This window comes from Vibrio sp. F13 (assembly GCF_020806305.2).
In the GTDB taxonomy this organism is placed as follows: Bacteria; Pseudomonadota; Gammaproteobacteria; order Enterobacterales; family Vibrionaceae; genus Vibrio; species Vibrio crassostreae_C.
In genome coordinates this window covers 1,441,214-1,556,556 of sequence record NZ_CP170176.1, presented here as the reverse complement: position 1 = coordinate 1,556,556, position 115,343 = coordinate 1,441,214, and the positions used below count along the sequence as shown (strand labels likewise).

The 115,343-nt window shown below is 42.0% G+C and carries 79 protein-coding genes and 11 pseudogenes (2 of these 90 running past the window's edge); 47 read left to right on the top strand and 43 right to left on the bottom strand.

The window, feature by feature from the left end; translation table 11 throughout:
* Nucleotides 1-1,124, top strand: the 3' portion of a protein-coding gene (gene hmpA / locus LMH68_RS21770) for an NO-inducible flavohemoprotein (protein ID WP_017062636.1). It extends 73 nt beyond the left edge of the window; the window shows 1,124 of its 1,197 coding nt (coding positions 74-1,197); the start codon falls outside the window, past its left edge; its stop codon occupies nt 1,122-1,124.
* A gap of 158 nt (nt 1,125-1,282) precedes the next feature.
* On the opposite strand, the gene LMH68_RS21765 is transcribed toward hmpA, so the two are convergent.
* Nucleotides 1,283-2,230, bottom strand: coding sequence for a TDT family transporter (locus LMH68_RS21765; RefSeq protein ID WP_017062635.1), 948 nt, complete (start codon nt 2,228-2,230; stop codon nt 1,283-1,285).
* A 239-nt stretch (nt 2,231-2,469) separates the two neighbouring features.
* The gene (clcA, locus tag LMH68_RS21760) at nt 2,470-3,876 is read right to left on the bottom strand and encodes a H(+)/Cl(-) exchange transporter ClcA (protein ID WP_229647845.1); all 1,407 of its coding nucleotides are present in this window, start codon (nt 3,874-3,876) and stop codon (nt 2,470-2,472) included.
* Between the two features lie 543 nt (nt 3,877-4,419).
* Here clcA and LMH68_RS21755 point away from each other — a divergent pair.
* From LMH68_RS21755 to LMH68_RS21745, 3 genes are all read left to right on the top strand, one after another.
* Nucleotides 4,420-5,403 (top strand): CobW family GTP-binding protein, encoded by a 984-nt coding sequence (locus LMH68_RS21755; RefSeq protein WP_229647844.1) that lies wholly within the window; start codon nt 4,420-4,422, stop codon nt 5,401-5,403.
* 182 nt (nt 5,404-5,585) lie between these two features.
* Nucleotides 5,586-6,872, top strand: coding sequence for a DEAD/DEAH box helicase (locus tag LMH68_RS21750; protein ID WP_017062632.1), 1,287 nt, complete (start codon nt 5,586-5,588; stop codon nt 6,870-6,872).
* Between the two features lie 164 nt (nt 6,873-7,036).
* The gene (locus LMH68_RS21745) at nt 7,037-7,657 is read left to right on the top strand and encodes a LysE family translocator (protein ID WP_017064486.1); all 621 of its coding nucleotides are present in this window, start codon (nt 7,037-7,039) and stop codon (nt 7,655-7,657) included.
* A gap of 256 nt (nt 7,658-7,913) precedes the next feature.
* Here LMH68_RS21745 and LMH68_RS21740 read toward each other — a convergent pair whose 3' ends face one another.
* Nucleotides 7,914-9,941, bottom strand: coding sequence for a PhoX family protein (locus LMH68_RS21740; RefSeq protein ID WP_102428558.1), 2,028 nt, complete (start codon nt 9,939-9,941; stop codon nt 7,914-7,916).
* A 254-nt stretch (nt 9,942-10,195) separates the two neighbouring features.
* Here LMH68_RS21740 and LMH68_RS21735 point away from each other — a divergent pair, with 254 nt between their 5' ends.
* The 6 genes from LMH68_RS21735 to LMH68_RS21710 all read left to right on the top strand — a co-directional run bounded on the left by LMH68_RS21735 (nt 10,196) and on the right by LMH68_RS21710 (nt 14,569).
* Nucleotides 10,196-10,537, top strand: a complete 342-nt coding sequence (locus LMH68_RS21735) for a YggL family protein (RefSeq protein WP_017062629.1) — start codon at nt 10,196-10,198, stop codon at nt 10,535-10,537.
* Nucleotides 10,538-10,803: 266 nt separating this feature from the next.
* Nucleotides 10,804-10,944: a hypothetical protein gene (locus LMH68_RS21730; RefSeq protein ID WP_017067451.1), complete on the top strand. Its 141-nt coding sequence runs from the start codon at nt 10,804-10,806 to the stop codon at nt 10,942-10,944.
* Nucleotides 10,937-11,626, top strand: coding sequence for a spondin domain-containing protein (locus LMH68_RS21725; protein WP_229647843.1), 690 nt, complete (start codon nt 10,937-10,939; stop codon nt 11,624-11,626). The genes LMH68_RS21730 and LMH68_RS21725 overlap by 8 nt, the downstream gene beginning before the upstream one ends.
* 9 nt (nt 11,627-11,635) lie before the next feature.
* Nucleotides 11,636-12,316 (top strand): spondin domain-containing protein, encoded by a 681-nt coding sequence (locus tag LMH68_RS21720; RefSeq protein ID WP_017062627.1) that lies wholly within the window; start codon nt 11,636-11,638, stop codon nt 12,314-12,316.
* Nucleotides 12,317-12,397: 81 nt separating this feature from the next.
* Nucleotides 12,398-13,129, top strand: a complete 732-nt coding sequence (locus tag LMH68_RS21715) for a response regulator transcription factor (RefSeq protein WP_017067448.1) — start codon at nt 12,398-12,400, stop codon at nt 13,127-13,129.
* A gap of 66 nt (nt 13,130-13,195) precedes the next feature.
* Nucleotides 13,196-14,569 carry a sensor histidine kinase gene (locus LMH68_RS21710; RefSeq protein ID WP_229647842.1) on the top strand — a complete coding sequence of 458 codons (1,374 nt, stop codon included), beginning with the start codon at nt 13,196-13,198 and terminating at the stop codon, nt 14,567-14,569.
* Nucleotides 14,570-14,617: 48 nt separating this feature from the next.
* Here the strand turns inward: LMH68_RS21710 and LMH68_RS21705 are convergent, their stop codons facing one another.
* Complete coding sequence (locus tag LMH68_RS21705; RefSeq protein WP_017064489.1) at nt 14,618-15,082, bottom strand: hypothetical protein; 465 nt, start codon at nt 15,080-15,082, stop codon at nt 14,618-14,620.
* Between the two features lie 158 nt (nt 15,083-15,240).
* Complete coding sequence (locus LMH68_RS21700; RefSeq protein ID WP_017064490.1) at nt 15,241-16,170, bottom strand: DMT family transporter; 930 nt, start codon at nt 16,168-16,170, stop codon at nt 15,241-15,243.
* A gap of 149 nt (nt 16,171-16,319) precedes the next feature.
* Here LMH68_RS21700 and LMH68_RS21695 point away from each other — a divergent pair, with 149 nt between their 5' ends.
* Nucleotides 16,320-16,778: an Lrp/AsnC family transcriptional regulator gene (locus LMH68_RS21695; RefSeq protein WP_017062622.1), complete on the top strand. Its 459-nt coding sequence runs from the start codon at nt 16,320-16,322 to the stop codon at nt 16,776-16,778.
* A gap of 169 nt (nt 16,779-16,947) precedes the next feature.
* On the opposite strand, the gene LMH68_RS21690 is transcribed toward LMH68_RS21695, so the two are convergent.
* Together LMH68_RS21690 and LMH68_RS21685 are read right to left on the bottom strand one after the other, a co-directional pair.
* On the bottom strand, nt 16,948-17,190 hold the full coding sequence (locus LMH68_RS21690) for a hypothetical protein (RefSeq protein WP_017062621.1): 243 nt from the start codon (nt 17,188-17,190) through the stop codon (nt 16,948-16,950).
* Nucleotides 17,191-17,459: 269 nt separating this feature from the next.
* Nucleotides 17,460-18,035 carry a hypothetical protein gene (locus LMH68_RS21685; RefSeq protein ID WP_102394558.1) on the bottom strand — a complete coding sequence of 192 codons (576 nt, stop codon included), beginning with the start codon at nt 18,033-18,035 and terminating at the stop codon, nt 17,460-17,462.
* Nucleotides 18,036-18,131: 96 nt separating this feature from the next.
* On the opposite strand from LMH68_RS21685, the gene LMH68_RS21680 reads away from it, so the two are divergent.
* A complete protein-coding gene (locus LMH68_RS21680; RefSeq protein WP_229647841.1) occupies nt 18,132-18,815 on the top strand; it encodes an SH3 domain-containing protein in 684 nt (227 codons plus the stop codon).
* Nucleotides 18,816-19,252: 437 nt separating this feature from the next.
* On the opposite strand, the gene LMH68_RS21675 is transcribed toward LMH68_RS21680, so the two are convergent.
* From LMH68_RS21675 to napF, 6 genes are all read right to left on the bottom strand, one after another.
* Nucleotides 19,253-19,390, bottom strand: a complete 138-nt coding sequence (locus LMH68_RS21675; RefSeq protein ID WP_010430103.1) for a TIGR02808 family protein — start codon at nt 19,388-19,390, stop codon at nt 19,253-19,255.
* 11 nt (nt 19,391-19,401) lie between these two features.
* Nucleotides 19,402-19,983: a NapC/NirT family cytochrome c gene (locus LMH68_RS21670; protein ID WP_009845456.1), complete on the bottom strand. Its 582-nt coding sequence runs from the start codon at nt 19,981-19,983 to the stop codon at nt 19,402-19,404.
* Nucleotides 19,984-20,012: 29 nt separating this feature from the next.
* Entirely contained in the window at nt 20,013-20,468 is a 456-nt protein-coding gene (locus tag LMH68_RS21665; protein ID WP_229647840.1) for a nitrate reductase cytochrome c-type subunit, read from the bottom strand.
* A gap of 125 nt (nt 20,469-20,593) precedes the next feature.
* Nucleotides 20,594-23,083, bottom strand: coding sequence for a periplasmic nitrate reductase subunit alpha (gene napA, locus LMH68_RS21660; RefSeq protein WP_229647839.1), 2,490 nt, complete (start codon nt 23,081-23,083; stop codon nt 20,594-20,596).
* Nucleotides 23,080-23,385 (bottom strand): chaperone NapD, encoded by a 306-nt coding sequence (locus LMH68_RS21655; RefSeq protein ID WP_017062612.1) that lies wholly within the window; start codon nt 23,383-23,385, stop codon nt 23,080-23,082. Before LMH68_RS21655 ends, napA begins: the two co-directional genes overlap by 4 nt.
* A gap of 23 nt (nt 23,386-23,408) precedes the next feature.
* The gene (gene napF / locus LMH68_RS21650) at nt 23,409-23,888 is read right to left on the bottom strand and encodes a ferredoxin-type protein NapF (RefSeq protein WP_017062611.1); all 480 of its coding nucleotides are present in this window, start codon (nt 23,886-23,888) and stop codon (nt 23,409-23,411) included.
* Nucleotides 23,889-24,141: 253 nt separating this feature from the next.
* Here napF and narQ point away from each other — a divergent pair, with 253 nt between their 5' ends.
* The gene (gene narQ / locus LMH68_RS21645; protein WP_017062610.1) at nt 24,142-25,872 is read left to right on the top strand and encodes a nitrate/nitrite two-component system sensor histidine kinase NarQ; all 1,731 of its coding nucleotides are present in this window, start codon (nt 24,142-24,144) and stop codon (nt 25,870-25,872) included.
* Nucleotides 25,859-26,491: a response regulator gene (locus LMH68_RS21640; RefSeq protein WP_017062609.1), complete on the top strand. Its 633-nt coding sequence runs from the start codon at nt 25,859-25,861 to the stop codon at nt 26,489-26,491. The genes narQ and LMH68_RS21640 overlap by 14 nt, the downstream gene beginning before the upstream one ends.
* 202 nt (nt 26,492-26,693) lie before the next feature.
* Here the strand turns inward: LMH68_RS21640 and dcuC are convergent, their stop codons facing one another.
* The 3 genes and pseudogenes from dcuC to LMH68_RS21625 all read right to left on the bottom strand — a co-directional run bounded on the left by dcuC (nt 26,694) and on the right by LMH68_RS21625 (nt 29,731).
* Nucleotides 26,694-28,061, bottom strand: coding sequence for an anaerobic C4-dicarboxylate transporter DcuC (gene dcuC, locus LMH68_RS21635; RefSeq protein ID WP_229647838.1), 1,368 nt, complete (start codon nt 28,059-28,061; stop codon nt 26,694-26,696).
* A gap of 466 nt (nt 28,062-28,527) precedes the next feature.
* Nucleotides 28,528-29,034 (bottom strand): annotated as a pseudogene (locus LMH68_RS21630) (hypothetical protein).
* Nucleotides 29,027-29,731 (bottom strand): winged helix-turn-helix domain-containing protein, encoded by a 705-nt coding sequence (locus LMH68_RS21625; protein ID WP_229647837.1) that lies wholly within the window; start codon nt 29,729-29,731, stop codon nt 29,027-29,029. Before LMH68_RS21625 ends, LMH68_RS21630 begins: the two are co-directional and overlap by 8 nt.
* A gap of 356 nt (nt 29,732-30,087) precedes the next feature.
* Here LMH68_RS21625 and LMH68_RS21620 point away from each other — a divergent pair.
* The 4 genes and pseudogenes from LMH68_RS21620 to LMH68_RS21605 all read left to right on the top strand — a co-directional run bounded on the left by LMH68_RS21620 (nt 30,088) and on the right by LMH68_RS21605 (nt 38,079).
* A pseudogene (locus tag LMH68_RS21620) lies at nt 30,088-32,299 on the top strand (lipase).
* Nucleotides 32,289-33,482 carry an outer membrane protein transport protein gene (locus tag LMH68_RS21615; RefSeq protein WP_229647836.1) on the top strand — a complete coding sequence of 398 codons (1,194 nt, stop codon included), beginning with the start codon at nt 32,289-32,291 and terminating at the stop codon, nt 33,480-33,482. The pseudogene LMH68_RS21620 and the gene LMH68_RS21615 overlap by 11 nt, the downstream one beginning before the upstream one ends.
* Nucleotides 33,483-33,677: 195 nt before the next feature.
* Nucleotides 33,678-35,015, top strand: a complete 1,338-nt coding sequence (locus tag LMH68_RS21610; RefSeq protein ID WP_229647835.1) for an efflux RND transporter periplasmic adaptor subunit — start codon at nt 33,678-33,680, stop codon at nt 35,013-35,015.
* Complete coding sequence (locus LMH68_RS21605; protein WP_229647834.1) at nt 35,002-38,079, top strand: efflux RND transporter permease subunit; 3,078 nt, start codon at nt 35,002-35,004, stop codon at nt 38,077-38,079. The genes LMH68_RS21610 and LMH68_RS21605 overlap by 14 nt, the downstream gene beginning before the upstream one ends.
* An 88-nt stretch (nt 38,080-38,167) precedes the next feature.
* Here LMH68_RS21605 and LMH68_RS21600 read toward each other — a convergent pair whose 3' ends face one another.
* From LMH68_RS21600 to LMH68_RS21590, 3 genes are all read right to left on the bottom strand, one after another.
* Nucleotides 38,168-38,920 (bottom strand): DUF481 domain-containing protein, encoded by a 753-nt coding sequence (locus LMH68_RS21600; protein ID WP_229647862.1) that lies wholly within the window; start codon nt 38,918-38,920, stop codon nt 38,168-38,170.
* 191 nt (nt 38,921-39,111) lie between these two features.
* Nucleotides 39,112-40,008 carry a hypothetical protein gene (locus LMH68_RS21595; RefSeq protein ID WP_229647833.1) on the bottom strand — a complete coding sequence of 299 codons (897 nt, stop codon included), beginning with the start codon at nt 40,006-40,008 and terminating at the stop codon, nt 39,112-39,114.
* A gap of 232 nt (nt 40,009-40,240) precedes the next feature.
* On the bottom strand, nt 40,241-40,957 hold the full coding sequence (locus tag LMH68_RS21590; RefSeq protein ID WP_010430026.1) for a GntR family transcriptional regulator: 717 nt from the start codon (nt 40,955-40,957) through the stop codon (nt 40,241-40,243).
* A 317-nt stretch (nt 40,958-41,274) separates the two neighbouring features.
* Between LMH68_RS21590 and mngA the strand changes: the two genes are divergently transcribed.
* The 4 genes from mngA to manA all read left to right on the top strand — a co-directional run bounded on the left by mngA (nt 41,275) and on the right by manA (nt 48,488).
* Nucleotides 41,275-43,209 (top strand): PTS 2-O-a-mannosyl-D-glycerate transporter subunit IIABC, encoded by a 1,935-nt coding sequence (mngA, locus tag LMH68_RS21585; RefSeq protein WP_229647832.1) that lies wholly within the window; start codon nt 41,275-41,277, stop codon nt 43,207-43,209.
* Nucleotides 43,210-43,446: 237 nt separating this feature from the next.
* On the top strand, nt 43,447-46,086 hold the full coding sequence (gene mngB / locus LMH68_RS21580) for a mannosylglycerate hydrolase (protein WP_229647831.1): 2,640 nt from the start codon (nt 43,447-43,449) through the stop codon (nt 46,084-46,086).
* Nucleotides 46,087-46,131: 45 nt separating this feature from the next.
* Complete coding sequence (locus LMH68_RS21575; protein WP_229647830.1) at nt 46,132-47,298, top strand: glycerate kinase; 1,167 nt, start codon at nt 46,132-46,134, stop codon at nt 47,296-47,298.
* Nucleotides 47,299-47,300: 2 nt separating this feature from the next.
* On the top strand, nt 47,301-48,488 hold the full coding sequence (manA, locus tag LMH68_RS21570; RefSeq protein ID WP_017070588.1) for a mannose-6-phosphate isomerase, class I: 1,188 nt from the start codon (nt 47,301-47,303) through the stop codon (nt 48,486-48,488).
* 231 nt (nt 48,489-48,719) lie between these two features.
* On the opposite strand, the gene LMH68_RS21565 is transcribed toward manA, so the two are convergent.
* Together LMH68_RS21565 and LMH68_RS21560 are read right to left on the bottom strand one after the other, a co-directional pair.
* Nucleotides 48,720-49,010, bottom strand: a complete 291-nt coding sequence (locus LMH68_RS21565) for a putative quinol monooxygenase (RefSeq protein WP_102428841.1) — start codon at nt 49,008-49,010, stop codon at nt 48,720-48,722.
* A 239-nt stretch (nt 49,011-49,249) separates the two neighbouring features.
* Nucleotides 49,250-50,392 (bottom strand): acyl-CoA desaturase, encoded by a 1,143-nt coding sequence (locus LMH68_RS21560; protein ID WP_229647829.1) that lies wholly within the window; start codon nt 50,390-50,392, stop codon nt 49,250-49,252.
* A gap of 166 nt (nt 50,393-50,558) precedes the next feature.
* Here LMH68_RS21560 and LMH68_RS21555 point away from each other — a divergent pair, with 166 nt between their 5' ends.
* Nucleotides 50,559-51,104, top strand: a complete 546-nt coding sequence (locus LMH68_RS21555; protein WP_229647828.1) for a GNAT family N-acetyltransferase — start codon at nt 50,559-50,561, stop codon at nt 51,102-51,104.
* A 169-nt stretch (nt 51,105-51,273) separates the two neighbouring features.
* Here the strand turns inward: LMH68_RS21555 and LMH68_RS21550 are convergent.
* From LMH68_RS21550 to LMH68_RS21540, 3 genes and pseudogenes are all read right to left on the bottom strand, one after another.
* Nucleotides 51,274-52,300, bottom strand: a pseudogene (locus tag LMH68_RS21550) (GGDEF domain-containing protein).
* Nucleotides 52,301-52,582: 282 nt separating this feature from the next.
* Entirely contained in the window at nt 52,583-53,527 is a 945-nt protein-coding gene (ylqF, locus tag LMH68_RS21545; RefSeq protein ID WP_086714176.1) for a ribosome biogenesis GTPase YlqF, read from the bottom strand.
* An 896-nt stretch (nt 53,528-54,423) separates the two neighbouring features.
* The gene (locus tag LMH68_RS21540; protein WP_133154074.1) at nt 54,424-55,422 is read right to left on the bottom strand and encodes a hypothetical protein; all 999 of its coding nucleotides are present in this window, start codon (nt 55,420-55,422) and stop codon (nt 54,424-54,426) included.
* 393 nt (nt 55,423-55,815) lie between these two features.
* Between LMH68_RS21540 and LMH68_RS21535 the strand changes: the two genes are divergently transcribed.
* Nucleotides 55,816-56,472 (top strand): inovirus Gp2 family protein, encoded by a 657-nt coding sequence (locus LMH68_RS21535; protein ID WP_086714178.1) that lies wholly within the window; start codon nt 55,816-55,818, stop codon nt 56,470-56,472.
* A gap of 37 nt (nt 56,473-56,509) precedes the next feature.
* Here the strand turns inward: LMH68_RS21535 and LMH68_RS21530 are convergent, their stop codons facing one another.
* The 5 genes from LMH68_RS21530 to radC form a co-directional block, all read right to left on the bottom strand.
* Complete coding sequence (locus LMH68_RS21530; RefSeq protein ID WP_102333512.1) at nt 56,510-57,010, bottom strand: lecithin retinol acyltransferase family protein; 501 nt, start codon at nt 57,008-57,010, stop codon at nt 56,510-56,512.
* 102 nt (nt 57,011-57,112) lie between these two features.
* Nucleotides 57,113-57,673: a tyrosine-type recombinase/integrase gene (locus LMH68_RS21525; RefSeq protein WP_102333511.1), complete on the bottom strand. Its 561-nt coding sequence runs from the start codon at nt 57,671-57,673 to the stop codon at nt 57,113-57,115.
* A 211-nt stretch (nt 57,674-57,884) separates the two neighbouring features.
* Nucleotides 57,885-58,313, bottom strand: coding sequence for a DUF2787 family protein (locus LMH68_RS21520; RefSeq protein ID WP_413755896.1), 429 nt, complete (start codon nt 58,311-58,313; stop codon nt 57,885-57,887).
* 26 nt (nt 58,314-58,339) lie between these two features.
* Nucleotides 58,340-58,765 (bottom strand): DUF2787 family protein, encoded by a 426-nt coding sequence (locus LMH68_RS21515; RefSeq protein ID WP_102333510.1) that lies wholly within the window; start codon nt 58,763-58,765, stop codon nt 58,340-58,342.
* The gene (gene radC, locus LMH68_RS21510) at nt 58,762-59,238 is read right to left on the bottom strand and encodes a RadC family protein (protein WP_102333509.1); all 477 of its coding nucleotides are present in this window, start codon (nt 59,236-59,238) and stop codon (nt 58,762-58,764) included. Before radC ends, LMH68_RS21515 begins: the two co-directional genes overlap by 4 nt.
* 219 nt (nt 59,239-59,457) lie before the next feature.
* On the opposite strand from radC, the gene LMH68_RS21505 reads away from it, so the two are divergent.
* From LMH68_RS21505 to LMH68_RS21485, 5 genes and pseudogenes are all read left to right on the top strand, one after another.
* Entirely contained in the window at nt 59,458-59,895 is a 438-nt protein-coding gene (locus tag LMH68_RS21505; RefSeq protein ID WP_102465041.1) for an RNase H family protein, read from the top strand.
* 118 nt (nt 59,896-60,013) lie between these two features.
* Nucleotides 60,014-60,220, top strand: a complete 207-nt coding sequence (locus tag LMH68_RS21500; RefSeq protein WP_102304078.1) for an AlpA family transcriptional regulator — start codon at nt 60,014-60,016, stop codon at nt 60,218-60,220.
* Nucleotides 60,221-60,372: 152 nt separating this feature from the next.
* Nucleotides 60,373-60,558: pseudogene (locus LMH68_RS21495) on the top strand (DUF2913 family protein); the annotation flags it as partial.
* Nucleotides 60,559-60,882: 324 nt separating this feature from the next.
* Nucleotides 60,883-62,799 carry a TonB-dependent receptor plug domain-containing protein gene (locus tag LMH68_RS21490; RefSeq protein WP_229647825.1) on the top strand — a complete coding sequence of 639 codons (1,917 nt, stop codon included), beginning with the start codon at nt 60,883-60,885 and terminating at the stop codon, nt 62,797-62,799.
* A 4-nt stretch (nt 62,800-62,803) separates the two neighbouring features.
* Nucleotides 62,804-64,309: an AbgT family transporter gene (locus tag LMH68_RS21485; RefSeq protein WP_102465043.1), complete on the top strand. Its 1,506-nt coding sequence runs from the start codon at nt 62,804-62,806 to the stop codon at nt 64,307-64,309.
* Between the two features lie 390 nt (nt 64,310-64,699).
* Here the strand turns inward: LMH68_RS21485 and LMH68_RS21480 are convergent, their stop codons facing one another.
* The 4 genes and pseudogenes from LMH68_RS21480 to LMH68_RS21465 form a co-directional block, all read right to left on the bottom strand.
* On the bottom strand, nt 64,700-65,008 hold the full coding sequence (locus tag LMH68_RS21480) for an AzlD family protein (protein WP_086714187.1): 309 nt from the start codon (nt 65,006-65,008) through the stop codon (nt 64,700-64,702).
* A pseudogene (locus LMH68_RS21475) lies at nt 65,005-65,736 on the bottom strand (AzlC family ABC transporter permease). The gene LMH68_RS21480 and the pseudogene LMH68_RS21475 overlap by 4 nt, the downstream one beginning before the upstream one ends.
* A gap of 284 nt (nt 65,737-66,020) precedes the next feature.
* Nucleotides 66,021-67,190 (bottom strand): MFS transporter, encoded by a 1,170-nt coding sequence (locus tag LMH68_RS21470; protein WP_086714188.1) that lies wholly within the window; start codon nt 67,188-67,190, stop codon nt 66,021-66,023.
* 31 nt (nt 67,191-67,221) lie between these two features.
* Nucleotides 67,222-67,644: an IS1-like element transposase gene (locus LMH68_RS21465; RefSeq protein WP_086714189.1), complete on the bottom strand. Its 423-nt coding sequence runs from the start codon at nt 67,642-67,644 to the stop codon at nt 67,222-67,224.
* A gap of 396 nt (nt 67,645-68,040) precedes the next feature.
* On the opposite strand from LMH68_RS21465, the gene LMH68_RS21460 reads away from it, so the two are divergent.
* Nucleotides 68,041-69,015, top strand: a complete 975-nt coding sequence (locus LMH68_RS21460) for an alpha/beta fold hydrolase (RefSeq protein WP_086714190.1) — start codon at nt 68,041-68,043, stop codon at nt 69,013-69,015.
* A gap of 161 nt (nt 69,016-69,176) precedes the next feature.
* On the opposite strand, the gene LMH68_RS21455 is transcribed toward LMH68_RS21460, so the two are convergent.
* On the bottom strand, nt 69,177-70,070 hold the full coding sequence (locus tag LMH68_RS21455; protein ID WP_086714191.1) for a LysR substrate-binding domain-containing protein: 894 nt from the start codon (nt 70,068-70,070) through the stop codon (nt 69,177-69,179).
* A gap of 210 nt (nt 70,071-70,280) precedes the next feature.
* On the opposite strand from LMH68_RS21455, the gene LMH68_RS21450 reads away from it, so the two are divergent.
* The 3 genes from LMH68_RS21450 (at nt 70,281) to LMH68_RS21440 (ending at nt 74,236) form a co-directional block, all read left to right on the top strand.
* Entirely contained in the window at nt 70,281-71,048 is a 768-nt protein-coding gene (locus tag LMH68_RS21450) for a carbohydrate deacetylase (RefSeq protein WP_086714192.1), read from the top strand.
* Between the two features lie 108 nt (nt 71,049-71,156).
* Nucleotides 71,157-73,004, top strand: a complete 1,848-nt coding sequence (locus LMH68_RS21445) for a hybrid-cluster NAD(P)-dependent oxidoreductase (protein WP_102333506.1) — start codon at nt 71,157-71,159, stop codon at nt 73,002-73,004.
* Nucleotides 73,005-73,486: 482 nt separating this feature from the next.
* Nucleotides 73,487-74,236 carry a 3-oxoacyl-ACP reductase family protein gene (locus tag LMH68_RS21440; RefSeq protein WP_086714194.1) on the top strand — a complete coding sequence of 250 codons (750 nt, stop codon included), beginning with the start codon at nt 73,487-73,489 and terminating at the stop codon, nt 74,234-74,236.
* A 607-nt stretch (nt 74,237-74,843) separates the two neighbouring features.
* Here the strand turns inward: LMH68_RS21440 and LMH68_RS21435 are convergent.
* Both LMH68_RS21435 and LMH68_RS21430 read right to left on the bottom strand, forming a co-directional pair.
* Nucleotides 74,844-75,551 (bottom strand): SDR family NAD(P)-dependent oxidoreductase, encoded by a 708-nt coding sequence (locus LMH68_RS21435; protein WP_086714195.1) that lies wholly within the window; start codon nt 75,549-75,551, stop codon nt 74,844-74,846.
* A 168-nt stretch (nt 75,552-75,719) separates the two neighbouring features.
* Nucleotides 75,720-76,691 (bottom strand): LysR substrate-binding domain-containing protein, encoded by a 972-nt coding sequence (locus LMH68_RS21430; protein ID WP_086714196.1) that lies wholly within the window; start codon nt 76,689-76,691, stop codon nt 75,720-75,722.
* Nucleotides 76,692-77,805: 1,114 nt separating this feature from the next.
* Here LMH68_RS21430 and rarD point away from each other — a divergent pair.
* The 4 genes and pseudogenes from rarD to LMH68_RS21410 form a co-directional block, all read left to right on the top strand.
* The gene (gene rarD / locus LMH68_RS21425) at nt 77,806-78,735 is read left to right on the top strand and encodes an EamA family transporter RarD (protein ID WP_086714197.1); all 930 of its coding nucleotides are present in this window, start codon (nt 77,806-77,808) and stop codon (nt 78,733-78,735) included.
* A 98-nt stretch (nt 78,736-78,833) separates the two neighbouring features.
* Nucleotides 78,834-79,864: pseudogene (locus tag LMH68_RS21420) on the top strand (IS630 family transposase).
* A gap of 359 nt (nt 79,865-80,223) precedes the next feature.
* Nucleotides 80,224-80,385 (top strand): diacylglycerol kinase, encoded by a 162-nt coding sequence (locus LMH68_RS21415; RefSeq protein ID WP_102333505.1) that lies wholly within the window; start codon nt 80,224-80,226, stop codon nt 80,383-80,385.
* A gap of 113 nt (nt 80,386-80,498) precedes the next feature.
* Nucleotides 80,499-80,780, top strand: a pseudogene (locus LMH68_RS21410) (IS30 family transposase); the annotation flags it as partial.
* Nucleotides 80,781-81,065: 285 nt separating this feature from the next.
* Here the strand turns inward: LMH68_RS21410 and mrdA are convergent.
* Together mrdA and LMH68_RS21400 are read right to left on the bottom strand one after the other, a co-directional pair.
* Nucleotides 81,066-82,952, bottom strand: coding sequence for a penicillin-binding protein 2 (gene mrdA, locus LMH68_RS21405; RefSeq protein ID WP_102333503.1), 1,887 nt, complete (start codon nt 82,950-82,952; stop codon nt 81,066-81,068).
* 191 nt (nt 82,953-83,143) lie between these two features.
* Nucleotides 83,144-84,439, bottom strand: coding sequence for a dicarboxylate/amino acid:cation symporter (locus LMH68_RS21400; protein WP_086714200.1), 1,296 nt, complete (start codon nt 84,437-84,439; stop codon nt 83,144-83,146).
* Between the two features lie 500 nt (nt 84,440-84,939).
* Between LMH68_RS21400 and LMH68_RS21395 the strand changes: the two are divergent.
* The 4 genes and pseudogenes from LMH68_RS21395 (at nt 84,940) to LMH68_RS21380 (ending at nt 88,987) form a co-directional block, all read left to right on the top strand.
* A pseudogene (locus tag LMH68_RS21395) lies at nt 84,940-85,928 on the top strand (alkene reductase).
* A gap of 206 nt (nt 85,929-86,134) precedes the next feature.
* Nucleotides 86,135-86,926, top strand: coding sequence for an indole-3-glycerol phosphate synthase TrpC (gene trpC, locus LMH68_RS21390; RefSeq protein WP_086714121.1), 792 nt, complete (start codon nt 86,135-86,137; stop codon nt 86,924-86,926).
* Nucleotides 86,927-87,630: 704 nt separating this feature from the next.
* On the top strand, nt 87,631-88,356 hold the full coding sequence (locus LMH68_RS21385) for an EAL domain-containing protein (protein WP_086714120.1): 726 nt from the start codon (nt 87,631-87,633) through the stop codon (nt 88,354-88,356).
* Nucleotides 88,357-88,417: 61 nt separating this feature from the next.
* Nucleotides 88,418-88,987 carry an AbiV family abortive infection protein gene (locus tag LMH68_RS21380; protein ID WP_413755887.1) on the top strand — a complete coding sequence of 190 codons (570 nt, stop codon included), beginning with the start codon at nt 88,418-88,420 and terminating at the stop codon, nt 88,985-88,987.
* Nucleotides 88,988-90,036: 1,049 nt separating this feature from the next.
* Here the strand turns inward: LMH68_RS21380 and LMH68_RS21375 are convergent.
* Nucleotides 90,037-90,963, bottom strand: coding sequence for a LysR family transcriptional regulator (locus tag LMH68_RS21375; protein ID WP_228761174.1), 927 nt, complete (start codon nt 90,961-90,963; stop codon nt 90,037-90,039).
* A 152-nt stretch (nt 90,964-91,115) separates the two neighbouring features.
* Between LMH68_RS21375 and LMH68_RS21370 the strand changes: the two are divergent.
* Both LMH68_RS21370 and LMH68_RS21365 read left to right on the top strand, forming a co-directional pair.
* Nucleotides 91,116-91,624: pseudogene (locus LMH68_RS21370) on the top strand (transposase); the annotation flags it as partial.
* Nucleotides 91,625-91,904: 280 nt separating this feature from the next.
* On the top strand, nt 91,905-92,675 hold the full coding sequence (locus tag LMH68_RS21365; RefSeq protein WP_086714118.1) for a TerC family protein: 771 nt from the start codon (nt 91,905-91,907) through the stop codon (nt 92,673-92,675).
* Nucleotides 92,676-93,445: 770 nt separating this feature from the next.
* Here LMH68_RS21365 and LMH68_RS21360 read toward each other — a convergent pair.
* On the bottom strand, nt 93,446-94,672 hold the full coding sequence (locus tag LMH68_RS21360) for a tyrosine-type recombinase/integrase (protein WP_413755884.1): 1,227 nt from the start codon (nt 94,670-94,672) through the stop codon (nt 93,446-93,448).
* Nucleotides 94,673-95,202: 530 nt separating this feature from the next.
* Nucleotides 95,203-96,162 carry a peptidoglycan DD-metalloendopeptidase family protein gene (locus LMH68_RS21355; RefSeq protein ID WP_229647822.1) on the bottom strand — a complete coding sequence of 320 codons (960 nt, stop codon included), beginning with the start codon at nt 96,160-96,162 and terminating at the stop codon, nt 95,203-95,205.
* Nucleotides 96,163-96,420: 258 nt separating this feature from the next.
* On the opposite strand from LMH68_RS21355, the gene LMH68_RS21350 reads away from it, so the two are divergent.
* The 4 genes from LMH68_RS21350 (at nt 96,421) to LMH68_RS21335 (ending at nt 113,909) form a co-directional block, all read left to right on the top strand.
* Nucleotides 96,421-105,228, top strand: a complete 8,808-nt coding sequence (locus LMH68_RS21350; RefSeq protein ID WP_229647821.1) for a tandem large repeat — start codon at nt 96,421-96,423, stop codon at nt 105,226-105,228.
* Nucleotides 105,229-106,081: 853 nt separating this feature from the next.
* Entirely contained in the window at nt 106,082-107,779 is a 1,698-nt protein-coding gene (locus LMH68_RS21345; RefSeq protein WP_229647820.1) for a hypothetical protein, read from the top strand.
* A 65-nt stretch (nt 107,780-107,844) separates the two neighbouring features.
* Entirely contained in the window at nt 107,845-109,152 is a 1,308-nt protein-coding gene (locus tag LMH68_RS21340) for a TolB family protein (protein ID WP_229647819.1), read from the top strand.
* Nucleotides 109,146-113,909: an OmpA family protein gene (locus tag LMH68_RS21335; protein WP_229647818.1), complete on the top strand. Its 4,764-nt coding sequence runs from the start codon at nt 109,146-109,148 to the stop codon at nt 113,907-113,909. The genes LMH68_RS21340 and LMH68_RS21335 overlap by 7 nt, the downstream gene beginning before the upstream one ends.
* A gap of 84 nt (nt 113,910-113,993) precedes the next feature.
* Here the strand turns inward: LMH68_RS21335 and LMH68_RS21330 are convergent.
* Nucleotides 113,994-114,158: pseudogene (locus tag LMH68_RS21330) on the bottom strand (helix-turn-helix domain-containing protein); the annotation flags it as partial.
* A gap of 80 nt (nt 114,159-114,238) precedes the next feature.
* Nucleotides 114,239-115,343 (bottom strand): annotated as a pseudogene (locus tag LMH68_RS21325) (sigma 54-interacting transcriptional regulator); its annotated part runs 279 nt beyond the window's last position; the annotation flags it as partial.

Below are 115,343 nucleotides of genomic sequence, written 5' to 3'. Positions count from 1 at the left end.
CTCAGCATTTTTATCAACGTATGTTCACGCATAACCCTGAGTTGAAAGATATCTTCAATATGACTCACCAAAGAACAGGTCGCCAAGGCGTAGCACTGTTTGAAGCTATCGCGGCATATGCAAAGAACATTGAAAATCTAGCAGCGTTAACAACTGCCGTTGAACGTATTGCTCAGAAACACACAAGCTTTAACATTCAACCAGAGCACTACCAAATTGTTGGTTTGCACCTGATTGAGACATTACGTGAACTAGCTGCTGACGCCTTTACTCCAGAAGTGGAAGAAGCATGGACAGCCGCTTACCTATTCTTGGCGCAAGTATTCATCGATCGTGAAGCTGAACTTTACCTACAGCGTAAGCAAGCTGTTGGTGGTTGGGAAGCAGCGCGTGCGTTTGTGATTGCAGACAAAATCGAAGAGTCAGCGCTAGTAACAAGTTTTATCCTTCAGCCAAAAGACGGCGGTGAAGTTCTGGATTACACACCAGGTCAATACATCGGTATCGAAGTGAAACCAGAAGGCTCTCAATACAGCGAGATTCGTCAATACTCACTGTCTGATAAGCCAAACGGCAAGCAATACCGTATTTCTGTTAAACGTGAAGGACAAGGCCAAGAGACACAAGGCGTTGTATCTAACCACCTACACGATACGGTTGCTGTTGGTGATGAGGTTAGCCTATACGCACCAGCGGGTGACTTCATGTATCAAGAGCGCAGCAAGCCAGTAACACTTATCTCTGCAGGTGTTGGTGTAACGCCAATGCAGTCTATGCTTGAGTTCCTAAACACGGAAGATAAAAACGAGCCAGTACTTTACCTTCACGCTTGTGAGAACGTAGGCCAACACTCTTTCACGACTCGTGTTAAAGATATTGTTGCCGACAAAGGTTGGGAAGCGAAAACGTGGTACATGAACAAAGATGAATCTGCATGTGAAAACACGCATCAAGGTCAAATGGATCTAGCGTCTATCTCTGATACTAAAGGCTTTGAAGAGAGCGATTTCTACATCTGTGGTCCTGTTGGTTTCATGAAGAACATCGTAGAGCAGCTAGATGCAATGAAAGTTGACCGTTCACGCGTTCACTACGAAGTATTCGGCCCTCACGCTAACTTCTAATAGGTCTCGGCATTTCTAGTAACACTCGCCTGAACTATTAATACCTTGCCTATTCAAAGGCCTCACAGTGTGAGGCCTTTTTGGGTTTGGTTGGTTTTGTCTGACATCATCGACTACTGCAGAACACGATGGTTCAGCTAAGATCTTTTCGCTTCTATCTAAGAACGTTTCATCTTCTTGGACATGTAGTCGGAATCGAAAAACTCAGGCCAGTACATTTTTACGTAACCACCGGCAACCCAAATCACTAGAATGGTGGCGATGGTTAGCTCAAAGAAACCAAACTTGTGTAGCCAATACCATTGTGGGTATTCCGCGCCGAAAAATGTAGTTAGACGATGCATGGCAATAGCGCTGATCACAGATGGGAAGGTGACGGCAGCAATCGAAGGTTGGAACTTCAAACGCATTAGGCGGATGTAACACAAGTAAATCAACAAAGTCATGGTGATGGCAATGCCCGCCAATGCACCTGTTAGAATCGGGTCTGGGTTGTCGAAGTTAACCAAGTAAGCGGCTAAAGACAAGTTAACCGGAGCTGCCATGATAGCGAGTGTTGGTCTTGCTCGGCGAGGAAGATTGCCTTCGAACACCAAGCGGTATAACACCACTGGCAACATAAGGAAATAGATACCAATACAAGTGACCGCAAGTGTTTCTGAAAATACGGTGTGCCCGAACTGTGTGCCAGCTAAGGAACTGCTGATCAAACCGACCGGATACAGAAACCAACTCGGTACAATGTTCGACATTTTGAAGTTGATGATCTGAAAACTAAAGAACAACACCATCATGGTAAAGTGCAGCAATAGCGCGCAGAACCAAACTGGGTAGGCGATAGCTGGCGATATCTCGGCTAAATAGTCGCACAGAATCAGTAAAGCCATGCTCATTGGTGCCATCAAGCTTCCACTTAACGGGTGGCGAATGTCATTAAGGAAGGTATTAAAGCTCGTTAAATAGCGCAGTAAAACAGGCAGCAATAATAGCGCGCCGAATGCAGCGAGGTAGGGACGAATTATCTCACCAATGCCCGGGATATATAACGCCCAAGCTTGTCCTAACCCAATAACGCCAAGTGCTAAAGACGCCTGAGATGGCGGCACATTTTTTACTTGGGTTAATCTTCTCCAGTTCAACGACTTGCTCCGACTTAGTTAATTACAGAATATTGGACTATTTGCCTTAGTTAGAGTGTGTAGGTCTTCCATCAATAGATTTTGAGGGCACTCAACTAATTTTGAGTGGATGATACCAAGTTTAACGTTTGCTTTTTTGATTTTGATACGGAATCGGGAGATTAAGCACGTTGAATGTGTGCTTTTGTTTCATGAGTCATTTGTAATTAACGTACTTCCTCTTGTTGAGGGAGATCTTGTTGTCTTAGTTTTTCGTTTTTCAGCGTACGGTTAAGCAGTTGACTGTAAATTGGCTGCCCACCTAACATTTGAGCAATGATTACCGCACCTAAGCAGGTGATGATCAACGGCAGGATCAGGTAGTAGTTATTGGTCATTTCGATAACCAACAGTATGCCAGTGATAGGCGCTCGCACGGTGGCGGCAAATAATGCTCCCATGCCAGCAATTGCAAACATACCCGGTTCAATATTCAGTTCGGGAAAGAATGCCGCTGCGATAAGCCCGAACGCATAACCAAAGAGTGTTCCTAGCGCAAGCATTGGTGCAAAGATACCGCCTGGCGCACCAGAGCCGAAACAAAGCAGGGTAGTGAGGACTCGGCCTAAGAAAATCAACAACAACACATTGGCGCTGTAGCTGCCATTCGTGATGTTCGGGATGATACCAATACCACCACCAGTTAATTCAGGTATATAAAGGAGCAACAAGCCAAAGCAACCGCCAAGTAGGGTGCCTGTCATCAAGTAGCGTTTACGGTCATTCTTGTGGATCGCCACAAACAGGTCTTGGGAAAGCGTAATCAGTTTATTGAAAATCACACCAAACAGGCCGAACAACACACCTAATAATAAGAATAACCAAAGTGCGTCGAGTTCAGGCGGCTGGTACTGAGGCATTGTGATAACGGCAGATTGGCCATTGATAGAACGAAATACAATGTTGGCTGAAACTGCTGAGATGATGACAGCTTTGATTGATATGAGTGAGTAGCGAAACTGTGGTCTCATCTCCTCAACCACAAACATGATTCCTGCCAGTGGTGCGTTAAATGCGGCGGCTAAGCCACCAGCGGCACCTGAAGCCAACAGTGAGTGGCGAGTGTCATCGTCTTTGACTCGAAAGATATCAGTGACCATACGACCGATACTGCCGCCCATTTGAACGGTTGGCCCTTCACGGCCTAAAACCATACCAGAGCCTAACGCGCCCATGCCGCCAAAGAATTTTACGGGTAATACTCTCCACCATCGAACAGGGCGCATGCCGTCCATTGCACCTTCGATTTCAGGGATACCTGAACCGGCAGCTTCTGGAGCAAAACGGTGAACGAGAAAATAACCAATCAAGGCGAATGCCGCACTAATAAGGAAAGCAGCAAGCCACAGTGGTAAATGGCTACCGATTTCATCTTTCAGCCAATCGGTACGAGTTTCTGTGATGAAATGAACCGCAACTTCGAAATAGGTACCCACTACACCAGCAAGTACACCCACAATACAAGAAAGGAAGAGAACCGAAGCTGGGGTCTTATCTCTTGAGAGAAATTGATTAATAGCATCCCTTGGCATCTTGGCTAGTAAGGACTGCTTAATTTTCTCTCTTCTGGTCATAAAGATAAGTTTCCTGAATGAGTTAAGGCGGGGTTGCATTAAATTATACGCTTCCTCTGCATATCCTATAGCAACAAAGTTGAAAAGTTGAATTTCATTTATGGAATGTACGTGTTACATAAATAGAATATATGCTCAATAGTGGAATCACCGTCACAGTTTTGATCGATTCTCTGGCGGCGGCTTGAATATCCCCAAAAATGAACCATAGTTAAGTCGTAAAGCAACATAACGAACCGCAAGGAGAAGTGAGGTTTTACACACAATTTGGATGGATTCAGAAACAAAGTTTTAGTTCCTCGTTAAATGTTCAGGTCGATATTTAAGGCTTCCTGATTCGCGAACTCACGATTGAGTAACGAGGGTGGGGCGTACTGAGTAAGTACGCCTTTAGTTCGTCTGGAGCATCCCATTTTCATCGTTCCCCCCCTTTTCTAGTGACACTCATACAACTTCTGGCTTAAATCATTCTCCGTATAAACAAGCGATTGGGGTCAATTTCTCCGTGATTGTGTATATACTCCCTTAAAAAGGAGAACTGATATGACTAAAAAAGTTCCTACAAACATCATTACGGGCTTCTTGGGTGTTGGTAAAACGACAGCCATTTTGAACCTGCTAAAAAATAAACCTGAGAATGAAAACTGGGCTGTTCTGGTTAATGAGTTCGGGGAAATCGGTATTGACGGTGCATTGATGACAGATCAAGGTGCTTTGATTAAAGAAGTACCGGGTGGTTGCATGTGTTGTACTGCGGGCGTGCCTATGTCGGTAGGTATTAATGCCTTACTTCGCCAAAAACCAGACCGTTTATTGATTGAGCCGACAGGGCTTGGTCACCCTAAACAAGTGATTGCGACACTGACTTCCGATCAGTACACGCCATATGTCGATTTAAAAGCGACGCTTGGTTTGGTTGACCCACGAAATCTATCTAATGAAAAGTACACTTCGAATCAGAATTTTAATGATCAACTAAACAGTGCAGATGTGATTCTTGGTACTAAGGTTGACCTTGTTCATTCTGAAGACATCGATATGTTTAATGATTGGGTGACGGATCAAACGCCAGCAAAAGTCTTCCATAAGCTAATTCACGATGGTGAAGTGCCATTGGAAGTGTTGGACATTGAAAGAGTATACGGTGGTGCTTCCTCTCATATTGAAGCGCATCATCACGATCATGCTGAACAAGAGCCTCAATTCCAACTTCCGCCTGGTGAAGCTTTCATCCGTAAAGAGAATAAAGGACAGGGCTATTTCAGTTGCGGTTGGTTGTTTGGCGCAGAGCATAAGTTCGACTTCGATGCGCTATTCTCTATGTTGTCGGATCTAACGGCCGAGCGTGTAAAAGCCGTCGTGAACACCGACCAAGGTTGCTACGCATTCAATGTGGCGAATCAAGTCGTGTCTGTGAACGAAATTACACTGGATGGCTTTGAATCTCGATTGGAAGTGATCGACTCGCAGCTCATGCCATGGGGCGATCTAGAGCAGATTCTACTCAAGCTGTGTGGCATCAAATAGCCCTGTTTTTGCTGTTTGAACCAAGGATCTTGGTGTTTACCTCGTTGAAGGCGGGATAAACACCAGATTAAATGAGAAAGTTTGCGTTATATCACGATAAATGTGAGATAAATCACTCTAATTACTTTATAGTGCTCGGCTGAAATAAGAATGTAGGCTGTCTGCTTAAGGAACCCGTAACAATGTCATTTTCCTCTCAAGGTTTTGCTCCTGAATTAGTCAAAGCGTTGACTGAGTGTGGTTATGAAAAACTCACTCCAATTCAACAAAAAGCGATTCCAATGGCTCGTAAAGGCCATGATATTTTTGCTACTGCTCAAACCGGTACGGGTAAAACAGCGGCATTTTCATTGCCTGTTATTCAGCACCTTTTGAACAGCGGTAAAAAGGCGTCTAGAGGAACGGCTCGCGGCCTTATTCTTGCTCCAACTCGTGAGCTTGCTGCGCAGATCGCTCAAAACATTAAAGACTACGTTAAATACACAGATCTAAGTGTTTCTGCGGTTTACGGTGGTAACAAGATGTCTTCACAAGTTCGTCAACTAGAACTGGGTGTGGATATTTTGGTTGCAACACCTGGCCGTTTAGAAGAGCACTTAGAAGCGGGTAACGTGTCTATTGCTAACCTAGAATTTCTAGTATTTGATGAAGCTGACCGTATCCTTGATATGGGCTTTATCAATGCCGTTCGTAAGATCATGTTGGATGTAGAAACATCACCGCAAATCATGATGTTCTCTGCAACGACTTCTACTCAGTTAAACCAACTGTCTGTTGATATTCTGCGTAAACCAAAACGTATTAGTGTTGAGCGCGAAAACTCAACGGCTGCTACTGTCGGCCACGTGGTTTACCCAGTGGATCAAGAGCGTAAAACAGAACTGCTTTCTGAGCTGATTGGTCGTAAAAACTGGCGCCAAGTGCTTGTTTTTGTTAACTACAAAGAAACAGCGAACGATGTAGTTAAAGAGCTTAAGCTAGACGGCATTAAAGCAGTACTGTGTCACGGTGATAAAGCGCAAAGTGCTCGTCGTCGTGCTCTAGACGATTTTAAAGAAGGTAAAGCGCGTGTAATGGTAGCAACCGACGTTGCGGCTCGTGGTCTTGATATCGAAGACTTACCACACGTAATTAACTACGACATGCCTTTCCTAGCAGAAGACTATGTTCACCGTATTGGCCGTACAGGTCGTGCAGGTAAGCAAGGTCACGCTGTCTCTTTCGTTAACCGCGAAGAAGAGCTGACTGTCGTTCAAGTTGAAAAACTGATTCAACAGCGCATTCGTCGTGTTGAACAACCGGGTTATGAACCGAAGAAACGTGATGCTTACATCGAGAAGCTGAACACTAAATCGGCTTACAAAAACCGTCAGGGTCGTAAGAACAACGCGAACGAAGAGCCACAAGATCAAGCAAGCGCTGAACGTCGTTTGACTATGATGAAGCGAATTAAAAACCGTCGTAAGTAATTACGGTTGGTGATTGAAAAGAGCCACTGTTATGTGGCTCTTTTTGTTTGTATTGATCGCAATATTGTTTATTGTCATTACTGCTTCGTTTCAACCTCGCTTCATTTCAAGCCCGATCAAGAAACAAGAACTAATAAATAAAAACAAGTCGATAAGGTAATAATATGGATAGCGCACTACTTTGGGCTTTTATTCCCACGTTTTTCTTCGTGTCAATCACGCCCGGTATGTGTATGACTTTGGCGTTGACACTTGGAATGAGTGTTGGATACAAGCGTACATTATGGATGATGATCGGTGAACTGGCTGGTGTCGCTGTGGTTTCTATTGCCGCGGTATTGGGTATCGCTTCGATCATGTTGAATTACCCATGGCTATTTACGGGCTTTAAATTTGTTGGTGCGGGTTACCTGTTTTATTTAGGCGTTCAGATGTGGCGTTCGAGAGGCAAACTGGCGATCAGTACTGACAACCAAACAACAAAAGTCAGCAATGATTGGGACTTGGTGGTTCAAGGTTTTGTCACTGCAATTGCGAACCCAAAAGGCTGGGCGTTTATGATTTCTTTGCTGCCTCCTTTTATTAACAGCAATAAAGACTTAGCACCGCAGTTGTTCATTCTCGTGTCAATCATTCTGGTTTCTGAGTTTGTTTGCATGACCTTATACGCGACAGGCGGAAAGAGCTTAAAGCATATGCTGGGCAAAGCCGACAATGTTAAGTTGATGAACCGCATTGCAGGTACGTTGATGATGGGCGTTGGTGTTTGGTTGTTCGTGAGCTAATTCTGGTTAGCCTACAACGAGCAGAGATCCCCGACTCAGTCGTTCCTCCTTCTCGAGGGTGACGCGTACGTGGGATGATGACGACTTAGGATTACGGTGAGTTTTGAAAATTCGGATTCTTACTTAAACCGAAGAATGCATAGAATATAAAAAGAGCGATAGGGCATTTGGCCTTATCGCTCTTTTTGATTTTACTTAGCTAGCGAACAGAGACTAGATAACAGAAATGTTTCTGATCTTAGCCTGCGTTGTATATTTAAACCGCGATTTCACCGCCGTCTTCTCGACGAATCACAACCGTAGATGCTCTTGGGCGGACTTTGCCTTGAGTTTGTGCGGTTGCATCTTCAGACGATGGCCAGTTTGCCGGGTGTTGAATGTTCACAAACAGTGATTTGAAATCTGGGCTGATGGTAAAGCCAGTCACTTCACAACCGTTTGGACCCACAAAGAAGCGTTTAAGCTGTGCTTGGTTGTTTGCATCAATCACCGCACTGTTGCCGTTGTCATCCGTTAACTGAGATGGAACCACTGCCAGCATTTGGTCATTGGTGTAGCCAGTGACTTCGTCTGCGCCGTTATCTGTCTGAATCCACAAGATGCCACGAGCATCAAACGCTAAGCCGTCAGGGCTCGCGAATTGGTTCATGTCTGTTAGACCAGAGCGGTTAATAGACTTGTCTTCCACTGCTGGTGAACCAAATACGAAGATATCCCAATCGAACTCGCCTGCCGTTTTGCCTTCATCCCAACGGATAACATGACCGAACTTGTTGTCTACGCGAGGGTTCGCAGAGTTCGCTTCTTTACGCTTGTTGTTATTAGTCAGCGTTAGGTAAGCCGTACCCGTCATTGGGTCAACAGAGCACCATTCAGGGCGATCCATTGGCGTTGCACCAACAAGGTCGGCAGCGCCCGCTGTATTGATGATAAGCGCTGCTTGAGAGTCAAATGAATCACCTAGCTTGCCGCCGTTTGTAGTCTTGCTGCCCAACGTTAGTGGTAGCCACGTACCTGAACCGTCATCGTTGAACTTAGCCACATACAGCGTGCCTTTATCCATGTACTTGTCACCCGCACTTAGGCGATTACTCGGTTCTGCGTCACGCGGGTCCCATTTCTCTTCAGAAACAAATTTGTATAGGTATTCAAAGCGAGAATCGTGACCAGAGTAGAATACGATTGGCTCGCCTTCGGTCAACTTACCAAACGTACAGCCTTCGTGACGGAAACAACCCAGTGCAGAACGTTTCTTAGCGCGAGAGTTTGCTGTGTATGGGTCTATTTCAACAATGTAGCCGTGACCGTGTGCTTCGTTACGGTAATCGTCCATTGCTGACTCACCTGTTGGTGTTACGTCAAAGCGAGCAAATTCGTCTAGGCGTTCTTGTTTGTTACCTGAAAGCGTGTCCCAACCGTAACGTGTTTTGTCAGTAGCGATACCAATACGTTCTTGCGCTGGTGTTGTCTCGCCTTTGTTAACGAAATAACCCGGCCAGTTTTCTTCACACGTTAGGTAAGTGCCCCATGGTGTGTAGCCATTACCACAGTTGTTCAACGTGCCACGAGCTTGGCTGCCGTCTTGTGAGAACTTGGTTTTGGTAAATTCACTGTGAGCAACAGGACCAGACAGATCCATTACGGTCGCGCCTGTGTAGCGGCGGTTAAGTGGATCGTTATCGACCATCACCCATTGGTTGCCTTCAAGTTTTACACGAACCACACTCACGCCGTGTGCGTTGATCTCTTTACGTACTTCATCAAGGCTAGGGCGGTTGCCTTCATCGTATGTAGGACCATTAGCGTGCAGTGCTTTTTGGTCGATGTATTCGTGATTAATCACCAACAAACCGTCGTTGCTGTTGCCATTAAGCGGGAAGAAGTGCATGCCGTCGTGGTGCATGCCCAGTGAGTTTGCTTGATCTTGTGCGTTGTTGGTTCCATCTTTTAACCAAGCATTGCCTTGCTTGTTAAGTGGAGTACCCCAAGGAACCAATACTTGTGCTGTATAGCCTTTTGGCACAACGACACTGTCTGTCAGTGAGCCTTTAACCGATTCGAATGCAAGTGTAGCAGTGCTTTTTTGCGGTGCGCTAGATGATGCTGTCGCCGCGTGCGCTGTGCTGTGGCCTGCTAAACCAAAAGCACCAAACGCCGTCATTGCACTGATGCCTAAACCGCCTTTGAGAACATTTCTTCTTGAAAGGTTCGCATCTAAAACTTCTTCGAAGGGTTTGTTTTTGCTCTTATTAAAACGAGTGCTATCAAATGTTTCCTTGCTCATCTTTACTGCTTCCTATTGGCTGATTTTATTATTCGTTATTCATGACTTACCCACCTACTAACTAATTGGTTAATAAGTTGGGTCAATGTGTGACTAATCGTGAAGCAGTTAAGTGACAGATTTTTATAGATTTGATTAAGGTTTTGTTTCTGTAGCACGATTTTTGCCATTAACACCCTTGTGTAATACAAAACTCTTGGGGATTGATGTGGAACTGTGTATAAATGCTTTATCAAACGAAAAGAGAGGCAGTTATGAAATTAGATAAAATCGAAAACAAAAATCGTCGCCTACGCAAAAAGCTATACCTAGGTGAATTCGCGATTCTGGGTTTTGAAGTAAGCTGCAAGACATCGATTACTGATTTTGATCAATACGATGTGTTCATTGATGAGTTCATTGATTTCATCGACAGCATCGGTCTGTGCTTTGGTGGCGGCGGCCTTGAGCTGTTTGAAGGTTTCTTATGCTCAATTGAGCGCTACCGTTCAGTAACAGAAGCAGAACAACTGCAAGTTGCTCAATGGCTTGAAGCTCGTGCTGAAGTAAGCAAAGTGGAAGTTAGCGAACTGATTGACGCAAACTACGCGTTCTAATTTGATGTTGTGTTGTTAGCTCGATTGAAAGGCCAAATACGGCTTAGGAAAGAGTAACAACAGTACGCTAGAATAAAGGCCGAATCGTTAAATCGATTCGGCCTTTTTGCGTTTTATTCGTTCCATTTCTATTCTTTATCTTCTTTTCTATCCCTTCTGACGTAAATGATAAATTGATATTTTTCGATTAAATATTAGTACCTTATCGCTATTTTTATTTGCAGTAATAAGTTTGGATAAACTTGTGAGAGTTTTATGAGAATTCAATGAAGTTGCTGATAGATTTGATCGTCATTCTTAGAGTCAACAACACCACAGTTCGTTCTGGCAAAGGTAACGGTATATCGCTGTTATTCGTTTTGTTGGCAACGATAGGACTCGATAAAGGATGGAATCAAAATGAATAAACGTACTCAAATCAGCTTAGTGATCAGCTCGGCTATGTTGGCCTTCGGAGCGGCTCAAGTTCAGGCTGCTGAGCTTGAAGTCACTGTCACTAATGCAACGAAAGGGATCTACTTTACGCCTATCTTAGCGGCGGCTCATGACTCAAGCTTGTTCATGTTTAGAACGGGTGAAACGGCTTCTTCGGAACTAGAGTCCATGGCCGAAGGTGGCGATATTTCAGGTTTATCTGGTGTCATTGCCAACGCGGGAGGCGTGGTGGTTGAGAACCCAGCGGCCGGCATCCTCAATCCAGGCGTCGCAACTACGTTTGATATCAGTACTGGTGATTTAGAGTACCTATCATTGGGTGCAATGTTGCTGCCGACAAACGACGGCTTTGTTGGTCTAGATAGCTGGAAGATCCCAACTCAAGCGGGCACCTACAAAGCGACTCTAAATGGTTATGACGCAGGCACAGAAGCCAATGATGAGCTGGCGGGCAGTATGCCGAACCCTCCATTCATTACCTTTGGCGCTGGTGGCACAGGTGTAGAAACGGCAGTATCAAACGCTAAGGTTCATATTCATCCAGGTAACATTGGTGATGGTGATGGTGATGCGGCGGGCGGCATCAGTGACCTCGATAGCAGTAGCCATCGATGGTTAAACCCTGTTGCAACTATCACCATTGTTGTGAAGTAAGGGGGATGTATGAAAGCTAGAATTCTATTTATCGCTGCATCAGTAGCTGTGTTAGCGGGTTGTCCGGACGATGACGACGATTACTATCGCTATGATGTGAGTGTTACTAACCTCACCCCCAATCAACCAATGTCACCACTCGCGGTGTTGACTCACAATACGAATTTTGATCTGTTTGAAGTTGGGCAAAGTGCCTCTGTCGATCTGGAATACTTGGCGGAAGGGGGTAGTAATGCACAATTGCTTGCGCTCAGTGACAGTGACGCCAATGTTTATCAAGGCATCTCAGGCAATGGACTGATTCTTTCAGGTGAGCAAGACACGGTGTCGATTCGTGTCGACCCAAATCAAGAAGGGTATATCTCAGTTGCTTCGATGTTGGTGAACACCAATGATGCGTTTGTCGGCGAATCCGGATTATCACTCAAGTCATTAGCGGTGGGTGATACCTTTACCATGAACATGAATGTTTGGGATTCGGGAACTGAGCTGAACGATGAGCTTGCTGCAACCATTCCGGGACCAGCAGGCGGTGGTGAAGGTTTTAATACCACACGAGACGACACCGATGTAGTGAGTTTCCACTCTGGCGTAATTAGCCAAGATGACGGCCTTACGACTTCTACTTTAAGTGCCAATCATCGTTTCCTTAACCCCGGAGCAAGAATCACCATTACTCGAACTGAGTAACAGGGTCAAAGTACGATGAAAGAATTCCTGCTCTGTTCCGGTCAATTGAAAGGTGGGCAGACTCAGAATAGAGCAGGGATCATGAATAGTGCTGCGGTAAATTTGATGGCAAACATATTGTTGGTTGAAGACGATGATGACTTGGCTGAACTGGTGCAGATGCATCTTAAGTTCCAAGGGCATAACGTAATCAGAGCTAATGTGATTGAAAAGGCTCAGGCGCTCTATAAAGAGGGTCATTTCGATTTGATCGTACTGGATCGTGGCTTACCAGACGGTGACGGACTCGATTTCTGTCGAATGTTGCGTCAGCAAGAGGATTGGACGCCAGTACTCATGCTAACCGCAAGAGACGCTGAGTTAGATAAGGTGTCAGGCTTAGAAGCCGGTGTTGATGACTACATAACGAAACCTTTCAGCGTTCTCGAGTTTCAAGCAAGAGTGAGGAACGTGCTTCGCCGTTTAAGCCATGTCGAATCAGCGACTCAAGAGGTTGTGACAGCAGAATCGATTATGAATTTTGGTGTGCTCACTATTCAACCTGAACGCCATCAGGTGTCACTCAATAACCAAGACGTACCGCTGACAGCTACCGAGTTTACCTTACTTCATTTCTTAGCAACCCGCCCGGGGCGTGTGTATAGCAAAGACGAGCTGCTCGATCATGTTTGGAATACTCATCACTCTGGCTATCACCATACCGTGTGTAGCACAGTCAACCGTCTAAGAACCAAGCTTGCGATGCCGAATAGTGATGATGATTTCATTAAAACCGTTTGGGGTGTTGGTTATAAGTTTGAGTCGAAAGCTTAGGCCTATGTGTCGCGTCCGAAGTTTACTAAAAGGCCAGTAAGACCTAAGAGCCATCGAGGAGAGAACATGAGTTTCAAATCGCGTTTAGTGTTGTTCACCAGTTTGTGGTTTCTGCTCGTGAGTGTGGTGATTGCTTATACCTATAATTGGCAAAAAGAGACCATAGAACAAAGAACTAAGCAGAGCTTACACAAAGAGCTCGCGGTTCATATGCGCGATGATAACCCTCTGATGATAGGGACTGACTACAACCCCAAAGCCCTTAAATCCATATTTCATACCTTGATGTTGATTGGTCCCGATTTCGACATTTATTTTCTCGACAGCCAAGGAAATATCACGACGCACGCTGCGCCAGAAGGCACTGTGTTGGCAAGCCAGATAGACTTAGCACCCATTAGACAATTTTTAAATGACGAGCCTTATCCGATTCTTGGCGAAGACCCTATCAATCCTGATTCTCGTAAGGTGTTTTCCGTTGCTGCGATTGAAGAGTTGGGTTCAACAGTTGGGTATCTGTATGTGTTGATTGGCAGTAATCGCCATACCGTGATTGCTAATTCGCAAGTCGACACACCTTATATGGCGCTAGCAGGACTTATGCTGATCTCTATCTTAGGTTTTGCGATTGGGGCTTACCTGCTCGTGAAGCGCAGCCTCTTAAACCCTATCGAAGAAGTTACAAACAAGCTGCAACAACAAGCAGAGCAAGATTTTCGATTGGACCCGAACTTCATTCATCAAGTACCAGAATTGGTGCCGATTGCACGCTCGTATCAGTTGATGGCGAAGCACATTCAACAGCAATTTTTGCAACTTGAATATCAGTCGCCACATCGAAGACAAAGCTTATTACAGCTCAGTCATGATTTGAAAACGCCATTGTCGAGTGTATTGGGGTATCTAGAAACGTGGAGGATTCAAAACCCGCATTCGGATCCACTCATAGATGTGGCATATCGCAATGGCAACAAGTTATCTGAACAGCTCCATTCGCTGTTAGATAGCGCTAAGAAAGATAACCCGGTACCCACATATCAATACGCTTCAATCGATTTCAATGGGCTGATGAGCGAATGCTTAGAAACGATACAAAGCAAATATCGCCATAAAAATGTTGAGTTGAACATTAATATGCCTATTGGAATCAAGGCTGTGGGTGACAGTGATCTGCTTGAGAGGTTGATTTTGAATCTGTTAGATAATGCATTGAGGCATAGCCCAAGTGGCACTGTGGTGTCGTTAGATGTTGGTTTTGAAGCGGATTCCAAACGGGTGAAGGTGGTGATTCATAATGAGGTTGAACTGGAAGCGCCGAATGGTTCTTTGGGAATAGGAACCAAGATCGCGCAGTCGATACTGATGTTGCATCACAGTGTGCTAGAAACAACAAAGGCAGAGAACTCCTTTCAGCAAAGCTTTTACTTGCCTTCGGTATAGCTCTGTCTGCCTTCGTTTAGCTCGATGTATACTTACGTAGAAGTAACGTTAAGCGTCTTTTCTGTCTTCGTTACCTTCGTTCACTTTCGCGTAGAAGTGAAGCAGCTCAGTTAATTCTTTAACCCAGCCAAACGCATCTTTAGGTGCGTTCTTTAAGATCTTTTCTACTTTCTCACAGTGCACTTCGATTGCGATTGCTTCTTCAAGGTTGAAAGAAATTGAGTAGAAGTGCCAAAGCAGTAGGCGAGTCATTCGCTCGATGTTCTGTTGCGAGTTATCCGACTCTGAGAAGGCTAGGTTTACTTCACCAAGCGCGATAGCTGTCATTCGAAGCATTGCGTCAAATTTCGCTGATTGCATGCGTTCTTCGCTGGTGACTTCTTCTTGCTCGAACGTAAACAATTCCGTCATTGCATCTTCAGGTACAAGGCGATGAATCATTCTTAAACTAAATTCTTCTAGTTCATGGCGAGGCATGGTGATTAAGCAATTTAAGGTGTAGTCGCGTTGCATGGTGTTCTCTTGGATCTGCAAAAAGGTCGGACAGTTTAATGGAGAAGCGAGTTTAGAAAAAGCAGATTTTAGATAAGCCTGCGTTGGCAGGCTTATCTGTGTACTACAAGCCCTAAAATCGATGCTTAGGGGAACTGTATTTAGGTTTGAACGCAGTATCAGGCTTTGCTATGGCTTGGCGGTTGGTACTGCATCGACTGGTCGTTTCTCATGAATATGTTGCTCGCGACCAAACTGCCGATGCAAATAGAACCAAGGGCGAGCCAAGTCATCGCATCAGGAATCTCGTTGAATAGTGGGATCGCCAACAAGGTTGCCACTGCGGGTGTTGCACTGCCAAAAGCGGCAGAGCGTTCAGCCCCTAAGGTATTAACCGCATAAAGGTAAGTGAACGCAGCGATTAAACCCGCCCCAACGCCTTGCACTGTTGAATGAACGGCAAGCTCCGTGAAGGGCCAATTAGCGATTGGTGTGTCCATTAGGTGGCTTGGGAGGGTTCCAGTCAGGATTAGGACGAGTAAAAGCAAAGTAGAACAGAGAGAAATAAAACCGGCACTGACTAACGCATTAAGATTAGCGACACGGGCTGAGATGGTGAACATCGCCCACATTAAGCTTCCGCATAAAAACAACAAATGACCTTTGGTGTATTCGAAGTTGAAGCTGCTTAAGCTACTCCCTAAAAACAACAGTATGCCGAGCAAAACCAAACCTAAACCAACAACACGATGTCGGCTGAGTGGCTGCTTAAAAAAGAGTACCGCAATTCCTGTAACGAACAGAGGAAGCGTGCCCGGAACAAGAGCACTGCCATGAGATACCGGAACAAACTGCATGGCCGTTCCGGCAACAAGCAGATAAGGTAATCCGCTACCTACGAACATACCCGTTAGATACCGTTTAGGGACGACGGCAATTGCGCTGCGTGCTTTCCACATCAAAGGCAATAACACCAAAGCCGGTATGAGAAATCTTGTGAGAGCGATATCGGCAGGTGTTAAATCTGAATTTGCGCCGCCTTTAAGAGAAAGAAAAAAGCTCGCCCAAATGAGTAGGGTGACAGTAATAGATAAGTAGCCAAGATTCATAATATAGAAGGAGAGTGGGTGATGACTCATTATGGAACAGTTGGTGTGCCACAGGTTGGCAAGTTTTGGCTAAACTTGAACTATCGTTGATGATTTTTGCTAATATTCACCAAATAATTAACGGATTTAACTAATGTTTGGCATTTACTATGGATAGAATTGATAGGCATCTTCTCGAACTGCTACAAAAAGATGGCAGGTTAACCACGGCTGAACTTGCTGATGAAGTGGGTTTATCACCTTCGCCTTGTGCAAGACGAGTCAAAAGGCTAGAAGAAAAGGGCATTATTGACGGTTATCGTGTGAGCTTGTCACGAGAACAAGTCGGCATCGCAATGAGTGTGTTTGTTGAGGTGAGCCTAAACAACCACCAAGAAGTGTCGATAGATAAGTTTGAGGCGGCTGTTGTAGAGATGGAAGAGGTGATCAGTTGCCACGTTGTATCTGGGGCTTATGACTATTTGCTAGAAGTGGTTAGCCCGAACTTGATGGCCTACGAGGCATTTACAAGAAAACTTCAAAGGCTCTCTAACGTGAAAGATATTCATACCCACCTTGCGATAAGACAAGTAAAAGGCAATGCACCACTGCCAATTTATACCGATTAAGCCAAACTCTGAGCAGTAACACGAAGGCAGAATGAGCTGAAAACGAAATGGTTTACTCCTGAAGTAGAAGCGCGGTCAATATCAAAAATCATCCATTAAGTGTCAGGCTTCAGGCAATAAAAAACGGAGCACCTCGTGAAAGGTACTCCGTATATGATAGGTGCAAAACTTAGTGATACTTAAAGTTAGAGATTGAACAATCCCCAGTTTGTGCATTAATTCTGAATGAAAAAGCATGTGAATGATAATCCACGCCGTCATTCCAAATTGTCTCTCCAAATATCTTACATAGCTCTAGCTCACTTACTGAACCGAACTCTTCCATGTGTTTAGCTACAGATAAAAGTTTACCTCTTATCTCTGCAGTCCATTCCGTGTTACTCAAGCAGTTGAAAGCCATAGTCTTTTGCATATTACCTAGCCAAAATGTTTCTTGTTATTAAGTTATATGAAGATTCATGATAACAATTTTCTGGCGTTTGTAAATCTATTTTGTGATGAATATCTCACATACTCGCTTGCATTGGTCGGAAATTGAACTTCATTGTTGATAGATAGCACATTACTTTTACAACCTATTGATAAAGCTTTGATTAACGAGTTCTTAGAATATTATGAATGGGATTGAGCATATTTATCGGAAAAGTCCAGTCGAACGAGTGAGAGAATCTAATGGTGATTTCAGTTTGATGCATCGTTTGCTGGTTGGTTTATGTGGCGCGCTTCATCAATCATCGTCGCTTCTCTGCGGTATTTTGAAGACAGCTGACGGAATTTTTCACTGAGTGTATGGAGATCTCGGGAGAGTGATTGTGAGCTTTGTACGTGCACCTTTGCGCTTTCTGCCTGGCGCGGGAGTCTTGCTTTGGTGCAGTGTTTGGCGACGGCTTGCCATGAATACGCTAGAGAGTCAGCGCCTTCAAGTTCACTAGACACAACATACGCCTGTTGTAGCAAAACCTCGGAGACGTCATACGCGGTATTCATATGACTATTGAGCTGCACATTAAACCTTTCTTCGTACTTTGCCCAAAGCTCAATGATCTGCTTTTCATTAAAGTGTTTAGATAACAATGTCTGTGACTCATAGGTTGAAAGAACTTGGTTGAACTCTTTGGTGTACTGACTATAGCGACCTTCAAAAGAGAGCTGACGATCCAACAGTGTTTGCCAGTTTTCACGGTCACAATGATTCGCTAGAGCGACATTGGCACTCAAAGTTACGCTTACAATGATAACTTTCCCCCAAAAACTCATGACTTTCCTCTACTTACCGTGCGCTCTATTGAGAGTATAGATGAGCAGCAGCATGAGTTGATGTACACTTGAGACATACCTATAACGGAAGAGCTGGTGGATTTGATGAAAAAAGCGCTGATCGCTTTACTTGTGTTGTTGATATTGGGCGGAGGGGGAGGAGCGGCATACTACTTCTTAGTCATGAATAAAGACCCAATCCCACAAGAGAAAACGGAAGAGCCGGCGTTAGAAGCTACCGAGCAATCTGAATCTGACCTCGTACCCATCATGGATCTTCAGCCTGAACCAGAGCAGACGGAATTTTACGTTTTGGAGAGAAAGCTAGAAGTGGTCGAGCAACCTGAAATTGATGGCTTGATAACGGATTACCTCTACAAAGGGGAAAAGGTGGAGGTACTCGAGAAACAGGGAGAATGGGCTCGTATCTCAGACTATATTGTCCTTAAAGATGGCGGCCCACAGACGGCGGAATGGGTCTCTATGTCAGGCTTATCGAATGATGAAGTCATTATTTCGGAAAAAGAAAGCAAAGAGATATTGGATTCCTATTTGGTTAAGTCTGATGACCTCAAGCTCCATCAAGAAAAATTCCGTAATTCGGTGGCTAAACTGATCTCTGAGGGGGAGTGTGCCCCAAGTGATTTTGAAGAATTAGGCGGATGGGTGAAATCTGTTAAGTACAGCAATCGAGATGTCTATTTTATTTATTGCGGCGGACTGTCTCTTGAAAATAAAATTTATTTAGATGTAAATACAAACGAAATATTTACGAAGTAAAAATCGCCCCATTTTAAGTGTTGGACGTATTAATATTCTTTAGGGTTACCGTTCATAAGTAAAATTTTTGAAATCTTACTTTATCGCAGAGTGGGCTTCTTTATTGGCACCTCATTATATTTAATCCGATATAAGCAGTATCTGGCTATTCCGTTTAAACAATGGGTCTACAGTTTTTATGGTATGAGAGTATTGTTGTCGGGATTCCGTAAAGCAGGTGCTGCCGATTCTTGATAAGGAAGATGTCGATAAAGAGAACGTCGATCCAGAAGCTTCGGAAAACCAAGCTTAACGTTTTGCCTCTTACTTAACAGTAGGAATACCTTAACAGTCGAAATACGAAGCACCAGACAATAAAAAAAGCCACTGAAATCAGTGGCTTTTTCGTATCAACTCATATCAGAATTATCTGGTAGAAGTTGATGGAATCTCGATTGTTAATCGATTTCTTTGTCTTTACCCATAGATAAAATCCAAAGAGATACGGCTGCAACACCTGCAAAGCCACCAAGAATGATAACTGGCATAGCGCTGTAACCTAGGATGTGCCAAATTACGCTTTCTAAAGTACTCATTCAATCGCTCCTTATTGCCAGCCTTCAACGCCGTGCATGTCTGGTAGTTTGTGTGCAATACCTTTGTGACAGTCTACACACGTTTTTTCACCAGAAGCTAGCGCAGTCGAGTGTTGTTTCGCACTACGGGGGCTCTGCTCTGAGAAGTCCATGTAATCGAACTGGTGACAGTTACGACACTCAAGTGAATCGTTCTTCTTCAATCGAGCCCATTCGCGTTCCGCTAGGTGAGCACGACGTGCTTTGAACTTTTCTTCAGTATTGATGGTTTTCGCAATAAAGTGTGCGTATAGCTCTTTAGATGCTTGAACCTTACGAACAATTTTATCTGTCCATTCATGAGGAACGTGACAGTCTGAACAGATAGCACGAACACCAGAACGGTTAGAGTAGTGAATTGTCTCTTGGATTTCAGCAACGATAGGTGCGTGACAGCCAGAACAGAATTCTTCCGTGTTGGTTGCCTCCATACCCGTGTTGAATGCACCCCAGAACAAAAGACCACCCGAGAAACCCAAGAACAAAACAACGCCTACGGCTGCTTTGCTTGGTGTCGCAAGTCTTTTCCAAAACGCTTTAAGTAATTTTATCATATATAGCCTCTCTTACAGTCCGGCTACGATTAACGCAGTGAATCTACAGGTTTGAACTCGTTCTCAACTAGTGGCTTAGCATTAGCTTGAGGTACGTGACACTGTAGACAGAAGTAACGACGAGGTGATACGTCTGCAAGTACCGCATCTTCACGGTTCATGTAGTGAGTTACACTCACTTTAGTAGCACCCATTTCTTTTGCGTTTTTCCAGCTGTGGCAAGAAAGACACTTGTTAGCGTTAAGAGAAATTTCATAGCTACGAATAGTATGAGGCACTAGAGGTGGTTGGTATACGTAGTCACTCTCAAGTACTTGGTCACGAGGGAACTTTTTGAAGTCATCTGCTGCGCGAGTTGCTTCAAGTTCACTTGCACCACGTAGAGATTCTACGCCACCAATGCCGCCTGGGTTATCCAGTTCAGCTTGAACTGCACCAGCTAGCAAAAGACCAGCTGATAGTAGGGCAGTAATCAGTTTTTTCATGGTTAATTTCTCCGCCTAAAGGCTAATTCTTTGAGTGGACTACTTCTTTCAAAAAGTAACGAAAAAAGCAGTCGCAATATTAAAAACGTCAGATCTACGAGCTAAGTGGTAAGAACATATTGTCCTTAAGCGACCTTAGTGATCTTAACTGGACACTTCTTGTAATCCGTCTGTTTAGACAGAGGATCCGTTGCATCCAAGATCAACTTGTTGATCAGAATTCTTGCATCAAAGAATGGTACGAATACCAAGCCTTGTGGTGGACGGTTACGACCACGAGTTTCAACACGAACGCGTACTTCACCACGTTTGTTTTCGATAAGAACTTCATCACCACGGCGAAGACCACGAGCTTTAGCATCAGCAGGGTGGATGTAACAAAGTGCATCCGGTACTGCTTTGTAAAGTTCTGGTACACGACGAGTCATAGTACCTGTGTGCCAGTGCTCAAGAACACGACCTGTACATAGCCACATATCGTATTCATCGTTTGGTACTTCAGGTGGCGCTTCGTATGGTGCATTGATGATCAGTGCTTTACCATCTGGTTTGCCGTAGAAGTCCCAATCAGAACCTTTCTTAGCATATGGATCTGAACCTTCTTTAAAGCGCCATAGTGTCTCTTTACCGTCAACAACAGGCCAACGTAGACCACGAACTTGGTGGTAGCGATCGTATGGTGCTAAATCGTGACCGTGGCCGCGACCAAAGGCTGCGTATTCTTCGAATAGACCTTTTTGAACGTAGAAACCTTGAGCTTGTGCATCGTCGTTAAGCTCTTGAGCTTCAGACAGTGGGAATGCATCAACGTTGCCGTTTTTGTAAAGCACGTCGTACATGGTTTTGCCACGGTACTCAGGCATTTTCGCAACCAGTTCTTCACCCCAAACTTCTTCAATAGTGAAGCGCTTAGAGAATTCCATGATTTGCCATAGGTCAGACTTAGCTTCACCTACAGTTTTCACTTGTTGGTACCATGCTTGTGTACGACGCTCTGCGTTACCGTAAGCGCCTTCTTTCTCAATCCACATTGCTGTTGGAAGGATGAGGTCAGCCGCTTGAGCTGTTGCCGTTGGGTACGGGTCAGAACATACAATGAAGTTATCTGGGTTACGGTAACCTGGCAGACGTTCAGTGTTGATGTTTGGACCCGCTTGCATGTTGTTGTTACACATTACCCAGTAAGCGTTGATTTTACCGTCTTTCAACATACGGTCTTGAAGAACAGCGTGAGCGCCGGGTACCGGTGGAATGGTGCCTTCTGGAAGTTTCCAGATATCTTCTGCAATTTTACGGTGTTTAGGGTTAGCAACCACCATATCGGCAGGTAAACGGTGAGCGAATGTACCAACTTCACGCGCTGTACCACACGCTGACGGTTGGCCAGTTAGTGAGAATGGGCTGTTACCTGGAGTAGAAATCTTACCTGTAAGAAGGTGGATGTTGTACACAAGGCTGTTCATCCATACGCCACGAGTATGTTGGTTCATACCCATAGTCCAAAGTGACATTACTTTGATGTTTGGATCGGCATATTGCTTAGCCAGCTTGATAAGGTCTTCTTGAGATACACCTGACATTTCAGACGCTTTCTCAACTGTGTATTCAGCAACAGACGTTTTGTAGTCTTCGAAAGAGATAGCAGTCATTTCGCCTGAGTTAGGGTTTGCGGCTGCTTTCTGTAGTGGATCATCGTCACGCAGACCGTAACCGATGTCTGTCGTTGCTTGCTTGAAGTTCGTGTGCTTGTTCACGAAGTCCCAGTTAACCGCATCGTTTTGGATGATGTAGTTTGCGATGAAGTTTGCGATCGCAAGGTCAGACTGAGGGTTGAAGATGTAACCCGTGTCTGCAAGCTCGAAAGAACGGTGGTAGTAAGTAGACAGTACGTTTACTTTAACGTGTGGGTGGCTTAGACGACGGTCTGTAATACGAGTCCATAGTACTGGGTGCATTTCTGCCATGTTTGAACCCCACAGTACGAATGCGTCTGCGTGTTCAAAGTCATCGTAACAACCCATTGGCTCATCAATACCGAAAGTGCGCATGAAGCCTACTACAGCAGAAGCCATACAGTGACGAGCGTTTGGATCTATGTTGTTTGAACGGAAACCCGCTTTCATCATCTTAACGGCTGCGTAGCCTTCCATTACTGTCCATTGGCCTGAACCGAACATACCAACACCTGTTGGACCGTTCTTCTTCAGTGAAGCTTTCCATTTCTCAGCCATCACGTCGAACGCTTTGTCCCAAGATACGGGTGCGAAATCACCATCTTTGTGGAACTCGCCATCTTTCATACGAAGAAGAGGTTGTTCTAGACGGTCTTTGCCGTACATGATTTTTGAAAGGAAGTAGCCTTTGATACAGTTGAGGCCTTTGTTTACCGGTGCTTCTGGGTCACCTTGAGTCGCAACCACTTTACCGTTTTGAGTACCTACTAGTACTGAACAGCCCGTACCACAAAAACGACAAGGCGCTTTATCCCACGTGATTTTTGTTTGATCAGAGCTAGCAATCAGGTTGGTTGCTGTTGCCGGTAGAGTTACACCTGCAACGGCTGCCGCTGATGCAGCTGCGTTTGCTTTCACAAACGCACGTCTTGTCATTTTCATACTTCACCCTCAAGTTGAGAATTGTTACTTCCAGTTTCTAAATCCGTTTCGTCGAGTCCAGTTTCGATTTGGTGATAAACCAAAGCTGTCCCCAAAACGTTCTTAATGTTGTTTATTGCTTCGATGGTGTCCGTTACAAAACCTTGGTTTTCAGTTTCTAGGACCACGATGATTTTGCCTTCAGGGCTATCTCCGTAGATTTCAGCGTTATCGAATTGATCGATCTCCGCTTTGATCTCATTTAGATGCTCAGGGCTCACATGCACGACTAAACTTGATATATGCACTTCATTTAGTGCCATAAATTGCTCTCGTTATTTTTGTTTTATGCATTACTCACAAGAATAGCCGAAGTAGGGCAAATTGCTACGCAGGCCCCACAACCGCTACACTCATCTAACTCGATTTTTGGTAGAGCAACACTGCCTGCTCTAAGTTCAAATTGAATGGCCATAGGTTCACACATGTCACCACAGCTTCGGCATTCAACATTTTGTTGCGCTAAACACTTATCAGAGATTTGTGCTTTTGCTTGCCAAGGCTCTCCTTGCTTTGGCTTAAAAATGGGTTCGGGACAAACATCTGCACATTGATAGCAGAACGTACACTCATCAATAGAGAAATCTACAGTGGGAAAACCACCATCGCCTACAATGATTATCTTAGTCTCACAACTCTCGATGCATTTACCGCAGCGAGTACAGTCATCTGTAAAGCTTTCTAGGCTGTCAATCCAAGGCAAACGAATCTGGCTTGAGTCAACTTTTCGTCTTGAAAAAAGACGGCGTTTTGATAGATCTACCACTAGATACCTATAGATGTTACTAAGATGTTGTAATTGTAGGTCATTATTCTATTAATATCTTGTAATGAGTCCTCACAAGTAGTGTAGTTTTAGAAACAATTGTATAAATACCCCCTAAGGGCTAATTGGGGGCATATATTGTCTTAGATCAATAAATTACGGAGCGAGTGATCACATATTGAATGGAGCTATGATTTTTGATGTGTGACAATACGATATCGCTGGCAAGTCATTTATCAATAGGAAGGCACTTTTGCTTATAAAACCGGTTTCATCTGTAACAAGTACGATAGCAAAATCTTTGCTCTCTATACTGCTGTTGTCGGTTGCTACGACTGGCTTTGCCATCTTTACTTTGGCTTCAAGTTTGAATGATGCGGAAGCGGTTAACGTGGCCGGTTCAATGCGAATGCAAAGCTACCGTTTAGCCCATGATATTCAAATAGAATCTGTCGATTATGAATCTCATATTCGTGAATTCGAAAGTTCTCTTTACTCGCCATCCATGACTAATTTGGTCAGTTGGAATGTTCCGACAGACATCACAGAAGATTACTATTTAATTATCGGCCGTTGGCATGAGCTAAAACAGGTCTTGAATAGCGAAGAGCGCGATCACTATCTCGTGTTGGTTGAAAACTTCGTGGCTGAAATCGATGGCTTCGTTTATAAGCTGCAAGAGTTCTCTGAAGACAAGTTAATAAAGTTAGCGTGGGCTGGTGGTATCGGCCTTGGTGGGATTCTGGTCATATCTCTTTTTGTTGTTCACTTTGTACGTAAACAGGTTGTTAAACCGCTACATGCTCTTGTCGGTGCGAGCCAAAGAATCAAAAACAGCGACTTCGAGGTAGAACTCAAGGTGACCAGTAACAACGAAATGGGCATTTTGACCAAAACCTTCAACTCGATGGCCAAAGATTTAGGCGTGCTTTATCGAAACCTTGAAGATGTGGTGGATGCAAAGACGATTGAGCTGCAAAATGCGAACCAGTCGCTGCAGGCACTTTATAACTCGTCACAAGAGCTCACGGTGACGCGTATTGCTCCTGAAAACTTCCGAGCTATCTTGCAGCATCTCGTGAGCTTGGAAGGGATTGGATCACTGAGGCTCGAGATTGTCGATAACTCAGGCCGTTCATTGATTATGGATGAAGGTTACGATTCGAATTTAGACTACGAAAAGTTTGAGATGAAACTCGACGATAACGAACTTATTCTCGGCTATTTATACTGTTCATATCACCACGGGCACTCAACTAAAGCTCTGATCGAAAGCTTCATTCAACTGCTATCGAGAGCGATCTACTACAATCGTGCTCAAAAGAAAGCTGAACAGCTTATTATCATGGAAGAGCGTGCCACGATTGCACGTGAACTCCACGATTCATTGGCTCAATCACTGTCGTACTTGAAAATTCAAGTTACACTATTAAAGCGTGTGATTGGCAAACTGCCAGAGCAACAGCACCGAGAGCAATCTGAACAAATCGCGTCTGAGATCGGAAACGGCTTAGCCGACGCTTATACCCAGTTAAGAGAGCTACTCACCACATTTAGGTTGACCATTAAAGAGGGCAACTTTGGAGACGCCTTAAGTACCATGCTTGAGGCGCTCAGCGAGAGAACCGATGCGAAGATTAACCTCACTAATAATCTCTCATCGATCGAGCTTGATGCGCATAGTCAGGTTCACTTGCTTCAATTGATTCGTGAAGCAACAATAAATGCAATAAAACACGCCAATGCCGACTTGATAGATGTATGCTGTATCGATGAGGACGGTGAAGTATTAGTCGTGATAAAAGATAATGGAGATGGCTTTGACTCAAGTAGTTCCAAGGTGAACCACTACGGGATGAGCATTATGCAGGAGCGTGCGGCAAGACTGAATGGCGACTTGACGATTGAAGCGGCGCAAGGTGAAGGCTGTACAGTCATATTGAAATATAAAAGTTTGAAGGAAGTTAAAGTTGACGATTTGTAAAGTAATGCTGGTTGATGATCATCCATTGATGCGCAGAGGTATAAGCCAATTACTGAGCTTTGAAGACGAATTCGAAGTGATTGCAGAAGCAAGTAACGGCACTGAAGCGGTTGCTCTTGCTCATGAAGAAGAACCTGATTTGATCCTTTTGGATCTCAATATGAAGGGCATGTCTGGTTTAGATACCTTGAAAGCACTTCGCACTGACGGTTCTAGCGCAAACATTGTTATTCTAACGGTTTCTGATAGCCCTGCAGACATTGAAGCGATTGTAAAAGCAGGCGCTGATGGCTACTTGTTAAAAGACACTGAACCCGATGAGTTAATTGAACTGCTTAAGCAAGCACACAGCGGTGACAAGGCTTACAGCAGTGTGGTTGCTCGTTACCTAAATGATGCTGGAAGCCGCAATGATATCTTCGAACAACTGACTGAACGTGAAATGCAGATCCTTCAAGAAGTCGCGAAAGGTTACCGTAATAAGCAGATCGCCGATCACCTGTTTATTTCTGAATCGACAGTTAAGGTACATATGAAAAGCTTGTTGAAAAAGCTGCAAGTGCCTTCCCGTACCGCTGCAACGGTTCTGTATCTAGAACGCTATGGTGAAATGAAGTAGGGCTTGTTCCTTTGAGATAACACTATTTCAAGCCTGACTGTTTATACATTTTGTACATGTCTCGATAGTTTTAACGATGTTGAGAAAGTGACATTAAAAAAGGCGCTGAACTTATTAAGTTCAGCGCCTTTTTGTTTACGCATTTTATATTCAGTATTGGTGTTCGTTTGTTCTTCGTTCTTTGAGATTAGAAACTTAAGGCTTACGCCGACATTGGAACCAATACAAGCGTACCGAAGATAACCGTAATAAGACCACAGATTACGGGTACAGACGTACGTTTTACGACTTCAAATGGGCTGATTTTACCCATACCAGAAGTCGCTACGATTACGCCAGATACTGGTGAAATTGTACGACCTAGGTTCGATGCTTGAAGCATTGGGATGATTAGGAACGCTGGGTTCAAGCCCATTTTCGCCGCTAATGATGGAGCCAGTTCTACGAATGCATAGAAAGGTGCATTACCTGAACCTGTCGCAATTGCCGCAGCAACCGTTAGACCTGTGAGGATAAGCATCAATGCGATACCGCCTGCGCCTGCAGATTCGGCAAGACCGATTAGGTTATCAATTGCACCGATAGACATTAGACCTTGAGCAAATACACCCGCCGCAACCAACAGCATTACTACGCCTTTAAATGCTTCGGCCATACCTTGGTAGCAAGAATCTAGGTCTTCTAGTGTTTTTTCGCCGTCAAACTTCTTCACAACGTAATCGATAACAGCGCCCACGAAAATTGAACCTACTACGATGGTGTAGATATCAAGTGAAAGGCCCGGAATGGTACGACCGTTGAATAGAAATACTCCAAAAATAGGTAAGAATGGAAGAGCAGCATAAAAAGCCGGCGCATTCGTTTCAATTTCTGAAACGTCTACTTTTTCCATTGGCGTGTTTTCTTTCTTATCTAGGTATTTGTTCCAGAAGAAAGCCGCACCCGCCATCACGATGATCGCACAGATAGAAACAGGCAGTACCGTTTGAACAGCAAACACATCAAGAGACATACCTGATTTTTCTGCTGCGATAACCACATCACCCGACGTTGGTGAAAGAATGATTGCTGCAGGTGATGCACAAACCGCCACCGCTGCTGGACGAGAAATACCCATTGCCGTCATCATTGGGAATAGGGTCGCCATCAATAGCACGCCAAGGCCTGTTGCAGAACTTACTGCTAGAGACATTAGACACGCTACGATGTAAGCCGCAACAAGAAGTACGTATGGAGATTTGATAGCAGCAAGCGGTTTAGAGAATTGTTTTACTACCACATTGTTTGCGCCGATATGCGTCATGTAAGAAGCAAAGCCACAAAGAAGCATGATTTGCATGCCTAGGCCGCCTCCACGGTACTGAAGCATGTACTTAACGAATTCTAGTGAGTCGGTAACCATGTTACCTGTTGAAGCGACCTTAGCGGGTAAGACTGTGTGACCTATAAGGCCAGTAATAAGAAGTAGGGCAAGGCCAGCTGTCAGTAATACACCTGCCGCTTTATAGCCTTTCACAATAAAGTAACCAACAGCGTTAGTAATCACTAATCCGATCAAGAGCTCTAACATAGAAATCTCCACAAAGTTTAAAAAAATATAAGAAAGTGTTTCAGAATATGACAATGAATGTACAGAAAACTGCACTGTGGCACGAGGCATAGTTGAGGTTGATATGATCTAAGACAAACATTTTCTTTGATGTTAATTGTGGTTGTAAATCATGAACAACTACTGTTGTTTAGATGTTAATAAACAAATTATCTATCTCAATAGAATATAACTTGGATCACCTTTATAGTGAGGAGTTGTATACAAAGGTGTGGATTTATAAATCTATGACTTTTGGAGCCTAACGTGCAGAACTAAAAAGAAGTGTGTATTTTTACATGATATCGGATTAATTTATGAACTGATGCCTACTGGGAATGGAAAGTTAAGTAGGCTTCAGCGAGAGTTGAATTGATGTGGAAATGCATAGCTCCTAACGTATTGGCTTAAGTACAGCTACTGACCGAAATAGTTGATAGTTAAACGATTAGTTAATGTTCAATTCAGGATCTGCATTCGAGTAAGTGGGCAGGTCGGCGCATATCACTTTTTTACAGAAGTGAATCATTCCGCGCTGAGTGACCAATTATAATTCATCATTATTTAGTGGGATATAAGCCATGGCATCTGAAGAAAGCACTGCACCTTCACTGATCATCACCTTTTCGTAAAATGTGAGCTCTCTATTTGGTATGATTTGTTCATGTTGAGTCTCGTCTAAAGAAATGTCGTGTTGGGTTACCACGTAAGTACCTGACGACGCAAAGCCAGCTTCTTTCGTAGAGACATATAACAATTCATAGCTGTTATTCTTCTTAAACTCGATATTAACGGCAGCTTGATTATAAATGACTTTTTCTTGTGGGTTGACCACCGAGGCTGTGTTGGATAAATAATGACCTTTAAGATAACTTTGAGGAATAAAGGTTGTCATCCATCCGGCCATAATACCGATTATGGCGATTGCAACGAAGATCTGTTTTTCTTTATTCACAAGTCACTCCTTTAAATTCACTTGGGAAGCTCAGAGATTTTCCTGAATTATCGATGATGATTTTTTTTCCCTTATATTCGTAAAGCGTCACGTTGAATAACTCATTAAAAGTGAACTCGTCGGATTCGATTTTACAAGAGATAAAATGTTGACCCACGAGATCTTCGCCTAGGCTATTTCTATCTAAATAAGAAAACAGATAATGGGATAAACCTGCAGCCACTACAAATAATGCAACCAGTGCTAACACACTGTTTGTTTTTTTCGTAGCGGCCGTTGTCTCGGTTGGTGATCTTTCTGGCGCTGTGTTGTCTTCAGGTTGTTTCGTTTCTTGTATTGGTTGCGATTGAACTATACGCAGCGCGCGTTCTTTGTCTTGTGTCACTTGTCCTGCAAATCGGTAGCCTTTACCGCGCTCAGTGACGATGATCATCCCCCTCTTATCTTCTAACGCTTTTCGGCAAATCGAGATGGTTTGCATTAGGCTGCCATCTTCAACGTAGATACCTTTAGACACCCACACTTGTTCAATAAGAACTTGGCGCGTGATCACCTCATTGGGTCTCGAGATAAAAAACTTAAGTAGCTCTGATTCGTTAGAACCTATTGGGTACGTACGACCTGTCTTAAAGTGATGGATTTCACTCTCTTCTAAATTGACCTGTATATCATCATTGATAATAAATTCAGCAGACATCTGGGTTCTCATTGTTATAAGCGTTCTCACTTAAATATAACAAATACCACTATAAATATAAACTCACTCACTTTGTCTTATTTTATGTTTAAATAATTGAATTTGTTTGATTATCCCTCTTTTCATATTCCCTTATAAACCTTTTTGAGGTTGTTTAATGTGGTTTCAGGTGCTTGCCGCCAGTCGCTATTAGATCATTAACGGGTGACGCTGATTTAGTGGGTGTGGGTTAACTGCTCAAATTTCTTACGTAGTTTTATCAACGTGTCATTCCAACTCTGTGTTGCCTTGCTCTCTACGAATAAAAGTCGAGCTTACCTCCGACTCAATCGGCAATTCAAATAACGATAAATCGCATGACCACACCAGTTAAATGCGAAAGCTACGAAGGAGCTGTTTTGAAAGATTTCAATAAGCCGTATATATGTGGACTAATTACGCTTGCCTTACTCGGCTCAAGATGCCGTATTGATATTGGTTCCCTACAACATTAATGAATTACCAAAACCGAACGATGGTTATGGGTATGACGAGGATGGAACAATATCCGGTGTCGGTGAAGACGTTGTCGTAATGTCATCGACTAACGACGCGTATTATCAGGACTACAACAACTCATACGCAGCCCTAGACGGTTGGGGACTTTGTGCAGAACCGATTTTGATTCCTCTAAAAAGTGTTAATTCTGATAAACGTTATCCACTCAATAACGAAACCTTAGCCGGGAATGTTGTATTAATTGATGAAATAACAGGTGATGAAGTTGACACTCAAATATCGGCCGATGGTTTCAATATAATTATTCAGTGCGAATCAGGATTAAAAGAGGGGACGACTTATTCGATCGTTGTTACTGACGGGGTAAAAACTGAATTTAATGAGCCTTTAAAAGCAGATGCCAGTTTTGATGAGTTGATTTATTCAGACGTCCCATTAAATAACGAAAAAGAAGAAGTCCTTCAAGATCAAGTATTGAGTGCTATTGAATCATATTATGCGTTATATCCAGAGAAAGGTATTCCCGTTTATGCTGCGCAGTTTAAAACACAGAGTTCGTATTCGTCGCTAGATGCAATGAAAAGAAACCATCTGCAATATGGTAGTTCATTCACCCAAGAAGAGCCTGTAATTGTAGAGGAAAAGCGGGGATATAACCTGTATACAAAAGTGCTAAAAATTCCGTCGTACTTACCTTTTACAAAAGAGAGGGAGGCGGAATGTATCGTCGATGAATTTGACCCGAAAGAAAATTGCCCACCACTGTATGAATGGATTACCAACACTTCCGGTAGTTTTCCAACTGCGGAGAATCCAATGCCTCAAAAGACAGAAGACCTTGAGGTGACGGCAGATATATACGTACCAAAAGAGTTTAACTGGAATAGTTTTATAGGGTTACCTGTCGCTATTTTTATTCATGGTGTTACAGCAGAGCGCGGCACTGCTTCTTTAATGGCTGCGGAATATACTGATAAAGGTTATGCCGTGGTTGCGATCGATATGCCATATCACGGTGAGCGGATACGTTATGACTCAAGCCCTGAGCACGTGGAAATTAGTGCCCGAGCAAACAAAGCCTTCTTCATCAATATTGATTCCCCTTTAGCGCTTCGTTCTAACCTCCAGCAGTCTGTTTCTGATTTTCTGGGTCTACGCTATGCGTTGAGCCAAGAAGGTTGGGTTGATAACAATAACGTTCATCTAATCGGACAATCGTTGGGTGGGATCATGTCGGTAATGGTGAGTGAGTTTAGTCAAGCAAGCCCTGATTTTCACTCGGATACTAATCCTAATTTTGAATTCAATACGGTGAACTTTGTTGTTCCGGGGCAGGGGCTAACCAACTTGGTTCTGTCTTCTCAAACCTTAGGCCCTGAAATGTCTGAAGGTGTTAAGAAGTCTCCTGATGTTCAGCGTGGCATTGCTGAAACTGTCATACCAGATACATGCATAACAGAAGCAACGAATCAACAATGTATTGAAGCACTTAGAGAGTTTGTAGAGCTTTCATCTGATAACGCGCTGCTTGTTAATCAGCTAGAGAACGACATCTTCGATTTAGTTGTTACCGACCTTAAACAAGGAGTTCAAGCAACAATTGATAGTGCAGACCCTGCTAGTTTCATCTCTCGTCAAGTTAAGGCTGAGCAACCGACTCTTTTGTTAGCTGCAGTTGGAGATTGCGGCGAAACCTGTGACGTTGGCGTTGATTATGTGCCAGACAGCGTAATTCCGAATACCGCGCCAAATAATATTCGAACTGGCACTGAGCCCTTAATTACTGCCCTTGGTTTAGACCCAATAACGGGTACAAAGCGTGATCAGATCGAACTCGGTGGAGTCATAAGAACGACAACCGGTGGACATGGTACGTACTTATTCCCGTATGAAGGCCCCGTTGATGAAAATGGCCTACCGGGTATGCCAGGCGGAAATATGTCAGATGTACGTGAAGCCGTGACAACCCAACAGTTAGCTGTTGCTTCGATGGTGATGACTGACGGTTCGCTTGTTGTCATTAATAACGAAGATCATATCGAAACAGAGGTGCCTCAAAATGAAGAATAAACTTTTTTTGGGCACTGCAGTTGCTCTTGTTCCTTGTCTGATTAACGCGGCCGGTTTTCAACTTAACGCACAGTCCGTAACAGGGTTAGGTCGTGCATTCGCGGGTTATGCTGTTATGGCCGATAGTGCGGCAATTGTGGCTAAGAACAGTGCTGCGATGGCTTACATCGAGCAACCAACACTCTCTGTCGGCGCTATCTATATCGATAGTGGTATTGATGTGTCGAGTGTTAGCTACACGCCAATGATTGGTGATACTGAAATGTTAGATGACCAATCATTAGACGCAGGGACATTAGTTCCGAATATTCACTATGTGCATCCTATCGAAGGTTCTAAGTTTACTTTGGGCGCAACAGTCCATTCCAATTTCGGTACTGACGTTGAGTTTGACGAGTCGTTCGAAGCGGATGAGTTCGGAGGGAAAACAGCGCTTTCCAGTATCAATGTTGGCTTCGCTGTGGCTTACGAGTTGTCCGAACAAATCAACTTAGGTGCCGGGATAGATGTTATCTACGGTGAGGGTGAGATATACCGTCAAAACTTGTTAAATGTAGATGCAGACGGTTTCGGTCTGGGTGCAAATGTTGGTGCGACTTACCAAGTCAACGAACATAACAAGTTCGGTATTAGTTACCGTTACAGCCCAGATATCGAAGTAGAAGGTGACATTACCAAAGGCGGTGTCCCTGCCGACAAGATGAACGTACCTCTACCAGACACTCTAGAGTTTTCCGGTTGGCACCAGCTCAACGAACAGTGGGCTTTTCACTACAGCCTGCAGTGGGTGAACTGGTCTGAATTTGATTCGCTAACATCTGACTCTTATGACGACTCAATTAAAGAGTATCAATGGAAAGACGCAGGACATGTTTCTGTCGGTGGTACATACACCATGTCAAAAGACGTCGTTCTAAGAGCTGGCTACATGTACGACATTTCCCCGACTGACGAACTCACATCGCTCTCTATTCCTGATGTTAACCGTCACTGGTTAACAGTCGGAGGGACGTATAACTTCACCGATGCCAGTTCTGTGGACGTTGGAGTCGGATTTATCATCGGAGAATCACAAGATATTGACGAAAACCTGACGACGATTCCAGCAACGAGTTCCAATATAACTGCTGATGTGACTGCCGATGCTCTCTTGCTTGGTGTTCAATATCAACATCGTTTTTAACTTTTACTTTGGAGTTCAGAACGTAAAAATTTAGGAATCATATAAAAATTGCAGGGCTCGACAGTGAGTTGAGCCCTTTTCTCATTATTAGCTGTTTTAGCATTATTTAAATAGCTGGAAGCTCATTAAGTAAGAAATAGCTGCTTAGAAAAACGTTTTAATTCAGACGAATTCAAACGGTTATGGTTATTAAAAATGAAATTTACAAAGCTTAGTAAAACAATCTGTTTGGCACTGTTTGCCTTACATATCTCTCCATCGTTTGCCCAAGACTCAAACTTGATTCCTGTGACTATCGAAAAAGCGCACAAACAAGCATTCACATCTTCAATCAACGAGGTTGGCAAAATCAGGGCAACGGATTCTGCTGCATTGACATTCAGTGCCTCCGACAAAATTCTCAATATCCATTTCAAAGATGGAGATTCAGTTAAAAAAGGCGAGTTGATCGCTCAATTGGACAATACCAAAGCGAAAGCCGATCTAGACAAAGCAAGAAGCTCTCTAGCGTTAGCAAAGTCGAAATTAAAGCGAGTACAAGAATTACTAAAGAAACAGCCTGACTCTATGTCTCAACAAGATGTTGAAGAACTGGGAGAGCAGGCGAATTTAGCTGCGGCTGATTTCCGTCAGAAAGAAGCGCTAATGAATGACTATTTATTGGTTGCGCCATTTGATGGGCAATTAACCAACTTTACCCACTCAGTGGGCAGTAAGATTGATGGCGCAACCGCGTTGGTGAGTTTGATCAAACTCGATCCTGTCGAAGTTCAGTATTCCATTGGACAATCGGATCTAGGCAACGCAAAACTTGGACAGAATGTCTCTATTCAAGTTGATGCTTTTGTCGATGAAGCATTTTCTGGTGTGGTGGATTACATTGCCCCCGCGGTTGATGAGAGTTCAGGTCGCGTAGAAGTACACGCGCACGTGACCAATCCAGATCATCGTTTAGTTCCGGGCATGTTTGCCAAAGTAAGCCAAATGACGAGCGAAGACACGACTCAAATGGTGGTTTCCCAAAATTCCGTTCAAGCAAAAAATGCACAACGTTTTGTATGGATTGTGAATGGCGAAAAAATCGAGCAACGCATTGTTGAATTGGGCGTGAACACTAACGATGGGTACGTCGTTGTAGAAAGCGGATTGAAACTGGGTGATAAGGTCGTAGTGACGGGGCAACAGAACCTTAAGAAAGCGTCTCTAGTTAAGGTAATGAACCCTAATGCGGAGCAGAAAACAGTTGAGCTAATAACGGAGCCAATAAACAAAGAGGTCACTAAGCAGACCGTTAAGCCCGAGGTAGAAAAGACCGAAACACAGATTGATGAAGCACATCCGGTTGAGCCTTCGGTTGATTGGACGGAAGCAACAAAAGGTGTAGACGAAGCGATCAACGAAAATAACGAGCGTGCGGAAACTAATGCGGCCGCTGAGCAATCATCGAGCGAAAGTCTAAACAAGGAAACTCACAGCAAGGAAATCCAAAGCAAGGAAGCTGTAACAAAGGAGAACCTGAATGAAGCTTCCTGAGATTTGTATCAAGCACCCTGTGTTTGCGTCTGTTCTGAGTATTACTATTGTTTTGCTTGGGCTTTTGTCGTTTCAAAAGCTCTCAATCCAATACTTTCCTGAACATAAAACACCGTCGGCGACTGTAACCGCGGCGATCAATGGCGCGAGCGCTGAGTTCATGTCGCGCAATGTGGCAGATAAACTGATCACGGCGGCAACGGGCTTAGACAGCGTGAAAACCATGACGACCGACTGTCAGGAAGGAACGTGTAATCTAAAAATCATTTTTGAAGATGACATTAATGACGTCGAATACACGAGCTTGATGAACAACCTGCGTAGCAGTGTTGAAGCGATTGGTGATTTTCCTCCTAGTATGACGGACAAGCCAACGGTAACGGATGACTCTTCTGATACCAGTATGCCGAGTAACATCATCACGTTTGTGAATACCGGCAAGATGTCTAAGCAAGACATGTATGACTACATTAGCCAGCAAGTCGTGCCCCAGTTTAAGCACATACAAGGTGTGGGGGGGATTTGGGGGCCGTATGGTGGCAGTGAAAAAGCGGTTCGTGTGTGGTTACAACCTGATCGAATGATGGCGCTTAACATGAGTGCGTCAGACGTGGTCGGTACATTAAGCTCATACAACGCGACATTTACCGCGGGTACTATCAAAGGTCAGGTACGAGATTTCTCCATTAACCCAGTCAACCAAGTGACCAGTGTTGATGATGTGCGAGATTTGGTGGTTCGTGTCGATAACGGCAAGATCATTCGTGTCGGAGATATTGCTGAAGTCAAAATGGGGGAAGAGAGCCTTACGCCGAGCATTCTTCGTGTAGATGACAATTTAGCGATGTCGATTCAGGTACTGCCACTGAAAAGTGAAAACCCAGTTACAGTTGCAAATAAAGTTAAGAAACAGATTGATGTGATTCAGCCTCAGTTGCCAGAAGGCATTGAGATGAAGATGGTTTATAACCAAGCTGATTTCATTAAAACCGCAATTGACGAAGGTTTCATGACTTTGGTTGAGGCGATTGTTCTTGTTTCAGCCGTTGTCGTGTTGTTCCTTGGTTCAGTTCGTGTGGCGTCTATTCCTATTATCACGATCCCAGTCTGTGTGATTGGTGTGTTTGCAGTTATGCATGTGCTCGGGTTTAGTATCAACGTGCTGACTATCTTGGCCATCATTCTTGCGATTGGTTTAGTCGTCGATGATGCCATTGTAGTGGCTGAAAACTGTTACCGACATATCGAAGAGGGAGAAACCCCTTTTAATGCGGCAATCAAAGGGTGCCGAGAGATCGTCTTTCCTGTGATAGCGATGACGCTGACTTTAGCGGTCGTGTATCTCCCTATTGGTTTGATGTCGGGCTTAACCGCCGATCTATTTAGACAATTTGCTTTCACGTTAGCAGCAGCAGTGATCATCTCTGGGTTTGTGGCTTTAACGCTCTCGCCCATGATGTGTGCTTACTTAATGAAGCCAGTTACAAAGCCGGCAAGGTGGTACAAAAAAGTTGATGCGAAGCTGAATGTTCTGTCTGACTTGTACACCAAGGAACTTAGCAAATGGTTTGAGCGTAAAACACTGATGAGTGGTATTGCCTTGGCATTGATTGCTCTATCTGCTTTGGCGGTTTGGACAATGCCTCAAGTGTTGCTTCCAACGGAAGATACTGGTTTTGTTGAGGTCACTTCAACGCCTCCTACAGGAGTCGGACGTCAGTATCACCTAGACAACAACGAGCAACTTAACAGTGTGTTCAAAGGTGATCGTTCGGTAGAGGCAAACTTGTCTTACATCGAAGGGACTCCGACTAATCACGTTTTATTGAAATCATGGGGCGAACGTGACCAGTCAGCTGATGAGTTGGTGAACGAGTTTATCGCTAAAGCGCAAAGTTCGGTCTCTGCTTATGGCATGTCTTTCAAGGTTCGCTCGGCTGATAACTTGAACATTGCCACTAATATGATCCTAGAGTTAACGACGGTTAACCGTGATACCACCGTATTGTCGGAAACGGCGAATGAGGTGGTGGAGGCGCTTGAGAGTTATGAGGGCGTGACCAACATTAAAAATTCGATGTTGCGTGACCAATTGCGTTATGACTTGTCGATTGACCGCAATGCTATCGTATTGTCTGGTGTGGATTACAGTAATGTCACCAATGCGCTATCTACTTTCTTAGGATCAGTGAAAGCGGCAGATCTACAAGCGGATGATGGCTATACGTACCCAATTCAAGTTCAAGTAAATCTTAGTGATCTTGGCGATTTCAAGGTGCTCGATAAGCTGTACGTGGATTCACAGTCGGGTCAAAGGCTTCCTTTATCTCAGTTTGTATCAATCAAGCAAGTGACATCGGAATCTAATTTCAAGACGTTCATGGGTAAAGACAGTGCTGAAATCACCGCGGACTTGATGCCCGGATATACGGCGAGCGACGTGAAGGCATACATTGATGACACGGTACCAAGTCTGTTGAAACCTGCTCAGAGCTACGAGTTCAATGGCGTAGTTAAAGACCTGGTTGATTCAACCGCGGGCGCACAAGTGCTGTTCGTATTGGCGTTGATTTTCATCTTCTTGATCTTGGCGGCGCAGTTTGAAAGCTTTGTTGACCCAATGATCATCTTGCTAACGGTTCCATTGTGTATTGTGGGCGCGATTTTGACGCTTTCGGTATTTGGTCAAAGCCTCAATATTTACTCGAAGATAGGATTGCTGACACTGGTTGGTCTCGTGACCAAACACGGTATTTTGCTGGTGGAGTTTGCCAACGAGAAACGCAAATCTGGCGCGAGTGCGAAAGAAGCGGCGATCAGCAGTGCACGTTCAAGGTTACGTCCAATCTTGATGACCTCACTGACGATGATCCTCGGTTCATTGCCATTGGCACTGGCGGATGGCCCGGGTTCCTTAGGTCGAATCAATATTGGTTTGGTTCTGGTCGGTGGCTTGTCTGTCGGAACTTTTTTCTCATTGTTCTTAGTGCCAGTCGCGTATGTCGGTATGGCGAACCTAAAGCAAATGGATTTGTTGACTCGATTGAGAACGAAACCAGCGTAGCGAGATGTTTTAGGTTTAGCTAGATACTTCAAGGCCCTCATTGTGAGGGCCTTTTGCTGTTGTGGGCTAGATTAAGTGAGGAGAGCGGTTAGAAGTCGTAGTTTAGATTCATTGAGCTGTAGATTTCGGCGTTACTTTGGTCTGATGCGTCAGTGGTGTTGTAGATGTATTCGGTATCAAAAGTTAGCGCCAAATTGCCTATCAAGATGTTCTTTAGATAGCCTTTAAGATTGTAATTGGTGTTCTCTTCACCGTAAGCCATGTTAGCGGTTGCCCCGATAGAAAACGTCTCTGTGAGCGTCAGAGAGCCATCAACACTGGCATTCACGATTAGTTCATAGTTCTCTTTGTTCGGGAACTCTTCATCGGAGGATTGCCGTTGACTGATTCGGTAACCCGGACCAGCAGAGCCTTGAAGTTTGATTCTTTCAGTATCATAAAAGTGGCGACCCAATCCTGTAGCCGTTATAAATTGCTTACGATAAGTACCAAAGTGGTCGTGTTCAAAACGTGTTGTTGCGACCAAATAGGTGACTTCGTTCAAGTCATAGCTGATGCCATAGTTGGTGGTATAGCGATTGGTGCCGTCTTCATCGTTTTCAGCATCGGTATAGTAGGTATCAAACTGAACTCGTTGGCCCCAGTTCTCTTTTTTGTATCCAACAGAGATTCCAGAGTTGATCGACAAAGATGAGCTGGTGTTTTGTGAGTAGATAAACCCGAGTTTGGTCAGGGTTGTAAAAGGGGATTCTTGAGCTTCTTCTTGTAAGTCAGAACCTTCGCTTAATACGACGTCGCCCTCGAGTTCTACTTCTTCAACTTCTTCGGCAAATACGGGCATAGAGATAGCGATTAGAACTAAAGGTAGCTTTATTAAGGATCGTGTGTATGAAACTGTGTTGGTTAATGGGCGCGTTGTTTGTGAGATAGCGTGTGTCGACATAATGGTTTGGTATATAAGGTGATTGAACACGATGAACGCAAGGTTAGTCGTGAAGAGTCGTCAATGATTGAATCGAAAATGCGAGTGAGTTACGACGCAATAGGCAAAGGCGAAAAGATCGTTTTTTTCGCTGAGAACCCATTACCTCGATGAGGATTAAAATCTTCAATGTGGACAAAGAATTCAAGTGTCTCAGAGGGTTTATCGTCTTCGATTAATAAGAACTCGAGTAGTCCTTGTTCTACATGGCATGAAACGATGGTTTCGCTCGATTGATCTGCTGAAATCTGTTCAACGTTGACCAAGACGCTCGTCTCGGGTAAGACATTGAAAGCATCTTGCGCACATTTAAGAATACAGCTGCACACGTACTCACGATATAAGGTATTGCTTTCAGAAAGAGACATCGTTTCAAGCTTTACTTCGCCTTGGCACAATACCTTTTTTTCTTTAGGGATCACGTTGTGCTTATTAACCTGAATGTTGATTTCTAACAGGTGGCCATTCTTATAGGTATTGAAGTTATGGTTAATCAGTTTGGTGTCGACCACCGCTACGTTCATCAGGTTTTGCTGAGCTTTAGAAAGGGCAGACAACTTTGCTTGGCTATCGTTATTCAAAACGCCTTTCGATAACTGATTGCTTTTTACCCAGTAGCTGTAGTTCTGAACCCAATGTACAAATTCCGTTTTATATTGCTCTATGTCTTTTTCTGCTGCTCGCTCGACATTGCTTGTGAGGGTGTGAAACTTAGACTTGTTACCCAACAGAATATCTAGCCAGTATGGCTTGTATTCATCAAGCGCTTCTATGGCTTTGACTTTATGATCGAAGCGAACCGTTGGCATTGCAGGCGCAGGTTCCATGGCAATCGACTCCCAATTTACTTTTGGTGTCGGAATGGTATGGACGGATTGGATTAAGTGGAGGTGCTGATTGAATAAGCTTACTTCACTAACCGCGTTCTCAAGTTGTTTGGTATTCATCTACATTCCTGTCGACGGTTGTTCTTGTCATTTGGCGCCTAGTTTATGGTCAAAGCGCGAGAACAGTATTTAAATGAATGTGAATGAACTTTCGTGAGATTACTTGATATTGATTTAGGAATATTTGGGGGGAGAAAGTTGGGTTCATTATTGAGCTAACAGCACAGAAACACAGAGAACAAGGCGCTCTCTGTGTTGGTCATCTACTGTTATAGAAACTTGCTGATGAGTATTATCTCTGGCGTCTTGCGACCAAAGTAAATCTGTAATCGTTAGATGTGAAGTAGTTACGGCTGTACTCGAACACTGTGTTATTGGCGAGGTAACCTCGAGTACGTTTTTCAATGATAGGCTGAGTTGGGTCAATCCCTAACTGTTTAGCAACGTCTTCAGGCGGAAGAATCGGCACCAGTTCTTGCTCGCTTCTATCAATCACCATGCCTTTGGTGTTCTCAATAAAGTCGTACTTTGATGTCTGCATCACTTGATAGGTGAGATCTGGGAATAGGGCAACAGGTAACCAAGTTTCTTCAACCGTGATTGGATTGTTGTCTATGAAGCGAACACGCTTTACGTAGAAAACTAATTCGCCTTCTTTAATATCTAGATGTTCAGACATCGCCAAAGAACAGGGCTTCATTTCAAAGGCTAGAACATCACTGTGTGTAACCACATCCAAATGCGCCCACTTTTCTTGAAAGCTCGACTGTTTGTAGATGTCGTAATTGATCTTGTTCTCTTTGACGTAAGTACCGCTGCCTTGAACGCTTTCAAGCTCATCGTTTTCGATCAGTAGTTTCAGTGCTTGCCTAACCGTTACACGGCTTACCGAGAATACTTCACGCAATTGCGCTTCTGTTGGGAGTGCTTCACCAACTTTGTATTCTCCAGAACTGATCTTTTCTCTTATTGCATCGGCGATTTGGCGATACATAGGGAGTCTTGCCATTTTTGCCTCATTTGTGCGCTAGGACAACTAGACTTTGATTAACAACCTGTACCTTAAATACGTAAATTTGCTCTATATAAGCTTTGCTTTAAAGGTTAGTGTGAGCATCGTATCGGCGTTTTGTAGTACATATAATACAAATTAAACGATACATAACAAGCTTTCTTAAAGGATTTACCAATACAGTTTAAATACAAATTAAATACAAATATGTATTGATGAGATCGTGATCACGGATTAAATGTCTTGAAGTTGTATTATTCATCTCGTCGGCAGGGACGACTGTCGTACTAATCCGTGACTATGGGACAAAGGTTATGAAACTTACTACTCTAACGAATAAGTCGCTCGTAAATCTGCAAACTACGTTTAGCAGTCGAGAAGAAGCGATTTACGCACTTGCTGACCAACTGAATCAGCAAGGCAAACTGCACAACAAACAAGAGTATCTTGATGCAGTATTTGCTCGTGAAGAGCAAGGCCCGACAGCGCTTGGCGAAGGCCTAGCAGTACCGCACGGCAAGACTGACGCGGTTAAAGAAGCTGGTTTCGCTGTTGCAACATTGAAAGAAGACATGAAATGGAAAGGCCTAGATGAAGACGAAGATGTAAATCTTATCTTCCTAATTGCGATTCCAAATGCAGAAGCGGGTTCTACCCACATGCATCTGCTCACTGCATTGACAACTACATTGGTTGACGACGATGTTCGCGAAGCGGTATTAAAAGCGACAACGGCTGAAGAAATCTTTGCGCTTCTTGATGGCGACAATCAACAAGAAGAAAAACAAGACAACTTAGATACAAATGCGCCGACAATTGTATGCGTTACTGCTTGCCCTGCAGGTATTGCTCATACTTATATGGCGGCAGAATACCTAGAAAAAGCCGGCAAAAAGCTTGGCTACAAGGTTCATGTTGAAAAGCAGGGCGCAAACGGTATTGAAGATCGCTTAACTGCGGAACAACTTAATAATGCTGTAGCGTGTGTGTTTGCTGCTGAAGTTGCGATTAAAGAATCTGAGCGCTTTAACGGCATTCCTCGTGTTGAAACACCAGTTGCAGAACCGATTAAACACGGTGAGCGCATTCTTAATGAAGCGATTGAAGAGTCGAAAAAAGGTAATGGTGCAGAACGCACAGTGGCTACTGACAACAAGCCTAAAAAGTTGCCACTGAAAACTGAGCTTAAACAAGCACTGCTTTCTGGTATTTCTTACGCAGTTCCTCTGATCGTTGCTGGTGGTACTGTTCTTGCGGTTGCTGTTCTTATCGCACAAATTTTTGACCTGCAAGATCTTTACGCAACAAAAGATTCTTGGCTATGGATGTATCGCAAACTAGGTGGCGGCCTACTGGGTACATTGATGGTGCCAGTACTGGCGGCTTACACAGCTTATTCACTAGCAGACAAGCCCGCACTTGGCCCTGGTTTTGCCGCAGGTATTGCAGCAAACATCATTGGCTCTGGTTTCCTAGGCGGTGTTGTTGGTGGTTTGATTGCGGGTTATGTGATGCGTTGGGTAAAAGAGCATGTTCGCTTAGGCCCTGCATTTAACGGCTTCCTTACTTTCTACCTTTATCCGGTGATCGGTACTTTGGTGGCAGGTAGCTTGATGCTGTTTGTTATCGGTAAACCTGTAGCGTTCCTAAACCAAGGTCTAACGGACTGGTTGAACGGTATGTCAGGCACCAATGCGCTGTTATTGGGTGCGATTCTTGGTCTGTTTGTATCATTCGACTTAGGTGGTCCGGTAAACAAAGCCGCTTACGCATTCTGTTTAGGTGCAATGGCGAACGGTGTTTATGGCCCATACGCAATCTTTGGTTCAGTAAAAATGGTATCGGCGTTCACCGTAACGGCTTCAACCATGATTGCTCCACGCCTATTCAAAGACTTTGAGATTGAAACCGGTAAATCAACTTGGCTACTTGGCTTGGCGGGTATTACTGAAGGTGCAATCCCAATGGCGATTGAAGATCCAATCCGTGTAATCGGCTCATTCTTACTAGGCTCTGTAGTCACAGGTGCAATGGTGGGTGCGGCAGGTATTGGTCTATCGACTCCGGGCGCAGGTATCTTCTCTATCTTCTTGTTACACGATTCCGGTTTGGGCGCATTCTCTGCTGCGGCAATCTGGTTCGGTGCTGCGATTGTCGGCACAGTAATTTCAACCATTACTCTTCTGATGTGGCGTGGTCACGCTGTAAAAAAGGGTAAGTTTGAAGCAAGCACTGCAACACAGAACTAACTGAATTTTGAGTTAGCTCCTAACTCACTGTGAAATCAATATATAAAAAATAATAAACAACTTGGCTGTCCTAAATACCTGTGCTCCTAACGGTTTTATTCACACAGATTCTGGGCGTGGTTTTCTGCACCCTAAATTTAGTGGCAGCCAATTTTAACCCCTTGAAAAACTTTAATTTAGTCGTATTTGAGTTCGAATTTTAGATTTACTCGAAGCGACACATTTAGGTAAATGATTATGACTACATCACGCGTACATATTACTCCACACATGCACTGGGATCGTGAATGGTATTTCACAACAGAAGAGTCTCGTATTCTTCTAGTGAACAACATGGAAGAAATCATGAACCGTCTGGAGAGTGATCCAGAATACAAATACTACGTTCTAGATGGTCAAACCGCCGTTCTAGAAGACTACTTTGCGATCAAACCAGAGAACACAGAACGCGTAAAAGCATTGGTTGAAGCGGGCAAGTTAATTATTGGCCCTTGGTATTCTCAAACCGACACAATGCAAGTTTCTGGTGAGTCAATTGTACGCAACATGATGTATGGTATTCGTGACTGTATGAAGTTTGGCGATGCAATGAAGATTGGTTACCTACCAGATTCATTCAGCATGAGCTCACAGCTGCCAATGATCTACAACGGCTTCGACATCACGCGTGCAATGTTCTGGCGTGGTTGTTCAGAGCGTCATGGCACCAACAAAACAGAATTCTTATGGCAGTCTAATGACGGCAGTGAAGTAACGGCACAAGTGCTTCCGCTGGGTTACGCGATTGGTAAATACCTTCCACAAGACGAAGAAGGCTTGCGTGCTCGTTTAGATAAGTACTTCCCAGTGCTAGAAAAGCCATCGGTGACTAAAGATATCTTGCTACCGAACGGCCACGACCAAATGCCGATTCAAAAAGACATCTTTGAAGTAATGGACAAGCTTCGCGAAATCTACCCAGATCGTGAATTCTCAATGAGCCGTTACGAAGAAGTGTTCGAGAAAGTAGAAGCGGCGCGCGACCAACTCGACACAATCAAAGGCGAGTTCAACGACGGTAAATACATGCGTGTTCACCGTACGATCTCTTCTACGCGTATGGACATCAAACTGATCCACGCAGAAATCGAAAACAAGATTGTAAACATCTTAGAACCGCTAGCGTCTATCGCTTGGACATTAGGTTTTGAATACCACCACGGTTTGATTGAGAAAATGTGGAAAGAGAGCATGAAGAACCACGCTCATGACTCTATTGGTTGCTGTTGTTCAGACAAGGTACACGCTGAAATCTTAAACCGTTACATCCTTGCGGACGACATGGCGACCAACCTGATTCACTTCTACAAGCGTAAGATTGTTGACCACATGCCAGATCGCGAAGGTTGCGACAAACTGGCGATGTTCAACCTTTCTCCATACGAGCGTGAAGAAGTGGTTAACACCACTATCACTATCCGTGCTCAAGAGTTCTCTATCTTTGATGAAAACGAAAACCTAGTTGAGTACTTCATCCAAGACAAGCGCCAAATTGACCCGGGTAAAGTAGACCGTCAAATCGTTCACTACGGTAACTACGACCCGTTCATGGAGTTTGATATTCAAATCAAACGCATTGTGCCAGCGATGGGCTTCACCACGTTACACATCCAAGGTAACGAGAAGGGTGCAGTAAAAGTTGCAGAACAAAAAGACTACTTACTAGAGAACGAGTACTACCGAATCAATGTAAACGACAACGGTACTCTGACTATTTTCGATAAAGAGACAGAGCAAGTATTCGACCAAGTACTTCGTTTGGAAGACGGTTCTGATGACGGTGATGAGTACGATTACTCTCCATCTCGTCAAGAATGGTTACTGTACTCAGACGAGTTCCCGGTCGAAACATCGATTGACCACCAAGGCTTCCAATCGGTAGCGAACATCGCTTTCCTAATGAACGTACCTGCAAACCTTGCAGAGCGTGAAGAACGCACGGGTCAAAATGGATTCGTTGAAGCGCAATGCCAAGTGGTATTGAAGCAAGGTTCTCGCCGCATTGAAGTACGTATGGAGCTAGACAACCAAGCCGACGACCACCGTGTACGTGTGCTAGTACCAACGCCATTCGTTTCTGAAACTGTGGTTGCGGATAACCAGTTCGGTTGTATTACTCGACCAACCAATGACCCAGCAATGGCGGTTTGGGAAGAAGAGAAGTGGAAAGAAGCACCGGTTCCGGTTTACCAACTGATGAACTTCGCTGCATTAGAAAACGGCAAAGCGGGTATGGCGATCATGTCGAATGGTCTGCGTGAATTTGAGGTGATTGCATCTCAAGGTGACGAAAACCGAGATACCTTCGCACTGACACTGTTCCGTGGTATCGGCGTGTTGGGTAAAGAAGAGCTATTGCTTCGCCCAGGCCGTCCATCAGGCATCAAGATTCCGACACCAGATTCGCAAGTGCGCGGTAAGTTAGTGTGTGAATTCACGTTGTGCGGTTTCTCTGGTAACCATATTGACGCGAACATCATGGCGCAAGCACGTGACAATGTCACTCAAATCGAATGCTACAACAAGATCCCTTACAACGCGATGAAGCTCAACGTGGGTGAGCAGAACCTACCTATGAGTTTTAGCCTTCTGTCTAAGCAACAATCAGGCGCGGTGTTGAGTGTGCTGAAGAAAGCGGAAGACGAAGATGCACTGATCATGCGTGTCTACAACCCGGCAGAATCGGGTTCAGTATCGGATTCAATCTCTTTTACTCAAGCGGTTTCAAGCTGGAAAGAGACAAGCATGGACGAGCGCGTACGCGAAGGTGATGTAGCATCTGAAGAGTTCGGCCAGATAGCACCTTGCCAAGCAAAAACATTCCAAATCAAATTCTAATTTCGATAACCCGCTCACCTTGGTGGGCGGGAATGGTGAACGACAATGAAAATTGTAATTGCCCCTGATTCATTTAAAGAATCACTCGACGCTCATCAAGTTGCGTCTTGTATTGAGCGTGGATTTGCCGATGTTTTCCCTTACGCAGAGTTTGTGAAAATTCCACTCGCCGATGGCGGAGAAGGCACGGTAGACGTGTTGCTAGAGGCGCTCAATGGTAAGAAGCAACGGCTGCACACGACGGATCCAATCGGGCGTGAATGTACGGCTTATTGGGCTTCGTTGGAACAGACTGTTGATGGCGCCAACGTAAAAACTGCCTTGGTGGAATTTGCTCAAGCATCGGGTTTAGACCTATTAACCGTAGAAGAAAGAGCACCGTTAACCGCATCTTCGTTTGGTACTGGGCTATTGATCAAAGATGCACTAGATCAAGGTGTTGAACAAATCATTATTGGTTTGGGCGGCAGCGCAACCAATGATGCAGGTGCTGGCATCTTACAAGCGTTGGGAGGCAAGTTATTAGACAAGCAAGGCAACGAGCTATCTGGTGGCGGCGCCGAATTAAGCCGGTTAGCAAGCATCGATCTTGAAGGACTGCACCCTAGATGCAAAGAAGTGACGTTCGTGGTCGCGTGTGATGTGAATAATCCATTATGTGGCGAAAGCGGAGCCAGTACTGTGTTTGGTCCGCAAAAAGGCGCATCAAAAGCTCAAGTTGAACAACTTGATACTGCGATCGGGCACTTTGCCGATATCGCTCAAGCACATACGGGTACTAATCATCGCGACACAGCTGGATTTGGTGCTGCTGGTGGTACACCTCTGGGGTTAAGTCTTGCATTCAATATCCAAATTAAAGCGGGTATTGAGGTGGTATTAGATGCCTTGGATGCAGATAAGGTTCTTGAAGGTGCTTCACTGGTCGTGACCGGAGAGGGGCAGATGGACAACCAAACCCTGCAAGGTAAAACACCTTTCGGCATCGCTCAGCGAGCTCAAAAGTTGAGTATTCCAACCATTGGAATTGCGGGCTCTTTGGGGCAAGACGTTGAAAAACTTTACGGCTCAATGTCTAGCTTATTTGGAACCGTACGTTCACCTCAGTCTTTAGACCAAGTTTTATCAGAAGCGAATCAAAACCTGACTCGCACTGCCCGTAATATCGCCGCCACGCTCAAGCTTGGTAGCCAGATTTTTAATGAGAAGTAATTATGTCTCTATTTAAACTCGACAACGTTATTCAAAACTACGCATGGGGAAGCAAAGACTCCATTAACCAATTGTTTGGTATTGTGAACCCAAACCAGGAACCTCAAGCAGAAATTTGGATGGGTGCTCATCCAAATGGTTGTTCAAAGGTAGGCGATACCGGTGAATCGCTTTCTCACATGATTGATGAAAACAAAATCGATGTCTTAGGCGGATACACGGCGGCTCGTTTCGGTGAATTGCCTTTCTTGTTTAAGGTGTTGGCCGCTGAAACACCGTTATCGATTCAGGTTCACCCGAACAAGCGAAAATCAGAATTAGGTTTTGAGCGTGAGAATGCACTTGGTATCCCTTTGAATGCGTCTAATCGCAACTACAAAGATCCAAACCATAAACCTGAGTTGGTTTATGCGTTGACCTTCTACAAAGCGATGAATGGCTTTCGTCCAATCGACGACATTATTGCCTTGTTCGAAGAAGCGGATATTCCTTCGTTAGCGATTGAGCTTAATGTACTAAAAGCTAATGCCGACAGTGATTCTTTGAAGTCGTTCTTTAGCGCCATTATGTCTCTTGAAGGTGACCGCAAAGCGTCTGCGCTTAATGAGCTTTATGCTGCACATGCGCGACCAGCCAAAACGGTCATGGGGCGTGAAGCTCTTCAATACAGCATCGAATTCAAACAGCATTATCCAGGTGATATTGGCTTATTTGCGCCATTAATGCTTAACACGGTTGAGCTGGCGCCCGGTGAAGCGATGTTCCTGTTCGCAGAAACCCCACATGCTTATGTTCAAGGTACGGGTTTAGAGATTATGGCAAACTCAGACAATGTGCTGCGTGCCGGTCTCACTCCCAAATATATCGATGTCCCTGAGCTTATCGACAACACAATCTTTGAGCCGATTAAGCCAGAAGATATCCGCCTTAAGCCTGTATTGAAAGAGGGCAAGATGAGTTATCCGATTCCAGTGGATGACTTTGGCTTTGATATCTTGTCTGCGACTGATGAGAGCAAGTCACAGTATCTACGTAGCGCGGAGATCTTGTTCTGTGTGGAAGGAGAGGCGACCGTCACTTCAGAAGGGCGGTCAGTTTCTCTTAAGCCCGGAGAATCGGTCTTTGTAAGTAGTAATTCAAGTGTTTACCAATATCAAGGGAATGGCATTTTGGCTCGTGCTTTTAACTAGTGCCCCCGTGCTAGCGATCAGCAAAAGAAATGTCAGAGTGCCACTGTAAAGTGGTACTCAATATTGGATTGATGGTTGTTACCTATCTGTCTTTGACAGTCATGATTATTGACCATACCCGCTACTCTGGCGGGTTTTTTCATTATTAGAATGAGCAGATATAAGCTTGTAGAAAAGACAAACCCTGCGATCAGAGCAGGGCTTTTTATTGAATTAGTACTGAGTGACTGGTTAGGCAATGTGCGTCATTTTATTAAGCACAAAGGCTTCAATACAACCTTCAGTCGCAGCCATGTAGTCAGCGATGTGTTGGCTCGCTAAGTGTTTCTCTAGATGAACTTCAGACTCCCAGTTCTCATGAAAAACGAAGTGAGCAGGGTTACTGTTATCTTGGTGCAGATCGTAGTTAATACAGCCGTCTTCAACACGGGTTTTATCGATCAATTTAATCATCTCAGCTTTTACAAGCTCAGTTTTGTCTTCTTTAGAGACGATCGTTGCAATAATAGTCAGTTTGCTCATTTTCAATTCCTTCGCTTTAAACTCGGTAAGTTTAAGTAATATAAGTATAAATTCAGAATGAAGAAAGAGTTCTGAAATCCAATAACTATGGTTCTTACCATCCACAATTCAAACTCGAGAGCATAGGGCCAGAGCCGAGTAGGTTATGCTTATTAAAAAAAGCCCTCATAGCAATATGAGGGCTTTTGAATAAGAATCAAACTGTGTTGTTACTGGGGTGTTAAGCGTACTGTCTTACCTTAAGCGTATTGCTCAACCGTCATTGCCCAATTTTTCTTCTGTTGTTCGAAATTCATTTTGATTTGCTGATAACGAACCTTAAGAACAGAGTGTTCGTACTTCTTCACAACGTCTTCGCGCTTGCTTTCAAGTAGCTGTTTTTTAACTTCGTAATATTCGTTCATGTTTGATACTAGAGCATCAAACTCTTGTTGAAGCTTCTCTGCGATTTGTTGCTTGTCGGCACGATGCATGATTTTTTGCTGGGTGCGTTTAAGTAACATTGACGCTTCAGCTTTCTCAATACGAGCTTGAGGGGTTTTCTTAAGCTTACTTGCCAGTCCCATCAACGAAGCACTCTTAATCAACCATTTTGTTGGATCGTATTGCCACCAGTAGATGCCGTTACGGTAGTCGTTCTCAAAGATGTGGTGGAAGTTGTGGTAGCCTTCGCCGAAAGTGAGTACTGCTAACACACCGTTATCACGCGCTGTGTTTTTGTCAGTAAAAGGTTGGCTACCCCAGATGTGAGCAAGAGAGTTAATAAAGAATGTTGTGTGGTGGTTAAGTACCAAACGAACTGCACCTACGATTAACAACATGCCAATCAGGTCACCGTAAATCACGCCTAAAGCGATAGGAACACCGAAATTCATTAGTAATGCTAACAGAACATAGTGCTTGTGCTGCCACATAACAATCTTATCTTTTTTAAGGTCACGGCAGTTTTCGTAGTTTTCGTACATTGAGGTGCTGTAATTACGAATCATCCAGCCAATGTGTGAGTACCAAAATCCACGTTTTGCAGAGTATGGGTCTTTGTCGTTGTTATCGACATGCTTGTGGTGAACACGGTGATCAGAAGACCAGTGTAGCGCGCTGTTCTGCAGGGCAAATGCACCACCTAATGCAAACAGTAATCTTAGGCTTGAATGCGCTTCAAACGCTTTATGTGACCATAAGCGGTGATAACCTGTCGTGATTGAAAGGTTACAGAACGTAAAGCAGATTGCTAGCCATATCCAGTGCTCCATGCCATAGCCAAAAAAGTAGCCATAAACGGGAGCCGCTACAACAGCAAGCAGCATACTAAAAGAGAACACAAAAATATTGAGCCAGATTAATGGCGGCTTTTTTGTAGATTGTTTGTCGGCACTATTCATTAGCAAATTTCCATTGGGCTTACATCTGTGCGCTAGAATATCAGCGTACACGTGTAAGTCAATATTGAAAGTGTAAACGTGTATTAGTATGTTTTGCTTAAATATTGTATAAAGGTAGTGTGAAATGTAGTAGCAAGTCATAAATGGAAGTACTAAGGGCTAATAAATGGAAATTAAGGTAGCTGAATATAAAGATTATGAGCGGATTGCCCAATTACACGCGGATAGCTGGAAGCTATATTACCGTGGCATTCTTGCTGATGATTACCTAGAACATGATGTTTTGGAGGACAGATCTGTTATTTGGCAGACTCGTTTGATTAATCCTCCTTTCAACCAACATGTTTTATTGCTTGAGGAAGGCGGTTTACTGGTTGGTTTTGTCTGCGCGTTCGGTAATCACAACTTTGAGCGTGGTACGTTCATCGATGCGTTACATGTAGATAATAATTATCGTGGACAAGGTGTAGGCAAGCGTCTGTTGTCTGAATTGTCGAAGTGGTTGCAGCAATACTATTCGGACTCAGGGCTTTACCTAGAGGTGATGTCTGAGAACCACCAAGCGATTGCTTTTTATCAGGCGATTGGTGGCAAAGAAGAACTAGAGCAAGTTTGGAACGCACCATGTGGCAGCCAAGTGAATGAAAAAGTGATTTCTTGGAGCTCTCCCGTTGAACTTGAACAGAAAACAGCGAGCGTTGTGTATTCTTAGTCGATTCTTGTTGAATACTGTTTTTTTGCTGAGTAGCAGGTTCTTAACGAAGCTATTTTAAAGCAGAAGAACAAAGACAAAAGCCCCGAGTATTAAGTTGCTCGGGGCTTTTTTGATTGAATTAGTGGTCGTTTTAATGATTCGCAAAGATGCGTGAAATATTGGGCGATTAATCACACCATGTGATTCTTATTCCTACCGCCTTTTTTCGAAATGTAGAGTGCTTGGTCAGCGTCGTCGATAAGCTGCTCGACAGAACCAAGGGCTTGATGGGCATGTTTCACACCGATTGAAATTGTTACTTCTAATCTAAGGCGAGTAGGGGATTCTAAAAGGGCATTAACCAGCGATTCAATTGAAGCCTCGGTTTCTCCTTGGACCAGCACCAAAAACTCTTCACCGCCGTATCGAAAGCAGTTACTGCTAGTCGGTAGTCGTTTTTGAATCTCATCGGCCAGTTCTTTAATCACCATGTCACCCATTTGATGGCCGTAGGTGTCGTTAATCGATTTGAAATGATCAATATCTATCATGAGCGATGTAATGGATCGCTGACGGTCTATGCTCGGTTCTATCACCTGATGAAGATAAAGGCGGTTGTAGCAGCCCGTTAGTGCGTCTTGATAGGAAAGGGCCTCGAACATATTAGATTGCTTGCGAAGCTGAATCGCTTGTTTGCGGAGTTGCTCGGATTGAGCGAAACGTTTGTGTACTTCCAGGTCACGTCTAACACAGGCCGCTGAGATTAGGATGTAAGCCGAGATATAAACGGAAATTGTTTCTATTTCATGCTCTGGCTCCGCTTCATAAAGCAGTGGCGCAAGGCCGATGAGATAAGCCAAAAAGATAAACGACAGCGTAGATATACTGTATCTGGCTGACAATCTTGAAAACGTACCAATGTAGATCATCACTAAAATGATGCCACCTTGGTAATCGAAGTTGTTCAGCTCGATGGCTAGTCGACCGATATAGACCAAGAAAAGTGAGCTAATTACAAGGAAGGCACTTTCTACGAGTTTCAAAACGTTGGGTTTGTTTGTAATACAGTATCTGGCGGCGGCCATCATCAATAAAAAAAGTATGACTCGGAAAATGATAGGCGTAATGCACTCGCTACCAAAGTGGATGTAGTCGGTGACGATAAAAGCACAGAATATTGAGATAGGGATGTAGATGAAATTTATGTACGGCAAATAAATTTCATTATCGAAATAGGTTTTAAATCTTTGATTCTTGAACCCAGAATAAGAGCGCATTGAGAAATTAGCCGAGATTGATACACAATAATTTGCGTAGTATGTCACAGTCTTTGGGATTGTAAACGACCATTTCTATAGATTTGTCAGTATGTTAGCTAGATCAACAAACGGTAGCGGGCAATATTCACGCTCTATTATCGATAGAGCGTGAATATCTAGAGGCTGGTGTAAGAGTGGTAAACAGAAATTAAAGCAGATTATAAAAACTAATCGCGATTAACGCTTGTTCTTCAGGTAACGCTTACGACGCTCTTCTTTTTTCTTAATCTGTTGTTCCGCTTTCAGCGCAGCCGCTTCTTCAACTTCGATCAGCTCTTGTGTGATCATTTCTGGCAACTCAAGCGTTACCTTACCTAAAGTGCCATTACGCAATTCGTGAAGCAGGATTTCTGAACATTTGTGAATGTCGATATGACCACCGGCACGAAGTGCACCACGCTTACGGCCAATCGCTTCCATCAGTTCGATGTCAGACTCTGGCAGCTCTTCAATTTGGTAACGCTCTTGCAAAAGGTTAGGGTACTGCTTTGCTAGGTATTCTACTGTGTAGAATGCCACTTCATCGTATTCCATTGCTGTATCTTTTACAGCACCTGTTGCAGCCAAGCGGAAGCCACTGTGTGGGTTTTCTACTTTAGGCCAAAGGATTCCTGGAGTGTCTGAAAGGATCACGCCATTCTGCAGGTTGATACGTTGTTGACGACGAGTTACCGCAGGTTGGTTACCAGTAACCGCGATCGTACGTCCAGCCAAGCAGTTGATAATGGTCGATTTACCCACGTTCGGGATGCCCATGATCATTGTACGAATATTCTTGCCCATCTGTTCACGGTGCGGTGCCAGTTTACGTACCAGCTCCATAACGTGGTTAACTTCTTCTTTTACGCTAGTCGTAATCGCAATCGCTTTAACGCCTTGCTCCTTCTCGAAGTGCTCAATCCAACGTTGAGTCAGTTCAGGATCTGCAAGGTCACGCTTGTTCAGCACTTTTACACAAGGCTTATCGCCGCGCAGTGAAGAGATCATTGGGTTTTCACTACTGAACGGGATACGAGCGTCCAGTACTTCGATGATCACATCAACTTGTGGGATAACTTCTTCGATTTCTTTACGGGCTTTATGCATGTGACCCGGAAACCATTGGATTTTACTTGCAACCATATGAAAAATATACCTTTTGTTTTTATGGTAAATCTGATGGGGTATCAGGTGGGGTACCAAAAGAAAAAATCAGATAGTGGGGGGACTAGAAGTATTTTTACGACCACCTTAAGCCCCATCAACATTGTTGTGATCATTTTAACACTTTAACTGTTTGGACGAAAATCATAGTCAATTTAATAAATTTCACTTAGGTAGGTGGAAGCTGTCTGCGAAATACATCATTCTACTTGAACGGGTTCAGCTCATCAGATTGTTGGTTGGGCGTAACTGGAGTCCAGACTAAATTTTAGGAGTTTTAACGGGTGTAGGAATACCCAGGAGGCATGTGCTGATTTATTGATATATAGCTGAAGAGAAGGCTAATAAAGATAAGCTCTGCCGACACTTTAGGCAAGGACATAAAGAGTATCGCAAAGGTAAAAGGATTAAAGTTGTAGCTATTATGAGGGTACTGTAAATTAGATAAAGGCGTCGCAGAGAGACAACCTTGAATATACTGATGCCTTACAAAAGGCATGAAGGCACGGTTTACAGCCGACAATGATCGTTATTTTAAGAATCTCGAAGCGATTGGCAAAACATTAGATGCTTAATTGCAGGCCGAAGAAGTGTCTCGAGTTTTTGGCAATGAGCCTTCATGTTCAGAGAAATATGCGTGGTTACTTAAATGGTGAAGTTTCGCTTTTGGACTTGAATTCGGTTTTTTAACGTATAACTATGGGCACCAGATGGACGAAAATAAAGAAAAGCCCTATAAATAGGGCCTTATTGAAGGTTGTGAATTGAGGCTGAAAGCAGTTAGTATTCTGATTTTCAGTGTTGACTTTTTTGTTATTTAAAAAAAGGTTTGATTTTTTGTTAACGAGAGTGTCGCATTGCAACCACAACTTGTGCTATTTCAGTTGCTCAAAGCGCATATCAATGAGATTTTTTATGATTTCATTGATGCTACTGTCTTCTTGTTCGACCAACCACATCAATCGCTTTTTCGTCCTGTCTGTCATCGATACGCTATAGGGCCTCTTACCATTACATTTATCTCGAAACTTTTTTTGACTCCATGCGCGCTTCATTTTACCAATCAAGAGTGATTTACGATCTGGCTTATCGTGAAGCATATCGAAAATCGCAACAATAGCGGCTCTTTTGTCTTGTTCGCTTGAAACGCTCCAGACTTTTGACTGAAGTCTGTAACCTGTATCTTTTATATACTTCCATGACCAATTGCTTTGAGCTGTTTGGTTTTCTTCAAGCCAGGCTGACATTCTCGTATCTTCCAGAATGGACTCCCAAGTGTTTAGCAGTGTTTGAATAACTTTACGCTGCTGTGATAGTTCTAGTTCGGAACTCCGAAAGCTATCAATGATATTGCTTTTCCTTGCAGTGAAATTATTACTCATTGGCTTAAAAGCGTCATGTGATAATCCATCAAAGTTTCTGCCAATATCAAGATCGAGGCCAAAGTCATGTAGTTTTATTTTGTTGGAGTTACCTCTTCTAAGCTGATCTCGAAACTTAATTCTGTCAAATATCTTGCTTTGTTCCCTCAGATAACACCATACCCAGTTACAGAAACGTTCATCTGAGTTATGGAGCCATAAAAAATCCTCACCAGATAGTTGACAGTTTTGAAAATCAGTCTTCATTTTCTTAATGTGATTACTGTTAATTTTCCCATTTTTTTCTAGGTAGGATAATTCCTGTCTAAGAGCATTCAAACATTCTTGAACGCTACTGAAACCTTCCACCGATTGAAAAGTATCCTGATTAAGGGCTTGATTTAGGTAGTTGATATAGAAGCTGCATTCGCGGAAGGAATAAGCATTAAATGGTTCTTTAGGTACGTGAAAAGCCATAGTTGATATGCCTCTGTCGTTAAGTTCAGTATCCAATATATATCATTAATTATAATTACTGTGTAGTAATTTTAGTGATATATATGTGATTTTTTGGTGGTTATTATGTGGTTTTAGTGTGAGTTATTAGTGAGGTTATTCTGCATTTTATTGTGGCAATTCATTGGTATTGTTGCTCTGAACGGTGAGCGGAACTAGGCTAGATGTACATAACTTCTGAGTGGATTACAGGACACCCGTATTACGTGCAGCATTGTCCTATAAGGTTTGTGACCAAGTAGCTGAAGAGCAGGAGTGTCGGTATGACTATTATCTGATAGTAAGGTGGGTAACTATAAGCGTTACACCTACCCTAAGTAGGTGATAGAGATAAGGTAAAAAATAAGATGAGTGGGGATACCTGTAGATAAACAACACAGGAACTAACTCATGAAAGAATCAACTTACCATGGACTAACTATTCAAGGTTCGCAGGAAGAAAATAACATGCTCTATCTCGATAGATTGCTTACTACAATGAACAGTGCGCTTGAAGAATACACGCGAGTGTACGCTATTCGAATTGATCTCAGATTGCCAGTCGATGATAGTTTCTTTGATTGTCTTAGCCGAGATGAAATTGTTAGTTATAACCTTAGACGAACAAACTTGATGAAACGCTTTACAGAGTCTTTAAGCGCCAGAATTGAAGCTCAGGCGCGAAAGATACGTGGAGAGCGAAAAAGAGTACATTCCTGTAATGTCAGGTATGCTTGGGTAAGAGAGCGTGATACATCATGTAACGATCATTACCATTTAGTTCTGTTTCTCAATAAAGAGCGCTTTTGCAAGGCAGGTGACTACTCAGGGCAAGATAGCTTAGCCGCTTTAGTGATAAAATCCTGGGCGAGTGCGCTTGGCTGTGCAGCCGAAGATGTTTGTCGTTTGGTCTACTTCCCGAGAAATCATGGTTATCACCTGGATTCAAACCACAAAGATTTTTCTTATTGGTACAGTAAGCTGTTTTATCGAATTAGCTATCTAGCAAAGAAGAGAACTAAGCGCTATGGCGAGGGGCATCGTTGCTTTGGCTGTAGCACTAGGTAACCTCGACTAAGAGATTAAAAAAGGGGAGAGAATCCCCTTATCCTTTGTGACGATCCCTCAAGTCCCACACGCGCCATTGACTCGCTTGAATGTGCAAAAGAGCGTCACGTTTAAGCTGAGTCAAGGTGAAGGTATTTGAGAAGATGTCACCACTTAGGCAGTGGCTACAGAACTGATGGCAGTTTTCATTTAACAGGGAATAGTCTGTTTGTACATCAAGCATAGCGCCTGCTATTTGAACAGTAGACTCATTGCCAACGGCTCTACCTTGGGCGTTGCAACTGACGTAAATTGAAAGGGCTGTGGTATCTGCTAGAAACTGACGAATTGATGCAGCTTCGATAAGGCCTTTGCCATTACGATGGATGATACGTCCATTTCCCATGTACACACCTGAATGCTCAGCATATCCAAATGCGAGATCGCAATACACAATGCTCCCCCTTACTGGACCGTCGGTTTTCCAGAATAAATTTTGGATTAAACTTTTCGATAAGCTGCCTACAACAAAGCTCCCTATTGCGTGATATGGATTCATGTTATTTACCTCTCAAATGTGATGATAACGAAACTCAAAAGGGCTCTGAGCTTAATGTTAATAAGGGATTAGCGGTCCCGCCCCCTGAGTAAATGATTAGGTTTAAAGTTCAAGAGAAACAAAGTCTTTATCGACTTCATCTTGAGTGATTCCTATATAGCGAAGTGTGACTCCCTCAGATGTGTGACGAAGCATTTTCATGACACGTCCTATATCTTTTGTGGATTGATAGAGAAAGTAACCTCGCGTCTTTCTCATCGAGTGAGTACCTAAAGCGATATTCAGTTCTTGGCCTACTTGCTGAAACGCCATTGACACGGCGCGTCGTGAGATTGGCTGGGGTGGTTTGTTTTTCAACTGTTGGCATCGGTGGGATTGAAACAAATAGATGTGGTCGGGATGTTGCTCTCTCAACCTAGCAATATGCTGCTGCGCTTTGGTATTGAGTTGAATGTTGGCGAGCTTTCCGGTTTTACTCTCTCGAATAATGACTCGGTCGCCATGAATGTCTTCAAAGCGAATCGACAACAAATCAGAAATCCTCAGTGCTAGGTTTAATCCGATATGCCATACATCGGCCATTTGTGGATGACAACGAATACTCAATAAGTGACCAACCATACGTATGGTGTCATCGTCTTTAATTGCTTGGACTTCAGCCATAGTCTGCTTCCTTTTTTGTCTGTAGAAGGGTGTTTTGGGAAGCACAGAGCAGACGATATTAAAGAACCCTTATACAGCAAGGGATGGAAGCTTCCCGTTTTAACAATATGGGAAGCAGCCTCGTTTTGGCTCTGTGCTGGTGGTTGTGCTGAATGTTTGTGATATGAAGTGGAGCGGGACGGTGAGTGGATAGGGTTGCTACGAGTGATGATTAACTGTACTCAACCTGAACTTGGTCGTAGGCGTTCATTTCTACATAAGCTAGAAAGTTACACTCCCACATTTCATATAGCTCGGTTGTTTCTTGCAGGTACATACCAAGCCATCCGCTGAAACGAGCGAAAGCGACGTTGTTAGCAAAATCAAAAGCCAAGTCAGGAACGAGCTCTGGTGTACCGGTTCCCACATAAACAAGGTCAGTGATTTCAATAAGAGCGATATGGCTATCTTTGATATCTACCGTAATAGATACAGGGTGAAAGCCGCCGTCCTTCGGGTGGTAATTGGTATCTTGAAAACAGATGGTCATTTTTCCTCGGTAATTAACATCATCAATAAATCGTTTGATTAAGTCTTTCAGTTGATGTGAAGGCTTAGCTCGCTTGCACGCGAACATAGCCAGATTGGCTGCTTGATTCATAGGAACCTCTTTGAAATAAGTTAGGATTAACGAACGGATATGATGTTGATTGAGATAGCCGGTTGCGTGATGAGAGTGTGAGTGATGGCTTTAAGCCAGCTAGCAAGTAAGGTTTGAACTTCTGGCCGTTGTAAGTTGCACTGCTTAATCTCTGGGTGGTAGAACCAACACCCTGCGAAGTTGAAATACAGCGATAACTCTTTTTGTGGCTTACCAGTAACCATCACATCAAAGGTGGCAATAAAGCGAAGTTGCCAAGGTGTTTTGCTTGATGTTCGCTCTAATTGAATTTCGATTGGTTGAAAGCGACTATTTATATCTTTAGAGCGTATGTTTAACGCTACCCGCTCGACTGTATTGGGGATGACGTTTTCAGACATAAGTGCTTCAAGAAAACAATGCATGGGACTAACGAGTTCATCATTTACCCCAGAGATAGAAAACTTATTCATATCCACCCCTTTTCTGCAAATGACACATAATCCTCACCCACAACGATGTGGTCCAACACTCGGATATCCACCAGCTTGAGAGCATCTACTAAACGCTGTGTAATGCGTCTATCTGCTTGAGAGGGCTCAGCAATACCTGAAGGATGGTTATGAGCAAAAACGACGGCAGCAGCGTTATGGTTTAGTGCTGCTTTGAGTACTTCGCGTGGGTAAATAGAGGCAGCATCAATGGTGCCAAAGAACAACTCTTCAAAACTGATCAATTGATGTTGGTTATCAAGAAACATCACCGCAAACACTTCTCGGTCATGAGCTCCTAATTTGAGTTTTAAGTACTCTTTGACATTAGTTGGGTTAGTGAACGTGCCTTCACGTTTGTATTTTGCAGCCAGTGCGTCGGCTGCACGTTCTAGCAGTTCATTTAACTCTGAAGTTTTAAATGGGTAATCGTGTTGGTTGTTGGCGTTACGCATAAGAGCTCCTTGGGTTATCTGTTTGGTTATGCGTACTGATGAAATATATCTGAGAGCATTTTGAATCGGGGTGTGAAGGAGAGTATTTCCAGAGACAGGTAAAAAATAACTCTCTTGCCGTTGTTATGTAGCAATCGCAATAGAGCGACGAATGAACAATCAACACAATTAGCTGGTGCAAAGGATGTATCGGCTTTTCAGTCTCTGGAGAGTATAAAAATGAAAAAAGAAATTTATGTAGAAGCAGCCATCGTAGAGAAGCGAAGAGGACGACTCTCTGCTGGGGTAGGGCAGGTTGTATTCGATGACTATGAAAGAATAGCGGGTGAAGACTGGTTGTTCCTTGATAGCATCGTAGACCGTAATTACGCAGAGTTATCAGCACTTGCTTTTGGGCTAGAGCGTGCTTGTGATGGCGATATTATTTATTCAAGCAGTGACTATTGCGTTGATGGTTTTAATGACTGGCTTGATGGTTGGAAACGTCGAAATTGGCGTAAAGCAAATAAAAAGCCGATAGCTCATCAAGACCTTTGGGAGCTAGTGGATAAACGAAGTACAGATAAGCAAGTTGAGGTAAGAAAAGTCGCTGCTTGCTCCGCAGGAAAAGATGCCGCTTATAGATACGCTCTTGCAGCTGCGAATCGTCAATTGTAATGATAAGGAATCACTTGCTGGCATAGCCAGCAGGTGTTTTTTGTTGTTACTGGGTTTGAAGTTGGCATTGAACACCACAAGGTACAAAACGGTATTTTTCTACGTGCCAGGTAATCACATGGGAACCAATAACATAGGAGGACGTCCCATGAGATTTCTAAAGCTAAAAGAAGTAATGCAAAAGACCGCCCTTAGCCGTTCAGCGATTTACCGAAAAATGAATGAAGATCAATTTCCTCAGTCTATCAGTCTGGGGGGTAGGGCAGTAGCTTGGGTTGAAAGTGAAGTTGATGCGTGGATGGAGGAGTGTCTAGCTTTAAGGTAATTCAATGCCGCTTTGTTTTTAAGGTAGCCGTCACACTCTATCAGTCTTTTGTCATTTTTCAGCCAGTCCCTAAAGTCTATGATAATCAAGGCAAACCAGTAACTGAACAAGTGTCCCATCAGCCCTTGAACTTGACGTGAATCGCCTTACCAATGCCTGAATGTTCATATCATCAACTACTGAAAGTTACTTTCGAAAATACCCTTCTCCACCTTTACTTTAAAGTGGAGGCTTCTCGTGGTTTTGTCAAAGAAGAGCAACGAAATAAGATCATCATTAACTTCTTAAAGTCAAAGGTTAAACAAGCTAGGTATAGTGCGATTAAAAAGAGATTGAAGCTCGATAATCCTGAAGGCTTATCTGCTTGGGAGCAATTTTACGCACTAGCAACCTAATTGCATCTGAAAACCAGTACATTTGTTTGCGGAACAACCCTTTAAGCCATACATTCAAAGTATGGCAATACGGCATCACACACTTATCAATCAAAAAACAATTCAACATCATTTTAAACTATCAATAAGTCTGAATTATTATCCACAAATATATTAAATTTCAATAGAATATAATCAAAAGAACTTTATGGTGAGTGGTATTGTCAATGAGATTTATTTTCATTATATTCTAGGCCAGTCCTCATTTAAAAACCATGAAGTCATTACATGTTAAAACTCAAATCAAGTCATGCTGTACCGTGTCTGTTTAGCCTGACCTTTATACCCGTTTCTTTTGTTATGGCGGAATCGGCAATTGATGAAACCGTGGTTGTCACCGCAAACGCTGGCCAAAACACAAGTCTACTAGAAGCCCCTGCAACCTTGACCGTGATAGACGTTCAAGAGCAGAGTAAATATCAGATGACAGGGGACGTAGGCGATCTGCTTATTGACGCACCAGGCGTTAGCGTGTCGACCCAAGCAAATGGCTCTCGTGGTGTGCGAATTCGTGGTTTAAATAGTGACTACACGCAAGTGTTATTGAACAGCCGTCGATCTTATACCCGAGAAGCATTATGGCGTGGTAGCGACAATGCATTGAGCCTAACGCCAAGTATTGCTATCGATAATATCGAAGTGATTCGTGGCCCAATGTCCACTCTATATGGTGCCGATACCATGGGCGGTGTGGTCAATGTCATCACTCGTCAGCACAGTGGTACCGCAGAGGGTGCGATAAGCGTTGAAGGGCAATACAACCAAGGTGACAAGGGTGGTAGTGGACAAATTTATGGTCTGTATTTTTCAACCCCTATTACCGATGCTTTGGGTTATACCGTATATGGTAACTATTTAGACACCGACGAATCTTTTTATTCCGAACAGTCGAGCTTCACTAAACGTCGTGCGCAAGAAAATTACAATTTAGTGAACTCTTTTGATTATGCGCTGAACGACCAACACACGATTGACTTGGAAGTCCAACTGTCGAATGAGGATCAATCGGGGACGGCAATGTATCGTGGCCGCTCGTATGAACAAGAGCGTCAACTCCAAAGTTACACGTTAGGGTATGATTACCAATCGTATCTTGTGAGTGTCGATGCCCACCTCTACTACAGTGACTTTGATGTTAAATACGACACCCCAAGTTCAGACATCACCGAACAAAACTATGGCGGTGATGTACAAGCCGTTTTCTTTGTCGATGATCATACAATGACAGTGGGAGCCGAGGCTCGCAATGCCGAAATCGAAAACGTCGGCATTACAGGAGGCTCTACCGATAGAACCAGTACTGCTGTTTATCTTGAAACCAACTTAGCCGTTGCCGATTCGACCATACTGACACTCGGTGGACGTTTTGATCATGACTCCCTGTTTGACAGTGAATTTACTTATCGTGGATACATCACACAAGGTTTAACCGACAACTGGAGCTTAAAAGCCGGCGCTGGAACCGCATTCAAAGCACCGACCATGGCACAGATCTCACCGTCTTATACCGCGCCAGCCAGCGGCCCAGCTTGCCCTGATAGACCCGCGGCTTGTAACGTCTATGGCAACCAAGATCTCAAAGCAGAAACCGGCACCTTCAGTGAAATTGGCGCCTACTATGCCAACGAAGCCACCTCTGCTAACGCCACCGTATTCTATAACCGCGTTGACGACATTATTCAGCAAGTTGAAAGCTCCAATGGGAGCGACGGCTACTATACGTTTATCAATGTGGATAAAGCGACGCTCAAAGGCTTAGAGTTGTATGCCGAACACCAGTTCAAGCACGTTGGATTTGACGCTTCATATACTTACCTTGATGCGACAGACGACACAAGCGGCGAACGCCTTGTCGGCACCTCTGAACATGAAGCTTCAGTAAAAGCCAATTGGTATGTCACTTACGATACCGATCTGTTTGCAAGAGCCCATTACCGCAGTGAAGTACGTGGTGAGCTCGGTAACAATGATGTCTCTGACCCATACACAACCTTTGATATTGGCATGCGTCATACCCTAATGGAGGAACTGGAACTGAAACTCGGTGTCAACAACGTGATGGATGAAGATGTATCAAGCCCTGAGACTTATACCGAAGTCATTCAAGGCCGAACGTATTACGCTGGCTTGAATTACGCTTTCTAACCTGATGCCAAATACATTTTTTGATAAGTTAGAGCGATGGGGAAATAAACTTCCCCATCCTGTCTTCTTGTTTCTATGGTTGTCGTTGATAATCATAGTAACCTCATTCTTCACGTCCAACGCCCAAGTCTCTTACACACTGCCCGGTGGAAACATTGAACACGTCAACAACCTGTTGTCTTTAGAGGCGGTAAGAACTTGGCTCGGTGGCAGCGTCAAAGAGTTCATCAGCTTCCCACCATTAGGCGTCGTCATTATTGCCACCATTGGAATTGGCTTGGCGGACTCTTCTGGCCTCATCAGTTACTCCGTTCAGCGGTTAGTCAGTAAAACCGGCAAGTGGCAGCTGACAGTAAGCATCATGATCTTGGGCATTTTATCGAATGTCGTCGGTTCTGTAGGCTATATTGTACTCATCCCCTTGGCTTGTCGAGCATACCAAGCCGCCAATCGCCCGCCGCTTGCTGGGCTTGCCACCGCATTTGCGGGGGTAGCAGGGGGAACTCACGCCACCGTATTCTTAACCACTTATGACGTTGTGATTGCAGGCATCACGACCTCTGCTGCTCAACTGATTGATCCGACTATTATCGTCAGCCCTCTGGCTAACTATTTTTTTATGAGTGCCAGCGTATTCGCTCTCGTTTTAGTAGGCTCGTTTGTTTCGATTAATATCGTTGAAAAGCGTCAAAGTCGATTCGCATGCCATTATGCTACGCCTGAACAAAGGTTCACTGACAGCTATGATTTCGATAACAACAAAGCTGCCAATAATGACAAAGCCATGTGGGCCGCAGCCGTTGTATTCGTCATGGTTGCCGTGTTTGTTGTACTTTCAACCGTCCTACCCAACGGCTGGCTAGCCCCATACGAAGGCCAACCTTTAGGACGCAGCGAAGTGATGCGTGGACTACCTATTATTATTGCCGTTACATTTGGTTTAAGTGGATTAGCCTATGGCTACCTCTCTGGAAGCTTCAAGTGCGAGCGCGATCTGCTGAATGCTTGTCAAAAAAGCATGAGCCAACTTGGAGTGTTTTTACTGATCATCTTTGTTGCGTCGCAGATGATCTACCTCTTCAAGCTCAGCCAGTTGTCGGGTGTATTAGCCATGTCGATGAGTAGCTTAGTGACAGAGGTACAACTACATCCAGCAATAATTCTCTTATTGGTCGTTATTTTGTGTGCCTTTCTGAATATCTTTATGGGATCTCCGATTGTTCAATGGAGCATGATAGCGCCCGTATTGATCCCTTCATTGTTCTATGTCGGCATTCCACTAGAAGTGACACAGGCGGCGTTTCGGATTGGAGACTCAGTCACCAACATTATTAGCCCACTGTTTGGCTATCTCGGGTTAATTTTAGCGGCCGCACAAGATTACGATAAGGAGGCTAAATTAGGTACCCTGATGTCATTAATGTTGCCTTTTAGCTTGGCGTTTTTGTTGGTGTGGACGACCTTACTACTAGTTTGGGTATACGTATTGCAGTGGCCGATGGGGTTATAGACTTGACTAATTCTGTGTAAATCCATTGTTATATTGATGTGGGTGATGTGGATTGTAATAACCAACTGGAAAAGCAGGGGTAGACTCACTTGCTCGAGAAGTTTCAGACAAGTATCATGTCGCTACTGTAATGGAATTGTTATGTATAGGCGATTAGATTATGAGCTTTTTTAACAAAATTATTTTTATTTCTTTGACCACTCTATCTCTATTGGGTTGTAACAATAATGAACAACCGTCATACTGATCTGCACCAGTCAGACTGGTGCAGATCACTTGGTTTATATCCGTCACTTTCAGGTATTGGGTAAGCCTTGATAGCATCGAAAGATGTGACCAAGGCGCAGATGTGGTTTAGCTATTTGGGGAGTTTCGTAGTAGTGGTAATGGCTACAAAGATCGTACTGCCGCCGCGGCAATGATTCCTGCTGCGATTGCTGGTAGAGGTTTTTTGATGACGAACATGACGACAGCTGTAGAAAAGAGTGCAGCTCTAGCTCCGTTGTCACCTTCTACGGCAAGAGGTGTGAGAAGGGCGACTAATACAGAACCTGACATCGCTGTAATAAAACGTTGAACACGCTCGCTAATTGGAACAAATGACATGACATATACACCACCCCAGCGTGTAGCTAATGTGACCAATGCCATTGCAATGATTATCAATAAAGTACCACCAACATTTGTTTCAATACTCATGATTTCTTCTCCTTCCAACAAGCACCCAACACCCCACCAGAAATAGCACCAACAACAACATGGCTGTTTTCAGGTAAATACCAATATGCCAATATTGAAGATGCCGCTGCTGTGGCCCAAATAATAAAGATTCTTGAGTTTTTAGGCCCAACGACGACCATGGAAAGTAAAAAGCAGCCCATAACCATATCGAGCCCAAGCCCCACTGGATCTTGGATTACGCTGCCAAAGTAAATGCCAACCCAAGTGCCGATGATCCAAAATAACCAAAGTGCTAAACCACCGCCAACGAGCAATCCAAAACCGGGTTCCTTCCTTCCAAAGGCATGGAGTGCCATTGCCCAGTTTGCGTCCGAAGCTATCAACATCACACCATATCGTTTTGTCGGGGGGAGTTGACGTAACTAAGGATATAGCGTGGCCCCCATCAAAAGGTGGCGAGCATTGATCGCAAATACGGTAATAAGAACTGGAATAAGGGGGACTTCTGCTCCCCACATATCCAACGTAGCAAACTGTGAAGCACCTGCAAAAACAAGTGTGCTCATTAACATAGTTGGAAAAGAATTCAGTCCAGTTTGTACTGCAGCGACACCGAATGCGAAACCAAATACGATCACAAACATAGAGAGAGGCAAAAGTTGGGTGAAGCCGCTCCAGATGTCGGTACGTGTAAACTCGTGTAACTCAATCGAGGAGCGTTGAAGGTGTTGAGTGTTTTCTGTCATAGAGGTCCTAGCCAGTAGGCAAAAGAGCAGATCCATTGAAGGATCTTTGTTGTTATTTTTTAAGCCGCATGTTTAACATCAATTAGTTAGGCTTTCAAACGTTATGTCACAGATGAAAAAACATAAACGGTGGTGAAGATAGGATCTTGAAAGGGCTTTGTACGTAATTCAGGAGAAATAAACAAGCCCCTACGATCTGAACAGCTGTTTGGGGGATGGAAACTCAAAAATAATGCAGGCTTTCGTGATTAAGGCTCTAGTCACGAAAGCCGCATTTTCATAGACTAATTCACTTTTGAAAGTTTGAGATCTGAACTTTTCTTCTGGTTAAGTAAGATGCTAACTAATGCTAACATCGTAAAGACTAAGCTTGATAAAAATAGATTTTCTACGCCGAATTGAGAGATAAACCATCCCGCGATAACTGAGCCAAGAGTAATTCCTAAGTTAGAAAAAGACACAAAGAGGCTATTTGCAAATACTTTTGAATCACCTGCATTTTCCATTATCCATGTCTGGCTCACGATCAATCCTGCAGAATGCACTGCACCCCAAAACGCGACCATGCCGATCATAAAGTAGAATGAGAACCCCATGAAGTAAACAATTATGAAGGTAAGACCGAATATTATAGGGTACAGCATCACTGTTTTAAGAATATTTTTACTGAGTAGCTTACCAAAAATGAAGTTTCCAAAGATACCAAAGATACCAAACACCATCAGCATTGCACTAATCCACGTACCGTTCATATTCGTTACAGTACTTAAGTATTGAGTAATAAAACTGTACGAAGAAAACATCGCTGCAAAGATGAATATAACGGTGAATAATGACAACCACATTGATTTGCTGCGTAAGATAGTTACTTGAGAGCCGAATGACATTTTTTCCTTAACGGGAGCACTTTCCATCAAGAACATCACACTCACTAACGCAATGGCGCAAGCGGCTAAACCAAAGTAAAAGGCATAAGCGAGAGAATATTCTTCAGCAAGAAAAGCACTAATCGGAATACCAAAGACTAATCCTACGGCTACTCCACCAAAAACTTTAGCAGCGGCGTTGCTTTGTTCTTCAACTGGAACCATTGATGTGACAACCACTAAAGCGACAGAAAAGAATACAGCATGTACTAACGCCGGTAGAACGCGAAATATCATCATGGTTGTGTAATCTTGCGTCATAGCGTACACAAGGTTAGAGACAACGAATAGAGACAAAATGCCGACTAGAACATGCTTTCTATTCCATCCAGACATCATTAACGTAATAAAGGGGCCACTCACCGCGACGACAATAGCGTAGACACTGACTAATAGACCAGCTTCTTGTACATCAATATTGAAGTCTTTCATGACTTGTGGAAGGAGACCAATAATACCAAGCTCTGTCGTGATAACGCCAAAAACGGCTAAAGATAGAGCAAAGATAAACAAGCTTTGTTTTTTCATTGTTTCAACTCAAATTATTAATATGCGGTAATTACGTACCGTCGATATTGGTTGTTGTTAGAGCCCTAAGTCCAAGTGTTGGAAAAGTGGCACAAAAATGTTGTTTTTTATCCAATAAAAATGCCGTTTTCAATGTGATTGAATTCGGCAACGTATCAGAATTCGTATTATCAAAGGGTGGAGACTTTTTTCTTACCCGATGACATGTGCTTAGAACTGTGTTGTAGGCAACGTGTAAATGACGACTGGTTTCTCGCTTTCCATGGTTTTGTGCGGTCATTTCAATAATCCTATTTCGAATTCCTGGTTTGCAGGCCTCGTAACAATAATTCACTTGAAAGGTACGGCGGCAAGCAAGACAGCGAAATCGTTGATGGCCATTGGGGCCATAACCATGCTTTATGACACTGTCACTCTTATGACAGAAGCGGCAGTTGGGTTTATTCGTTGTCACATGGAACCTTAAATCTCACCAAAAGATATCTGTAGTCGTTTAAATTTAATTATCAACTTGGACAGCATAATAACGGATAAAATGAATTCAATTAAGTCTTAATGTTTATTAATAGATATTCCAATTGGGACTTAATGTGTTATTTAGAGGTATCGGTCGCCAAATCAGAAATAGAATGAAACTAGTTAAGTTATTGTTTTTAATGTTTTTTATATTCAATTTTTCTTTGGTGGCTGTTGGGAGGATTAGTGCGCGAAATGAAGGCGTTACTCTAATTTGTTAAGAAATGTCCTGTTGACTGCTCTGAAACATCATGACACATTTTGCGCCCTGCTTCGGTATGCCATTAACTTTAAGTGCATATCGACTTAACACGTTATGAGATGATTTAACTTTATGAAAAAATGGAAGAAAACACTTTTAGTCGCATCGGGCATTTTACTTTCCTCAATGGCTTTTGCGGGTAATGAGCAGAGTCAAGCGGACAGTGAGTTTCCAATTCCTTCTGGTTTTGAAAGCAGCTTTAAAGAAGTTAACGGAGTGAAGCTTCATTATGTAATTGGAGGGGAAGGGCCTTTATTGGTAATGGTCCATGGCTTTGCTCAGTCATGGTACGAATGGCACCAGTTAATGCCTAAATTAGCAGAAGATTACCAAGTTATTGCTATGGATCTTCCAGGTCTTGGTTTATCTGAGCCGCTAGACTCCACTTATACAGGGCAGGACGTATCACCTTATATCCATTCTTTAGCTAAGACCTTTAGCCCGGATGATAAATTCAATGTCATAGCTCATGATATTGGTGGCTGGGTCACATATCCTATGCTAGCTCAACATCAGAATGATATTGATAAGGTCGCTCTACTGGAGACCATCGTACCAAGCGACTTAATATACACGTTCCCAGCTTATACTCCTCAGGGAGAGTCGACCGCGTGGCACTTTAGCTTTTTCTCTGCGAAAAACGAATTGGCTGAATCACTTATATCAGGCAATGAAGATAAGTTTTTTAAGCACTTCATTCTTGAGCATGCAGAGAATAAGAATGCATTTTCAGATGAACTGTTCGGTATGTATGCGGAATCTTATAAAAAACCTCAAACTCTAAACGCTGCTTTTGAGTATTACAGAGCACTTCCTGAATCTGTGATTCAAAATGACAATCTATCAGAGAATAACTTGTTGAAAATGCCGATTCTGACGATATCAGGTAATGGTCAAGGCAGTTTAGGAGCGACTCAATTTAATCAAATGAAAGAATATGCTAATGATGTTCAAGGTCATGTGTTGGAGTCATGTGGTCACTGGTTGATGGAGGAGTGTCCAGTCCAGGTTGAAGATCTAGTTATTGATTTTTTTAACAAAAAATAACTTACAAAACGAGAGCTAAGTTTTGTTGACAATGCAGTCTTGATTACTGTCGTAGATTGCCTATCATTGTTAATTCGTACCCTAGAGCCACTCTAGGGTATTTTTATATTTGAACTGCTTATAATTTGTACTCGGTTATGTAGCAATATAACGAGAACTCTTTATCCGTTGTCTATCTCAGAATGTACCCAGCGAGAAAACGCTTGGAACTTCGCTCTGGTTTCCATTCCTTTAGGGCAAACCAAATCGTAGCCTTTTCCTGATTCAATATGTGGAAATGGCGCGACTAACTTACCCGCTTGAATTAAAGGCAGCGCAAATTCTAATCGAGCAAGAAACACACCGAGTGATAATTCCGCTGCTTCCATCGCCAGTCTGTTATCACTATAGAAATCACATCGCTTTTCGCAGTCGATGCCTACACTTATCTCATCTAACCAATACTGCCACGCACTTGTATCCCCTCTATGGATAAAATTAACGTCTGATAGAGTATTGATTCCATTGTTAAGACAATGCTCCTCGGCGTAGTCAGCACTGCACACAGGTGTTCTCTTTCCAGAAAATAAACGCTCACTGTAGTGATTTGGGTATTCTCCTTTACTATAAAAAATAGCTACATCGTATGGCTCAAATTCAAAATCAGATTGGTTTTGTTTGGTTTGCAGCTTGATGCTTAAGTGTGGGTATTGCTGACGAAGTGAGGGGAGTCTCGGGATCAGCCAAGCAGAGGCGAAATAAGGTGATGTGGCTATATGTAAGCTACCAGTCAGCTCTCCGGTTTGAATGTCAGAGAGGGTGGAAAATATGGACTCAAATGATGAGTTTAAAACACTCAGAACTCTTTGCCCCTCTGGGGTGAGCTCTAGCTTTCGGGTCTTTCGAATAAACAGATTGAATTGAAGCTGTATTTCCAGTTTTTTTATTCTCTGACTGACTCCGCTTTGAGTAATAAAGAGCTCCTCTGCTGCTTGGGTAAAACTCAAGTGGCGCGCTGCAACGCTAAAAGTATGAAGAAGAGAAAGCTGTTGTTGTTGATTGGTCACTAAGTTCATGCATTACTCTAGTTAATTTATATTGAAGTTTTGTTCGTTTGTCAGAAGCTTTTAGCTATTATAGAGTAATTTTTGTAATGGGTCATGGGCGAAGTGTTAAATTTTACTCAATCAACAAACGCAAAGTTGTTGTGTGAGATGTTTAAAATAGACGTCGGGTCTTATAGATACGTTACAAGAATTGATTATTTATAAATTGGACAAGATACGATGAAACTTATATTAAACGCTGATGATTTCGGTCTGACGGAATCTGTAAACTTGGGTATCGCTGATTGTTTTCGCGCCGGGACCGTAAAATCGACCACCATAATGATGAACCAACCTGGTGTATCTCACGCGTCACAACTCTATCAGCGTGGTCTTATTCATGAAGTTGGACTGCATTTTACAGTGACATCAGGTAAATCAATATCGTCCCCTAAATTAATTCCAACACTGGTTGACGAGAATGGTCATTTTTTTGATAGAAAGGCCCTGTTTAATAAATCTGATGTGTCTTCTGATGAAGTCTTTAGAGAGTGTATGGCGCAATATCAAGCGGCTTTAGACGCGGGATTTAATATTAATCATATCGATAGCCACCATTTTGCTGGTGCCTACCGTCCTCTTAAGATAGGTTTCACGCAGGCAGCGAATGAAATAGGTCTTCCAGTTAGGCGTATTGATAGCTTTATACAGGGTCAAAGTTTACTGTCGGTTCCTACCCCAGATGCGTTTGATATGGGCTTTCATGCTGAAGGTGTCAATATTGAATACCTCAAAGCAGTATTGCTGGCTTATCAAGACAGCATGCCTAACAGTACGATTGAATTAATGTGCCACCCAGCAAGGACGCTAACTGAAGAGCTAGAGGAAATCTCTAGCTATGCTCATGCTCGTGTTGAAGAGTGGAAGATTTTAACCAGCGATGAGTTTTCTCTCTGGCTAAGAAAAAATGGTATTGAATGCGTTGGTTTCGATGCGCTTCATGCTTAAGTCCGCGAGGTAATCTTCGTAGCGACAAGATAAACCATCTGCCTTGTTAGGTCGTTAAAACAGTTCCTTTCGGTTCAATAAGTCAACACAATAATAAAGGGTGACATTGTGGTAAATCCTACCGTACTTTCCCAAGTTAATATCTATCCAGTCAAATCCATTGGCGGGCTTTCTCTCTCTTCTTCATGGGTCGAAAAGCAAGGCCTTGTTTTTGATCGTCGCTTTATGTTGGCGTTAACTGGTGATGATGTCTCCGCCTCGGCTAAATACCCAACCATGGTGACGGCGCGCCAGTATCCAAATATGGTGAAGGTGAGTTCTAGTCTAATGCCAACCGGTGTCATTTTTTCTTACCCTGGGCTGGCGGCACTAAAATTACACTACTCTACCTTCAAAATGCAGGCGACAGATGCCAGTGTTTGGAGGGACAGCTTTTCAGCCTACACAACAACCGATGAAGCGAATGACTGGTTTAGCCAAGTAATTGGGAAGCGAGTTGAGTTACTGTTTACTGGCGAGCAATCTAAGCGTGTGAAAGAAAATCTTGGTCATAATGTGAGCTTTGCCGACGGATTTCCTGTTTTGCTTATTAGCTCTGGCTCATTAGCGGAGCTAAATAGACGCAGCAGCGAAGTTCACACCATGGAACAGTTTCGTACCAACCTGGTGGTGCAATCAGACGAACCTTTTATCGAAGACTCATGGAAGCGTATCAAAATAGGTGATGTCGAATTTGAAATTGTAGAGCCGTGTGAGCGGTGCATTTTAACGACACTTGATCTGGAAAATGGAGAGTTTAGGAACAGTAAAGAGCCATTGACGACCTTTTCGCGCTTTAGAGCCAACGAGCAAGGCAAAATATTTTTCGGGCAAAACCTTGTAGCGAAAAACGAAGGTGTTGTCTCCATCAATGATGCTATCGAAGTACTTGAGTATAAATCCAAGGAGTTTTATGAAGATCTCGATGCCAAAAAACAAGAGTTGATTTGCGTTGAAAGAGAATCAGTGGCAAGAAGTTTCGAGACATTTTGGTTTGAGCCCAAAAGCGGCATGGTGCCTGAGTATAAAGCGGGGCAACATCTTCCTATTGAGCTCATGATTAATGGCAAACTGACCAAACGAATGTATACGCTGTCATCTAGCCCCTCTCGGCCAGAACGTTTGTCGATTTCAGTGAAACGAGTCCATGGTGGTGAAGTTTCCAACTGGTTGTTCAACCACTTACAAGTTGGCCATACCATTATTGCGGATCAACCCAAAGGCACTTTTCATATTACTAAAGAATCGAATGAGCCGCTGTTGCTGCTTTCTGCCGGTAGCGGTGTGACGCCCATGATCGCTATGCTTCGGTATTTGACAGACCAACGAGACACGCGTGATATTGCGTTTTATCATCAATGTTTGACGAAAGCGGATATTCCATTCATGGAAGAGCTCCTTATGCTAGAAAAACAACACGCCAATGTCACTGTGACTCTAGCCCTTAGCGAGCCATCAACTGATTGGCTAGGCGAAAAGGGGCATTTTAGTCGTACTCATTTAAATCAAATTTCAGAGTTTCACAAACGTCAAGTTTTTGTATGTGGTCCTAGTGGTTTCATGGAGAGTGTAAAGCGCTTGATGATAGAGAGTGGGCTGCCCGAAGAACAGTACCATCAAGAGACATTTGGCGTTGCAAGAGTGGCGGACGGGAGCGAGAAAAGGGTTCAAATCAACCTTGATGGTGTCGTGTTTGAAGGAAGCAACCAGCGCACCGTTCTGGAGCAAGCTGAAGCAGCAGGGCTTTCTATTTCGAATAACTGCAGAGCTGGTTTCTGCGGCGCCTGCAAAGTCACTGTGAAATCAGGAGAGGTTTACCAGCCCGATGCCCCAGGAATTGAAGACAGTGATAAGGCGAAAGGAATGGCCCTAGCTTGCTGCGCGATACCTAAGACAAATGTAAATATTGTTAGCTAGTATGTAGGTTTTATGATGATTGAGGCCACTATCAAACTTTGATAGTGGCCTCAATATCGTTAATCTAACTAAAAACAATGACACCTAAAATATCTGATTTACTCTTATTTTAGGTAGAATGTAAGGCGTTTTTATCTAGATAAAAATGATCGCTCCTTTCCTAATGCTCTTATCTAAGTAGCTAGCTCGAGTCACAGGAGCACCCCGTTACTGATAAAATCAGTAGGGCGACGATTAAAGGTGAGCGATAAATCGAATGACTCGAACTTGGATGTTAATTCTAGTAACTTGGGCAAAATTGCTTAACTTCGCTACGATAACCAAGTGACAAACTTCTATAAGCTGACTTTGTATTTACAATTAGTTCCTATAGGGACTTTTTGATTTTAACTTTAAGGACTTAATAATTGAGATTTAATCGGTTATGATGCAGACATTAAAAAGATGATTCACATTGACTACTTTTAATTAAGGCAAACATAATGAACAACTTAAATAGATTTAAAGGTAAGGTTGCATTTATCCAAGGCGGCAGTCGCGGTATTGGTGCTGCGATTGTTGAGAGATTGGCTTTAGAGGGCGCGTCTGTTGCTTTTACGTTTGTGTCATCCCAGGGTAAAGCAAAAGACCTTGCTGATAGCTTAATTTCAAAAGGTGGTAAAGTTATCGCGATAAAAGCGGATAGCACGAAGCCGGAAGATATCAGAAATGCAATCAGTGAAACCATCAAGCAACTTGGTAAGATTGATGTTGTCGTAAACAATTCAGGTACGCTTATCTGGGATAATATAGAAAATTTGACGATGGATGATTGGGACAAGACCATCAATACTAACGTACGAAGTGTATTTGTAGCTATTCATGAAGCCTCGAAGCATATGAATAATCATGGCAGAATAATTAATATCAGTAGTACTAATGCTCAGCGTATTCCTTTTGCTGGCGGTTCTATATATGGAATGAGCAAGTCTGCACTAACCGGATTGGCCAAAGGTCTCTCTCGCGATCTCGGCCCTAGAGGTATTACGGTCAACAACATTTTACCTGGTCCGGTCGATACTGACTTAAACCCAGACAATGGCGATACTTCAGAGCCTGTAAAAGCTATCGGTGCACTTGGTCGTTATGGTCAAGTGGAGGAGATTGCTAGCTTAGTAGCATTCGTCGCTAGCTCAGAAGCGGGTTACATCACTGGTGCTGATTTGATGATCGACGGTGGCTTTTCCGCTTAATAAAAATATGTGGTCGAGTAACTCGTTACTATCAGTCTAACTTCATGTAATCATCAATACGTGATGAGTAAATATAAGTATGATGATTGGCCTATTTCATAGGTCAGTCATTTAGAAGCTATTGGTTTTAATCTGCTCCAGTAGGAGAGACCCCCGCATTAACCGATACCTTACTTTAGAGTTTTTCGAGGATGGTGGTGGCTCTTTGTCCAGTTTCTAGTTCTTCTGCCCATTCGATTAGCTGCCGTTTGAGCTTGGCAGCATCTGCTGCTAGCTCCTCGCTCTTGCTGATTAGTTTAGAGTCTTCCTTCGAATTCTTTCACCAAGCGTCGATTTGATATTCATGTAAATAAAGCTGTCTTGTTGCCACAGCCCTTCTCACTTTCTCTGCTAGTTTTGTTGCATCTCCTTTTAATTTAAGGATTCTAGTTTCCTTAGACGTCGTTGTTTAAGTCGTTAGTGATCACTTAATTCAGTGTCTAGGAATATTGGTGTAGACCTCCCAGGTTACTCTAACTTTTTATAGTCGAACGATGGCCGTTATAGACCACTACAGTGATGTTAAGTATGGTATTAAAGGTGTTAGAGTTTCTCTGAACGTTCTTTATTACTCTAAGTCTATGATACGACAGCGTATGGAGAGTGTGCTTACGGCTGCCGCAGAAGATAAGCTTCGAATAAAATCGAGTGCTTTTGTTAAATCTTGAGTTTCAATTTTTAATTTATTATCAATTCGACCATCGTTAGTCATGTCTGTGTTTACGACACTTGGGCATAAACAACAAACTTTTACACCAAATGGGAGAAGCTCATGATAGAGCGACTCGCTATAACTGACAATGGCCGCTTTTGAAGCTGCATAAGCGGCTATTTTGGGGACTGGCGTCAAACCTGCAGTGGAACCGATGTTATATATTTCTCCAAACCTTTGTTTTTTCATTTGTTCTGCAACGATATTACAAGCAGTGATGGTAGACAGTAGGTTTACATTCATTAATTCAGAAAGTTTGACTAAAGGTAGTTTAGTGTTGCCTGCTGCCAAAATACCAGCGCTATTGACCATGACCTCAATGTTTTTATTTTTTTTGATGATTGATGTGATTGTTGCTTCTACCTCGGACGGGACGTTGAAATCGATAGGCACTACTTCTACGTTGCACGATGGAAAGAGTGTGTTTATTTCTACTTTTGCCTGTTCAAGATTCAGCTTATTCAAGGACATTAAAATTAAAGAGTATCCTTCCTGAGCGAAATAGTGAGAAATTTTTTTCCCGATACCGCGGCTAGATCCTGTAATTATGGCAACTTTAGTCATGGTGAGCTCCTAATTTAACGTATGAGACGTTGTTGAAGTAACGTATCTAAGATTTTCTTGAATACGAACATATCTCATAAAAAATAGATAGTAGTGCAAATTTTTGCATATAATAAACAGTTGGAGGTTATGTGTCACATTCTTAATGACTTGAGAGGGTAATGGTTGTTACTTATAAGTATGTAGAGGGACAGTCTTAAACCAATCTATTATTTCCGACTTAGTCATATGCTTGGTTTGTTCAATCACTACTTTTGTGAGGTGTGGTGCAAGCTTTTCGATAAAATCATACATGTATGTCTGCAAATACACGTTTTTACCAAAACAAAGCCATGCGTAACAATCGGGAAAAAATCCTTCTAATGAGCGTACGGTAAAAGAATCATCTATTGAGTGGGCAGCAACTGACGCTATGATACCAATACCGACCCCTTTACTGACATATTCTTTTATTACCTCTACATCCATTGCTGTGACAATATAATCTGGGGTTAGGCCTAGTTGAGAAAACGTATTGTCTATAGCGATTCGCCCTGTTGATTTTAATTCATAGCTAATGAGTTTTTCTTTTGCTATTTGTTCAAGGGTTAATGTGTGTGTCTTTGATAGTGGATGTTCAGAAGGGATAATTAAGCTCAATGACCACTTGTAAACTGGGAGTACCGTTAGGCCTGTCATCTCTTCAATATCCTGAGCCACAATCGCAATATCACCGGGTCCAGCCGGCAAGGAATTATTAAGATGACTTGGTTCGATTGTCGACATGTGCAGAGACACATTTGGGTAGCTTGTCAGTAAGTAACGGACGCTTTTAGGTAGTATGAAATTTGCAATGGCGTTAGTTGTAAAGATATTGAGTTTCCCTTTTTTTGGGGATGTAACTTCGGATGAAATAGCCTTGATTCTATCCTCAATCTCTAAGATTTTAATGGCTTCGTTTAGGATTTCCTTACCGACATTTGTAGGACCAGATAAGTGTTTACCTTGTCGATCAAAAATTTTCACGCCCAGTTCATCCTCTAAAAGTGAAACTTGTTTACTGATACCGGGCTGAGACGTATATAGCTGATGTGATGTAAGAGATATGTTATACCCATTTTTTTTTATTTCATTAATGTAACGAAGTTGCTGTAGTTTCATTTTCTGCTCCTTGTTATATATGGTTTTATAGCGTGAACTCTAGCTGAAGGGGTGTATTAATTAAAAAATAGGTATTAGGCGCAACGCCACTGTAAGTTTTTTTAAAAGTAAAATTAAGTTAAAAAATAAAAGTGTCTTTTTATAAATCATTCACTTAATTTAAAGTTAAAACCAGGAAAAATATTCAACTTTAAGGCGTCACCTTTTTCAGTCATCATTAATCATTTTTTCTTGTTAGTTGGAAGTGTAACTTCTGTTCTAGATAATCTATTGTGAGCTCTGATTACTTTGTATAATGTAAAAGATATTTCTATTGTTTGATATTTTTTAAACATTTTTCATGATGTTAAGTCATCTCGCTACGTAATAAAATTGGGAGCTGAATTGTAATGGTATATACCGTTTTCTTTGAGGAATGTGTCATATTTCCTCCCATTTGGCAAGGCGGTTTTTATGTAAAATTAAAATACTATCTAATTTTTTTGTACCACTTCTCTACCAGGGTACTTCAGTTTAAAATATAACAAATCAATATAAAACAGGTGCTTAGGTTGGGTGTACTTGTCTGACTTTGTTATTAATGATTAAGTCCTGCGGGGACTGTGTGTTTATTTCTATGTGGTCTTAATTGACGGTTAGATTTGAACTATGATGCCTGCTCTTTAAACAATTCTTTGAAATAAAAGATAAATGGTAGTAAGGGTACTAGTAATGATTTTATGGGAGTGAGAATGAAAGTGGTAACCGAAAAAATATCTAGACAAATTTGTAATGAAAATTTTTCTTATAACTCTGTGTTGATATTTTAAACTGGTTTTAATAAAAATTGCTAATTTAAATAAGGTATTAAAAAATATAAGCCAGGTTGGTTTTTTATTTGCAATGCATTGCGTGAATGGTTTATATACCTATAGATTTAATGGGTGAGAATCAGTCAGTCACTCATTTATTAATTTAATTAAGATGAATTGGCATGCGTGGACTATTTAGATTTTCTAAGTGGCACTTATTTTTAATGTTTTAGTTCGTTCGATTGATAACGATCCAATAAAACAATAAATTAAAAAACTAGTATTTTCTTGAACGCAGCGCCGTAAAAAAGGCCATATTAATCATGACGTGTTTCTATTTTTCATTAAAGTGCCACATTAAAACCTTGCCAGCAGAAACCAAAGGTATTATAGCATCTATTCTTTGTTCATTTTTGTTTGCATTCATACCTGTATATGTCCAGTTTCAACCACCACTGCCCCCAAGTGAGATTACAGGGGGGGAAAGCCATTGGTTAGCAGTGCAGCGTATACTGTGGAGTACAATGTTACTCTGCTTATTATTATTTATCTCCAAAAGAACTCACCTACTACTGCAAGCTTTAAAGGTGTGGAAAATGTGGCCCAAATACTGTGTTTCAGCACTTTTGGTTGCACCGCAATACTGGTTGTTTGTTTGGGCGCCTGTGAATGGAGAGACTTTGTCTCTTGCATTAGGCTATTTTACGATGCCAATCGTAATGGTTTTAATTGGTCGATTGGTATATCGAGAAACGTTGTCTTTTTATCAAAAGCTAGCGTGTTATCTCGCACTGTCGGGTACGCTTTATACGTATGCTTTATCCGACGGAATCTCTTGGGTGGTACTAGTGATAGCTTTGGGTTACCCAGCTTATTTTATGCACCGAAAAACAATACCATTAGCTACCGATATTGGATTGGCTGTAGATCACCTATTCCTTATGCCATTGGCTTTGTTCGGTTTTTTCTTGCTCTATCCATTAGACTTTTCTTTATCTCTTTCTGTCGGTAATTATGCATATTATGCTGGCTTAGGTATCGTATCTGTAATACCTATGCTTTGCTATCTGTACGCTTACTCTAAATTGTCAGTTTCTGTCTTTGGGTTGCTTGGTTACGTTGAGCCTGCTTTTATTTTTGTTGTTGGGTTATTGATTGGTGACGCTATTACAGTACAAGAAATACCAACTTATTTGTTGATTACGTTATCACTGTTCGCACTCGTATTAGATGGGATTAAAAGGTTTAGGTAAACTAGATTAGTAAAATTTGGGTACGAGTTAATAAGATCTATACCCGTGATCATTGAAGATGCTTGATTTTAGCCAAAATGAGGATCATGCTAGGTGACATGAAAATAACTCTATCCAATGAACAAAAGCTTACGCTGATTAACCAACATGATACAACTCGTGATGATCGAGTTCGCGACCGTATCAAAGCTGTTATTCATGCCAGTAACGGGTGGAGTCCTGAAGAAATTGCCGATGCACTACTTATCCATGAAACAACGGTTAGACAGCATCTCAAAGATTACTCGCTATCGAACAAGCTCAAGCCTGAAAACGGTGGCTCAAAAAACTACCTATCTCAGCAGCAAACCCAAAGTTTAATCACACACCTAACCGTGCACATCTATCATCATACGCGTGAGATTGTTGCTCATGTTTTCACAGTTTATCGAGTGCAATATAGTGTTGCAGGGATGAACAAGTGGCTTCACCAAAATGGTTTCAGCTACAAGATGCCCAAAGGCGTACCTCATAAATTCGATGAAACCAAACAGAAAGCTTTTATTGAGGCTTATGAAGCGCTCAAAGCAAGCTGTAGTAAAGATGAATCGATTTTATTCATTGATGCCGTCCATCCTACTCAAGCAACCAAAATATCACATGGTTGGATACGAACAGGGCATGATAAAGCCGTTGAAACAACGGGAAGTCGAAGTCGTCTCAACCTCATTGGTGCTTTGAATCTTAACGACATTGGCGGCACTATTATTAATGATTACGAGACCATAAACAGTGAAAGCATCGTTCGATTTTTCTGCCAAATTAGAGAACGTTATCCATTGGAACACAAGCTCCACATTATCTTAGATGGTGCGGGGTACCATCGTAGTGATTTAGTCAGAAATGCTGCTTTTGTCTTGAATATTAAGCTTCACTACCTTCCACCTTATAGTCCAAATCTAAATCCAATCGAGCGGCTTTGGAAGGTGATGAACGAATATTCAAGGAACAACGTTTATTTAAAAACTAAACGGGAATTCAGAGAAGCAATCGAGAATTTTGCACCGTGACTCTTCCAGAGATTGCAAGCTCTTTGACGTCTCGAATAAATGATAATTTTCAGGTGTTCAAGCCAGCATCTTCAAGTTGATTGGGTATAGTACCTGGTTACTCAACGACTAACCGAAGCTGTTTGATGATTGGTTTCATAATAAAAATTCGAAATAGGTGAACTAATTGATATCAAACAATAATATTTGAATTAGTGGCTGGTTTATTATCTATTTAACTTATTTAAGGGAATATATGAGATTAGATAAGGGGGCTCTAGGTTTAAACCGATTCGAAAAATTAGGAGAGAACTTAGAGGTGTCTTGCTGTCCTTATGGATTTTTCCGTCGCTTACAAATTAGCACTTTTTATCATATTGATGATAGGGTTTTTCTATTTCAGTCAATGGTTAGATTTTAGTTTGGTATTCATTGCGACCGTATTAGTCCAGTATCAGAAATGTTTAATACCGCCATAGAAGCACTATGTGACTTTGTTGAATTAAATCAAAATATTAAAATAGGTCGAATCAAAGATGTTTCTTCTGCCGCAGTAGGTGTAAGTATATTTGTATCGTTTATAATAATCGAAGTATGTCGAGTTTTTTCTAGAGTTGTTTGATTGACATGGGCAATAACGTTTCACTCGATAGATTTTTAATTTTCAGAATTTACATTATCGCGGTTGAGTGTTTAAGAATAATAATGTGCATGATAACAAGAATAGGTTCTTGCCTGACCGCCGATAACGGTAGTGAGTTTGCGAACCACAAAGAGATAGCAACAGCATTAGACGCTGAATTTAACTTTGCTCATCTATGCGGTTCATTGGAGCGTGGATCCAATGAAAATACAAATGGACTCCTTTGTCAGTATGTTCCGAAAGGGAAAAACATAAGAGAAGTTGGCGATGATGTTATCTTGTTTGCTATAGCGAGGATTAACTATAGGCCGGAGAAGTGTTTGGGTTTTAAGCAACTTGCGGTTATATTCAAAGAAATTTGCATGGCTGCTTAAATGGCGAAGTGTCGCACTTAGGACTTGAATACGGGCTATTATTTTTGTCATAAAAACTAATGCCCTAATTCATGTAGCCCCCTAACTACTAAAATCAGATTTCTGCTAAGGGGGTATTTACACTTGTCGGTACAAAAAGCTCAAATATTTGTTGTTCCACCCTGCTTATCGGTGGAGGAACGTTCGTACTAAGAGAAAGTAACATCGATACATATTGAAAGATAGTAAATAGCTTTTCGTTATTTCTACAGCTATAGACGATTAACAACTTATCACTATCACTATCTATTGAACGTCATTCTTCTGATTGTCGAAAGCGAAATCTAATAACTTTCTTATGTAAGGCGCACCTACTTTAGAGCCGCCATTACCATTTTCAATTACGACCGTTGCGATATACTGTGGGTACTCGTACGGTGCAAATGCAGTATATAGCGCTTGGTCATGTAAGCTCCTCGCAAGTTTTTTAGAGTTATAAACCTGGCCTTTCGCAAGATTGAAGACTTGTGCAGTTCCGGATTTACCACCACTTATATATTCTACATGCTTGAAAGCATTTCTAGCGCTACCACGGCTACCATGGTTTACCAGACGCATTGCGTTAAGTGGAATATCCCAAACTTTATTTGACACTTCCTTCATGACTCTTATCGGTGCCTGTACAATTATCTTTTGTGTACTAAAACTTTCTCCATGGTTTAACGTTGCTTTAAGTAAATGTGGAGCTGTAACCTGGCCACGATTAACCAAGATGGATGTAGCTTTCGCAAGCTGAAGAGGAGTGGAGGTCCAGTAACCTTGACCAATTCCTACTGGAATAGTGTCTCCTTGATACCATGGGATACGATAACGATCCAGTTTCCATTCTCGAGTCGGGAGGTTAGCGGTACTTTCTTCATAAAGGTCGATTCCTGTCGGTTCACCAAAACCAAACCGTTTCATCCAAGAAGATATTCGGTCTATACCTAAATCAAATGCTGTTTGGTAAAAGAATGAATTGACTGATTCTTCTATAGCTTCGGTAACGTTTACTGGACCGTGCCCCCACCTGTTCCAGTCTCGCCACACTTTCGAGTTTGGTGCAGATCCCGGGATTTTCCATTTACCATGATTATCGCGAATCGTGTTGTTAGAAATTACACGTTCTTGCAAACCAGCGATGGCCATAAAAGGTTTTATTGTTGAAGCTGGAGGGTAAACGCCTAATGTAGCTCGGTTAATCAATGGACGGGCAGGGTCATCTAATAATTTTTGGTAGTTTTTATTAGATATCCCATCGACAAAAAGATTTGGGTCATAGCTAGGAGCTGATGCCATCGCTAATACGCTGTTGTCTTTTGAGTCTAGTAGGATGGCACTACCTGTATGCGGAGCTAGTTGATGAAATAAGTAATTTTGTAGTTCCAAGTCGATGTTTAGAACGATATCTTTACCTGGTAATGCCGGTATGTATTTAATTGTTCTAACGATGCGGCCTTGGCTCGTGACTTCTACTTCTCTGTACCCTTTTTTACCGTGAAGTAAATGTTCATAATATAGTTCGACACCAAGTTTCCCAATCACTTTAGTTGCTTGATAGTTAGCCACTACACCTTTTTTATCCAGTTTTATCAATTCGTTATTGTTAATCCTTCCCACATAACCTAACACATGAGTAAGGACTTCACCATGAGGATAAAAGCGTTTTTTTCTGGCTTCGATAGATAAACCGGGAAATTGATATTTACGAACCGAAAACTTCGCGACCTCTGTTTCATTCATGTTTTCTAAGAGCGTCACCGATTCAAAGGAACGTTTGTTGTTTAAGCGGTGTTTGAAGTTATTGATTTTTTTTGTATCTAGGACTATGAATTTGCTAAGCCTTTGTAGCATCAATTCTACATCAACTGTTTGCTCTGGAATCAATGTCAAAGTATATGTGATCTTATTTTCGGCAAGTAAAGAACCGTTTCGATCATATATTAATCCACGTGTAGGAGCAATAGGAAGTAATTTTATTCTGTTACCATCAGCTAATGCTTTATAACGTTCAAAATTTATCACTTGGAGCCTGTATAAATTCCCAATTAAGATTAAAGTGAGAAAGATTATTCCAGAATATACAACAATTATTCTGGTCCTGAAAATACTAATTTCTCTTTTATGATCACGAAGCTTTATTTTTTTTATTATTCATATCAAACTCGACCTTCTATATATTAGAGGCTTTTATATTATGTATGAAACATGTAATTTTTCATTGGTTTGAAGTTATGTTTTATTTTATAGGATGCACTCGTTTATATAGATTGAATTTAAACTTAGTTTTTAGAAGCCTGATATTATTACCAGGCTTTTTTTTTGGAAATAGAACGAGGAATGATTTAGGAGTTATTTCGTATTGGGTGTTCAGTTAAACCTGCCGTTGGATCATTGAAACGAGCTTCGTCTAATGCTCCTTCAGATTTTGCGACAATAATTGTTACTGCGCTGTCGCCTGTAATATTTACCGCTGTACGAATCATATCCAGAAGGCGGTCAACGCCCATAATTAGCGCTATTCCTTCTAAAGGTAAACCTACTTGATTTAATACCATTGCTAACATGACCAACCCAACACCAGGAACGCCGGCTGTACCAATAGATGCTAGTGTAGCAGTCATGATTACCATTAGATAATCGCCCATTGTTAAATCAATATTAAACGCTTGAGCTATAAATGCAGTAGCAACGCCCTGCATTATTGCAGTACCGTCCATATTTACAGTTGCACCTAAAGGTATTGTAAAGGAAGATACTCGGTTTGCTACGCCCATGCGGTGTTTTGCAGTTTCCATTGTTACCGGAATAGTGGCATTAGATGATGCTGTCGAAAAAGCAAACATGATCGCATCTTCCATTTTTCGCAGAAACAAAACAGGATTCAAACCTGTAAAGCCTTTTAACATTAAGCCATACGTTACAAGACCATGTAAAATTAAGGTTCCGGCTAGAACTAAAAAGTATTCAGCAAGATTGAGTATTGCGCCAATACCCAAGCCACTGAACAGTTTTGCCATCAAGAAAAATACACCATATGGCGCTAGATTCATCAGTAAAGCAACCAACTTCATTATTACTTCATTTAAGTTGGAAAATAATTCAGCAATTTGTTTGCCAGGTTGGCCTGAAATGCTAATGGCTATGCCAAACAGGACTGCAAATACGATAACTTGCAGTGTATTACCCTCAGCCATGGCGCTTATTGGGTTAGTTGGAAACATGTCGATGATCACTTGGCCTAAAGACGGCGCTTCTACCGATTTAAATGAACTAGCAGCTGTGAGATCGGCACCGGATCCCGGTTCAAACAATACGCCCATTGTAAGTGCGAGTGTAATCGCGATAGCAGTTGTTGCTACATAGAAAACTAAGGTTTTCCCTCCCATTCTTCCTAATGTAGATATGTCTTTTAAGGAACTAGTACCACAAACGAGTGAAACAAATACTAGTGGTACAACTAACATTTTTAAACTAGCAACGAAGATTTGCCCCCCGACTTCGAATAGTCCATTTACAATATAGGAATCAATAAACTCGTTATAGGAAAAAAATGTGCGAATTATAAATCCTGTCAAGACGCCTATAACCATCCCTGATATTACACGGCCGGTTAAAGACATCTGCTTGTTAGTTTTCATGAAGATACTCCATTATGTTGAAATCATTTAAAAATGGTTGAGAATACAGTAGGTGGAAATACATGCTCAGTTGTGGACTTGGTGAGAACCACTACTAAAAATTTTAACAAATAAACTATAAAATCAGGTATTTACTTTCAGTTAATATTAAGATTATCAATTTATAAAAATAATGATGTTAAATCTTTTCCCCTGCTATTTTTCTTGTTTAGAAAAATTTCAGTTAAACTATATTTTTGATGTCGGGAAATATTGATTTTATCAATTTATCTATATTTATATTTATATGTTTATGTAAGTTATAAAAGTCCATGTTAAGCTAACCCGGTTTTATCTGGTTTTCAATACTTTGATTGAGTCTCGGTGGGACTTTGTGTTTATACTATAATTATGAAATAATTTATAATTATCTTGGAATATAAATGGTACATTTAAAATTATTTTTTATGTCAATTTAATAATAGGCATTTAAATTTTTGATATTAAAAGAAAGGATTGATATGGTTGATGTGTTATTGCATCCTATTAATTTAGGTTCAATTGTTTTAAAAAATCGTATCGTTATGCCACCTGTAGCATTTTCTGAAGCCACTAAATCCGGAAACTTCGTTAACGATATGATGGCAACATATTATTCTCGACGTTCATCTGCGGGATTGAGAATCGCTGTGGGAAATCTGTTTTATCCGAAAGAACAAGAGTATTCGTTGCCTTCTGCTCTCGATACTCAAGAACAGATTATGGAATGGAAAAAAATCACTGATTCAGTTCACAAAAGTGGTGGCGTGATTTTCGCTCAATTATGGTACGGTGGTCACCCCGAAAATATCGATGGTGGACAATCTATTACTTCTTCCGTAGTCAAAAAAGATAGTGTTAAGGTTTTTGTTGATACTAAAAATCGTAATCAGGAGTTTGTCGGGGCAGCAATACCAAAAGAAACTACAAACAGTATTTTCGACATCGCTGAAAAGTATCGACAAGTTGCTTTGACTGCTATGACGTCTGGCTTTGATGGTGTCGAACTACATGTAGAAAATGGCTATTTCGCTCATCAATTCATAGAATCAGAGGGCAATACCTTCGTTTATGAGTATGAAGGTTTTACAGAGAATCGCCTGCTTTTTTGAATGTGGTTGTTGATACTCTTATTAGTGCTATAGGAAAAGACCGTGTAGGGGGTCGCTTGGCTCCATTTGCACCTCTAAACGGAGCTGTCGATAAAAATACAGCAAAAACTTATATATCAGCAGTTAAATCTCTCAATAAATCGCGAGTTGTCTATATTCATATAGATGAATTTGATTCGGGTGATGACCCAGCAATCCCTATAGAGTTTAAAATAGCTATTCGAGATTTATATAAAGGAATAATAATTTCTACTGGTCGATATCATTCCGAACAGGCCAGAATAGCAATAGAGTCTGATTTAACTGATATGGTAGGGTTCGGTCCACTGTTTATGCCCCCCCTCCAACTTACTGAATAGAATTAAGAATAATTAGAAATTTTGTAAATATAACTCTAAACTTTATTCACAATTGGTAGAATAGGATTGGTTGATTATTTTTTATTTTATTAAATTGATATTTATTAGCATCTTACGGTACATATGACAACTAATGATGATTTGATTTTATGTTAAAATGGTTTTTATATGGAAACTACTATGGATTATATTAAGGAAACGTTATTATGGATATACTTAAAAAGATAGAAAATTATAAGCTTGAAGAAATTAAGGTCGCGAAATTAACGCGTCCAGAAAAAGAGGTTAGGGAAATAGCTCTTGACCAGCCACCAACGCGTGGGTTCGTCAAAGCATTAATGAACAAAGAACAACAAGGAAAGTTTGGTCTAATTGCAGAAATAAAAAAAGCCAGTCCGTCTAAAGGGTTGATTCGGTCAGATTTTAATCCGGCAACATTAGCAGATGGTTACGAAGTAGGTGGTGCTGCTTGCTTATCAGTTCTGACGGACACGCCAAGTTTTCAAGGCTCTTTAGATTATTTGGCTCATGCGCGCCAAGCCTGCAAGTTACCTGTGTTGCGAAAAGATTTTATATTTGATTATTATCAGATATATGAATCTAGAGCTTGGGGAAGCGATTGTATATTGTTAATAATGTCCGTTTTGAGTGACTCGCAAGTTAAAGATTTCGAAGGTTTGGCTATTGAACTTGGGATGGACGTACTAATTGAAGTTCACAATCAAGAAGAAATGGAGCGAGCATTATTGTTAGAGTCTCCTCTGTTAGGGATAAACAACCGTAACCTCAGAACTTTTGAGGTGAACCTCAACGTTAGTGAGCATTTGTCAAAAATGACGCCCAAAAATAAATTGTTAGTTAGTGAAAGTGGTATTTTTACTAATGACGATTGCCTGAGACTAAGAAAATCAGGTTTTAATAGTTTTCTAGTGGGGGAGAGCTTAATGCGGAAAGATGACGTAGCACATGCAGTTAAAGAGTTAATTGAAGGTATCTAAAGAATTATTGTTGCTCTATGAGAAGTCGATTATTATTTGTACAAAGTATGATTTCTAAAGATTATTTTAAACAAACGTATAACGATAGCATCAGTTTTTTGTTGGCTTTTAAAACCACCGTCTATGCCGGTGGTTCTTACTTTTAGAGGAAATAACCACCATAAGTGCAGATGTGGGAGGCATGGCCCGATCAAAGGAGAGTGGCATTCTTTTGATCGAAACTTTATTTTCTAAGCTTACCTAATTAATTACTTTACGATTCATAATTTATCTCACTATCGTTGGTTATCATGTTTGGATTGCTTTTAGTGCAGTCTCGATTGCTAGGCTCACAATGGACGATAATCTTGTTCAGCAAGCCACCGAAAAACTTTGATAATGTAGCTGCTATTTCTCTTCAGCTTGACTAGATCAGCGACTTACCGTTATCTATAAACCAGCCTTGCTGTTAACGCTTTGTGCCACTTCTCTGGTTAGAATAGGAACCTTATTACTTGGTGGAGTGTTTTCGATGTTGTCAAAATGGTTGTTTATGGCTTTGCAAGTTAATATTTCAAACGTTCATTTTTTATGTATCAAGTTTTGAACTCTAATTAGGTCTTGTTAGGACTAAGAGAATTGTATTTCTTTAAGTTCTATCAAAGAAGTTAATAGGTTATTGTAAGTACAACTATGATAATTTTTTTAGAGGTGCATTCATCATAATGAATGACTTGGTCTTTTTTTATCAACCTAAGGTAGCTGCTAAGAAGGACGGTACTTTCTCCATATACGGCTATGAGGCTTTGTTACGCTGTAAAAAAAATGGGGTTTATAATGTTCCCCTTGATATACTTGAAAAGTGTAAAGATAACTATGAGTTTGATATATTCATTATTAGGTTGTTAAGAGATAGCCTAAAAAAAGAGAGTTGTTTCTCAAATAAAAACATCAGTGTAAATGTACACCCTTCCTTTTTTGAATTTTTTAAAATTTCAGAAAACAAAATTTTTGATGGTTTTAATTGTGCTAGTTTGGATCTTGAATTATTAGAGAGCTCAAGAGTAAACGATTTTTCTAAAGTAAATAAAGTTATGAATTTCCTGACCTCAGAATTTCCCTTTATAAGGTTAGCTCTTGATGATTTTGGAAGAGATTATACATCCTTAGAAAGAATAATTAATATTGAGAATATTAATGTAATTAAGTTGGATAGATTTTTAACCAATGATATTTTAAAATGTGAAAAAAAAAGAAAAGTTTTAAAGTGGCTTGTCGAGTTTACGCATAAAGAGTTAAATATTGAAACAGTTGCTGAAGGGATCGAAGATGAAAAAGTCCTAAAATTTTTATTAGATTTGGGTGTGGTTAATTTCCAAGGTTTTGTCTTTGGGAAGCCAATGCCTATTAATGAAATAAATAATTTTAATCTTTCATTAAGAAATGTTTGACTTTTTTATATGAAATTTTTAATTAGTGGGATCTTTTTGGAACGTTTATTATTAGGAAATAATGGCTAGTGTTATGAAGCATTTAAGTCGTAAAGAGTATAATTTGGCAATCTTTTACGTTGGTGAACTGATAGAGTCAGCTTACGTACTTTTTCTTTCGAAGAAGTATGTATCTAGTTCTATTATTCTAAGTTCAGTATTTGACGAGATATCGAAGATTAAAAAATGGCAAATTGAAATATACGGAGGTTCAAGTGTAGAAGAGCAACGTATAAACTTAGTTAAGAGCACCAAAAAACATGATACTTTGCTCGGTCTTAACTCTAGTGTGGCTAAAAGATTAGCATTAATTATTAGTGATAATAGTGTGAAAGACATTTTTCATAGATACGCATTAGGGGTAAATTTTGATAAGGAAATATTAACTCTTAATAGAGATAAGGATGGGTTAAATTCACCTTTGGATAAATTTGATATTATATTTACTGCTGAGTATTTTATTACAGTAATTAGTGTGTTTAGTAACGAGTTTTGGGGGGTTACATCCGAGTCATCAGTTATTTGTGACTCAATTGATAGTTTGTATAAAGAGGTTGAATTATGGTTAAAAAGCGCTAGAGATAACGGATAATTTGACATTTTATTTTATGGGGTTAATTTTGGGAAGTGGACAATATTTTTGTAATGCCACCAATTTTGATTTAGGGACTGTTATTATATCAAATGGTATAAATGGTTTGTTAGATAGAAATATAGGGGCAAACTTGTGGGTAATTTTTCAACGTCATCGAAATGCTGATTGGGGGCTAATTGATACAAATAGTAAGATCGAAAACGACCTTTCGACACATCGGGGCGGCGTGATCATGTCAAAATACAATTTTTGTAACGATATAATATCAGTAGTGACTAACCAAGATAGTATGGAAACTACAGTCTCTTTGTTTTCTGAGATTAGAGAACTACACGAAAATCTGAATAATTAATGATTGAAAATATAAATTAATCACGATAAAAATATGAAAATAAAGCTAAAGCCTTACTTACTCAAGTATATGGGATTATTATTACTCATTCCACTAATCTCTTTAGCTAAATAATATTTAGGCGAGACTATGATTGTAACTGCCAATGCAGGTCCAAGTGTTGATATTAATAAGGCTCCTGCCATAATGTCGGTGATTGATGTTCAAGAATAAAGGAAATACCATTTAATACTGTTACTTCTTAAGCTTAATTGACGGCTTTGATCTTTCCCAGTTCCAATTGGAGAAGAGAAAATAGATTGGGCGCGAGTTCAGACTTCTATGTCAAGATAGAGGGAGGCATAAAAGTATAGCTATCGTTATATTAATAAATAGCAATGCTCGAATGAAGTGAACTTTATTTATCAAGAGCATGACTATACCACCAAGCTCTTATCAGCACAGAAAACCATTTATTAAATTGTCACACGTAAAAATTGAGGCCTGAATGTGGGGCTCTAAATTACTGTATTGAAAAATCCTGTTTAATATTAAAAAATGATCGCAGCTTCTCTATCAAACGACAGCTAATAAGATTTTAAGAGATAATAGTTATGGATACTATTGGGAGCCCACTTTATTTGGGTTACCAGTAAGTGGGCTTGATAGAGAAATATATAACGTTGTACAACTATTCTTACTAAAAATGAGTGGTTTATTCGTCTAATGAAGCATTGAAAATATTTGGGTGAGAGCTCGCTAAAGCCACGAGTTCATCTATGATGACTCTAATTTTTGGTAAAATATAAGGTGTCTTAAGCCAAATTACACTTATTGGTGAACTTTCACCTGAGATATTTTCCAATACCGGGGATAAATGTCCTTTCTCAATATGCTCTTGAACTAGCCAGACAGGTAATTGCGCTAAACCCGTGCCAGATAAAGCTGACTGTAAGATACCTTCGCAATCGGCTATTTCATGGCGGGCATCAATATGAAACGATTCATTCATACCTTTTTTATTCTTTAATAACCAACTATGCCTTTGTCCTATAGGCCAACCGACGATGCAATCGTGTTGGGCGAGATCCTCTTTTTTGGTAATACGCTCTCGAGTAGCTAAATAAGAGGGTGAAGCGCATATCACCCTTTTTTGCTCCCCAATTTTACGCGCAACAATATCGCCTGAGTTTTCTAAGTGGCCAACTCGAATCGCAAGATCAATCCCGTCGCTGACTAAATCAGTAGGACGGTCATTAAAGGTGATTGATAAATCTAATTGCTCGAACTTGGACGTTAATTCTAGCAACTTGGGCAAAATTGCTCTTCTACCGAGAACAGCTGGTAAGTCGAGACGAACACGTCCAGAAGGCAGTAATTGTTGGTTGTTTAATCGCTTTTCAGCTTCCTCTAAAATCGTCATTGCCTTAAGGCAATCTGCAAAATAAGAATCTCCATCATTGGTTAATGCGATGCGTCGAGTCGTTCTATGCAGTAGTTTTGTACCCAGTTGCTTCTCTAGTCGAAGAACGCTTTTACTTAAGGCTGAGCCTGTCATACCGAGAGCTTGGGCCGCAAGCGTAAAACTACCTAGTTGAGCTACTGTAATAAAGTGGCGAATTTCAATAATATGGCTTTTCATTATACCATTAATTCCCATGTTGACTTTGTATTTATAATTATACGGACTTAATTGGTGTCTGTGAATTATTTAATTTACTCATGTCGGTTTAGGATGAAAATCAGTTATCTTTCTTACACAAATAACAACAATATAAATAGCTTCATTCGATTCTGACTTTTTGGAGTGATGAAGAGGTGATAATCAGGTGGGCGCGAAGTAAACCGAATAAGCGCTGGAGATCACGTCGGTACAGTGATTTGGCCATCACGACAACGCTTTTAGTGAAACGAGTGTTTTCTATGCCACTGAGATCTCTGCAAGGATTTATCGAACAAAGCAAGTTGAGGTCTCATTTAAGACTAAAACGAGAGGAGCGATACCAACACCTAACCATTGATGCAACTGGCCTTAAGGTTTATGGCGAAGACGAATGGAAAGTCAAAAACACGGGATGGATGGCAAGCGTAGAGTTTAGCGAAAGCTTCATATTGTAGTCTAGACAAACACTCATGAAATTATTGCAGCTAAGCTAAGTTTATCGACGGTTACAGATGGAGAAGCACTCCCGAACTTACTTAAACAAACACACCGAAGCATCCTTGAGGTGTCTGGTGATGGCACTTACTACACGACAGCTTGTCACGCTGCGATTAAGATTAAGAGAGCCGTATTGGTTCTATGACCCCTATGTAGCTCTGTGGCAAAGTTGTTGATTTAAATCATTAGGTCGATCTATTGGGTCTTCATTGGACTAAGTGTTGTGATTTTTATTGTCTTAATCGAGGTGCGTGAATAAGCTATTATTTAGCTGAGTTATTACTGGTTGTTTCTATTATTCGTAACGAAAAGATATTAGAAATTAATTTTTAACCGTTAACAAAGAGGTAATTTATTTCTATGGACGACTCCTTTAGGTGCCGTTGTATTCAATCGTCTTCTTTTATTGAGAGGGCAAGACAATGTTAGAACTCTTTCTACAACCCGAAATCTGGGTAGTATTTACAACCTTACTGATTCTTGAAATCGTTTTGGGTGTCGATAATGTTGTCTTCATTTCTGTTCTGTGTGAGCGACTTCCCGTAGAGCAGCGTAAAACCGCACGTAATTTGGGGATCGGTTTAGCCGTTTTAACCAGAATAGGTTTGGTCTTTTCTATTTCTTGGGTGATGTCTCTTACTCACCCTTTGTTGAGTTTAGCCGATTTAACGTTCACCGGACGAGATATAATTATGATTATGGGCGGTGGATTCTTGTTGGTTAAAAGTGGTAAAGAACTTTGGTCATGGTTGAAGCATACACCATCGTCTTACTCAACTCGTGCCAAGGCTGGACTGGCTGTAGTACTCCTTCAGATCGTAGCGGTAGATGCCGTTTTTTCAATGGATTCAGTTATAACCGCTGTTGGTTTAACGTCTGAAATACCTGTTATGGTAGCTGCTATTTTGACTTCCGCTGTTTTTATGATTTTGACCGCGGAAAAAATAAACAATTTGGTTGTGCGTTATCCCGGGTTTAAGACACTGGCTTTATTGTTTTTGGTTCTCTTAGGCGGATTGTTGATGGCCGAAGGGTTAGCAATTCATATTAATAAAGGTTATGTATACTTTGCTATGGTGTTTGGTCTTGCGCTTGAATTATGTCATATACAAATAAAAAACAAACAAAAGAGAACGTTAATTATCCATCGCATTAAAGTACTTAAGTCTAAAGCGAATCAGATGACGTTATAATAATATAATTTTCTGCATTGACGAGGTTATCAAGTAGAAGTGGAATTGACTACGACTCATTCCACTTAACTGATTGAACTTATTTTTGGTGGGGTGTTCAATAGACTTAGGTTCTAATTTAGGCCGGTTTTTCTTTGTTTACTGGAGACAACCCATTATTTATTTAATATGGCAGTTGTCGGTGCAGTAACTTATAGGTAGTAATCAAAGTCTCTTTTTACCATAATTTGTGTTCGGTGTTCTTGGTATCCACTTGGTCTTCTAGCTTCTATACCCGATTTAGATAATAAGTGCGACATTCATGAAAAGGTGTAGAAGAGGCAGCCAACTGCTGAAAATGGTATGCTCTTCTCGCCAAAGAAACAAGAAGTACTACCATGAGTTTCTGTCCTGTTAATGCTATGCTATTTGACGTGTGGACGCATATTGAACATTGCGCTCAAGCCTTAAGGCATAATAAAATGGTGTGCGGAATTATTTTCCCACGTTAGTTTCGTTTGCTTAAGTTATTGTCCTTTGGACTAGCGTTCAAACAGTTTTGGTTTTTCAGAGGAAGTTGTTTCCCATTTTCTTTACGTACATTAAATGTGTTTGCGGGCATAGATTAGTAGTTGCCATATGGCAGAACCATCCTAAGCTCGCTTATATAGTTGCTTAATTTACCTGCAGACGTTGTTGGGTCACTCCAGCTATTCTCTATGTTTTGGCCTCTTTAAAATAGAGAGTGCTCCCGAAAGTTAACTAGAGTTATTAAATTTCAACCACCTCATTTACGTTATTCTATCGCTGCTATGCGCTTGCGTTATATACTCACTCCACCAGCGCATGAGCACTTTCCTTTTTTCGAAAAAGTCAAATCTGTTATAACTTGCTCTTGTCGTATTTTTGTCCATGTGTGATAGGCAAGCCTCAATATGAAGCGTATCGTACCCTTGTTCATGTAACGCGGTAGAAGCTATGGACCTCAATCCATGTGCTACAAGTTCATCTTTGAACCCTAAACTACGCTTCAAAGCTGCATTGGCCGTATAGATACTTATATGACTGTTTGGGTCTCGTTCTCCCGGGAAGATGAACTCCTTATTTTCACTTTGAATTCTAATGTATTTAAGAATATCTATTGCTTGTTCGGTTAGAGGTACTTTGTGTTCACGCCTACGCTTCATTTCTTCAGCAGGTATAGTCCAGCAATTATTTTTAAGATCAATATCCTTCCAGCGCGCTCTGGCCGCCTCTTTTGGGCGAGCGATGGTATGTAACTGCCACAGTAGAAGTAGTTTGGTTTTATCTTGGATGTTTTCGTTCTGTGACAAGCGAGACAGAAATTCGCCTAAAAGCTCTGGGCGTATAGTGGGCATGTTTTCAACTTGGTGTTTCTCAAACGAATGGATCATTTTTGTTAGGGGATTAGCTGCTATGACGTCGCTTGCGACAGCGTATTCCATTATTTGATTTAGACTTTGGCAAATTCTTTTAATAGTTGATAGTTTACCGTCGGTTTCCAATGGTCTCAGTGTTTCAATAGCATAACGTCGACTGATCTCACTTATGGGAAGTGCGCCTAAATGGTCGAATACGTATTTCTCCAATGTTCTCCAGGTTCGTTCTGCATGAAAGGGGCTAACAGATTTACGTTTTCTTTCAAACCACATCGTTGCAACAGCAAGAAAGTTATCGTTGTGCTTACGCAGCTCTTCAATTCTCTTATCTTCTTTAAGGCGCTTAGGGTCTAAACCTTCCGCAATTTGTTTCCGATACTCTGCTGCTTCTAATTTGGCGGCTGCCAGTCGTAAAGAAGGATAGGTTCCCATCGAAATTTTGGTTACTTTTCGCGTTACAGGGTGACGATATTTAAACTGCCAGGCTTTCGTTCCAGTTCCTGCACTAGAGCGTTTAGGTCGAATACGGAGCTGTAAGCCCTCTTCAACAGTGTAGGTATATTCCTTGTCTTTGATAACGAGCGCTTTTATTGATGTATCTGTAATCCGTTTAGCCATAATCATAATCACATAGATGAGAAAATAGAGACCATTGTATAGCAAACTAGTCTGGTGGGGTACCGGGTGGGGTACCAAAATGTTGAATTGGAGTGGGATTTACTGGAATGTCCTGGGATGGTTTCTCTATTTAAATGATTGATTTTGTGTTGATTTTGGTATTTATTGGTTGTTCTTGGAATTTTAATTCAGTTGACCCGGAAACCATTGAATAGACATAGAGATAAACCTTGATAAATATATTTGCTGCACATTGTAAGGGTTCGATAGGGCGTGTAAAGCGCTATATCGCCTAGAAGAACTACAGAAAAAGACATTTGCGCAAAGATTCTTGGGAGTTCAATTGAAATTGACTATTAAGTTACAATTTAGAACGCAGTACTTATGCGGCTAAGTCTTTGATTCAACTGCTAACAACTTGAAATGAGTTAGTGAGACAACGCGTTATCTGAGTCTCCTATTCAGAGATAAATAATGCGAGTATTTGCTTGGTTTGCCTCAAAGGCAAATCGAATATTACTAGGGGAACTCTATGTTGGAGGTTGGTTTGATTGTACAGATTGAGCTAGGCTTTTTATTAGCTGCTTACGTTCAGCTTGAGCAATGTATATAAATTGGTCGTTGTAGCTTTTGTCTGCGTTGATATATTGTTCGAAGTTAACTGGTACTCCAGCAACCGAAAGCTCTAAATGCAAGTGAGGTCCAGTTGTTCGGCCTGAATTCCCAGTAAGACCGATTATCTGACCTTTAGTGATGTATTCCCCAGCTAAGACATGTCTTTCTGAAAGATGAAGGTAGCGCGCATAGTTTCCATCAGTGTGTTTTATGGTTAAGTAGTTACCTGCGAAACGGTTATATCGAGACTTCAAAACGACACCGTTGGACAACGAATGAATCTCTGTGCCAATAGGTGTCGCGTAATCCGTTCCAAAATGAGGTGCAATTCGATTCGTTATAGGGTGTTTCCTGTTTAAATCGAATGATGAACTCACTCGATAATGCTTAGCAAGAGGGAATACATAGTCATTGTTTATTTTATATCCATTTTCGTTATAGATATTATCATCCGCCCCTCTCATAGCAAAAAATTCTATATCACTACCTAAATAGTAAAAAGCACTGACATATTCTGTTTTTGTACCATCATGTTGGGTTTTTATTGAAAACTTATCACCGTTGTTAACTGATTTAATAATGTCAAAATTATCACCTAATAGACTCAATAGTGATTTTAATTCATTGTTCGTCAAACCAGAGGATAGTATAGAACTGACAAAAGAGTATTTCACAACCCCTGAAACCATTTCAGATGTCGGAGCTGGGGTTGGAATATGAATGCTTTTGGGCTTGGCTATTTTAGGTGCCTGTTTTTTATCAGTATTTGAATGATTGTAGCTTAGCGATATGGCTGTTGAAACGATCAAAAAAACCATCAAAAGGCCAAAGGAAAGGGTACGGCGACTTAAATGGCTATTTATTTTCAAATACATAAATTATCAATAAAATTCGGTTAATGGATAAAAATAAGAATTAGATCATAATATTTATTTGTTTTTTTTGCATGTTATTTTAGTTCATTCCTTCGTAATGACTAGCTAAAGGTATAGGGTGTGTTTTTAGAGAGATAAAAAACAAACATTTCACCTTTTGATTTAGCTAAACTGTACTTTATAAGTAGTTATTATGTCATGTTGAGAAAATCTTAGACGATAATATAATCGCGGAAAAATATACTCTGCCAGAAAACTATGTTCACTAAAAATACGTTGAAATCAACATTAGGTCTTATTGTTACGTCGCTTATCTTAAGCGCATGTGGCGGTGGGGAAGGCGGAGGTGATAACACCCCGCCAGCAAGGAATACCGGAAGCATCTCAGGTAACGTTTTTGACGCTCCTGTGAGCGGTGCGAAAATTGAGGTGTTTGAATACAAGGATGGAAACCTAGGTAGGAAGTTAGCAAGTACGACTTCCGATGCTTTTGGTGACTACAAGGTTGAATTTGAATCTTCATCGATGCCACTTTTCATCGTAGCTAAAGAAGGCAGTTATACCGATCCCTTAACGAAAAATACAGTGTCTGTCAGTAACGGCAAAACACTGCGTTTAGAAGCCATGCTCAATTACAAAGAAGGGCGTGATCAAAACTTAATGCTGACCCCTTTGACGAACATCGTTTCAGGTTTAACTCAATATAAAGTAGGCAAGGGAGTGTCAGGCTCTACTGCTATCTCAGAAGCATTAAATAGCATTAACGATATGTATGGTTTCGATGTCAATGAAACTACACCGATAGACATAACCAAAGGTGGTCAAAGTAGTTTTGCTACATCCGGTCACCAATATGGTGCTTTGTTAACCGCTTATTCTTCTTATTCGTACGACCTAATTCAAAAATACGGTGATACTCAGAGTAATATTTACACATCGATGCATTTGGCTGATATCCAATATCGAGATGTCATTGCCGATGGTCTTCTTGATGGGCTGGAAATAAGTACTGTGTCGGGAGGGGTAACCCCTTTAACCTTCGGTCAACAAAAAGTCTCTAGTGATATTTACACTCACGATTTGGCACAGCATGTTCTAATTGTCGTCAATGATCCTAACTTAAATATTTCAGGAACAGACGCAGACGACTATGTTGAGTTTAGCCGTAAGATTAATGACCAAGGCACCAATAGCGGTACTGGCGGTGTGATCCCTCCTCGCGATGAAACCGAAATTGATACCGAAGCGCCTACAGTGTCTAGAACAGACAGTGATGTATTGGCAGGTCTCGATAAAGTGGATATTAAGCTCAATGATGAAATTGGTGTTCAAGGTGTTTCAGCGTACCTTGAATACCAACTGGACGGTGTCTGGTCTCTCGAGAGTCAGTGTGACGATGAACAAACTTCGGATAGTGAGTTTTGTTTCTTGGAGTTCGACGGCTTTGAATCTGGTCTTAGAGAAACAAGTATTAAAGTAAGTGTAGACACAAAAGCCATTGACGCGGTAGAAGTTGATTCGGATACGGGACTCTCAAATGTAACTGCGGCACGTTTGGTTTTTTATACGACTGACGTCTTAGGTAACGAATTAGTTCAAGGGCGAGATGTTGGCCATTATGTAAACTTTGAATGGGACAACAATGCGCCGGTAATTGAAGTAACCTCGGCTAGTTCTATAAACAACAGTGCAAAAGAGTATGTGCTTAAAGGCACTGTAAAAGAAGACTCGCAAGAGATTGATTCGGTAACGGTTTCATTTAAAGGCGGTTTAGATGATAGCGTTTCTTGTGGTCATATAACTTTAGAGTCAGGCAGTGCCTGTGAATTCAGTAAGGGATATTCAACCGATGAATTCGTATCGATAACAACATTTGAAATTAAAGCCACCGATAGCAACGGGAATATTGGTAAGGAAGTTCACGAAGTCGTTCGTGATGATCAAGCGCCGGCGCAAGTGATTAGCTACCCAGAGAATGCTCCAATGAATTATGTCAACGTTAGTGTTGATGGGGAACGCGTAACTAAAGAAGATGTTTATACGCAAGACACCTACACATCAGAAACGGTTCAATCCACTCGTGATTATTTGAAGATTGATTACATTTACGCGAGCAAGGGGATTTTAAACTCAATTCCCGATGTCGATTTTAGTGACTTTAATGTCAACGACCTCAAAGATAACAAAATTCCATATGTTCGTGTCAGAGTCTCAGATGGCAACGGGGATATGGGGTTAGGATCTAGTGCCGACAAACTTAAGCTAGTTGTTAAGTATTTAGTAAGCGCAAACAATGATAATAACTACGTGCTTCAGAAGGTAACCGATACCGTAGCCTCTGCCGCTAACATACCCCACGAAACTATCTCTGATACTGAAGGACACGTAAATGAGGTTATCTATTATGTTCCTTTTGTAAAAGAAATACTTGGTGACAACTTCGCTTCGACGTCCGAGAACAGCAGTCAAAAACTAGTGATTCAAACTATTGACGAGTCTGAAAATGAAAGTGCTGAGCAAGAAGTTTATTTTCGTAGTAGCTTCGACTTGCCGACAATAACAATCGTTACTCCATTTATCGGGGCTAGTGTGCAATTGGAGGGATTAAACTCGAAGGGAGAGTTTACCTCGCTAGGAAGATGTACCACGATTCAGCACTTAGAAAGTGATGGAACAAATAAAGCACTCGATGTTGCTGGATGTGAAACAACAACTGATGTAGTTAACTACGACTTTATGCGAGTGCGGTTAATCGGTATTGATGGTAATACGCAACCGTATTACTACAAGTGGGAGAGTGATCCAGGTACACAATCAGAACAAGTGAACCTAAATAGCGCGAATATAGGTGCCTACTTTAAACTTAATGGTTCTAAGACTTTTTATATTACCGAGCTAGCAACATACCAAACCGGACTGTTTGACTCTCAATGGAATCAAGTTGAAGCTGGAAACAAGACTCCAGAGAATGCCGCACGAATTTTAGACGACGTACAATATGCTCTCGCTGGTGGAAGCGATTCATTCTTTGGTTTCGACCCAACGATCGTTTCGTATGCAACGAATCAAATATTGAAAGGTGCTATTCCGGAAAAACTGCCTAATAATTATATTCATCGGTTTTTAGTAGAAGCGATTTATGACATTACCCAAATAAACAATATGCTACTAAGTAACTCTGTTGATTTTGCTTCCGCTATCTATGATGACTTGCAGTACGATGGCCAAGCTAACGGTATTGGTAGTGGGGGTGAAAAAATAGTTCTAGATTCATATGAATTTAGCTCAAAGTCTTACCGTAATGACTTAGCGCAATCATACTATAACATTATGACTGAAAAGTATGGTGTAGCAGCTAACCTAGCTCAGCGATACGCCGATCAGATATCAATGGCGAACCCAAGCCTCGATGGCGAACAGATTATAGACGGTGATGGCGAAAGTATTGATAAATCACCGCCTCAACCTTCGCTAAGTATCGAAAATGGCCGAGAAACATGGGTTGGAAATAAACGGTACGTTGCTGGTGTTTTAGATTCACGGATTATTTTGGAAGATCCGTCAGGCATTGTCGTGGAAGAAGGCAGTCAGCCATTATTTGTTACAGTGTGGTATAAGAAAACTGAACCGAATACGGAAATCCCAATTGATCTGAATATTCGAGAGTCAGGTGGTGATAATTATAAAAAAGAGTATTTATTTACCCTTAATACCGAGTCTTCAAATCTCAAAGGGATTGTCGAGTTTGCACTTGTGACCAGTGCAATGGATGAGCATGGAAATAGCTATGGTTACAATGGAGAGGAACCACATACGGAAACTTTGTATGTGGATAATGATTATCCTTTAGCGACTTATATTCCCCCGAGCGATGGTAATGGTGATCCGATTGACGAAAATGTCTATTTGAACACCAATTATGTTCAAGAACTCACTTTCAACATTGACGATATTGTAGGAGACAAATTGGACGAGCGAGGGCTCACTTTCTACAACTCGGCAACCGGTGTTAATAATGATTATGACGCTAACTCACATTTTTCAAGTAATACAGAGGATCATTTTAAGGTAAAACTATGCTCTGGAGACAAATGTAGCAGTCAAGGTAATATTATTAGTCCAGAAGATGGTAATTGGGTAGTGTATGTTAATGCTGAAGACAATCTGTCTAATATAGTTAACCGCCAGACGACCAATGCCCCTCAATTTAGTGTATTACTTGATTCAAAAGGTCCGGTAGTAAACGGATCTAAAATTATTAACCACTTAGGTGGTAATACTAGCTGGGTACCTGATATTACTTGGAGCTTGAGTCCAGGGAGTTTGGTTGAAGTCGATATGAAGTCAGAGTCTGGCAGGCGTTTCACTTTGCAACATTACGAAACAGAACCTGAAGAGAGTACTGAGCCGTATCTATTAGGCATGCAGCCTAACGTAGAGGTGAGACTAGTTGCGGAGGCATTTAAATATAATGAGAAAAACTTCTTCTACGTAACAGCAACAGACAGTTCTTTTCCATCGGGAACACACAGTGGTGAATTTGAATTCTTGGTCGACAACAAGGGACCAGTAATTGAATTAGCTGACCCTTGGGTTTTAGACACTAATTCAGGTGAAAGCTATGTTCTTGGTACCGCATTTACTGTAAAGCTTACATCAGTATCTGACGACTCTGATGTATCTAAGGTTGAACTTTGGCAACAAGGTCAAAACGCTGCAATACGTTCAATTGACCCCAAAGATCCAACGCAGCCCTTTGATATCGAAATTACAGAAACGCAAAGTGACACTATAGTGATTGGCGAAGACAGAAAGGCTAACCTGTACCTCAAAGCCCTAGACGAATATGGGTTTGAATCTGAAACAGAAATTAGAACTGTTCTGCTAGATCGTGAAGGCCCATCACTAAAGTTAAATGCGTTTGATCCGGAAAGTTTCTATCTTGGTGATTATGTATTCAATCTTTCAGCCCAAGATTTAAATGATAGGGGAACACCATCATCAGACGGTGTTAACAATGAAACATTAGAGTATTGGACTTTCAAAGAAAACCCCTCTGATGCAAGCACCTTAGTTGGTGAAGATATGAAGATTCCTTTAAGAGGTGAAAACGATGGTGATAGTGCGATTCGCACTATCAGATTAGGTGGTTCCGACATTAGAGGGAATACGACAAGCATAGATTATGTGGTTAAAGTTCAAAACTCAAAGCCCACTATTAACTCGGTTACTTTCACATATGAAGATGGCACGCCAGTTTCTTCTGGTGGCCAGATACAAATTACTCGTGTTGAACCTGTAATTATAAGTATTGATGCTGAAGATGAGAGCGGGATCCCGCTAGTTGAAGGTACTTATAAATATGGGGAACAAACCAACAATATCTCATTTTCTCAGAAAGGTGGCCTTTGGGAAGCTAGGTTGACAGAGGCAGATCTAACGGAAGATGGTGCCTATCAGTTGGAATTCAAAGTATATAATAACGTTCGCTATAGCTCTGAACAAGAAAGGCCTGTTTCCGAACGGTCAGAAAGTATCAATGTGCAACGTCAAGGTGTTGCTCTGTCAATCGTAAAACCGACTGACTTCCAAAGTCATATATCGGGAAGTACCCTTAATGTTGAATTTGGCCCTGCGGGTGAGGTAAAAGCAAAAACATTAGAATGTTGGGTTAGAGAGAATTACACCTCAGACGGTGTGCCGGAAGATGGTTCGAACAATGCTTATTCAGGTGTTATAACTAATCCTCAAGAAAATTATAAGTGTAGCATTACAACTGATGTGAATATGTCTGTTTCACCTGTGGTTTTGATAACGAAAACAGTAGGAACGAATGATACTGAAACAGTCAATAAATTCAGCTTTAATATGATGGATATCGATGCCCCTACGGTTGAACAAGACACATATCAATTTACTGGCAATGACGTTGGTTTGAACGCCGAAGGTAAGAAAGTTCTGAGCTTAACATTGAGCTTCAAAGACAATCTTTCTGGTGTGGATATTAGTGATGGTAACGAACCGTTATTGGTAAGAAATCGATTAAATGTGTCTTTTGAACCAAATAGTTGTAGCTCTAAATTGGGTATAACGACATGTACGTATAGAGAGTTGTATGCCGATATCCTCTCTCCGGGGGCGTTACAGCACTTATACACGATTAAGAACTTGTCTGATGTCGCCGGAAACTTAGGTTCGGATCATGCGTTAGAATTATTGCTTCCAGCCCAAGGCGATTTAGAAATCGCTATTACCAGCCCTGCTGAAGATACTATTATTCGAGGTGAGACCCTTGAAATGAAATTCAAGGTGAAGGTTGGACAAAATTCTGATCTTGAAAATGTCATCGCAACTCTAGATGGTGCGTCATATAATTTGAATGATAACCCAGAGAACTTTGGCCCTTTCACTAAGTGTGAGGATGACTATTCTTGCTCGACGTTTACCGCGCCATTAGATGACAAACTAGATGGTCAATTTATCAAGCCTAAAATTCAAATTATTGATGTATGGGGAGAGTCTATAAGCGATGAAGTCAGCGTAATGGTCGATAATAGCCTACCAAATGTTGACGACACTGTATCCCTCAATGAATCTCCGGATGATTCTAGCTTAGTTAGATTTCAGTTTTCTGTGTGGGATGAAGGTAGCGGTATAGCAAAGGTTAAGTACACAATAGTTAATCCTAAATATGTATTTGATAAAGATGACATTGGCGACAATTCACACCTTTATTTTGATCTTCCAAAAACTGAGTTAGAAGAGTTGAATTCTTTACGAGTCAATGTCGAAGCAACTGACAATGTAGGTTGGACTCAAAATAAGACGACTGATATTGACATTAGGATACCAACTATTGATTTGGCTTTTGATGGAATAACGAGTTTACAAGGGGGTAAGCTTGCTTTTACTAATGATAGCCAAGCGTTCACCATTACCTCTGAAGAGGGAGAGGATGTAAAGGCTGCTTCCTATGCTATAGATTTGGTTCCAGTTTCAGGTAACACGATTAAGTTTTCTGGGGAAATAGCCTCTTCAACAGCTTCAGATACGATGACTTTTGATATCGATGCTCAAGCTGAGTATATGCAAAAAGTAACCGTAACCGATTCTATCGGGCGAGTTATTATTGACCTTAATGTGCTCAACAAGACTTACGATGCTGAAGGCATCGCATCCATTGTTGATTACCAAGCACCGGTCATTTCAAGTATCACCAGTACTCAGGATTCGATGATTCCAGAGGAAGGGCTATATTATTTGGATGTAAGAGCATACGTCTTCGATAAAAATCTAAGCAGTGTTGGTTCTACTGCGGAAAACGGTACCGATGCCCCGGTAAACCCACAATCAATTGAAGAACCGACCAAAGACGGTGACCCTTACTTGATACGTTATCTTTTATCTCCTGGCGATTATCTAATAAATGTAACGGCAGACGATTTAGTTGAACACCAGACCGAGAAGTCACTAAATACAAAAGTTGAAGCAGCAAGTATTCCAGAGCTAACAATATCAACGGCAGCATCAATGCCTTTGGCTGGTGGCGTTGATATTCCACTTTTGTTTACCTTCACTGAAGAGGTTAATCAATTTGAATTTTCAGATGTAGAGATTTTAGCAAGTGATGGCAATGATACAGGCGAGTTGAAGCAAGCATCATGGAGTACAACAGACAATATAACTTGGTCGGTCAATTACATAACGCCTGAAAAACAGAACAAAAACATAACCATACGAGTCGGTGATAATAGTTACGAAAGCGTAAATACTATCCCCGGTACAGGGGATAGTTTGGTTTTGGGGATTGAGGGTGTGTTACCAACCCTGTCTAGCGTGACATTTGATCCAATGCATCAGCAAGTAGGCAAAGATGTACAAGTAGCCCTTGAATTTGATAAGGAATTACAAGAAGTAACGGCCATGCTTGGTGGTAATCAAATCAACTCACTAACTGCTACGGCTGATAAGAAAGTTTGGAAGGGTAACGTTCGAGTGCCTGATACTAATGAATTAACAGTGGCTTTGATTACAGAGCAATACAAAGACCTAGTGGGTAATGTGGGCACGCAAGACAGCACACACTCGCTGCCTATCACGCCAACGTTGGACATCACACCGGTGGGCAGTGTGGACGGCAGCAATGCCGCGAACTTGGCCTTCTCAGGCACCTCGACCCGTTTTGATGGTCAAGAGCTTCGCCTGGCAGTGAAAGCGCAAGACAATGAGACGGTATTGAAAAATGGCGTTACGACCGTAGCAAGCGGTGGGGCTTGGAGCAGTACGGTGGACATCAGCGATCAACCGAACGGCAGCTACACCGTTATTGTGACGGGCACCAACGCTGCAGGCGTGCAAGTAAGCGAAAGCGCAAGCTTTACGCTCGCGCAAGCGGTACCGACGTTAACGAGCGTGACGTTTAACCCAAAACACCAAGCGATAGGTCAGAGCGTATCGGTCAGTCTTAAGTTCGATAAAGCGCTGCAAGCGGCCAGTGCCGAGTTAGGTGGTACGGTCATCTCGCTGACGCAGAGTGCGGACGCCAGCGTGTGGACGGGCAATGTCGATGTATTAGTCGCGACGTCGTCTGATTTGACGGTGGATTTGGTGGTGAAAGATTACCAAGACTTATTGGGTAACGTGGGGGCGCAAGACAGCACACATTCGCTGCCGATTACGCCAACTATTAGCATCTCTGCGATCAACAGCGGTAACGATGTTAACGAATCAGAGTCACCCACATTGATTCTCGATGGTACTACGGTTCGTTTTTCTGAAGGTGATAAGTTGAGCCTAAGTGTCACAGACAGTGGGGGAGTTAAAGTTTCAGATGCTGAGGTGCTGGTTAGTGAAAACGGAGTTTGGCAATATGAACTGACTCTTGATCCAATCGAAGGTGGGTCTGTGACGGTGTCACTACATGGTGCCAATGCACTTGGAGCCGATGCTACTTTGGTTGAATCTACATTTACATTAAATAAGGATGTGAACGCTGCAGTGGTCGTAGTGCCAAGTTTATTACGACAACTGCTTATTTACGACAAGGGCACAAAACTAGCAGCGTAACGCTAATCGTTATATGGAAGATTAGACAAAGGTCTGCCTATTCGGCAGACCTTTTTTGCAAATGTATCTCAGGTTGTAGGAATTTGATTATGCACAGTGGACTTAATCATTTTTATTACCCTCAATTTTATTAAGAAAATTATTGTATACCAGTGCCCAATATTGATTAGTTTAGTGATGCTGAGTCATTGAAATGAAAATTATTTTGTTTTTCCTATTTCATTATTTAGTCATATTTTTAGTCAGATAACTAATATAACTGGTGATGTAATCAGAATGGCAATTGTATAGATATTTTGCATAGTAGTTTTTGGTGTTATCTCTATAAAAGTGCCATCTTGATATTAAATGCATAATATATATAGTGTTTATATCACATCGTTATTTGATGTGGTGTTCTGCATTTTGGTACTTTAGTACCACCCTTTTAAGCCAATTTAGTGTTCCAAAATAAATCCTATTTATATTGGCTAAGTTTATGTGGGAATTTATTCCCACTTTTTTTTCTTTTACAGATGAGAAAATGCTCAATATAACCTTCTAAATCGATGAAATGCTTCCACCAGATATGTGTGTTTGGTCTAGTTCATATTTACTTAAGTACGCAATTAAATGATTATTATGTGACATCCGTTCAAATTGATTTGCCTTTTTAGTTGGTCAGACGAAATGACTATTTATCCTGTTTAATTAGCTTTATTGCTAGTGTTATGGTTTTTGACGATACTCCTTCTAATCTATTGAAATTTATAACCATTACGCGTAGAATTTATTTAACCAAATCGTTTTTTTAAGCCTTATCAGCTTAGTTATCACCGCAACTATATATATCTGTAGGTTGTGGAGAATCCAAATGCACTTAGTTTGCAAATTTATATCTAGTTCGTCTCTCAGTACGAACGACCTTCAATATGTCTTAACACCGGATGAGTGTGTCGGGCTATTTTCGCGCGTGCGCACCCCTAAAGACATCTTGGCTCAATTACCAAGCACTCTGCTTCAGCAGATTACTGCGTCGGCTAAAAAAAATGTCCACAGCCTGCTCAATGCTATTCGAGTAGAACTTGTAAAAGCGAACTGGGTTTGTCTTTCATCCAATGTGAGACGTCGTCCACTAACGAGTAAGCAGCTAGCAAATTTCCCCCGACTGAAGTTACATGTCGATCGGGTGATCAATAGTACTGCAGAGCGCGTTCACAAAGCTAACTACCAGCAAGTTGTCGATGATGTACCTTTGGCACGTCACTACAACTTCTCGCCGGTTGAACCTTCCCCTGAACATAAAATCGTCGTTGAGTTTGCTGGTCAGTGGTCGAGTAATGCTGGCTGTCTGATGTTAGGAACTACCGATACTCAAAAAGAAAAAGTGACGGTAGGTAAGTCAGATCGAGAAAATAAACACCGCAGTCTCGCGACATTTAAAGATCTCGAAGCTGAGGGCAAAACGCTTTACATCAAAATCCCTTGTTCTGACCAGCCTCATCCAATCTTGCTTAAACTCGCAGAAGGCCTGCAACCCGTTGATAAAGAAACTCATATGGATGAATGGGATAACGTGTTGGTGCCGGTGAGGCCATTAGCTTACTTAGATGGCAGCAACGACAAATCAAAAGCTTCTGACCTGCGTGGTGGTTTCCTTTATGTGTTTTGGAAAGGGAAGCTTTGGCGAGAGATGGCGTTAAACGAGAAAGGTTACTACCAAGATGTTGACGTCGAGTATTACCGTACCCTAGAGCAAGAAGAAAAGAAAAAGGACACACATCAGGTAATACAAAGAAGCGCAAGCGGTTTTTCCATGGCGCATTTCTGGGCACCTTACAAAATATCGGGTGAAGTCCAACAGGGAGAAAATGGACTCAAGATCATTTTCTCACCAAAGCAAAAGCGCTTTGCTCAAATTGAAGCATTAGAATCGGATGCTGCTTTGCTAGAGAAATCCAGCACGCCATTAGATGAATTAAGCAGTTACAGTGACGCACAGTCATTCAGTGCAAAAGAATTCACCTCCGATGTAGACAGCGCCGCCATCCACAAAGTTACCGAAGACGACATGCCATGGCTGAGTGACCAGCAAGCCATCGTTCGAAGTTATGACGAGAGTAATACCGTGATCGCTTATGTGGATGGAAAAAACAGTGGTTTTCTTGTCCGCTTGGAAGTTGGCTTGGCAGATGGCCCATTGGCAGAACAGCTAGACCCTTACTCGTTGGCTTCGTATGACGGCTTAGTTGCCATTATGGAAGATTCTGAAAGTGACTGGCGAGTTACCGAGCCTTTTGATTTAACCAGTAAAGAAGGATATATCAGTGCCTTAGTGACAGGTATGCCTCCCAAAGGAAAGTTTACACTTGTTCTTTCGCACCTTGGGGGGCAAGACAGCGCGGTGATGATGTTTGAAGGGCTGACATACCAAGAGATCGTCACAGAACCACCAGAATTACCGATGATTTCTAAGCACGAAGAACAGCGAGTGCCTGATGAAGTTAATGAAGAAAGAGAGCGTCAAAAGAAAACATTAGACATGATGCTAGAGCTTATCAACTCCAATTAAAGTGATAACACGGGGAATGTGCGTTAGACCTCGGTTTATCAAATCACGAAGAGAACAAGCGAAATATGAAAAAAATCATAATAGGCAGCACCATTATTGCCGCCTTATTGGCTGGGGCTGGTGTCATACATTGGCAAAGCAAGCCTCAAATGGATAAGAATTACATCTCAAACCTTCGCGGAATAGTACAATCTACATCGTATAGCAATCAAAGGGACACGATTTCAAAAATTCGGGGATGGCAAATCGAAATAGAACCCCTTGAAGGTGTACCCAGAGAAGAGTGGAATGCAAAGCACACTCAACCCCAAGTAATGTTCAACTACGGCTCCGACTCTACCATCTACACCATGAACTTAGATGGTAGTGATGTACGCCTATTATTGAATCGAGGTGATGTAGGCGAACTACCTGTAGGGGGTAACACGCAGCGCACCGCCGATGGGCGATACGTAGCGTTCAATTATTCATCTTTTGGTAGCCGACATTGTATGGTTTACGATCTTAAAGATAGAGAAATTTTGGCGAAAATGGATGCATGCCACTCAGGGACATTTAACCTTGATAGCAGTAAATATTACTATTTAAATTTCCAAGATGGAAATCCATACTTTCTTGATTTGAAAACAAAAAAAAACAAGCATACATTTGAAGGGGAGCTCCAGGTTAATGGCGAAATCTGGAACCCATCAAAAGATGGCGTCGCTTTTATTATCGACCAATTGAACGGGCGGTTTATCTTTAGTGTCGCAAAAAGAGATGACCGCGGTGAACGAGGAAAAGTAAAACAGCTGGTATTTAGCTTTCCAGCAATGACGTTTATCAATCAAGAGAGATATGTAGCAGACCAATGTCAACAGGGTTATACACGCGGTCCGATATATAGCTATATAGTGTGTGGTGACCAAAAACCATATGAACTATTTTCGTTTCAAACTCCCAATGAAAAGCTAGAAGACTCCCCTGAGAGGTATCCGCTTCAACGCGGTAAGTGGTACGCCAGAGCGTACGGAAATCGATTGGTGAGATTAAAGCAACCTGAAGAAATTGGGATGTTTGATGGTTTGAGCTATTACTACGCGTTAAAAATCGGTATTGGCGAGTTTGACTACAAGAAATTAAATCGAATCAACTTTTACATACCGGCGGATATTTACGAAGACTTTGAGAATATGGATTTGAGTCTTTTTATGCCTCCTATCCCTACCAAAGCGCAATTTGATGAACTTTTACCAGACGTTACAGAAGAGTTACGTCGACACTGTGCCCGCAGTCGGGCTGGTTTTAAGAGTTGTGCTCAGTTTTACGATATGAAAGCGCTGTTTAAAGACATGGATCAAGTTAGGGAATATATGGGGGTTAAGAAATGGTAAAACGTTACGATATTCCGGGCCTTTATCTAATGGGGAGATTGCATGACAGGGACGGTAACCCCGTTGGCCGCCTTTTCCCATTAGCCCATGAAACATTGGTCATTCCTAGCTTGGAAGTCAAACAGGAGTTTGTTGCAGACCACAGTACTACTAACAAACAGATATCTACCAGCAGTAAAAATCCGATCGCGGTTAGTGATGAGTTGGGTAAGCTTAATATTTTAGCGGCTCGCGAATTCAACGCTGATCAGATAGGCGCTGAGTTACTGAGGGCTCCTTTGGCAAAGGGTTGTGTGGAAGCTGCGATTAACAAGGGCGCTGTGCAAGACGTGCTGTTTTTCCCGAGCTATTTGGTGCCATTAAGCCAGATGGCCAATGTGGCCCGAGAAGGTAAAGACCAGGAGCCTTGGTTAACTAAACTCTACAACTTGTTATCTTATAAAGATCTTAAGGAGATAAAAGATGATAAAGGGCAACCTGCTTGTGTGACCGATCTAAGCGTTAAGCGTGTTAGCGTCGAGCAAGATTGCCTAGCTCCCCCCCCGGACCAAGTTGACAAAAGTAGTGATTTCTTTAATAACTACGCAAAGTGGTACAATAAGAGCCACTCTAAACAGATACACGTAGTTGAAGTTCCGCAGTTCTATACAATTCAGGTTGTTTTTTCTTCGGTGGACTTTATTGGCGCTGAAGTTACATTAGCCGATTTACCAAAAGGTACTAATATTCAAGGCTCTAAAAAAGAGGATAGTGGTGTTTTACCTACATCGAAGGTTAAAGATGTCTCTTATGAATATTCTACAGACGGTAAAGCTACCCAACAAGAGTCGATGTATGTCGCAACGTTTTGGCTTAATTCGGAAAGTGTTTTATCGCTGAGTAGTCAAAATACGTCACTTCGAATCAACATAGATTTCTCGAAGAAAATCGATGAAGACAATGGAAAACAGTTCGTAACTATTCTTGATGCTAAAGGTATACCAAAAAGTTACAGTCTAAAAGAAAATGCCCTTGCTTTGGATATTCACACAACCGCTGGTCGCACTGCTGTTGTTAATGGTGATCCTATCTCCGTTGAAGAAGCCTTAATTAATCATGCCCCACAATTCTTCCCTCATTTGAGTGCAGATTTAGAAGCATTCCCTTACGACAGTCCGGAAAAACTGATTGAACGAAAGGAGACCAAAACCAGTTTACCAAACTCAACGTGGGCGACGTTTCAAACGGTAAAAGGCAGTTTGGAGACAACTTCCGGTGTGTTAAAAGATGGCATCAGTTGGGTGACGTTAAGTAAATTTGCGGCATCAGCTACAGAGCTGTTCAAAGACAGTGAAAAAGCCGAACTTAGGGACGTTGCACTAGTCGCTACAAAGACATTAGGTGCTACACAAGCGTCTGGAGCTTTCATCAAAGCCGTGGCGGACCTAAATGATCACTATCCGAACGAAGTGACCCAATCTGCTCACTTTATGAATGGCCGTATTAATGCGCAAATAGTGTGGTTTAGTCAGAAGTTTCATGCGCAGATGGAGAGAGTCTCTCCGCTATGGAGCACTTCCATTTTGCCATACCTTACTGGCGCAGGGCGGATCGGAACGAAAGCGTTAGACATGTTAGATAAACCGCTAACTATTGCGGACCTGGGTTACGATGCCGTCAATACCTATGCCAATTGGAACGGAAGCCAAGCAGCTCAAGGCTCAGCGCACGGAGATCTGCTGTCTAAAATACAGGAATACATGGCAACAACCGCTTCTATACAAGCAGATAAAGCACAAGCTTTTCAGCGCACGGAAGAGAAGTACCGAAATGCTGTCGATATCCTTAGAAATGAAATGCCAGATTTGTTTGTAGAAGAAGGCAGCATTTCACTAGACCAGCGTGTAGAAGACGTGTTACTTCGGTTGAACATGACATTTTTTGAGTTCGATTCTTACCAAGTCACTGAAAAAGGTAGTGTGCACAAAAGAATCGCTGAGCAGTTACAGGGGTTAATCAGTAACCCTTTCGAAATTGTCATAACAGGCCATACCTGTAATATGGGATCAGAAGCCTACAACTTGGCTTTATCGGAAAAGCGTGCTATTTCTGTCAAAGAGGCCATCCTTGATGCTATGTCTCCGGACGCTCGAAGCGTTTGGTCTCCTATGTTCAAAATTGTAGCAAAAGGGTATGCAGTTTCATTACCTGGTAATACCAACCGTACAATTGAAGAGCGAGTGAAAAACCGTCGGGTTGAAATTTATCTCGCGTTTAGCCGTTCTGTGGAATATCCACCGTGTCGCGCAGGCCTTATGAATGTTGAAAAGGCGGCAAAGATAAAAATTGCGAAAGACATGAACGAAGATCAGGCGATGCTAGAGTTCATCCAATCCGGTTTGAATGCATTAATTGGTGGGGCGGCCATGGCCTTCCCGCCAGCAAAAGTGATTGCCGCTGGGGTAGAGGGTGTAAAGCTTGCTACTGCCATTATGGACCTCTTAAAACCAAACACTGAATATCAAAAATGCGTTAAGCAGGTTGATTCCATCCGCTATCAAGATCTTATGGCGTTTAACCAATTTTTGGCACAACCAGATATCCCCAATGCGACCCGAGTGTACTTAAAATCGTATATGAAGCGAATGATTGCGTTGAATGGTTTGATTCGCTTGATTAAGAGCTTTCACGCTGTCAATGCGAATCCTGCTTTTAGCGGTGGCGGGATATTAAGTGACGCTGATGTGCTGAGCGGTCCTAACATCAATCAGTTCAGTGACCTCGATGTGCTGGGCTATATTGATGAGTTCATCCTCAATGATGATTGGAGTGTTGATATCTCACTGCTGGGTGCTGAACACTTAGATGAAGTTTGGATGGAGAAAAATGGTTATCGTCAAACATATAACCAAATTGGTAGCGCTTCGGTTACCAAAATATACGCTCAAGGTGTTAATGTTTACCGCCATTATGCATCCGATGATTTAACCGACTTGGTGACTGAGAGAGCTCGGCGATATAACCATTACTTCCCAATTCATTACCGAGCAAGTCAAGACGACAGCCATTTCGAAGCATTACTAGGGGATAAACCACCAACAGGATTAGATGATAGTATCTTTGAGAGAGTTGAGGTCTTTGTTCGTCGTCCTTATAAAAGTAATGGTTCAGTTCCAAAATATGATGATTGGGTGCCGTTTGAGCAATATTTTCGAGATAACGGTGCAATGCTGACACCTTATGACAATATTAAGGTCGTAGCGTTGGTAAAAGATGGGGTTGGGAGCGAAGATAACAGCAACGTTATTGGTCAGCTGCCGATTTGTCTTGATGTCATCTCACATAGTTCAAATGAAGGTAACTGGAAGTGGAGTGATAGTGTTGCCTCTACTCATATAGAATATGTATCAGAGTTATCACCTGTGAACTTTTCTGAACCAGAGAGAAAAGTCATTTTTGGTGATGACAATAATGCGAAGAAACTTGGCGTCATTATTCAGCCAAGTTATTTCTTTGGTACTACACGTGTATTTGGTATTCGACCAGTTGCTAATTACGACGACGTTGCATTGAAGAGCCTCTTTGATACAGGCGCTAGCTCAACCGTCTCGGGTGGTTTCAAATTCCTGAGCTACTTTTTTGAGTTAAAAGTGCCAGGTCAAAGTAAGACAGAAAAGCGTGTCAATTTGCTACGCTCGTTTGGTTCGACAGATAGCAAAGAGAGAACCATCGACCGATTTAGCGTGACGTTGTCGCCATCTCGTCAATATGAGTTAACAAAAGACTTTATCAATTTTAGCGGCGCTATTTTTGGCGATGGCCTCTTCTACGAGAAGACATTCTTAACGCCTCCTGAGGGTAAGAAAGCACGATATCCACAGGTTTTTGATGGGGCAAAAGTGAGCCTTTATTTAGGGCAAAGTGGCTTAAAATATGCCTCTGCTCAGAAAGGGGGGGATGATCCTCTTCTAAAAGCTGATAAGCGCATGAGTGGTAAAGTTACTGCCTTTGACTGGAATAAAGAAACGACGGCAACTCTACTGATTCGTTCAAAACCGTGTGATCCTGATAATTTGGAAGAGCAAGGTTTTGATAAAAATCTAATCCCAATTCACGTTCAATTCTCTTATGATCCAAACTTATGGCCTGGCTCAAACTTATGTCCAGTGACAGATTTTAAAGCAGTCGCACGACTCGGAACAGTGAAAAAAGTTGGTGGCTCTTTTATCTTTGAAAAATCTGAAATGGAAAAAATTCCTAAGTCGCTATCTGAGCTTCAAGAAGATCTAGCTAAGATGAATTCAGAAAGTCTAGAGTGTATCGCATTATCGACTTGGAGCGGTGCAAGGGAGGAAGAAACCACTTTGTTTGCCAGTGTGGAAGAGCTCTCTTATATCAATCTATTTGGTCACAAAGTAAATGGCTTGAGGCCGATGATTGCACCAAGTAGTTCAAGGAAAGGGGTTAACTTTGGTATACAAGTCAATGCACCATTTGGATCTGGGTTAGATTTAGAGAAAGGTGAGGGAATGCACTTGACCGATAGTGGCGTGACTAGAATCCCGACTAATTGGATCAAACTCAAGTACAAAGAAGACGAAGTTGAGGCTGCTAAACAGCTTAATAAGCTCAACACAGACCTTGCGTTTGCTGAGCAATCTAAGGAAATTAAATTTAAACCCCATATCAACCTTCAGAAGTGGATGAGTTACAAAGACCATTTTGATAGCTTGCTCGAAGCGAGGATCGATATGATTGATAGCTGGGTAGAGAATTAGTACACGGATACAAAAAAACCGCCTTCGGGCGGTTTTTCTTTTCTTATCAATTTAAACAGTAATTACCATGTTCCCGTTATCCCATCAACCCGCAGCAGAAATATCGTATTTCTTCATCTTGTGATTGAGTGTACTTAACGGGAGCGACAGTTGTTCAGCCGCTCGTTTCGTGTGCCAATTACAAGAGTTTAAGCAGTCGATAATCACAGTTCGTTCATATTGACTGACGACCTCTTTTAGGCCAACTGCGACATCGTCATCTCCTAGAGGTTCAGGTTCGAACGTGGTTTGAATTGCCGATGTAGCTGGAGCAACAACTTGACGGTGTTCTACGTCTTCAGGGATCTGTTCACCAAACTCAATCTGAGTAATAGTTTCGAAATCTGATAATAAAACCGATCGTTCAATGATGTTTTTAAGCTCACGCACGTTACCGGGGTAGGTATACGTAAGTAGTTGGTTTCTCACATTAGCACTCAATCCCGGTGATTGAGGCAAGCCTAACATCGTGGTGGTGTGCTGAACAAAGTGCTCGGCAAGTGGGATAATGTCCGCTTGTCTAGATCTCAGTGGTGGTAAAGTGATAGGGAAAACATTCAAGCGATAGAATAAATCGGCCCTAAAGCCACCGTCTTTAATCTGCTGCATTAAATTACAGTGTGTCGCTGCAATGACTCTGACATCCACTTCAATTTCTTTGCTGGCACCAACAGGACGAACTTTACGTTCTTGCAGCACACGCAGTAGTTTAGCTTGAAGTAGCATTGGCATATCGCCAATTTCATCTAGGAACAGGGTGCCACCGTTTGCTGCTTCAAATAAGCCAACTTTGTCCTTGTCTGCACCGGTAAATGCCCCTTTTCTGTGTCCGAAAAGTTCGGATTCCAGAAGTTGTTCAGGAATTGCGGCGCAGTTCTGAACGATTAATGCTTGATCTGAACGATTCGAGTTTTCGTGAATGTATTTTGCAATGACTTCTTTACCCGCACCTGTCTCGCCTCTTAGTAAGACGTCGACAGGCAGAGAGAGCACCTTATCAAGTCGGCTCAATACATTGACCATCTCTTCACTTTCAGCGATCGGACCTTGATAGGTTTTCTTTGTCCGCTTTTTTAGCTGAGTATTTTCACGGACCAATGCTTGGTTATCGGCGCTTAAACTCTTAATCACTTGTCCATATTGCTCTAACCAAATGGCATGGCGAATATTACTTGCCGCCATTCGGCAAAACTCGGTAAGTGCGGTTTCGTTATCGATAACGCTTAAATCGAGCAAAACCAATAATCCAATGGTTTTGCCTTCATCATCAATCAATGGCCAAGCAAGTAAGTTGTTGCTTTTTAGACCTAACGTTTGCTCGGTTTGATAGATGCCTTCGCAGTCATAACCATTATAAGTGTATAGCTCATTGATCAAGACAACTTCGCCGTTACG

Excerpts from the sequence above, each read along its gene's own strand:
- clcA (WP_229647845.1), bottom strand. The coding sequence starts at position 3,876 with ATGACCAGAAGAGAGAAAATTAAGCAGTCCTTACTAGCCAAGATGCCA.
- LMH68_RS21755 (WP_229647844.1), top strand. The coding sequence starts at position 4,420 with ATGACTAAAAAAGTTCCTACAAACATCATTACGGGCTTCTTGGGTGTT.
- LMH68_RS21750 (WP_017062632.1), top strand. The coding sequence starts at position 5,586 with ATGTCATTTTCCTCTCAAGGTTTTGCTCCTGAATTAGTCAAAGCGTTG.
- LMH68_RS21745 (WP_017064486.1), top strand. The coding sequence starts at position 7,037 with ATGGATAGCGCACTACTTTGGGCTTTTATTCCCACGTTTTTCTTCGTG.
- LMH68_RS21740 (WP_102428558.1), bottom strand. The coding sequence starts at position 9,941 with ATGAGCAAGGAAACATTTGATAGCACTCGTTTTAATAAGAGCAAAAAC.
- LMH68_RS21735 (WP_017062629.1), top strand. The coding sequence starts at position 10,196 with ATGAAATTAGATAAAATCGAAAACAAAAATCGTCGCCTACGCAAAAAG.
- LMH68_RS21730 (WP_017067451.1), top strand. The coding sequence starts at position 10,804 with ATGAAGTTGCTGATAGATTTGATCGTCATTCTTAGAGTCAACAACACC.
- LMH68_RS21725 (WP_229647843.1), top strand. The coding sequence starts at position 10,937 with ATGAATAAACGTACTCAAATCAGCTTAGTGATCAGCTCGGCTATGTTG.
- LMH68_RS21720 (WP_017062627.1), top strand. The coding sequence starts at position 11,636 with ATGAAAGCTAGAATTCTATTTATCGCTGCATCAGTAGCTGTGTTAGCG.
- LMH68_RS21715 (WP_017067448.1), top strand. The coding sequence starts at position 12,398 with ATGAATAGTGCTGCGGTAAATTTGATGGCAAACATATTGTTGGTTGAA.
- LMH68_RS21710 (WP_229647842.1), top strand. The coding sequence starts at position 13,196 with ATGAGTTTCAAATCGCGTTTAGTGTTGTTCACCAGTTTGTGGTTTCTG.
- LMH68_RS21705 (WP_017064489.1), bottom strand. The coding sequence starts at position 15,082 with ATGCAACGCGACTACACCTTAAATTGCTTAATCACCATGCCTCGCCAT.
- LMH68_RS21700 (WP_017064490.1), bottom strand. The coding sequence starts at position 16,170 with ATGAATCTTGGCTACTTATCTATTACTGTCACCCTACTCATTTGGGCG.
- LMH68_RS21695 (WP_017062622.1), top strand. The coding sequence starts at position 16,320 with ATGGATAGAATTGATAGGCATCTTCTCGAACTGCTACAAAAAGATGGC.
- LMH68_RS21690 (WP_017062621.1), bottom strand. The coding sequence starts at position 17,190 with ATGCAAAAGACTATGGCTTTCAACTGCTTGAGTAACACGGAATGGACT.
- LMH68_RS21685 (WP_102394558.1), bottom strand. The coding sequence starts at position 18,035 with ATGAGTTTTTGGGGGAAAGTTATCATTGTAAGCGTAACTTTGAGTGCC.
- LMH68_RS21675 (WP_010430103.1), bottom strand. The coding sequence starts at position 19,390 with ATGAGTACTTTAGAAAGCGTAATTTGGCACATCCTAGGTTACAGCGCT.
- LMH68_RS21670 (WP_009845456.1), bottom strand. The coding sequence starts at position 19,983 with ATGATAAAATTACTTAAAGCGTTTTGGAAAAGACTTGCGACACCAAGC.
- LMH68_RS21665 (WP_229647840.1), bottom strand. The coding sequence starts at position 20,468 with ATGAAAAAACTGATTACTGCCCTACTATCAGCTGGTCTTTTGCTAGCT.
- napA (WP_229647839.1), bottom strand. The coding sequence starts at position 23,083 with ATGAAAATGACAAGACGTGCGTTTGTGAAAGCAAACGCAGCTGCATCA.
- LMH68_RS21655 (WP_017062612.1), bottom strand. The coding sequence starts at position 23,385 with ATGGCACTAAATGAAGTGCATATATCAAGTTTAGTCGTGCATGTGAGC.
- dcuC (WP_229647838.1), bottom strand. The coding sequence starts at position 28,061 with ATGTTAGAGCTCTTGATCGGATTAGTGATTACTAACGCTGTTGGTTAC.
- LMH68_RS21625 (WP_229647837.1), bottom strand. The coding sequence starts at position 29,731 with ATGTCTGCTGAATTTATTATCAATGATGATATACAGGTCAATTTAGAA.
- LMH68_RS21615 (WP_229647836.1), top strand. The coding sequence starts at position 32,289 with ATGAAGAATAAACTTTTTTTGGGCACTGCAGTTGCTCTTGTTCCTTGT.
- LMH68_RS21610 (WP_229647835.1), top strand. The coding sequence starts at position 33,678 with ATGAAATTTACAAAGCTTAGTAAAACAATCTGTTTGGCACTGTTTGCC.
- LMH68_RS21605 (WP_229647834.1), top strand. The coding sequence starts at position 35,002 with ATGAAGCTTCCTGAGATTTGTATCAAGCACCCTGTGTTTGCGTCTGTT.
- LMH68_RS21600 (WP_229647862.1), bottom strand. The coding sequence starts at position 38,920 with ATGCCCGTATTTGCCGAAGAAGTTGAAGAAGTAGAACTCGAGGGCGAC.
- LMH68_RS21595 (WP_229647833.1), bottom strand. The coding sequence starts at position 40,008 with ATGAATACCAAACAACTTGAGAACGCGGTTAGTGAAGTAAGCTTATTC.
- LMH68_RS21590 (WP_010430026.1), bottom strand. The coding sequence starts at position 40,957 with ATGGCAAGACTCCCTATGTATCGCCAAATCGCCGATGCAATAAGAGAA.
- mngA (WP_229647832.1), top strand. The coding sequence starts at position 41,275 with ATGAAACTTACTACTCTAACGAATAAGTCGCTCGTAAATCTGCAAACT.
- mngB (WP_229647831.1), top strand. The coding sequence starts at position 43,447 with ATGACTACATCACGCGTACATATTACTCCACACATGCACTGGGATCGT.
- LMH68_RS21575 (WP_229647830.1), top strand. The coding sequence starts at position 46,132 with ATGAAAATTGTAATTGCCCCTGATTCATTTAAAGAATCACTCGACGCT.
- manA (WP_017070588.1), top strand. The coding sequence starts at position 47,301 with ATGTCTCTATTTAAACTCGACAACGTTATTCAAAACTACGCATGGGGA.
- LMH68_RS21565 (WP_102428841.1), bottom strand. The coding sequence starts at position 49,010 with ATGAGCAAACTGACTATTATTGCAACGATCGTCTCTAAAGAAGACAAA.
- LMH68_RS21560 (WP_229647829.1), bottom strand. The coding sequence starts at position 50,392 with ATGAATAGTGCCGACAAACAATCTACAAAAAAGCCGCCATTAATCTGG.
- LMH68_RS21555 (WP_229647828.1), top strand. The coding sequence starts at position 50,559 with ATGGAAATTAAGGTAGCTGAATATAAAGATTATGAGCGGATTGCCCAA.
- ylqF (WP_086714176.1), bottom strand. The coding sequence starts at position 53,527 with ATGGTTGCAAGTAAAATCCAATGGTTTCCGGGTCACATGCATAAAGCC.
- LMH68_RS21535 (WP_086714178.1), top strand. The coding sequence starts at position 55,816 with ATGAAAGAATCAACTTACCATGGACTAACTATTCAAGGTTCGCAGGAA.
- LMH68_RS21530 (WP_102333512.1), bottom strand. The coding sequence starts at position 57,010 with ATGAATCCATATCACGCAATAGGGAGCTTTGTTGTAGGCAGCTTATCG.
- LMH68_RS21525 (WP_102333511.1), bottom strand. The coding sequence starts at position 57,673 with ATGGCTGAAGTCCAAGCAATTAAAGACGATGACACCATACGTATGGTT.
- LMH68_RS21520 (WP_413755896.1), bottom strand. The coding sequence starts at position 58,313 with ATGAATCAAGCAGCCAATCTGGCTATGTTCGCGTGCAAGCGAGCTAAG.
- LMH68_RS21515 (WP_102333510.1), bottom strand. The coding sequence starts at position 58,765 with ATGAATAAGTTTTCTATCTCTGGGGTAAATGATGAACTCGTTAGTCCC.
- radC (WP_102333509.1), bottom strand. The coding sequence starts at position 59,238 with ATGCGTAACGCCAACAACCAACACGATTACCCATTTAAAACTTCAGAG.
- LMH68_RS21505 (WP_102465041.1), top strand. The coding sequence starts at position 59,458 with ATGAAAAAAGAAATTTATGTAGAAGCAGCCATCGTAGAGAAGCGAAGA.
- LMH68_RS21500 (WP_102304078.1), top strand. The coding sequence starts at position 60,014 with ATGGGAACCAATAACATAGGAGGACGTCCCATGAGATTTCTAAAGCTA.
- LMH68_RS21490 (WP_229647825.1), top strand. The coding sequence starts at position 60,883 with ATGTTAAAACTCAAATCAAGTCATGCTGTACCGTGTCTGTTTAGCCTG.
- LMH68_RS21485 (WP_102465043.1), top strand. The coding sequence starts at position 62,804 with ATGCCAAATACATTTTTTGATAAGTTAGAGCGATGGGGAAATAAACTT.
- LMH68_RS21480 (WP_086714187.1), bottom strand. The coding sequence starts at position 65,008 with ATGAGTATTGAAACAAATGTTGGTGGTACTTTATTGATAATCATTGCA.
- LMH68_RS21470 (WP_086714188.1), bottom strand. The coding sequence starts at position 67,190 with ATGAAAAAACAAAGCTTGTTTATCTTTGCTCTATCTTTAGCCGTTTTT.
- LMH68_RS21460 (WP_086714190.1), top strand. The coding sequence starts at position 68,041 with ATGAAAAAATGGAAGAAAACACTTTTAGTCGCATCGGGCATTTTACTT.
- LMH68_RS21455 (WP_086714191.1), bottom strand. The coding sequence starts at position 70,070 with ATGAACTTAGTGACCAATCAACAACAACAGCTTTCTCTTCTTCATACT.
- LMH68_RS21450 (WP_086714192.1), top strand. The coding sequence starts at position 70,281 with ATGAAACTTATATTAAACGCTGATGATTTCGGTCTGACGGAATCTGTA.
- LMH68_RS21440 (WP_086714194.1), top strand. The coding sequence starts at position 73,487 with ATGAACAACTTAAATAGATTTAAAGGTAAGGTTGCATTTATCCAAGGC.
- LMH68_RS21435 (WP_086714195.1), bottom strand. The coding sequence starts at position 75,551 with ATGACTAAAGTTGCCATAATTACAGGATCTAGCCGCGGTATCGGGAAA.
- LMH68_RS21430 (WP_086714196.1), bottom strand. The coding sequence starts at position 76,691 with ATGAAACTACAGCAACTTCGTTACATTAATGAAATAAAAAAAAATGGG.
- rarD (WP_086714197.1), top strand. The coding sequence starts at position 77,806 with ATGACGTGTTTCTATTTTTCATTAAAGTGCCACATTAAAACCTTGCCA.
- LMH68_RS21415 (WP_102333505.1), top strand. The coding sequence starts at position 80,224 with ATGTTTAATACCGCCATAGAAGCACTATGTGACTTTGTTGAATTAAAT.
- LMH68_RS21400 (WP_086714200.1), bottom strand. The coding sequence starts at position 84,439 with ATGAAAACTAACAAGCAGATGTCTTTAACCGGCCGTGTAATATCAGGG.
- trpC (WP_086714121.1), top strand. The coding sequence starts at position 86,135 with ATGGATATACTTAAAAAGATAGAAAATTATAAGCTTGAAGAAATTAAG.
- LMH68_RS21385 (WP_086714120.1), top strand. The coding sequence starts at position 87,631 with ATGAATGACTTGGTCTTTTTTTATCAACCTAAGGTAGCTGCTAAGAAG.
- LMH68_RS21380 (WP_413755887.1), top strand. The coding sequence starts at position 88,418 with ATGGCTAGTGTTATGAAGCATTTAAGTCGTAAAGAGTATAATTTGGCA.
- LMH68_RS21375 (WP_228761174.1), bottom strand. The coding sequence starts at position 90,963 with ATGAAAAGCCATATTATTGAAATTCGCCACTTTATTACAGTAGCTCAA.
- LMH68_RS21365 (WP_086714118.1), top strand. The coding sequence starts at position 91,905 with ATGTTAGAACTCTTTCTACAACCCGAAATCTGGGTAGTATTTACAACC.
- LMH68_RS21360 (WP_413755884.1), bottom strand. The coding sequence starts at position 94,672 with ATGGCTAAACGGATTACAGATACATCAATAAAAGCGCTCGTTATCAAA.
- LMH68_RS21355 (WP_229647822.1), bottom strand. The coding sequence starts at position 96,162 with ATGTATTTGAAAATAAATAGCCATTTAAGTCGCCGTACCCTTTCCTTT.
- LMH68_RS21350 (WP_229647821.1), top strand. The coding sequence starts at position 96,421 with ATGTTCACTAAAAATACGTTGAAATCAACATTAGGTCTTATTGTTACG.
- LMH68_RS21345 (WP_229647820.1), top strand. The coding sequence starts at position 106,082 with ATGCACTTAGTTTGCAAATTTATATCTAGTTCGTCTCTCAGTACGAAC.
- LMH68_RS21340 (WP_229647819.1), top strand. The coding sequence starts at position 107,845 with ATGAAAAAAATCATAATAGGCAGCACCATTATTGCCGCCTTATTGGCT.
- LMH68_RS21335 (WP_229647818.1), top strand. The coding sequence starts at position 109,146 with ATGGTAAAACGTTACGATATTCCGGGCCTTTATCTAATGGGGAGATTG.